73 protein-coding genes and 1 tRNA gene (2 of these 74 cut by a window edge) are annotated in these 115,343 nt (G+C 38.6%); 41 read left to right on the top strand and 33 right to left on the bottom strand.

Annotation, left to right across the window (positions count from 1 at the left end; genetic code table 11):
- On the top strand, positions 1 to 165 hold the 3' end of the coding sequence (locus DHD80_RS11535; protein WP_251741333.1) for a GAF domain-containing protein. Its footprint begins 294 nt before the window's first position; only the last 165 of its 459 coding nucleotides appear in the window; its start codon lies beyond the left edge, outside the window; the stop codon is at positions 163 to 165.
- A 147-nt stretch (positions 166 to 312) separates the two neighbouring features.
- On the opposite strand, the gene DHD80_RS11540 is transcribed toward DHD80_RS11535, so the two are convergent.
- Positions 313 to 1,563 (bottom strand): ABC transporter permease, encoded by a 1,251-nt coding sequence (locus DHD80_RS11540; RefSeq protein ID WP_251741334.1) that lies wholly within the window; start codon positions 1,561 to 1,563, stop codon positions 313 to 315.
- Between the two features lie 146 nt (positions 1,564 to 1,709).
- Between DHD80_RS11540 and purH the strand changes: the two genes are divergently transcribed.
- The 6 genes from purH to rodA are packed head-to-tail and all read left to right on the top strand — an operon-like array spanning position 1,710 to position 8,767.
- Positions 1,710 to 3,242, top strand: a complete 1,533-nt coding sequence (gene purH, locus DHD80_RS11545) for a bifunctional phosphoribosylaminoimidazolecarboxamide formyltransferase/IMP cyclohydrolase (RefSeq protein WP_251741335.1) — start codon at positions 1,710 to 1,712, stop codon at positions 3,240 to 3,242.
- Between the two features lie 39 nt (positions 3,243 to 3,281).
- The gene (locus DHD80_RS11550; protein ID WP_251741336.1) at positions 3,282 to 4,310 is read left to right on the top strand and encodes a rod shape-determining protein; all 1,029 of its coding nucleotides are present in this window, start codon (positions 3,282 to 3,284) and stop codon (positions 4,308 to 4,310) included.
- A 14-nt stretch (positions 4,311 to 4,324) separates the two neighbouring features.
- Positions 4,325 to 5,152 carry a rod shape-determining protein MreC gene (gene mreC / locus DHD80_RS11555; protein ID WP_251741337.1) on the top strand — a complete coding sequence of 276 codons (828 nt, stop codon included), beginning with the start codon at positions 4,325 to 4,327 and terminating at the stop codon, positions 5,150 to 5,152.
- The gene (locus tag DHD80_RS11560; protein ID WP_251741338.1) at positions 5,142 to 5,648 is read left to right on the top strand and encodes a rod shape-determining protein MreD; all 507 of its coding nucleotides are present in this window, start codon (positions 5,142 to 5,144) and stop codon (positions 5,646 to 5,648) included. The genes mreC and DHD80_RS11560 overlap by 11 nt, the downstream gene beginning before the upstream one ends.
- The gene (gene mrdA, locus DHD80_RS11565) at positions 5,645 to 7,519 is read left to right on the top strand and encodes a penicillin-binding protein 2 (protein WP_251741339.1); all 1,875 of its coding nucleotides are present in this window, start codon (positions 5,645 to 5,647) and stop codon (positions 7,517 to 7,519) included. The genes DHD80_RS11560 and mrdA overlap by 4 nt, the downstream gene beginning before the upstream one ends.
- Positions 7,520 to 8,767 (top strand): rod shape-determining protein RodA, encoded by a 1,248-nt coding sequence (gene rodA, locus DHD80_RS11570; RefSeq protein ID WP_251741340.1) that lies wholly within the window; start codon positions 7,520 to 7,522, stop codon positions 8,765 to 8,767.
- Between the two features lie 128 nt (positions 8,768 to 8,895).
- Here rodA and DHD80_RS11575 read toward each other — a convergent pair whose 3' ends face one another.
- A complete protein-coding gene (locus DHD80_RS11575; RefSeq protein WP_251741341.1) occupies positions 8,896 to 11,049 on the bottom strand; it encodes a carboxy terminal-processing peptidase in 2,154 nt (717 codons plus the stop codon).
- Positions 11,050 to 11,194: 145 nt separating this feature from the next.
- On the opposite strand from DHD80_RS11575, the gene surE reads away from it, so the two are divergent.
- The 5 genes from surE to DHD80_RS11600 are packed head-to-tail and all read left to right on the top strand — an operon-like array spanning position 11,195 to position 15,992.
- On the top strand, positions 11,195 to 11,977 hold the full coding sequence (surE, locus tag DHD80_RS11580; protein WP_251741342.1) for a 5'/3'-nucleotidase SurE: 783 nt from the start codon (positions 11,195 to 11,197) through the stop codon (positions 11,975 to 11,977).
- Positions 11,955 to 12,251: a hypothetical protein gene (locus DHD80_RS11585; RefSeq protein ID WP_251741343.1), complete on the top strand. Its 297-nt coding sequence runs from the start codon at positions 11,955 to 11,957 to the stop codon at positions 12,249 to 12,251. Before surE ends, DHD80_RS11585 begins: the two co-directional genes overlap by 23 nt.
- A complete protein-coding gene (lpxB, locus tag DHD80_RS11590) occupies positions 12,252 to 13,364 on the top strand; it encodes a lipid-A-disaccharide synthase (RefSeq protein WP_251741344.1) in 1,113 nt (370 codons plus the stop codon). It abuts the gene before it with no gap.
- Positions 13,361 to 13,924, top strand: coding sequence for a C40 family peptidase (locus tag DHD80_RS11595; RefSeq protein WP_251741345.1), 564 nt, complete (start codon positions 13,361 to 13,363; stop codon positions 13,922 to 13,924). Before lpxB ends, DHD80_RS11595 begins: the two co-directional genes overlap by 4 nt.
- Positions 13,925 to 13,958: 34 nt before the next feature.
- A complete protein-coding gene (locus DHD80_RS11600) occupies positions 13,959 to 15,992 on the top strand; it encodes a ComEC/Rec2 family competence protein (RefSeq protein ID WP_251741346.1) in 2,034 nt (677 codons plus the stop codon).
- Positions 15,993 to 15,995: 3 nt separating this feature from the next.
- Here DHD80_RS11600 and DHD80_RS11605 read toward each other — a convergent pair whose 3' ends face one another.
- The 3 genes from DHD80_RS11605 to DHD80_RS11615 all read right to left on the bottom strand — a co-directional run bounded on the left by DHD80_RS11605 (position 15,996) and on the right by DHD80_RS11615 (position 20,419).
- Positions 15,996 to 16,538, bottom strand: a complete 543-nt coding sequence (locus tag DHD80_RS11605) for a thioredoxin fold domain-containing protein (RefSeq protein ID WP_251741347.1) — start codon at positions 16,536 to 16,538, stop codon at positions 15,996 to 15,998.
- Positions 16,539 to 16,615: 77 nt separating this feature from the next.
- Positions 16,616 to 18,229 (bottom strand): peptide MFS transporter, encoded by a 1,614-nt coding sequence (locus DHD80_RS11610; protein ID WP_251741348.1) that lies wholly within the window; start codon positions 18,227 to 18,229, stop codon positions 16,616 to 16,618.
- 18 nt (positions 18,230 to 18,247) lie between these two features.
- A complete protein-coding gene (locus DHD80_RS11615; RefSeq protein ID WP_251741414.1) occupies positions 18,248 to 20,419 on the bottom strand; it encodes a S9 family peptidase in 2,172 nt (723 codons plus the stop codon).
- 170 nt (positions 20,420 to 20,589) lie between these two features.
- Here DHD80_RS11615 and DHD80_RS11620 point away from each other — a divergent pair, with 170 nt between their 5' ends.
- Positions 20,590 to 21,906 (top strand): hydroxymethylglutaryl-CoA reductase, degradative, encoded by a 1,317-nt coding sequence (locus DHD80_RS11620; RefSeq protein ID WP_251741349.1) that lies wholly within the window; start codon positions 20,590 to 20,592, stop codon positions 21,904 to 21,906.
- Complete coding sequence (locus tag DHD80_RS11625; protein ID WP_251741350.1) at positions 21,903 to 22,826, top strand: GYDIA family GHMP kinase; 924 nt, start codon at positions 21,903 to 21,905, stop codon at positions 22,824 to 22,826. The genes DHD80_RS11620 and DHD80_RS11625 overlap by 4 nt, the downstream gene beginning before the upstream one ends.
- 319 nt (positions 22,827 to 23,145) lie before the next feature.
- Here the strand turns inward: DHD80_RS11625 and DHD80_RS11630 are convergent, their stop codons facing one another.
- The 7 genes from DHD80_RS11630 to DHD80_RS11660 all read right to left on the bottom strand — a co-directional run bounded on the left by DHD80_RS11630 (position 23,146) and on the right by DHD80_RS11660 (position 30,992).
- Positions 23,146 to 25,266: a peptidylprolyl isomerase gene (locus DHD80_RS11630; protein WP_251741351.1), complete on the bottom strand. Its 2,121-nt coding sequence runs from the start codon at positions 25,264 to 25,266 to the stop codon at positions 23,146 to 23,148.
- Between the two features lie 296 nt (positions 25,267 to 25,562).
- Positions 25,563 to 26,849 (bottom strand): hemolysin family protein, encoded by a 1,287-nt coding sequence (locus tag DHD80_RS11635; protein WP_251741352.1) that lies wholly within the window; start codon positions 26,847 to 26,849, stop codon positions 25,563 to 25,565.
- Positions 26,850 to 27,047, bottom strand: coding sequence for a hypothetical protein (locus tag DHD80_RS11640; protein ID WP_251741353.1), 198 nt, complete (start codon positions 27,045 to 27,047; stop codon positions 26,850 to 26,852).
- Complete coding sequence (lptC, locus tag DHD80_RS11645) at positions 27,040 to 27,627, bottom strand: LPS export ABC transporter periplasmic protein LptC (protein WP_251741354.1); 588 nt, start codon at positions 27,625 to 27,627, stop codon at positions 27,040 to 27,042. The genes DHD80_RS11640 and lptC overlap by 8 nt, the downstream gene beginning before the upstream one ends.
- Position 27,628: 1 nt before the next feature.
- Complete coding sequence (locus DHD80_RS11650; RefSeq protein WP_251741355.1) at positions 27,629 to 29,002, bottom strand: tetratricopeptide repeat protein; 1,374 nt, start codon at positions 29,000 to 29,002, stop codon at positions 27,629 to 27,631.
- A 17-nt stretch (positions 29,003 to 29,019) separates the two neighbouring features.
- Complete coding sequence (locus DHD80_RS11655; protein ID WP_251741356.1) at positions 29,020 to 30,264, bottom strand: outer membrane protein transport protein; 1,245 nt, start codon at positions 30,262 to 30,264, stop codon at positions 29,020 to 29,022.
- Complete coding sequence (locus DHD80_RS11660; protein ID WP_251741357.1) at positions 30,261 to 30,992, bottom strand: type III pantothenate kinase; 732 nt, start codon at positions 30,990 to 30,992, stop codon at positions 30,261 to 30,263. Before DHD80_RS11660 ends, DHD80_RS11655 begins: the two co-directional genes overlap by 4 nt.
- A gap of 103 nt (positions 30,993 to 31,095) precedes the next feature.
- Here DHD80_RS11660 and DHD80_RS11665 point away from each other — a divergent pair.
- Positions 31,096 to 31,168: transfer RNA gene (locus DHD80_RS11665), tRNA-Phe, on the top strand.
- Between the two features lie 390 nt (positions 31,169 to 31,558).
- Here DHD80_RS11665 and DHD80_RS11670 read toward each other — a convergent pair.
- Positions 31,559 to 31,939, bottom strand: coding sequence for a DoxX family protein (locus DHD80_RS11670; protein ID WP_251741358.1), 381 nt, complete (start codon positions 31,937 to 31,939; stop codon positions 31,559 to 31,561).
- A gap of 162 nt (positions 31,940 to 32,101) precedes the next feature.
- On the opposite strand from DHD80_RS11670, the gene DHD80_RS11675 reads away from it, so the two are divergent.
- From DHD80_RS11675 to DHD80_RS11690, 4 genes are all read left to right on the top strand, one after another.
- On the top strand, positions 32,102 to 33,325 hold the full coding sequence (locus DHD80_RS11675) for an exonuclease SbcCD subunit D C-terminal domain-containing protein (RefSeq protein ID WP_251741359.1): 1,224 nt from the start codon (positions 32,102 to 32,104) through the stop codon (positions 33,323 to 33,325).
- Entirely contained in the window at positions 33,322 to 36,351 is a 3,030-nt protein-coding gene (locus DHD80_RS11680) for an AAA family ATPase (protein WP_251741360.1), read from the top strand. The genes DHD80_RS11675 and DHD80_RS11680 overlap by 4 nt, the downstream gene beginning before the upstream one ends.
- A gap of 697 nt (positions 36,352 to 37,048) precedes the next feature.
- Complete coding sequence (locus DHD80_RS11685) at positions 37,049 to 38,971, top strand: transglutaminase-like domain-containing protein (protein WP_251741361.1); 1,923 nt, start codon at positions 37,049 to 37,051, stop codon at positions 38,969 to 38,971.
- A gap of 3 nt (positions 38,972 to 38,974) precedes the next feature.
- Positions 38,975 to 41,149 carry a DUF3857 domain-containing protein gene (locus tag DHD80_RS11690; RefSeq protein WP_251741362.1) on the top strand — a complete coding sequence of 725 codons (2,175 nt, stop codon included), beginning with the start codon at positions 38,975 to 38,977 and terminating at the stop codon, positions 41,147 to 41,149.
- 54 nt (positions 41,150 to 41,203) lie between these two features.
- Here DHD80_RS11690 and DHD80_RS11695 read toward each other — a convergent pair whose 3' ends face one another.
- From DHD80_RS11695 to era, 4 genes are all read right to left on the bottom strand, one after another.
- Positions 41,204 to 43,966 carry an outer membrane beta-barrel protein gene (locus tag DHD80_RS11695; protein WP_251741363.1) on the bottom strand — a complete coding sequence of 921 codons (2,763 nt, stop codon included), beginning with the start codon at positions 43,964 to 43,966 and terminating at the stop codon, positions 41,204 to 41,206.
- Positions 43,967 to 44,058: 92 nt separating this feature from the next.
- The gene (locus tag DHD80_RS11700) at positions 44,059 to 46,827 is read right to left on the bottom strand and encodes an outer membrane beta-barrel protein (protein WP_251741364.1); all 2,769 of its coding nucleotides are present in this window, start codon (positions 46,825 to 46,827) and stop codon (positions 44,059 to 44,061) included.
- 120 nt (positions 46,828 to 46,947) lie between these two features.
- On the bottom strand, positions 46,948 to 48,252 hold the full coding sequence (gene der / locus DHD80_RS11705) for a ribosome biogenesis GTPase Der (protein WP_251741365.1): 1,305 nt from the start codon (positions 48,250 to 48,252) through the stop codon (positions 46,948 to 46,950).
- A gap of 135 nt (positions 48,253 to 48,387) precedes the next feature.
- Positions 48,388 to 49,269, bottom strand: a complete 882-nt coding sequence (era, locus tag DHD80_RS11710; RefSeq protein ID WP_251741366.1) for a GTPase Era — start codon at positions 49,267 to 49,269, stop codon at positions 48,388 to 48,390.
- Positions 49,270 to 49,507: 238 nt separating this feature from the next.
- Between era and DHD80_RS11715 the strand changes: the two genes are divergently transcribed.
- A complete protein-coding gene (locus DHD80_RS11715; protein ID WP_251741367.1) occupies positions 49,508 to 51,049 on the top strand; it encodes a SulP family inorganic anion transporter in 1,542 nt (513 codons plus the stop codon).
- On the opposite strand, the gene DHD80_RS11720 is transcribed toward DHD80_RS11715, so the two are convergent.
- On the bottom strand, positions 51,046 to 51,492 hold the full coding sequence (locus DHD80_RS11720) for a VOC family protein (protein WP_251741368.1): 447 nt from the start codon (positions 51,490 to 51,492) through the stop codon (positions 51,046 to 51,048). The two genes, DHD80_RS11715 and DHD80_RS11720, sit on opposite strands and share 4 nt — an antisense overlap.
- Positions 51,493 to 52,166: 674 nt before the next feature.
- On the opposite strand from DHD80_RS11720, the gene DHD80_RS11725 reads away from it, so the two are divergent.
- Entirely contained in the window at positions 52,167 to 53,603 is a 1,437-nt protein-coding gene (locus DHD80_RS11725; protein ID WP_251741369.1) for a TonB-dependent receptor, read from the top strand.
- A gap of 24 nt (positions 53,604 to 53,627) precedes the next feature.
- Here the strand turns inward: DHD80_RS11725 and DHD80_RS11730 are convergent, their stop codons facing one another.
- From DHD80_RS11730 to DHD80_RS11740, 3 genes are read right to left on the bottom strand one after another with little or no spacing between them, the layout of a single operon-like run.
- A complete protein-coding gene (locus DHD80_RS11730; protein WP_251741370.1) occupies positions 53,628 to 54,362 on the bottom strand; it encodes an MIP/aquaporin family protein in 735 nt (244 codons plus the stop codon).
- 5 nt (positions 54,363 to 54,367) lie between these two features.
- The gene (glpK, locus tag DHD80_RS11735; protein WP_251741371.1) at positions 54,368 to 55,873 is read right to left on the bottom strand and encodes a glycerol kinase GlpK; all 1,506 of its coding nucleotides are present in this window, start codon (positions 55,871 to 55,873) and stop codon (positions 54,368 to 54,370) included.
- Complete coding sequence (locus tag DHD80_RS11740) at positions 55,866 to 57,461, bottom strand: glycerol-3-phosphate dehydrogenase/oxidase (protein ID WP_251741372.1); 1,596 nt, start codon at positions 57,459 to 57,461, stop codon at positions 55,866 to 55,868. The genes glpK and DHD80_RS11740 overlap by 8 nt, the downstream gene beginning before the upstream one ends.
- Before the next feature lie 201 nt (positions 57,462 to 57,662).
- Between DHD80_RS11740 and DHD80_RS11745 the strand changes: the two genes are divergently transcribed.
- The 4 genes from DHD80_RS11745 (at position 57,663) to DHD80_RS11760 (ending at position 65,634) form a co-directional block, all read left to right on the top strand.
- Positions 57,663 to 59,603, top strand: a complete 1,941-nt coding sequence (locus DHD80_RS11745) for an alpha-1,4-glucan--maltose-1-phosphate maltosyltransferase (RefSeq protein WP_251741373.1) — start codon at positions 57,663 to 57,665, stop codon at positions 59,601 to 59,603.
- A 6-nt stretch (positions 59,604 to 59,609) separates the two neighbouring features.
- Positions 59,610 to 61,253, top strand: coding sequence for a trehalose synthase (locus DHD80_RS11750; RefSeq protein WP_251741374.1), 1,644 nt, complete (start codon positions 59,610 to 59,612; stop codon positions 61,251 to 61,253).
- A gap of 6 nt (positions 61,254 to 61,259) precedes the next feature.
- Positions 61,260 to 63,167: a 1,4-alpha-glucan branching protein GlgB gene (gene glgB / locus DHD80_RS11755; RefSeq protein WP_251741375.1), complete on the top strand. Its 1,908-nt coding sequence runs from the start codon at positions 61,260 to 61,262 to the stop codon at positions 63,165 to 63,167.
- A 67-nt stretch (positions 63,168 to 63,234) separates the two neighbouring features.
- Complete coding sequence (locus DHD80_RS11760; RefSeq protein WP_251741376.1) at positions 63,235 to 65,634, top strand: glycoside hydrolase family 31 protein; 2,400 nt, start codon at positions 63,235 to 63,237, stop codon at positions 65,632 to 65,634.
- Positions 65,635 to 66,406: 772 nt separating this feature from the next.
- Here the strand turns inward: DHD80_RS11760 and DHD80_RS11765 are convergent.
- The 7 genes from DHD80_RS11765 to DHD80_RS11795 form a co-directional block, all read right to left on the bottom strand.
- On the bottom strand, positions 66,407 to 70,159 hold the full coding sequence (locus DHD80_RS11765; RefSeq protein ID WP_251741377.1) for a helix-turn-helix domain-containing protein: 3,753 nt from the start codon (positions 70,157 to 70,159) through the stop codon (positions 66,407 to 66,409).
- A 212-nt stretch (positions 70,160 to 70,371) separates the two neighbouring features.
- The gene (locus tag DHD80_RS11770) at positions 70,372 to 71,004 is read right to left on the bottom strand and encodes a DUF4403 family protein (RefSeq protein WP_251741378.1); all 633 of its coding nucleotides are present in this window, start codon (positions 71,002 to 71,004) and stop codon (positions 70,372 to 70,374) included.
- 976 nt (positions 71,005 to 71,980) lie between these two features.
- Entirely contained in the window at positions 71,981 to 73,339 is a 1,359-nt protein-coding gene (locus tag DHD80_RS11775) for a Gfo/Idh/MocA family oxidoreductase (protein WP_251741379.1), read from the bottom strand.
- 183 nt (positions 73,340 to 73,522) lie between these two features.
- Entirely contained in the window at positions 73,523 to 74,578 is a 1,056-nt protein-coding gene (locus DHD80_RS11780; protein WP_251741380.1) for an aminoglycoside phosphotransferase family protein, read from the bottom strand.
- A 17-nt stretch (positions 74,579 to 74,595) separates the two neighbouring features.
- The gene (locus DHD80_RS11785) at positions 74,596 to 75,480 is read right to left on the bottom strand and encodes a sugar phosphate nucleotidyltransferase (protein ID WP_251741381.1); all 885 of its coding nucleotides are present in this window, start codon (positions 75,478 to 75,480) and stop codon (positions 74,596 to 74,598) included.
- Between the two features lie 138 nt (positions 75,481 to 75,618).
- Positions 75,619 to 76,965 carry an ATP-binding protein gene (locus DHD80_RS11790; protein WP_251741382.1) on the bottom strand — a complete coding sequence of 449 codons (1,347 nt, stop codon included), beginning with the start codon at positions 76,963 to 76,965 and terminating at the stop codon, positions 75,619 to 75,621.
- Entirely contained in the window at positions 76,955 to 78,301 is a 1,347-nt protein-coding gene (locus DHD80_RS11795) for a sigma-54 dependent transcriptional regulator (protein ID WP_251741383.1), read from the bottom strand. Before DHD80_RS11795 ends, DHD80_RS11790 begins: the two co-directional genes overlap by 11 nt.
- Positions 78,302 to 78,507: 206 nt before the next feature.
- Between DHD80_RS11795 and DHD80_RS11800 the strand changes: the two genes are divergently transcribed.
- The 13 genes from DHD80_RS11800 (at position 78,508) to DHD80_RS11860 (ending at position 103,323) form a co-directional block, all read left to right on the top strand.
- Positions 78,508 to 79,758 (top strand): HlyD family efflux transporter periplasmic adaptor subunit, encoded by a 1,251-nt coding sequence (locus DHD80_RS11800; protein ID WP_251741384.1) that lies wholly within the window; start codon positions 78,508 to 78,510, stop codon positions 79,756 to 79,758.
- 120 nt (positions 79,759 to 79,878) lie between these two features.
- Complete coding sequence (locus DHD80_RS11805) at positions 79,879 to 80,556, top strand: ABC transporter ATP-binding protein (protein ID WP_251741385.1); 678 nt, start codon at positions 79,879 to 79,881, stop codon at positions 80,554 to 80,556.
- A 31-nt stretch (positions 80,557 to 80,587) separates the two neighbouring features.
- The gene (locus DHD80_RS11810; protein WP_251741386.1) at positions 80,588 to 83,020 is read left to right on the top strand and encodes an ABC transporter permease; all 2,433 of its coding nucleotides are present in this window, start codon (positions 80,588 to 80,590) and stop codon (positions 83,018 to 83,020) included.
- 131 nt (positions 83,021 to 83,151) lie between these two features.
- Entirely contained in the window at positions 83,152 to 85,530 is a 2,379-nt protein-coding gene (locus tag DHD80_RS11815; protein WP_251741387.1) for an ABC transporter permease, read from the top strand.
- A gap of 101 nt (positions 85,531 to 85,631) precedes the next feature.
- Complete coding sequence (locus tag DHD80_RS11820) at positions 85,632 to 87,944, top strand: ABC transporter permease (protein ID WP_251741388.1); 2,313 nt, start codon at positions 85,632 to 85,634, stop codon at positions 87,942 to 87,944.
- A 38-nt stretch (positions 87,945 to 87,982) separates the two neighbouring features.
- Complete coding sequence (locus DHD80_RS11825; RefSeq protein WP_251741389.1) at positions 87,983 to 90,400, top strand: FtsX-like permease family protein; 2,418 nt, start codon at positions 87,983 to 87,985, stop codon at positions 90,398 to 90,400.
- A 114-nt stretch (positions 90,401 to 90,514) separates the two neighbouring features.
- Positions 90,515 to 92,962 (top strand): FtsX-like permease family protein, encoded by a 2,448-nt coding sequence (locus tag DHD80_RS11830; protein WP_251741390.1) that lies wholly within the window; start codon positions 90,515 to 90,517, stop codon positions 92,960 to 92,962.
- Positions 92,963 to 93,044: 82 nt separating this feature from the next.
- Positions 93,045 to 95,426 (top strand): ABC transporter permease, encoded by a 2,382-nt coding sequence (locus tag DHD80_RS11835; protein WP_251741391.1) that lies wholly within the window; start codon positions 93,045 to 93,047, stop codon positions 95,424 to 95,426.
- A 51-nt stretch (positions 95,427 to 95,477) separates the two neighbouring features.
- A complete protein-coding gene (locus DHD80_RS11840) occupies positions 95,478 to 97,889 on the top strand; it encodes an ABC transporter permease (protein WP_251741392.1) in 2,412 nt (803 codons plus the stop codon).
- A gap of 53 nt (positions 97,890 to 97,942) precedes the next feature.
- Positions 97,943 to 98,707: a head GIN domain-containing protein gene (locus tag DHD80_RS11845; RefSeq protein WP_251741393.1), complete on the top strand. Its 765-nt coding sequence runs from the start codon at positions 97,943 to 97,945 to the stop codon at positions 98,705 to 98,707.
- Between the two features lie 20 nt (positions 98,708 to 98,727).
- Positions 98,728 to 101,112, top strand: a complete 2,385-nt coding sequence (locus tag DHD80_RS11850; RefSeq protein WP_251741394.1) for an ABC transporter permease — start codon at positions 98,728 to 98,730, stop codon at positions 101,110 to 101,112.
- Positions 101,113 to 101,240: 128 nt separating this feature from the next.
- Complete coding sequence (locus DHD80_RS11855) at positions 101,241 to 101,906, top strand: ABC transporter ATP-binding protein (protein WP_251741395.1); 666 nt, start codon at positions 101,241 to 101,243, stop codon at positions 101,904 to 101,906.
- Positions 101,907 to 101,916: 10 nt separating this feature from the next.
- A complete protein-coding gene (locus DHD80_RS11860; protein ID WP_251741396.1) occupies positions 101,917 to 103,323 on the top strand; it encodes a TolC family protein in 1,407 nt (468 codons plus the stop codon).
- 145 nt (positions 103,324 to 103,468) lie between these two features.
- Here DHD80_RS11860 and DHD80_RS11865 read toward each other — a convergent pair whose 3' ends face one another.
- The 5 genes from DHD80_RS11865 to DHD80_RS11885 form a co-directional block, all read right to left on the bottom strand.
- On the bottom strand, positions 103,469 to 103,795 hold the full coding sequence (locus DHD80_RS11865) for a YegP family protein (protein ID WP_251741397.1): 327 nt from the start codon (positions 103,793 to 103,795) through the stop codon (positions 103,469 to 103,471).
- A 506-nt stretch (positions 103,796 to 104,301) separates the two neighbouring features.
- Positions 104,302 to 105,378 (bottom strand): hypothetical protein, encoded by a 1,077-nt coding sequence (locus DHD80_RS11870; protein ID WP_251741398.1) that lies wholly within the window; start codon positions 105,376 to 105,378, stop codon positions 104,302 to 104,304.
- Between the two features lie 58 nt (positions 105,379 to 105,436).
- Positions 105,437 to 106,975: a hypothetical protein gene (locus DHD80_RS11875; protein ID WP_251741399.1), complete on the bottom strand. Its 1,539-nt coding sequence runs from the start codon at positions 106,973 to 106,975 to the stop codon at positions 105,437 to 105,439.
- 104 nt (positions 106,976 to 107,079) lie between these two features.
- Complete coding sequence (locus DHD80_RS11880) at positions 107,080 to 108,711, bottom strand: sulfatase (protein WP_251741400.1); 1,632 nt, start codon at positions 108,709 to 108,711, stop codon at positions 107,080 to 107,082.
- Between the two features lie 11 nt (positions 108,712 to 108,722).
- Positions 108,723 to 109,760: a LacI family DNA-binding transcriptional regulator gene (locus tag DHD80_RS11885; protein ID WP_251741401.1), complete on the bottom strand. Its 1,038-nt coding sequence runs from the start codon at positions 109,758 to 109,760 to the stop codon at positions 108,723 to 108,725.
- A 403-nt stretch (positions 109,761 to 110,163) separates the two neighbouring features.
- Between DHD80_RS11885 and DHD80_RS11890 the strand changes: the two genes are divergently transcribed.
- From DHD80_RS11890 to DHD80_RS11900, 3 genes are all read left to right on the top strand, one after another.
- A complete protein-coding gene (locus DHD80_RS11890; RefSeq protein ID WP_251741402.1) occupies positions 110,164 to 113,130 on the top strand; it encodes a TonB-dependent receptor in 2,967 nt (988 codons plus the stop codon).
- Entirely contained in the window at positions 113,127 to 114,803 is a 1,677-nt protein-coding gene (locus tag DHD80_RS11895; protein ID WP_251741403.1) for a RagB/SusD family nutrient uptake outer membrane protein, read from the top strand. The genes DHD80_RS11890 and DHD80_RS11895 overlap by 4 nt, the downstream gene beginning before the upstream one ends.
- Positions 114,804 to 115,025: 222 nt before the next feature.
- A protein-coding gene (locus DHD80_RS11900) for a glycoside hydrolase family 2 TIM barrel-domain containing protein (RefSeq protein ID WP_251741404.1) crosses the window boundary here: on the top strand, positions 115,026 to 115,343 show its beginning. 1,488 nt of this gene lie beyond the right edge of the window; only the first 318 of its 1,806 coding nucleotides appear in the window; the start codon lies at positions 115,026 to 115,028; its stop codon lies beyond the right edge, outside the window.

The raw sequence follows: 115,343 nt of genomic DNA on the forward strand, positions 1-115,343 counted from the left end.
GCATGTAGCATTTATGTGAAAGCAGAGATTGTAATTCCTTTATTTCTGAATGGGGAAAATATTGGCCAGATAGATATAGACAGTCATACGGAAGACCCATTTTCACATGAAGATGAATTATTTCTTGAATTTGTTAACGCAGAGGTGGCGGGAATACTTTCTTAGTACAAAGCTGGAAAGTTGGATTGTCGGAAATTAGTGAAAAGTGAAAAAAAATTTGAATTTTGAATTCCTGAACGAAATTACCCCCTTACGAACTACAGGCTATAGATTACAGACTACTAACCCGTAAAACTCCGAACTCCGAACTAATCAATACCCCGTCCTAATCGCTTCAACAGGATCTAATTTAGATGCTGAAATTGCCGGGATGATTCCCGAGATCAATCCAATCACTGCAGAAACCGCTAAACCAATGGAAATATTCCAGGCGGAAAGCACAAAATCAAAATCCCCCGTAAAATTCGAGGCTATAATCGAAACAATATAAACCAAAAGTAAACCCACCAGTCCCCCAATAACTGAAAGGATCACCGCTTCAAATAAGAATTGAGAAAGAATAAACCTGTTTTTGGCCCCAAGTGATTTTTGGATCCCAATAAGGTTGGTTCGTTCTTTCACACTCACAAACATAATATTCGCAATTCCAAAACCACCTACTAATAGGGAAAATCCGCTGATAACCAAACCTATGATATTCAGTTGCCCGGTGATATTATCGATAAAATCTGCGAATCCCTGTAACTGATTTACAAAAAAAGTATTCACATCCCCCGGTTTTATCCCCCGAAGGCTTCGTAATTGTTGTTCTAATAAGGCAATAAATTCTTCGTTATCCACTCCATCTTCAGGCTTGATCACTATCTGCGGAAAAACTACATTTTTAGTAGTGCCATAAATCCTTCTGGCAAAATTAGCCGGGACAAAAGCCTGGCCATCACGGGAACCAAATAAAGACTGTCCCTGCTTCTTTAGTACTCCAATCACCGTGGCCCTTCTTCCGTAGATCCGAACTTCTTTACCTATTGGACTTATTTCACCAAACAAATTGGTGGCCACTTCACTTCCTAAAATGAGAAGAGGATTACCGCTAACAGATTCGGCTTCGTTAAAAAACCTGCCTTCCTCCAGTTCCATGGCTTCAATGTCGTAATATTCATGGGTTACCGCTCCTACATCTACGCTGGTACTCGTAATGTCTCCGTACTTTAATGTGCCCTGTGGAACTCCTAAAGCAAAACTCACTGCTTCAACATCAGGAAGATTACGCTTGATATACTGGTATTCATCATAAGTAACATCGGGAAATTGCTGCGTTTTCCATCGTGGAATCTCTGTTGGACCAAAGCTAAAGCGCATCACGATAATTGTGCTATTATCCAGAGAGCTTAAACTACCTTTAATGTTTTTCTGAAGGGAATCTACGGCAGCCAGAACCGCTATAATAGAGAATATACCAATCGTTACTCCCAGTAAAGAAAGAAAAGTACGAAGCTTGTTATTGGTAAGAGCGCTAATGGCAAAATTAAAACTCTCTTTTAATACGCGTAAATAGATTAGCATAGGATAAATTAAGCTGTTCTGCTGAAATTTAAAGATAGGACGTAACTCCTAAAAATTTGTTACAAAATTTCTTAATAATTAGTCCGGGCAGCTTTATGATTTTTGCCTTTATTGGTTACTTTTGCAGCATTAACAAACACAACATAATGAGTGATTTAAAACAAGCGAAATCTGCTTTAATTTCTGTTTTTAGTAAGGATGGTTTAGAACCAATAGTTCGAAAACTGGATAAACTTGGGGTTACTTTATATTCTACCGGAGGAACCGAAAAATTTATCAAGGATCTTGGCATTAATGTAATTCCTGTTGAAGATGTCACCTCTTATCCATCTATTTTAGGCGGAAGGGTAAAAACCTTGCACCCTAAAGTTTTTGGTGGAATTTTAAACCGGCAGGATGTTGAAAGCGATGTAGCGGAAATCGAAAAATTTGAAATCCCCCAGCTTGATATTGTGATTGTAGATCTATATCCCTTTGAAAAAACCGTGGCTTCGGGTGCTTCAGAAGAGGATATAATTGAAAAAATAGATATAGGCGGGATTTCCCTTATTCGCGCTGCTGCAAAAAATTTCAAAGATGTGCTCTGTGTTTCTTCGGTAGACGATTATTCAGAATTTCTAGATTTACTGCAAAATAAAGATGGAAATTCCACATTAGCCGATAGAAAATTATTCGCCGCAAAAGCCTTCAATGTTTCATCACATTACGATTCGGCCATTTTCAATTATTTCAATCAGGATGGTGCGATTGCTTCATTTAAACAAAGTGAACTTTCCGGAAAGGAATTAAGATATGGTGAAAATCCGCATCAAAAAGGGACTTTTTATGGAGATTTTGAAGCAATTTTTGACCAGTTACATGGGAAAGAATTATCTTACAACAACTTGTTGGATGTTGATGCTGCCGTAAACCTGATGCAGGAATTCAAAGGAGAAGCACCTACTTTTGCTATTTTAAAACATAACAATGCCTGCGGTCTTGCCCAAAGGGATTCTATTCATCAGGCATATGTAGATGCTTTAGCGGGAGATCCCGTTTCAGCCTTTGGCGGAGTTCTTATTAGTAATGTGAAAATTGATAAGGCCACTGCTGAAGAGATCCACAAACTTTTTTGTGAAGTGGTGATTGCACCTTCTTATTCAGAAGAAGCCGTACAACTTTTAAAAGGCAAGAAAAACAGGATCATTTTGATCCAAAAAGAGATGGATCTAGCTGCAACCCAGGTAAGGACTTGCCTTAATGGTGTTTTGGTGCAGGATAAAGATGCAAAGACTGATCGTGAGGAAGATTTAAAGCAGGTGACCAATAATAAACCGACAGATAGTGAGTTATCTGACATGATATTTGCCTCTAAAATTTGCAAGCACACAAAATCAAATACTATCGTTTTAGCGAAAAACAAACAACTTTACGCGAGCGGGACAGGACAAACTTCCAGAGTTGATGCCTTACGCCAAAGTATAGAAAAAGCAAAATCCTTCAAATTTGATTTAAACGGCGCGGTCATGGCCAGTGACGCTTTTTTCCCGTTTCCAGATTGTGTTGAAATTGCAGGGAATGAGGGAATATCAGCAGTAATCCAGCCTGGGGGCTCAATAAAAGATGAGTTGAGCATCAATTATTGCAACGCTAATAATATAGCCATGGTAATGACAGGGACACGCCATTTTAAACATTAATTTTATTACATTTACCAAACCTCAACATCAAAACATACTATGGGATTTTTTGACTTTCTCATTGAAGAAATAGCAATCGACTTAGGCACCGCCAACACTTTAATAATTCATAACGACAAGGTAGTGGTAGACAGCCCTTCCATTGTTGCCCGGGACAGGACTTCCGGTAAAATTACTGCCGTAGGAAAGGAAGCCGCCATGATGCAGGGAAAAACCCATGAAAACATCAAAACGATCAGACCTTTAAAAGATGGTGTAATCGCCGATTTTGATGCCAGTGAGAAAATGCTCACTATGTTCATAAAGGAAATCCCTGCACTAAAAAAGAAATTATTTACCCCCGCCCTGCGTATGGTGATTTGTATCCCGTCTGGAATTACAGAAGTGGAAATGCGCGCTGTAAAAGAAAGTGCGGAAAGGGTAAATGGAAAAGAAGTTTATCTTATCCACGAACCTATGGCGGCAGCTATTGGTATTGGAGTGGATATCATGCAACCTAAAGGAAACATGATCGTGGATATAGGAGGAGGAACTACAGAAATTGCAGTAATTGCGCTAGGAGGAATCGTTTGTGACAAATCGGTGAAGATCGCCGGTGATGTTTTTACCAACGATATCGTGTATTATATGAGGACGCAGCACAACCTGTATGTTGGGGAACGTACTGCGGAAAAAATTAAAATTCAGATAGGTGCGGCGACTGAAGATCTTGAAGTGCCACCAGATGAAATGAGTGTACAGGGTCGGGATCTTTTAACCGGAAAACCCAAACAAGTCAATATTTCCTATCGGGAGATCGCCAAAGCCCTGGATAAATCAATTCTCAGGATCGAAGACGCCGTTATGGAAACCTTATCCCAGACGCCCCCGGAACTTGCCGCAGATATTTATAATACCGGGATTTACCTGGCCGGTGGTGGTTCTATGCTTAGAGGTTTGGATAAGCGTTTATCGCAAAAGACAGATCTTCCCGTATATATTGCTGAAGATCCTTTGAGGGCCGTAGTACGTGGCACTGGTATTACTTTGAAAAACCTGAGCAGGTACAAAGGTATTTTGATCAAGTAGGAATTCGCTAAGCTATGCAGCAAATATTCAACTTTCTTATCAAGAATAAGAACTCGATCTTATTTCTATTCCTTTTTGCTGTATCCATTTTCTTTACTATTCAGAATCATGCCTTTCATAAAAGCAAATTCATTAGTTCAGCTAATTTTCTAACCGGCGGTGTTTATTCATGGTCAAATGATATGAATTCTTATTTTCATTTAGACGATTACAATGAAAGACTACTCGAAGAAAATATGAAATTACGCAACCAGATCTCCTCCATGCATGATTCGGTTGTTGGCGCAAAACAAACAGACAGCACTGCCTTTGACGGTGATTATATCTATAGGACCGCCCAGGTGATCAATAACAATTTTTCCAGGATCGATAATTTTCTTACCCTCAATCGCGGAAAGTCTTCCGGAGTTTTTCAGGAACAGGGAGTTATCACCAGTAAAGGGATTATTGGGATCGTAGACAGGGTAAATGAAAATTATTCCCGGGTAATATCTATTCTGAATAGTCGTTCAAGAATTAATGCCCAATTAAAAAAAAGCGAACATTTTGGAAGCCTGATCTGGGATGGGGATAATCCCAATATTGTACAGCTCATAGATGTACCACGCCAGGCACAGTTAAATCTTGGAGATACCATTATAACCGGAGGAAGATCATTGCTATTCCCTAAGGGAATGCCTATTGGCAGCATCCTCAATTTTGAACTGGATGATACACAAAGTTATTACACGATCAATATTCAGTTATTCAACGATATGACCAATATTGGGTATGTTTATGTGATTGAAAATTTAAATAAAGACGAAATTCAGGAAATGCAGGAGGGGGAAGATGAACAATAGTTTAATGGTAAATATCGCCCGCTTTATTTTGCTTGTATTTCTACAGGTGCTAATTTTGAATAATATCAACTTTGCAGGTTATATAAATCCGTATTTGTATGTGCTGTTCATTTTATTATTCCCTTTTACCGGAAATCAAAGCCTGTTCCTTTTTCTTTCTTTTTTATTGGGAATGAGTATCGATTTATTTGAAGATAGCGGGGGGATTAATGCCGCAGCTTGTTTGGTGGTAGCTTTTATTAGACCTCATTTATTACGTTTTTCTTTCGGTATAAGTTATGACCATCAAAATATCAGGCTTTCGGCAACTCCTTTTGGGGCAAAATTCAGTTATGTGGTTTTAATGGTTGTAATTCATCATTTTATCCTTTTTTCTTTGGAAATGTTCAGCTTAAGTCATATAATTCTAATTCTGAAGAAGACTTTGTTTTCCAGCATTTTTACCATTGTTTTAGTGTTCCTCAGTCTATCATTATTCAGTAGAAAATACCGATGAGAAAATTTTTATTATATATCACGATTCTAACTACAGGCTTTGTTTTCATTGGCAGGTTATTTTATTTACAGGTTATAGATACTTCTCTTGTAATCAGGTCGCAGGATAATGCCATTAAGGTGGTGTATGATTATCCTCAACGTGGGTATATTTATGATCGTAATGGAGAATTGATGGTTTCTAACCAGCCATCTTATGATGTGATGGTGATCCCAAGAAATTTAAAACCTTTTGATACTGCAGAATTCTGCGGAATCTTAAAACTTTCCAGAGAAGAACTTGAGAACAAACTGGACAAGGCAAGAATTTACTCTCCCATGCTGCCTTCGGTGGTTATTCCGCAATTAACCAAAAGTGAGTACGCCATCCTTCAGGAGAAAATGAGGAAATATGATGGCTTTTATATTCAGAAAAGATCGTTGAGGGATTATCAGGTAGATCACAGTGCCAATGTATTGGGATATATTGCTGAAGTAAATCCGAAAATAGTAAATGACAATCCTTATTATATTTCCGGTGACCTTATTGGCCGTGCAGGTGTAGAAAGTTATTACGAGGAATTACTTCGCGGGGTCAAGGGTGTAAAACATATTCAGAAAGATCGATTTAATAGGGATATTGGCCCATATAAAGAAGGGATTTACGACACGCTTCCGGAAAAAGGAAAAGATATAAAATTAACCATTGATTCCAAACTTCAGGAATATGGTAATTTGCTAATGCAAAATAAGCGGGGCGGAATTGTAGCTTTAGAACCGGCAACCGGAGAGATCCTTGCCCTTATTACGGCACCCACTTTTGATCCGGCGGAATTGGTAGGAAGAAAGAGATCAAAAAATTATTCAAAATTACATTACGATACAATTTCCCGACCTCTCTATGATCGTGGCCTGTTAGCTGAATATCCTCCGGGATCTCCATTTAAAACTTTGAATGCTTTAATTGGCCTTCAGGAAGGTGTTGTGGATACTGATGATGCTTTTAGTTGCAATCATGGGTATACCTATGGGCGAGGGCGTAAATTGGGTTGTCACTCACATAGCAGCCCGTTAACCATGATTCCTGGCATTGCCCAGTCCTGCAATTCTTATTTCGCCAATGTATATCGTAGGATTATCGAAAAATATTCAACCCCACAGGAAGGTATGGATGCCTGGAATAAGCATTTAAAAAGTTTTGGCCTTGGAGATTATTTAGGATCAGATCTAAGCACGGGTAGATCTGGAAAAATTCCAGACGCAGCATATTACAATAAAATCTATGATTACCCAACCTATAAATGGTATTCCACGGCTACACTCTCAAATGCCATTGGCCAGGGTGAAATATTAATGACCCCAATCCAGCTAGCTAATATGGTTGCCATCATTAGTAACCGCGGTTATTTTTATACACCCCATATTCTGAAAGAAATCAATAATAATCCTATTGCTGAAGAAAAATTCACGACGAAACATATTACCTCTATAGAAGAGAAATATTACGATCCTGTGGTGGAAGGCATGCACCAGGTTTACCTTAATGGTACCGCAAGGTCGCTACAGGTTGAAGGAATTGAGATTGCAGGTAAAACAGGAACCGCTGAAAACTTCGCTAAAATTGATGGAAAAAGGACCCAGTTGACAGACCATTCTATTTTCGTGGCATTTGCACCGGTAGACAACCCAAAAATAGCTATCGCAGTTTTTGTGGAGAATGGATATTGGGGAAGTAGATATGCAGGGAGAATTGCAAGTTTAATGATCGAAAAATATTTAAAAGGTACTATCACCCGTACAGACCTTGAAAAATGGATTTTGGACCCAAGCCATAGCCTCGAACCGGAATACGAAAAACCATTAAGTGGCGAACCCTTCCAAATTAATATTTAAATGAGTAAAGGAAATGCAGGCTTCGACTGGTTAAGCATTGGCATATACCTTATACTCGTATTTTTTGGGTGGGCAAATATTTATTCCGCATCACTGGGAAGTGGGACTGGTTCTTATTTTGATTTGAGCCAGCCTTATGGGAAACAGGCACTTTTTATAGGATTGAGCCTTTTTTTGATCATCATCGTACTTTCTGTAGATTCCAAGTTTTACCAGCGGTTTTCCAGTATAATTTATTTGATTTCGCTCCTTTCACTTGCAGGGCTTTTTGTATTCGGAAAAACCATTTCCGGGGCAACTTCCTGGTATTCTTTTGGAAGTTTTGGGATCCAACCTTCAGAATTTGCCAAATTTGCAACTGCTCTTGCGCTGGCAAAATATTTAAGTGATATTCAAACCAATATTCGAAAACTCAGCCATCAGGTGAGGGCATTTATTATCATTGCTTTACCGGCATTGATCATTATCCCCCAACCAGATCCCGGAAGCGCTTTAGTCTATGCGGCATTCTTTTTTCCTCTTTATAGGGAAGGATTATCCGGATTTTATCTGGTTACAGGATTTTCAACCATTGCCTTATTCATTTTAACCCTGGTATTAGGGCCCATTTATGTAGCTCTTGGGGTTTTACTGATCGCTTCGTTTATCTTCTTTAAAAAGCGCAGTAAGAGGCCAGGCAGGGCTTTAATTTCAATCTTTGCCTTGTGTGCAATAGGCTTGAGCTTTTCCGTAAGCTATATTTTTGAAAATGTTTTCGAACAAAGACACAGGGACCGTTTTAATATTGTCCTGGGAAAAGAAGTTGATAGCAAAGGAATTGGATATAACACTAACCAAAGCGAGATCGCCATAGGCAGTGGTGGATGGTTTGGTAAAGGCTGGACCGAAGGAACCCAAACCAAAGGTCATTTTGTTCCAGAACAACATACCGATTATATTTTTAGCACTGTAGGTGAGGAATGGGGTTTCTTAGGGAGTGCAACTGTGATCCTGCTTTTTGTATTTCTTTTAATACGTTTACTTATTCTAGCGGAAAGACAACGTTCACAATTTAACCGTGTTTATGGATATTCAGTTATTGGGATTTTATTTATTCACTTTCTGGTAAACATCGGGATGGTAATTGGTGTTTTTCCCACGGTAGGAATTCCACTTCCTTTCTTTAGTTACGGGGGTTCAGGATTATGGGGATTTACTATTCTACTGTTCATTTTCATAAAACTTGATTCTGAAAGATTATCCTTTTAGGCACATCTTTCAGCCAGTAAGAAAATTGCAGCAACAACAAGTATGATCGCCGGATAAATATATTTTCTCTTCATATTCTGAAATAAAAAAAGCCCGAAGGAAACTTCGGGCTTTGAAAAATATCCTTCTTAATTTTTAATTCTTTCTGCTTTTTTAGCATCAGCAAGTTTACTTCCAGCCATTGAATTTGTTTTAATATCTGATAAAACATTCAAGGCTTCTTCAACATATAAATCCTTACTAAGGTTTTCATGCCATCTATCCCTTTTTTCTTTAAGAGTGGTGTCGGTCACGAAAAGTTTTTCTTCAAAAGGAAGTGAATTGAAAGTAAGATTAGAATTATAGTCTTTCAAAACTTCAAATTCTTTAGCAATATTTTTGTTCTTTTCTGCTTCAGCTACATATTTTTCATAATTTAAAGTATGTGTATTTTCATCGCTTTGCGTTTTGATCCATTTTGCCTGTTTATCTATAATTAGCAATTCCGCATTATTACTCAATCTATTTTTACTATTTGCTATCGCCTCCTCATTCGCTTTATAATTCTCCCAATAATCATATTTTGCAGATTCGATCTTGTCCCATGGAAGTGGGTTGTCCTGATCTTTCTCCCCTATTTCTACATAAGCATATCTATCTGGCATCACAATATCACTTTTAACTCCTTCCAACTGCACGGAACCTCCATTCACTCTATAGAATTTTTGACGGGTAATTTTAAGCGCTCCCATATCACCAAGGTCGTTATTTCTTAACCACCGGTTAAGATCTACTAAATTTTGCACAGTTCCTTTTCCATAGGTTTGCTCGCTACCAATGATCACCGCTCTTTTGTAATCCTGCATGGCGGCGGCTAAAATTTCAGAAGCAGAAGCTGAAAGCTCATTCACCAAAATTACCAACGGACCATCCCATACCACTTCAGGATTATCATCTTTTAAAACCTCCTGTTCAACCCCATTGGATTTCACCTGCACTACTGGGCCTGTTTTTATAAAAAGACCGGCCAGATCTACAACGGTTTGTAAACTTCCGCCTCCATTATTCCTTAGGTCCAAAACAAGGCCTTCCATACCGCTTTTCTTTAATTCCTTAATATCATTCTCAATATCTGTTGCAGCATTTTTACTTTCATAATCCTCCGTATCAAAATAGAAAGCGGGAAGGTTAATCACTCCAAATTTTTGCCCGTCCTTTTCAACCATCGAAGTTTTGGCATAAGTTTCTTCCAGTTCAATAATATCACGAACCAGGGTAATTTCTTCAATATTTCCACGAAGTTTTTTACGCACCGTAAGAATCACCTTAGAATCTTTGGGGCCTTTGATCAATTCCACGGCATCACCTAGTCTCATCCCCACAATACTCACCGCTTCTTCCTCGTCTTCCTGTTGGACTTTTAGGATTACATCACCTTCTTCCAATTGTTCACTTCTCCAGGCCGGTCCTCCTGAGAGCACTTCATTAATTGTAATATTGTCTTTATCTTTTACCAGTCTCGCTCCAATACCTTCTAATTTACCCGACATACGAATATCGAACGCATCCTTTTGTTGGGGTGCGAAATAGTAAGAATGAGGATCATATTCTTCTACTATGGAGTTGATATAAAGCGTAAAATAGTCATCTCGGTTAAGATCATCGATCATTCCGTAAAATCTATCAAAACTCTCCATGGTGCTTTTTCTGGCCTGCTTTTCCAATTCGGCATCAGCTTTCATTTCATAAGCAGCATCATCTTCTTTTTTTGCTTTTTCGTCTTCCTTAAGATCATAGTAAGTGATAAGGGTGCTGAATTTTAACTGATCTTCCCATCTTTTCTTCATTTCCTCCTTGGAAGTAACATAATTTAAATGCTCATAGTCAGCATTTATTTCTTCGTCAATTGTAAAATCAAAAGGCTCCGCTAAAATTTCTGAATAGTAGCCTTTGGCTTCTATCATTCTTTTATTCAGCATTTCATAGGACAAATTGAAAAAATCAATATTTTTTGCTTTTATCTCATCATCCAGCTGATTTTTATATTGATTCAGTTTTTCAACATCACTGGCATAAAGAAAACGCTTGGAAGCATCGATATTATCAAGATAATCTTCGTAGACATTGGCAGAAAACTGATCGTTTATATCCTTTGCATCATAATGACCCTGATTAAGAACATAGGTAATCAGGTCGATTAACAACTTATCCTTATTGGGATCATTCTCAGACTTTGTGGTGAAACTGCAGGATGCTGCGGCCATTAAAAGTAGTACCGCTATTAATTTGATATTCCTTTTCATAATTCTTTTTAATTTCTTCATGGAGTTCTAACAAATTATAGTAAAAACTATGCCAACCATACGTTTTTATTACTTCAATTTGTGAATCCACTAATATAAGCTTTCCTTATTAAATTCTTATTTTAGCCAGCGTAAAAAATAGCACATGAAAAGTGAAAAACCGTTAATTTTAGTCACGAATGATGATGGGATCACTGCACCGGGAATTAGAACGTTGGTAGAAGTGATGAAAGAGTTAGGTGATGTAATTGTGGTCGCACCAGATAGCCCACAAAGTGGAATGGGCCATGCGATCACCATTAGCGACACTCTTTTTTGCGAAGAAGTGACTATAAAAGAAAATTTTAAGCATAAAGAATATAGCTGCTCCGGGACACCTGCAGATTGCGTAAAAATTGCAACTCAGGAAATTTTACACCGAAAACCAGACCTTTGTGTAAGCGGTATCAACCATGGTTCCAATTCTTCCATTAATGTGATCTATAGCGGCACGATGAGTGCCGCGGTTGAAGCAGGCATTGAAGGAATTCCGGCTATTGGCTTCTCGCTTCTGGACTATTCCCTGAATGCCGATTTTGAACCTACCCGGAAATTTATCAAAACAATCACCAGGAATGTTTTAAAAAATGGCCTTCCAAAAGGGGTGGTTTTAAATGTGAACTTCCCTAAATTGAAAGAAAATGAGATTAAGGGGATTAAAGTATGCAGGCAGGCGAATGCTCATTGGGAAGAAGAATTTGATAAAAGAACGAATCCCCAGGGACGTGACTATTACTGGCTTTCAGGGAAGTTTGTGAATAAGGATGAGGGAGATGATACCGATGAAAAAGCTTTGGAAAAAGGCTATGTTTCGGTAGTACCCGTAATGTTCGATCTTACCGCACATTATGCCATAAAAGATTTGAATGAATGGAAACTCAATGAATAAGCAGAATTTTATCACAGGATTTGTCACCGCCATTGCTGCCAATATTGCAGGAGTCGTGCTTTATATCCTTTTGTTTTCAGAATATGGAATTGATGAAACGCTCAACAATGCCCAGGCTAATGGTTATTTGGGAAAGATTATTGCTCTTGGAGGCATTTTAATTTTCGCTCCATTTTTTATTTTTTTGAAAAAGAAACAGAACGATCACGCCAGGGGCGTTCTCCTGGCTACCATTTGCATTGCCATCGCAGTTGCGATTTACAAATTTATTTAAATGAAATATTATATCATCGCCGGGGAAGCATCAGGAGATTTGCATGGATCAAATCTCATGAAGGCTTTAAAACATGAAGATGAAAACGCTCAATTTAGATTTTGGGGTGGTGATCTAATGAAAAAACGAGGGGGAGAACTGGTAAAACATTATCGCCAGCTCGCTTTTATGGGTTTTGCCGAAGTGATCATGAACCTGCGCACAATTTTCAGAAATATCAAAACCTGCAAGGCAGATATTGAAAAATGGCAACCCGATGTGATCATCTTTATTGATTACCCGGGATTTAATATGCGCATTGCGGAGTGGGCTAAAGAAAGAAAAATCCCCACACATTATTACATTTCTCCACAAATCTGGGCCTGGAAAGAAAACAGGATCAAAAAGATAAAGCGGGACATAGATGAAATGTACGTGATCCTTCCTTTTGAGAAAGACTTTTATGAGAAAAAACATAATTTCCCGGTTCATTTTGTAGGGCACCCCTTGTTAGACGCGATAGCAAACAGACCATTGGTGAACATTAAAAAATTCAAAAAGGACCATCATTTAAACGATAAACCTATAGTTGTCTTATTACCGGGGAGCAGAAAACAGGAAATTGAAAAAATGCTGGAGGTAATGTTAAAAATCATTCCCGAATTTCCCGATTATCAGTTTGTGATCGCCGGAGCTCCAAGTCAGGATTTGGAATTTTATCAGGGTTTTATGAAAAAAACCGAAGTGGGAATTATCATGGACCAGACTTATGATCTTTTGAGTATTTCTTACGCGGCTTTGGTCACCTCTGGAACGGCAACGCTGGAAACAGCACTTTTTAAAGTTCCTGAAGTGGTGTGTTATAAAGGCAGTTTTCTTTCTTATCAAATCGCCAGAAGGATCATAAGTCTGGATTTTATTAGTTTAGTAAACCTGATCATGGATCGGGAAGTGGTGAAAGAATTGATTCAGAATGAATTCAATGCGAAAAACCTTAAAATTGAATTAGAAAAAATTCTTAAGCCAGATGTTCGTAAAAAGATTTTTAATGATTACTTTTTGCTGGAACAAAAACTTGGAGGCAACGGTGCCAGTAAAAAGACCGCGCAGTTAATTGTAGAAAAAATATCGTGATTAGATTTCCCCAATTCCACATCGCTTTAAAATCTTTAGTACTGGTATTCAGTATCATCCTGCTATCCTCATGCGGCGCGAGCAGGAATAGAGTGGTCACTACGAAAAAGGCACAAAACAGGTTTGAAAAAACTTCCGAAGATTATAATTTCACCCCAAATGCAGCTCCTGAAAGCAAAGTTGCCACCAACATTGTAAAAACAGCCAAGAAATTCGAAGGGGTAAAATATAAGTTTGGCGGAACCGATAAAAAAGGGATGGATTGCTCGGGGCTCATCTTTGTTTCCTTTCTCGAGGAAGGCGTAAAATTGCCCAGAACATCGCGGGACATGTCGTACCGGGGCACCAGGTTGTATTTAAAAGAAGTAACAATTGGGGATCTTCTTTTTTTTGAAACTAACAAAAACCGAAAGGTCATTAATCACGTGGGACTTGTTGTGGATGTGAATAAAAATGGTATCCAGTTCATACATTCTTCGACCTCCAGCGGAGTTATTATTTCTTCGCTTTCAGAAAGTTACTGGTATAATAATTTTGTCATGGCACGCCGGGTGATTTAATTAATTTCTTACCTTTTTCAGTTTAAATTCTAAATTGAAAAGGTTTTCTTCCGTTTTTCTAAAGTTATCCATCAGCCTGATTTTAGGCATACTTTTCTATTTTACAGCAGCACCGGGCTTTTTATTTATTTCCATTTTCTTCGGAATAAGCTTAATCATTTTTATCCTGCTTTTCCTGCGAGCAAGGAGACTACTCTTTCCCGATTTACTTTTTGGAATTTCTGTTTTTATGCTGATTTTTTCCTGCGGAAGCCTTATTTCAGCCATAACAGATCCAGGAAACAACTCAACCCACTATTCTAAATTTGAAGATATTTCAGAAGATTTTATTGCGGAAGCTTTGGTATTGGAAGAGCTAAAACCAACCGCATTTAATTCCAGGTATATTGTAGAAGTTAGAGGCCTTTATCCGCAAAAAAGAAAATTTAAAAATGTGGAAGGCAAGCTCCTGATCAATCTCAAAGCTGATAGTTTACATCCTGAAAAGTTTGAAATTGGTGAATCGATCCTCTTTCCGTTTAAACCGGAAAAAGTAAATCCACCGCGCAATCCGTATCAATTTGATTATTCAAAATACCTGGCCAATCTTAAAATAATCCGACAACAAAATCTTTCTATTTCAGAAATTAAAGTTACCGGCAGTAAATCCCAGGACATTAAAACAGCAGCGGGAAAAATTAGAAGCCGCCTCATCGAAAAACTAAACAAAACCGGTTTATCCAAAGATCAGTCTGCCGTATTTCAGGCACTCATATTAGGCCAGCGAAGGGAGATTAGTGATTCGCTATATAAAAATTATGCTGCTGCGGGAGCGGTGCATATTTTGGCAATTTCGGGCCTGCATATAGGAATTCTTTTATTGTTTCTCAACTTTTTATTTAAGCCCATGGAAAAGTTAAAATATGGGAAGGTGTACAAATCTATTATCCTTATAGTCCTATTATGGACTTTTGCGATTTTTACCGGATTGAGCCCCTCGGTGGTTCGGGCTGTGTGCATGTTTTCCTTTCTTGCCGTAGGCCTGCAACTCAATAGAAAAACCAGCGCCTTGAATAGCGTTTTTCTTTCCCTGTTCTTTCTTTTAATTATCGACCCATATTTTATTTTTCAGGTAGGTTTTCAGTTAAGTTATCTCGCGGTGATTGGGATCATTGTCCTGCAACCTCTTTTATATTCTTTGTTCCGGCCCAGGTTCAAGGTTTTAGATTATTTATGGAAACTCATTTCAGTAAGTATTGCTGCCCAACTGGCCGTGCTACCTTTAAGTTTGTTCTATTTTCACCAGTTTCCCGGGCTGTTCTTATTCAGCAATATTATCATACTTCCTTTTCTCGGACTCATTCTTGGCCTGGGACTTCTCATTATTATCTTAATAAGCTTCGGAATTGACTTCTCATTGCTCATCGATTTCTACGGAAATATTCTCGAGCTTTTAAACCATTTCGTGAACCTTATTGCCCATCAGAAAGCTTTTCTTTTTGAAAATATCAGCTTTAGTGTGGTGACGATGCTTCTGTTCTATCTATTCTTGATGTTTGTGGTAAGCTTATGGCGAAAATTCAGCCCTAAAAAATTAAGAATACTACTGGGATTGGTTATCATCTTCCAGTTGAATATGCTTTATGAAGCTTTTTCTAACCGCAATGATGAAATAGTCATTTTTCATAGTGGCATGCAATCTATTATTGGTAAAAAATTGGGAAAGGATTTTTATTTATATAAAAATGGCGAGAGTTCGGTTTATCGGGATTATGCTCGAGAAAAAAACATACAGAATATTTTTTATAAGGATTTTGAAGCCATACAGGAATTTGGCAGTAACATCTTATTTCGGATAGATAGTATTCCCGAATATCCCCAGGAGATTACTCCTGATATTCTCATCTTATCACATTCACCCAAACTCAACCTGGAAAGGCTTATCCAAGATCTGAAGCCAAAATTCATCGTTGCCGATGGAAGTAATTACAAAACCTATATAGATCGCTGGAAAGCAACCAGCCAGAAAAAAGAAATCCCTTTTCATTCAACATATGAAAAGGGAGTATTTGTTATTTCAAAAGATTAATTCCTAACCTGAAAAAGTACTTTCAAACTGTTCCTGGTATAACTTCCATTCTTCATCTGTCTTTACTTCCTTATAATCATCTGTAGCAAAGATTTTCAGAAAAATTTCTAATTGTTTTGGGGTTAAATAGCCTTTTAGCGGAGATAAGTATTTTCCTTTTTCGTCAAAAAACACCATAGTGGGATAAGCATTTACACCCATGGCCAAGGCAAAATCGTGTACCCCATTTCTTCCTGTAGCCTCTGGTTTGTAATTTCTATTCGTAAATTCCTTTCCCTCGTAATTTATTTTTTCATCACCTTCAGCATTAAACTTTACCGCATAGAAATGTTTATTTACATATTCTATTACATCCTCATTACCAAAAGTGTTTTTATCCAGCATTTTACAAGGGCCACACCAAACGGTATAGGCATCTACAAAGATCTTTTTCGGCTTTTCCTTTTGAGCATCCAACGCTTCATTCATACTCATCCATTTAATTTCCTGCGCAGTGATTACACCCGTAAAAAAAATCAATAAAAGACAAGATAAAATATTTTTCATATCACAAATTTAATTAATCTAGGGTAAACAAAAAACGTTCCTAAATTTAGGAACGTTTTTTACTTTTTAATAAAGGATTATTTGATACCATGCATTTTCTTGATCATAAACTTGTTGATCATGATCATAACCAGTCCCATAAAAGCAGGAATAATGGTGAAGATCAGGAAAAATACTGAAAGTCCGTATTCTTCTGAAATACTATCAATCGCCCCACCGGTATAACCTCCAACTACACCGGCTATAAAGTTCGCCAGGAACCAGATCCCGAACATAAGCCCTACCAATTTGGGTGGGGAAAGTTTACTAACATAACTAAGTCCCACGGGAGAAACACAAAGTTCCCCCAGCGTATGGAATAGATAAGCTAAAATTAACCAAACCATACTAACAGCGGCGGTTTCAGCTCCATCTGGGATTGCCATGGCACCATACGAAAGTGCGGCAAAACCAACACCTACGAGAATCAAACCAATTCCAAATTTCATAGGCCCCGAAGGATTGAACCTGCTTTCCCATATTTTTGAAAAAACCGGAGCAAAAAGGATAATAAATAAAGAGTTTAATACGGAAAACCATGACGCCGGAACTTCAGCTGTATCTGCACTAAATTCCCTATAAAGCATCCAAATCACAATTGTCCAGATAATGGCAAAACTGATTCCGAGAAAAATATTTGACTTGGCATATCTTCCGAAGATTTGCCTAAAAAGCATAAACAATACCCATGTGATCACCATTAAAGGAACAATGGTAATAATGGTATTTATAATTTTAAAGGTAAGTGCGCCGTCCCCAACGAGATCCCTATCGGTATAATCTGCAGCGAAAATGGTCATAGAACCACCGGCCTGCTCGAAAGCCCACCAAAAGAAGATGGTAAAAAAGGCAAATATTGAGATCACCAGGATCCGGTCTGCTTTTACGTTTCCAGGGATTTCGGGTTTAATATCATCTTCCTCTTCATCATCAATAATTACTTTTCCTGAAGCATCTTCAACCTCACCTTTTATGGTGCGATCATCTACATAATCATCTTTCGCTTTTGGCTTTAAACCTATTTTTCCGAAGATTTTCTGGGCGAAATAAAACTGGAGCATTCCAAAGAACATAAAAACCCCGGCAAGGCCAAAGCCATAATGCCATCCCACTTTTTCACCAATATATCCGCATAATAAAATTCCGAGGAAAGCTCCGGCATTAATTCCCATATAGAAAATGGTATAACCGGCATCCTTTTCTTTATCATCAGTTTTGTACAACTGCCCAACCATGGAAGAAATATTCGGCTTAAATAAACCATTTCCGAGAATTAGAAGTACCAAACCAAGGTAGAAGAAATTTTCAGTAAAACCTTCCAGAGCCATGGAGGCGTGGCCTAAAGTCATAATTAATGCTCCCAAAACAACGGCATTACGGTAACCTAAAAGTTTGTCTGCGATAAAACCTCCAATTATCGGGGTAATATAAACAAGGCCAATATACCAGCCGTAAAGTACGGCAGCATCCTGTCTTGCCCATTCCCAACCATTTTCCATGATCGAAGCGGTAAGGAAAAGTACCAGGAGCGCACGCATCCCATAATAGGAAAAACGCTCCCACATTTCAGTAAAAAAGAGAACGAATAAACCTGATGGATGCCCCAGGACCGTCTTTTGATTATATTCTGAACCTCCGAATTTAAATTCCATAAATGTGTAGTTTTTTAATTAAAGTTTTTCAAGTATAAAATCGGTCATCAAATTGTACAAATGGAGCCTGGTGTTGCCGCCATAAATTCCATGATTCCTGTCTGGATAGATCGCCCAGTCAAATTGCTTATTGGCCTGCACCAAAGCTTCGACCATTCTCATAGAATTTTGAACATGTACGTTATCATCTCCCCCACCGTGGATCAATAAATAATCACCTTTTAATTTCTCCACATGGTTAATCGGTGAGTTTTCATCATAACCGGCAGCATTTTCCTGCGGAGTTCTCAAATATCTTTCGGTATAAATCGTGTCGTAGAAACGCCAGCTGATTACCGGAGCAACGGCAATCGCCATGGAAAACACATCGTTCCCTTTTAAAATCGCATTGGAAGACATAAAACCACCATAGCTCCAGCCCCAAATTCCTATTCTCTCTGCATCGATATAATCCCTTTTTCCTAATTCTTTGGCAGCACTAATTTGATCCTGCACTTCCAGATTCCCCAGATCCTGGTAGGTCACTTTTTTAAATTCCGCACCTTTAAAACCGGTGCCACGGCCATCCACACATGCGATGATATAGCCTTCATTGGCCAGTAATTGATACCAGTAATCATTTGTTCCGAAGTAACTATTGGAAACCGACTGTGAGCCCGGGCCGGAATATTGGAACATGAGCAGGGGATAAGCTTTAGATGCATCAAAATCTGAAGGTTTGATCATCCACATATTAAGATCATTCCCATTCACGGCAATCGTTGAAAGTTCTTTGGGTGAAAATTGAAAAGCGGCTTCAGTTTCCAAAAGCACTTTGTTGTTCAAAATTTCCCGTTCCACCTTTCCATCTTTTGCATTGTTCAGGGTATAAACCGCAGGAGTTGTTGTATTTGTAAAAGAATTGATGAAATAGGAATAATCTGCACTAAAGTCCGCAGCGTTCATTCCAGTTCCAGAAGTTAAGCGCTTCTTATTTTTTCCATTTGGAGAGATGGAATATACATCACGATTCACGCTTCCGTTTTCGGTGCTTTGAAAATAGATCTTTTTGGACTTCCTGTCAAAACCGTAATAATTGGTGACTTCCCAATTTCCAGAAGTGATTTGATCTAGTAATTTTCCATCTTTGGAATAATGATATATATGGTTGTATCCATCCTTTTCACTGGTCCAGATAAAGGAATTATCTTCCAGGAATGTAAGATTATCCGTAATATCAACATAGGCTTCATCAGTTTCTGTCATCACAACTTTTGAAGAATTGTCCTTTGCATCCACAAAAATTAGATTCAGCTTATTTTGATGGCGATTTAAAACCTGAACACTTAAAATCATAGGTTCCTGAGTCCATTTTATACGCGGAATATAAAAATCTTCGTAATCTCCCAGTTTAATTTCTTCAGAAGAAGCAGAAGCCACATCATACATATAAAGTCCTACCGCTGAATTTGCTTCGCCGGCTTTAGGATATTTAAAAACGCTTTGTGTGGGGTACAAATCTTTACCAAAAAGATCCATAGAGAATTCAGGAACTTTAGATTCATCAAATTTCAGATAAGCGATCTTCTCACCCGTTTTGTTCCAGGCAAATCCTTTTACAAAACCAAATTCTTCTTCATAAACCCAATCGGTCACACCATTAATGATACTATTGATCTCTCCATCTGTAGTAACCTGGCTTTCCTCGCCGGTTGCAAGATCTTTGATATAGATATTATTTTCAAAAACGTAGGCTACTTTAGAAGCATCTGGCGAAAATGAAGCTTCCTGCACCTTACGATCGGTTAATTTCCCCAGCTTTTTGGTTTGAAAGTCGTAGACGTAAACCATGTCCCGGGTGGATCTTCGGAAGATGGGTTCAACTTCTGTAGATAATAATATTTTTCCTTCATCCTCACTAAACTGAAAAGATTGAAAACTATTCAGGCTATCAAGATTAAATGTAGATAAAAAGGTTCTGGATTTTTTGCCAGTTTTATAGTTATAAACCTCGATAGAAGTTTCACCTGTATTATGGTCTCTTTCTAAAACAACATATTCCTGGCCATTATTTAAAGATTGTAGGGATTGAAGTCTTTCCTGACGGAATTCACCCCCCCAAATATCTTCGAGGCTCACTTCTTTTTTTTGGGCAAATAATAGAGTAGAAAATGCTAAGAAAAATACCAGAAGTATTTTATTAAAATGCATATTATAGGATATAATTATAAGTGTGCCAAGTTTACTAAATTTTGACCAGAAAATGGCATTCAAACCGGCAAAAAACCAATAATCTGTTAAAAAGTTGGCATTTTCTACAAACGGCCTTTTCAAAAAGTAATACTTTGAATTGTATCTTTGATAACCGAAATTTTAGACCCATGCCCAAAACCGTAAGCGGATTCTCAAAATTCTCCAAAGAAGAGAAAATTCAATGGATTGCAAAAGAATATCTCGAAAACGACCAGAATGCAGTCAAAACCCTAAAACAATATTGGAATTCAAATGAAAAGCTGCAAAGCCTCCATGACGAATTCATAGAAAATACCATTTCCAATTTTTATCTTCCTTTTGGGGTCGCTCCAAATTTCTTAATTAACGGTGAAATTTATGCCTTACCTATGGCGGTTGAAGAAAGCTCTGTTGTTGCGGCCGCAAGTAAAGCCGCTAAATTCTGGAGCCAACGCGGAGGATTTAAAGCTGAAGTGATAAATACCACGAAAGTTGGACAGGTACATTTTTTATTTAAAGGTGAACCGGAAGAGCTTCGCGTTTTTTTTAAAGAGATTAAACCTACGTTGCTTTTATCTATTAAGCCCATTACCGCGAACATGGAGAAAAGGGGAGGTGGGTTGCTCGACCTTCAATTAGCAGATAAGACCGGGGAGCTGGATAATTACTTCCAGTTATTTGCCAAATTTGAAACCTGTGATTCCATGGGTGCAAATTTTATTAATTCCTGTCTTGAAAAGTTTGCTGAAGTTTTAAAATTTGAAGCTGAAAATTATTCCCATTTTCAAAAAGAACATCGCAGTATTGAAATTATCATGAGTATCCTTTCCAATTTTGTCCCGGAATGTATGGTGAAAGCTGAAATTTCCTGTCCTGTTTCAGAATTAGGTCAAAACGGAATGGATGGAAAACATTTCGCTGAAAAATTTATACAGGCGGTAAAAATCGCTGAAATCGAACCTTACCGCGCGGTTACCCATAATAAAGGGATTATGAATGGCATTGATGCTATTGTATTGGCTACCGGCAATGACTTTAGAGCCGTGGAAGCGGGGGTTCATGCTTATGCTTCTAAAGATGGAAAATATACCAGTTTAACCCACGCCAGCCTGGAAAATGAAATTTTTAAATTCTGGATAGAAATCCCCCTGGCTTTAGGGACCATTGGCGGACTCACTAATATCCATCCATTGGTGAAGCTTGCCTTGAAAATGCTTCAGGATCCCTCAGCGCGGGATTTAATGGAAATTACTGCTGTTGCCGGACTTGCCCAAAATTACGGAGCCATTAGCTCGTTAATCACTACCGGAATCCAGCAGGGACATATGAAAATGCACCTAATGAATATTCTAAATCAATTAGAGGCGACGGAAAATGAAAAGACTGAGATGATTGAACATTTTAAAACCCATCCCATAACCCACAGCAGTGTAGTTTCAGCAATTGAAAAACTCCGAGAAATATGAAAGAATTTCGAAGTAACGGAAAAATTTTACTTACCGGCGAATATGCTGTTTTAGATGGCGCGAAGGCATTGACCCTCCCTACAAAAATGGGTCAGAATATGCAAATTAGCAAGAAGAATGACGGCAATTTAAACTGGAAAAGCAAAGACGAAAATGGACGAATTTGGTTTGAAACCAGTTTGAGTATAAAAAATAATAAATTTGAAACCTCAAATTCTTCTCCGGCGGAATATAAAAAACTGGAAGAAAGACTTGTGCAAACCCTTAATGCTGCACTTTTACAAAAACCTGGGTTTGCACAAAATTTTCCGGGTTATGATATAATGACTCAGCTTGATTTCAACAGAAATTGGGGACTTGGAAGCTCTTCGACTTTGATCAATAATCTGGCAAACTGGCTGAAAATTGATGCTTACGAATTATTACAAAATACCTTTGGAGGCAGTGGTTATGACCTCGCTGCTGCCAATAGTGATTTTCCAATCACCTATCAGGTAACTGCAGATGGGCCAAGGGATTTTGTAGTTAGTTTTGACCCACCTTTTAAGGATAACCTATATTTTATTTATCTCAATCAGAAACAGGACAGCCGCGAATCCATAAAGCATTACCGAAATCAGCAATCAGAAAAAAGAAATGAGTTAGTTGATAAAATTTCAGGAATTACCGAACAAATCATACAAACGGAAAATCTGGAAGAATTCAAACTGCTTCTGGAGGCTCACGAAACCTTGCTCTCACTTGCTTTAAACCTTCCGAAGGTGAAGAATAAGTTATTCCCGGATTATTCGGGATTGGTAAAAAGTCTTGGTGGCTGGGGTGGTGATTTCGTTCTGGTCACGGGAAGTGAAAATGAGATGGATTACTTCAGAAAAAAAGGCTATTCTACCATTTTCAGTTATAGGGATTTTATAAAATAGGGATGCTTAATTTTTTAAAGCACATTTTAATTAAGCATTCATAACTAAAAGCATCAAGTTAATACGTATTGTTTGAACTTTCTACTGAGCTACCATTGACGTATTTTAATTTATTTGCGTATTAAAGACCCTGAAACCAGTTCAGGGTGACGACGCTGGATTTTAGAATTGCCGTCATGCTGAACTTGTTTCAGCATCTTATTAGATATACTAAAAAATACGTCAATTTTCTACGCTAGATAAATTTTTTATCACTGGTCTCAAGGTGACAAAACCAATTATAGGGTTCTAAACAGATATGCCATAAATAAAAAAAATTCTAATAGAATCTTGCCCTGTTATCTTCAATATCAGCTTTATTCTTTAAGGCTTCGAAAACCCTTGTGGTCGCCTGAGCTCTTCTGGCCATACTTTCCTGTTGCGCAAATGCTTTGTAGGATTCCATTTTTGGAGCTTCAAATTTGCTTACCAGTTCCGCAACATAAACTCCCTTGTTTCCAGCAATAGGCTTGCTAACCTGACCTTTTTTAAGCGAAAATACAGCTCCAACGACTTCCGGCTCTGCTCCTGCTCCAGCCAATGTTGGCGAATTCAAGTTAACAGCATCCGCATTTTGCACACTTGTATTCTGATTTTTAGCAATCTCATCTAAAGTGCTTCCTTTTAGCTTAGACTTGATTATTTCAGCTTTTTTCTCTTTTCTAAGAATTGGAGTAACTTCAGCAGAAGCATCTTCAACACTCATTAATCCTTTTGGGTTCGTTGCCGTAATTTGCGCCACGATATAACCGTTGTTTGTGTCAAATCTTTTTACATCCCCAACTTCCGCTCCGTCTTCAAAAGCCCATTGAATAACCCTTCTTTGTGCTCCTGCACCAGGAATATTTTCATCTAAAGCTTTTACGTCACGAACAGTTTTAACTTCATAACCATCCTTTTTGGCAATTTCATTAAAGTCACCATCTGAAGCTGATATTTCAAATTTCGTCACCTCATTGAACAAATTGTTCATGGTAGTTTCTGAAGCTTCTATCTCACGTGCAAGTGTAGCAACCCTTACCGCTCTGGCAGCGTCGCTCTGTTCATCGATAGAAATTATGTGGTAACCAAGATCTGTCTCCACAACCCCAACGCTGCCTTTTGGATTTTCAAAAACATAATTTTCGAATTCCGGGATCATCATCCCCGGTCCAAAATAACCAAGATCCCCACCCTGGTCTTTGGTGGCGGTATCTACGGAATATTCAGAAGCTATCGGTGCAAACTGGCTTGCATCTTTTCGAATTACACCCACAAGGCTATCTGCCAATGCTTTGGTTTCTTCTTTAGTCCTGGTGGTTCCCTGACTTAATTCTGAACCGGCATAAGGAAGTAAAATATGACTGGCTTTTACTGAATCGGCAATATTCTTTACTTCGATTACCTTACTTAGTTTCCAGTAACCGTTTTCTTCATAAGGCCCAAAAGTTTCGCCTTTATTCAGTTTAAAAATCGTATCGGCATATTCCCCGTTTAGATTTTCTTCAAAAAGGTATTGCCCACGAAATGGAAGATCGGAATTGTTATTTACAAATTCTTCGTAATCATCTGTTTGATCAAAACCTGGAATAGTATCATTTCCTCCAATAGCCGCATTATACTCCACTCTTGAACTTTTTTGTCCTGAAAGCATTTCTTTCGCTTCGGTCTTATCATCTTCTGAAGCGGTTTCATCAAAAACAACATATCTTAAACTTCTGGAAGCTTCTCTTTCAAATTTTGAAGGATGTGCCTCCAAATATTCTTTGATTTCCGACTTGGAAACTTTTACTTCAGCATCATCTATAGAAGTATAAGGAATTTGTACAAATCTTAGGTTCACATTGTCATTGGCCATTTTATAAGCCTGTTCACCTTCAGTAAGAGTAGCTCCTACGCCAACACCTACCATATTATAATAAGAATTGATCTTTGCTGTTTTCGCCAGACTTTGAGTGAAAGACTGCCACTGTTCATACGCCTGTGGAGACGATTCTTTTAAATTGGCAACATATTCCCTTAGCCTGTTCTCGTCAAACATACCCGCTTCATTCATAAAGCTTGGATTTCCTGCCATTTGAGTTCTTACAAGTTGGGTTATTTGATCTTCTCCTGCTCTTATCCCCAGGTCTTCAATTTCTTCATCAAGGATTACTTCACGAAGTTTTTGATCCCAAATACGGTTCACCGCCTGCGTGGTACTCATTTGGTTACCCATATTTCTTTCGAAGTTCTCGACATCCCTGGCGAACTCTTCTCGGCCAATTTCATTACCATTTACCGTAGCAATGGTATTTTGGGAAGATTGGGAACTAAACCCCCCACTTCTAATCACATCGGCCAATACAAAAGAGAATAATGCTAACGCAATGATAATAATCAGGAAAACAGACCTTTGTCTGATTTTATTTAATACTGCCATTTCAAATTAAATTTGTCAAAATATAGGGGGCGAAAATAAGGTTTTTAGGCTAATAATAAAAATAAAAAAATTCTTATGACCAACTAGCCCCGAGACAAGCACTAGAGGGTGTTTCGCTGGTTTTATTTTTATCTCTGGGCCAAAAATCGAAATTTTTTATTTTCCCCTCACCCGGAACTGTGAAAAAGCAGTTCCGACCTCTCCCCAAGGAGAGGTGAGGTAAATGGGAAATGCAGACGCAAAAACAATGGTAATTAATATAGATTTAAAATTAGCAAATTCTTAACTTTAAGCTTCTAATCATCAGGATCGATTTTTAGCTCTACCAATTCGATTTTGGTATTGGAAGTTTCCAGGATTTTTATTTCAAAATCTTCAATGCGAATTACATCGCCCTGCTGCGGAATTTCCTCAGTATGATTTACGATAAATCCGCTTAATGTTTCATAGTTCTCTCCTTCAGGAATATCCAGTTTATAATTTTCATTTAGGTAATCTACTTCCAGCCTTGCGGAAAATTTAAAGAATTTTTCATCTAGTTTTTCTTCAATCAAAACCGCGGAATCATGTTCATCTTCAATTTCCCCAAATAATTCTTCCACAATATCTTCTATGGTCATCATCCCGCTGGTGCCGCCATATTCATCGATGACTACCGCGATACTTTTCCTTTTTTTAATCAAAATATTCAAAACATCCTTGATCCACATGGTTTCGGGAACGAAAATTACCGGAAGCAAGATCGATTTTATGGATTTTGGCCTTTTAAACAATTCAAAAGAATGTACATAGCCTATAATATCATCGATGGTTTCATTATATACCAGGATCTTGGATAGCCCGGTTTGCGTGAAAGTTTCCACGAGATCTTTTGGCGCCTGGCTCTGGTCTACCGCAATAATTTCGGTTCTTGGGATCATGACTTCCCTGGCTTTTATATCTGAAAACTGAAGCGCATTCTGAAAGATTTGTATCTCACTATCTACTTCTTCATTCTCTTCAAAGGTTTCCATTTGTTCGCTGATGAAATTTCCCAATTCCACTTTACTGAAAGCTAATTGCACTTCATCCCCGTCGGTTTTGAAGAATCTTTTCAGAATTAAATCTGAAATCCAAATAACAAATGAAGAGATAAAGCTGAAAATTCCGTAGAAAATATAAGCAGGAACCGCAAAGATCTTCAACATGGAATTGGCATAGATCTGGAAAAACACCTTCGGAAGAAATTCTGCCGTTAAAAGTATGATTAAGGTAGAAATTACGGTTTGAGTGAGTAAACTTAGATCTGTAATAATGTACTGAATGATCTGGCTTTGATTGTCAATATTTGATAACCAGGCCATCAAAAGATCACCCATATAAAATCCATACACCACCAGGGCAATATTATTTCCCACCAACATGGTGGCGATAAATTTTGAAGGTTTCTTGGTGAGATTTCTTAAAACTTTAGCCAGGAAATCATCCTGCCGTTTTTCAATCTCGATATAAATTTTGTTTGAGGAGACGTAGGCAATTTCCATCCCGGAGAAAAAGGCTGAAAGTAAAAGCGAAATAAGAATAATTATTATTTCAATCTCCATTTAGGATTTTTTATTGCGATCTTCAAATCTACGCCTAAATCGCCGTTTAAAGAAAAACATAAATACGGCAACAACTACAAAAAATAGGAATATATAGGCACGATTTCTTTCAGTATTCCAGATTCGTATTGCTTCATAGGCGAAAAATACTGCAAAAGCAATGTAGGCGAATTCAAAATATTTAAAAAACTTACTCATTGATTGTGTCGGTTTGCGTTTTAGTATCCTCAAACATGCGAATTCCATCATTGGTTCTGGAACTGAATTTATCAAAATTTTGACTGGCATCAAAACCCTGTCCATCGGTATAAGAACCATCTGGAAATTTTATGGTATTTGCATGGTCTGTAAACACCCAGCTGGATTCCTGATCCCAATATAGCTGTTCTGCCTGTAACCTTGTGCTATCTGCCGTTACAATTACGACATTTCCCTGGAGATCTACCAGTTTGGAATCTTCGTATACAATACCATAATCGGCATTTACCGTATTTTTTTTATTGTCTTCATCAAAAAATTCTACCTGAAGTCCTTCCGGAAATTCCCTATAAGGAAAAGTTTTATTGGTAAAATCGTACATTTTTGGACTTATTAAGTTGGCTACCAGCCTGCCGGAATCTGTAAATTTCAGGTTAATGCCTTCTGCAATGGCCTGGGGCGCATCCCCTTCCAGATCAAAAGCCCTAACTTTTTGCAGGTTGCCCTCGCATGAAAAAAACATTGTCACGCCTAAGAGCGTGACAATGCTGTAAATTATATTACTATATGTGATTTTCATCTTATAGGTTAGGCACTTTTACTGACTGCCCAATCCAACATCCAAGAGAAATTGATTGTCCAGGCTTATAGGAAGACTGGAAAATATCAGACTTCTGAGGTGCTAAACCTTTGTAAGATGCAGCAGCCTGATTTGCATTAGATGAGATAGACGGATCTACCCTTGCAGCTCTTGAAGCATAATCTGCAGCTAACCAGTATACAGCTCTTTTTGAAAAAGTATCTGTACCACAACTGTTTGCGCTCTTCGCATACATATTTGCAATTTGAAGATAGGCACTCCCTAATGATGGTTTAGCTTCCAAAGCTTTGTTGTAAAAACTTCTAGCCTGACCAAACTGACCTTTATCTTTATAGTTACCCGCAATTCTGTAATAAATTCTTGCCTTATCAGATTTGTTGGTTTCCAATTCCGCAGCTTCATTATAATACTTCAGTGCTTTTGCTCCGTTACCACTGGCTTCAGCAGTCTGACCTAAAGAAAAGGCTGCTTTAGCTGATGGTTCCAATTTGTAAAGTGCTTCAGAAACCTGAACGAATAAAGGATCTTCCGTACAATCTTTATTTGAAAGTCTCGCGTTGGCATTTTTCAACCAGTTTACATCAGTCTTTTTAGATTCAAAATCCTTATTGTAAAGTGGGATTAAGTTATCACAGTCTGCTCTCTGTCCAAGTTTACCATTCAATGCATTTTTAACCATGGCGTAGTTCTCAAGGTTAATTTCAGCATTTCGGATAGAAGTCTTTTCCTTAGCGGTTAATTCTTCATTGTTTTCCTGCTTTTCCATAAGTGGAGCAAGTCTTTCCGCAGCTTTGTTTTCTTCCTCTTCAATCTTCTCCATCACCACATCATACTGGTTAAAAACCTCTTCAAGATCTCTGTCCCCCTCATCATGCATATCTACCACAAGATCAAAATAAGCATATAAACCTTTTGGACTTGTGAAGTTATCCTTGTCTTCCTGGTATGCTTTGTCATATGCCTTATAAAGTTCTTCTTTAGAACCCAAACCATTGTCATACTTTAATTGCGCGATATCAGAGTATACTTTACCTATTTTGGTTTTGGCAGGATACAATTCAAGTCGTTGTTCCCAAACTTCAATAAGTTCGTTAATTAATTCTTTCTTATCTCCCTCTTCTTCCGTCTTAAGTTGAGCTTCAATTGCCTGCTCTAGATATTGATAGGTAGCTAAACTGTAATCAGGACAATCTTTTCTTACCTTTTGTAATGCCGGGTAAGCAGATTCCCAATTTTTAGCTTTTGCATCATCATAGGCAAGAGCAGCCGTGGTTACGCAGTCTCCAGATTGAGCCTTTGTTACTCCAGAACCTAACACGGCAAGTGTAAATAATGTTAGTAATCTCGTTTTCATCTTTGTTATAATTGTGGTTAATTAAATTTTCTCTTAGTGAACCATTTGTCATTAAAAGACAATCCTATTGATAGTCTTAAAAAGTTCTCCTGAATTAAACCTGAATCCTTGGTACCTCTACGCCCAAGCTCGATTCCGAGGTTTGCATTGGAGAAATACTGTCCAACTGGTAGTCCTAATCCAAAAGACATGCCAAACTCCTTAATAGATTCGTTATTGATGATGAGGCCGGTGCCATCATATCTAAAACCTGCCCTGTAAACAACTCTCTCAAAGTAACTTGTGAAAGAATTATAATTTGGAATATAAAAACCTCCAAGTGCAAATTTGGAAGCATCTTCAAATTCGCCCCCATCATTTCTAAAACTAAAACTATCTTCATAAGAAGAAGAGCCCAAGTTACTATATTCTGCCCCAATAAACCATTTGTAAGGCTTACCAATCCCGGTTCCAAAGCTAATGCGACTTGGAAATGTAAAGTCGGTATCGGCAACATCTACCACTTCAGTATCCACAATCAGTTCTCCCACATCTGTAAACCGCACTGTGGAAAGTTCCCTGTAATTATCAGATTTTAGATCGATTGCCGGACTATAAGTACCCGATATGTGCAACTGTAAATCTTCGGAAATCATCTTCTGATAATTCGCCCCGAAGTTAAAATTAAATCCGCGAATGTCAGATCTATTTATATCACGGGTTCCAAATTGGATATTATCCCTTAAAACGGTTCTCCTATTCTGAAAATTCCCAAAATTATAATTGGCATCAACTCCCAGGGCTAATTCTTTCGTCACTGCATACCCGGCAGATAAGAAAACCTTGTTCATTCCTCCCCTTCCGTTCAACCTGCTGGCGTTATCTTCTTCTATATCTAAAATCCTATAACCCACAGATGTATAAGGAATAAGGCCAATCCCAACACCAAATTTATCGCTGATAGGGACACCTAAAGCTAAATAATCCAGGGATGTGATCTTTGCATTATCACTTGCAGAGTCCGATTTTAAACTGATGCGATCATGGCTTCCACCAATGGTATAATTCGTCAATTTTAACCTCGCGTAAGAAGCCGGATTAAATAAGTTTACATGAATACTATCAGAAAAAATGGTAAGACCGCCCATGGAGCGATTTTCTACAGTTCCTTTAAAATTGGTTAAGCCAATCCCGTAATATGAATAGGGAGATGAGACATTTTCCTGAGCTTCTGCCACAAAAGCAGTAAATAAGGCTACGATTACTATAAATCGTTTAATCATTGAGTCTTGTTAAATTCTAGAATGAAATTAAGTCCTTCCAGCAAAAAATTTGAGTTTGCAAAGATGCTATTTTTTAATGGCATAGACAAAATTTGATGATCTCCACCCGTAAAAATAATTGTTAAATCTTCAAATTCAGATAAATACCATTCTGCTGTGGATTTTAATTCCATTTTAATCCCGTTAATAACCCCGGATAATATGCTGGTTTCAGTAGAGTTCCCTATGATTCCCGGCTCCGGCTTCGGTGTTACTAACGGTAAATTCGCGGTAAACTTGTGCAGGCTTTTAAATCTTAAATTGATTCCCGGAGAAATTGCGCCACCAAGATACTTTTCCTCACAAGTTTTAAGATCATAAGTAATACAAGTTCCTGCATCTATTATAAGTACATTTTTTCCGGGATATTGATCTACTGCTGCGGCCACAACTGCAATCCTATCTTTACCAAGACTGTTTGGGGTTGCATAGCCATTCTGAAATGGCAGCTTTACCCGATCATCTAAAAAAAAAGTTTTATAGTTGGCTTTAAGTTTATTTTGAAACTTTTCATCGTCTTTTGAAACGGAAGAAATGATACATTTTGTGATTAATGGATAATTTTTCTGAATAATATCGAACTCTTTAGAAAATTTTTCTTTCGAAAAAGTTCGTTTTTCCAGGAGCTTATTATTTTGAAACACAGCGGTCTTTACTAAGGTGTTGCCAATATCTACAACTAAATTCATTCAAAGTTATTTGATGGCTAAAAATACAAAAGCAATTTTTACTGTTTTCCTTTGTGAGTTTTTAAAATTGAAATTATATTTGCCACCGCTTTCAAAAGCAATTGGTGCCTTAGCTCAGTTGGTAGAGCAAAGGACTGAAAATCCTTGTGTCCCTGGTTCGATTCCTGGAGGCACCACCTTAAAACCCCAGGCTATTTAGTTTGGGGTTTTTTAATTCTAGTCCTGTTCACAGCCTATATCATTTTTTCTAAAAAACTGGATAAGCATTATATAGGAGAAAACTATGGATGCTAATCATCGATTAAATCAGCGCAATTCCCCTTACTTTATACACAACTACACAAAAGGAGCACAAGACTGGACCCTAAAACTCGTATTTGACACCGAGAATAGAGAAGAAGCCCTATATTTAGAAAGTTTCATCAAGCGGATGAAAAGTAGAAAATTTATAGAAAAAATTATTGCTGCTTCAATTTTAAAAGAAATTCTAAGTAAAAGAAAATAATCCCTGGTTCCCCCGAGACTTCGGGGCTGGGAGGCACCACCTTAAAATCCCCAAAAATTCATTATTTCGTTAAAAGTTGGGAGTATTTTTCTCTATTCTCGAACAAAATCCATAGTAAAATTGCCCAAATAATCGAGACTATAATTAAACCATTTGGATCTACCAAAACATGGGTCAATAAGATCCCCACCATTACCGGGAAGATGACCAGGGCACCTAAGGCCCTTGTTTTTGGTATAATGATGAGAATTCCTCCAATAATTTCGGCGATAGCGATCAAAGGCATTAACCAGGAAATCTCCATTAATGCGGCGAAATCTTTGGTAATTGCTTCAGCCATATCCTCAGGCACCGGCATATAATTAAAAAATTTGTTTAAGCCTGCGTTAATCATGAATAAGCCAAATAGGGCAGAACAGATATTTAAAATTTTTTGTTTCATAGATTCTAATTAATTCCCACGGAAAGTTGATATTTTAAATTAGCCCTTTAAATTAATAAAAAACTAATTCAGTGTAATATATTCATGCCTAATATATTGGATACTGGGATTTCCATTTCCAAAATTGTAACTTTGAAACTATAGATCGCTACGATAATTTTTATGAAAATCCTGCATACTGCCGACTGGCATATTGGTAAAAAACTACATAAACACGAGCTTAGTAAAGATTTCGATCTTTTTACAAACTGGTTGCAAAAACTGATCATTTCAGAGAAAATCGATCTTTTGCTGATTTCCGGGGATATTTTCGATCTGGCCAATCCATCTTCAGAAGCGAGAAAACAATACTACCAGGCGCTGCTCAAATTACAACAGCTCGATTGCAAGATCATCGCTACCGGAGGGAACCACGACTCCCCTTCCATGCTCGATGCCCCCAAAGAAATCTTGAAAGCTTTGGATATGGATATTATTGGAGGTTTGCCCGCAAACCTTGAAGAAACCATCATCCCGGTAAAAAATAGAAAGGGGGAAATAGAAGTGGTTGTGGCCGCCATTCCTTTTTTGAGGGATGCCGATCTGAGGCCTGGCCACTCTGCCTCAACATATGATGACCGCCTCCAGGCGATCCGCGAAGGGATTAAAACTATATTTGAAAATGCCTCGAAAATTTGTTCCGAAAAATATCCTGAAACCCCTGTGATCGCAATGGGTCATTTGTTCACCGCAGGAGCTGACACTTCCGAAAGTGAACGCGATATCCAGATTGGAAACCAGGCAGCGTTCAATGCCTTACAATTTGGTGAAGATTTCAGTTATATCGCCCTGGGACATATTCATAAACCGCAAAAAGTCTCTGCTAATATTCCGGTTTATTACTCGGGTTCTCCCCTGCCGCTTTCATTCAGTGAACGAAAAGATGAAAAACGTGTTTTGATGATCAACACCCAAAATAGCTGGGAACCGCAAAGCATCGCTGTTCCTTCTTTTAGAAAACTGATACGGATTAGCGGTGACCTTACTGAAATTCAGCAAAAACTGAATGATTTAGTGTCATTTGGCGCACTGGATTCTTTAATCGAAATTGACCTTATTGAAGATCAATATGATGCCCAGAAAATTTATGCCCTGGATCAACTGGTAAATAATTTCGAGAAAACAGATTTTGAAATTGTCAAGCAACGGGCGCAATTCAGGAATCAAACGATAAGCATTTCAGAAATATATGCGGAAAATGAACAATTGGAAGACCTCAAACCTAAAGATGTATTTCTGGAGCTTATTGGCAATCATGAATACGATGAGGGACAAAAAACGGAAATTCTAAGCGCTTTTGAGGAAATTTTTGAAGAAGTACAACAATCTGAAAAGTCGGCGCAATGAAGATCCTGAAAATAGCCTTTACCAACGTGAATTCCCTACGTGGCGATCATGAAATCGATTTTTCTGCCGAACCTTTTATCAGCAGTTCACTTTTTGCCATTACCGGTCCCACGGGAAGCGGCAAAAGCAGCATTCTGGATGTTATTTCTTTAGCCTTGTTCAACCAGGTTCCCAGATTGGGGAAAATCAGCAGGAATGAGATTATCGCAAAAGGAGCAATTTTAACTCGTAACCAGAAAGAAGCCATTGCCCGCGTGACTTATGAATGTAAAAACGGCATTTTTAGCTCCCAATGGAGTATTTCCACCAATCGCAATGACAATCTTCGCGATTATGAAATGGAACTTTTTGATCATCAGAAAAATGAACTCATCGATCTCAAAAAATCTGATGTCCCCAATAAAAATGAAGAGTTGATCGGGTTGAACTATGACCAGTTCATCAAAGCGGTTTTGCTGGCACAGGGCGAATTTGCCCAGTTTTTGAAAGTCACTAAAAAAGAGCGTGGTGCTTTGCTGGAGAAAATTACCGGCACCGGAATTTATCGTTTGATAGGACAAAAAGTCTATGAAAAGAATGCTGAATTAAATAAAGATATTGAACAACAGCAGAACGAGATAAAGATTATCAAAGAAAATTTGGTGGAAGAGGAAGTACTGAAACTTCATCATACAGAACTTCAGAAAAAAACGACTTCCTGCGAAGATTTTCAGAAGGAGATAGAAAAATTAAAAAAATCGCTGGCGTTAAAGGAAGATATTCAGAAGAAAACCCTTGATATAAAAAGCCTGGAAGACAATCATGCAATTGCCACAGCGAATTTGGCCTCTTTCGAAAAAGAACACGGAGCGCCTTTGCAGCAACATGAAAAAGTCCAGGATTATTCAGAGGAATTGCGGAACTGGAATTTACTAGGGAAAGAAATTAGCAATCTCAAAACGGAACAAACTACACTTACCGACAGTTTTAAAAATAATTCTGAAAAAACCAGCCAACTTATTTCTGAAGTTGTTGCGTTCACCAAAACAAAAACCGATTCAGCTAATTTCACTAAAAATCTAATGGAATTTCGGAATAAGGTTTTAAACCTGAAGGAACAGAAAAAAGAAAAACTGAACGATTACAGGTTAGAAAAAACCAGGCTGGAAGCAGAACTTAACCTGACGGAAATTCATCTAAATGAAACAAATCCTGAACTCACGAATTTGGAGGTCCAGGAAAAAATTCGAAATTCTGAAGATTCATTAAAAAACTGGAAAGAGGAATTCAAAGTTTCAAATACTGAAGAAATTGAAGCTTTAAAGACAAAACTTCAGCAGGAATATAAAACTACCCGGGAAGCCACGAAAGATTATTCCGCCATTGAAGAAATTCAAAAAGAGTTAAGCAGAAATTCCGCGGAAAATGAAAAGCTACAACCACAGCTAAAATCCCTTCCTGGTGACATTGAAAAACAGCAGGCCCGGGTAAAAACACTACAAACCGAACTGGAAATCCTGACTCTGAAAAGAGAAAACGAGCAGCTAAAAGCCAGTTTGGAACAACAACGGCACAAGCTGAAAGATGGAGAACCCTGCCCTTTGTGTGGTGCTTTAGCTCATCCGTACGCTGAACATTTGCCTGAAAAAGATACCAGGCTGGAATTAGAAATAAAAAATATTCGCGAGCAACTGGAAACACAAACTTCCATGCTCAACACTTATTCAACAAATTTTAAAAATCATCAAAAACACTTAGGCGAGCTGAACGAAAACAGCAAAACACTGGAAGGAAATCTGCAAAAATTAAAGATCCATTTTCAGGAAAAGTACTGCTCACTAGCAGATGCGCAGAACCTTCAGGAACTGGAAAAGCGCTGCGATACCCTAGAAAATAAGGTCGAAAAATTAACCAATTTCGAAAAAGAGCAGAAAGAGCTTCAGCATTTAAAAGCTGCCCTACCTATTATTAAAAAGCTACAGTCCATACTTCAGGAAGGTAAATTATTTAAGGAAAAACTGGATGAGCTGTATATTGGAAATGATATTCAGCAGGATGTAGAGCAGTATCAAAACAGATGGATAAGCCTGGAGCGTGATCTCAAAAATTTGAATGAATCCAGGGAAAAACTGAAAAAGCTACAACTCGAAAAAGAGAGTAGTCTACAAATTCTGGAAAAAGAACTATTGCCTAAACTGAGTGAGAAAGGCTTCCAGGAAATTTCCACAGGGTTTTCCGCCTTAATGCCAGCTCCCGAAGCGAATAGATTACGCTTGGAGCGACAGCAAATTCAGAAGAAAATAGACGATAATCAGGCTTCCCATAAAATCTTACAAAATCAGCTTGAAGAATTACAAAATCTGGATTCCGAAATAAAAGAGGAGGAAATTAAAGCGCAACTGCAGGAGAAAAATGAGCTATTCCAGTCGGTTAGCAACGAATGCAAGGAAATAGACAGAATTCTGAAAAATCAGGAAGAGCGCGTAACCAGAATGCAAAAACTACAGGAAGAAATTGCGGAAAAAGAGAAGCAAACCCGCAGATGGCGCATGCTTAATGAACTAATAGGTGACCGCACGGGCAATAAATTCAACGATTTCGCCCAGGACCTTACCCTAAGCCGACTCATAAAACTGGCGAATGTTCGCTTAAAAGACCTCAGTGACCGCTACCTTATCGATAAACCTACCGAGGAAGAAGATGATGGTTTGGTAGCGATCGATGAACATATGGGTGGGCAACGCCGTTCGGTGAAAACGCTTTCCGGCGGGGAAACCTTTATTTTAAGCCTCTCCATGGCACTTGCACTTTCAGACCTGGCGTCGAAAAATGTAGAAATCAACAGCCTTTTTATAGATGAAGGTTTTGGAACGCTGGATCCAGAAACTCTCGATCAAACTTTGGATACGCTGGAAAAACTTCAGGCAGAATCGTCCAAAACGATTGGAGTGATTAGCCACGTAGATTCACTAAAAGAAAGGATCGCCACCCAGATCCAGCTTACCAGAAACGGGCAGGGATATAGCAGTTTGGAAATCACAGGATAATTGATAATTGATAATTGATAATTGATAATTGATAATTGATAATTGAAGATTAGTGAATTTCGACAGCAATTGAAAAATTTAAAATTTCTTCCTGATTACCTGTAAAGTATCGTAAAGGATTTTTATTTGGTTACGTATTAGAGATCCTAAAACCAGTTCCGAGTGACGATGCTGATATCTAGAATTGCCGTCATGCTGTTTCAGCATCTCATTAGATATGCTAAAAACTACATCAATTTTCTACGCTATAAAATGACGAATGCTTTGTCACTAATAGCGGAATCGAAATGTGCAAGCAGGATTTTGGTAGATTGGTTATTGCTAATTGATGATGAGATTCCTCTCTCCGTTCGGAATAAACAATTTAAGTTAGTCTTTAGTTTTTTTCGTCATCGCGAGCGCAGCGTGGCGATCTCTTCCTTGTTTATTCTTTACATGGGATCGCTTCGGTCACTTCGTTTCCTCGCCATGTCGTTTTTTTAATTTGGGTACGTATTAGAGAACCTGAAACAGGGCGACGATGCTTGTTTTAGAATTGCCCTCAAACTATCCCGATATCGGGATGTTTCAGCATCTCATTTATGCTAAAAATCTGAACTCCAAAATGATTTTTTCACTTAAGCGGTGAAATCTTTTTAACAAAATATTTTGAAATCAACCGGGCTTGTTCTACATTTAATACCAACTAACCAATCTTATGAGTCAATTTTTCAGGATGAGTATGTTTTTGCTCATTATTCTACCCACAGCCCTAATAGCTCAAAAACATGTAGAACCCTCTACTGAAGATGTTCAACTTGCAGGGAATCTCAAGGAAATTTTTACTGATGATGAAGTAGGCCTAATTGATAGTGAAGAAATCATCAGTTTTGAAATTGATAAAGATAAAGCACAGGTGATCGTGCATCAGCAAATAAATAATAACCTGATCAACCTGGAGAGTAGATCTGATATTCAAATATTCAGCTTTTATGATAGTGAATCTGAAATTACCGAATTCGAAGTATTTTCAGCAAATCAAAAAAAGGCCAGATATAAGATCATGGACGAAGCTTATAAAGACAATGACCTTTTTCATAACGATGTTAGGGTAAAATGGGTATATCTTGACTTTCCGGTGAAAGCTTATCGCTATGAAACCAGGGTGGTCAAGGAGATAAAGGATATTAAATATTTTACAAAACTTAATTTCAATGATCAGTTTCCAGCCCGAAATAAAAAGATTGTTGTCACTATCCCGGAATGGTTAGATTTGGAATTAAAGGAAATTAATTTTCAGGATTTTAATATAAAAAAGGAAAGTATCCAACTGGATAATGGATCGAAACGTTTAACCTACACCTTAGAAAATATTCCCGCTATGAGCGATGAGGATCATATCCCGGGACCCAGCCATATTTACCCACATTTACTCGTATTGCCAAAAAGTTATTCTTTTGAAGGTACTGAAGTGAATTTATTTAAAGATACCCAGGATCTTTATAATTGGTACAAGTCACTGGCCAATGAGCTGGAAAACGATAATACCTCCCTGGTCGAAAAGGTCCAGGATCTAACTGCCGAAGCCGATAATGAGGAAGAAAAGATAAAAAACATCTACTACTGGATTCAGGACAATATTCGCTATATCGCTTTTGAAGATGGCATAGCCGGCTTTAAACCCGATGAAGCTTCACATGTATTCAATAAAAGATATGGAGATTGTAAAGGAATGGCCAATCTCACCAAACAAATGCTTACCGAAGCCGGATTTGATGCCAGGTTAACCTGGATTGGCACCAATCATATTGCCTACGATTATTCCACACCCAACCTTTCTGTAGATAATCATATGATTTGTACGGTCATGCTGGACGATAAAATGCTTTTTTTAGACGGAACCGAGAAGTTTAATTCTATGGGCGAATATGCCAGCAGGATTCAGGGCAAACAAATGCTTATCGAAAATGGTGAAGATTTTATCCTGAAAAACGTCCCGATAGAAAATGCCAATTTTAATACGCAAAAAGAAACTTACCATCTGGCCATTACAGGCGAGGAAATTAGCGGGACTGTACACAAAACTTTTGCAGGAGAAAGCAGGGCTTCCCTGCTCCACACCTTTAATTCTTTAAAAAATGACCGAAAGGATGATTTTTTAAGCTGGTACCTTAGCAATGGCAATAACAATATCCAGGTAGCGAATATTCGCACTTCAGATCTTAATAACAGGGATACGATTTTAAATATTGAATATGATATTCGTATCAAGAACGCAGTTTCCACTTTTGGCGATATGATGTATCTGGATTTGGATATGGAGAAAGAATTAAGCAATCTGGAATTTGAAAAACGAAAATCAGATTATCAGTTTTATGCCAAAAAAAACCTGGAATCTACTTTTAAAGTCACCATACCCGAAGGTTATAGCATTTCCAGTAAACCGCAAAATTTCAAGGTTGGTACAGAAGATTATGAGCTTTCCATTAATTATTCGGAAAAGGACGGAGAATTGCTTTATCAAAAACAGTATACCATAAAAGATCCTACTATAAAATCTTCAGAATTTAAAAGCTGGAATGCAAATATCCAGCAAATCAAGAATATATATAACGAGCAAATTATCCTTTCCAAAGACTAAAAAATGAAAAATTCACTTATTATCCTTGGCCTTATTCTTATAGGCTGCAACTCTTTTGCACAGTCAAAAAAAGAATCAGACATCCGGGAGATATTTTGGGGAGCTGATGATAAGTTTTCTGCAATAACTGAAATCCCCGAAGAATTTCAGAATGAATCGGCTGTGGTGATTTATAAAAATGAAAATTACTCTTATAATAACTTTTTAACCAAGATGACCACTGTAGAATCGGTTAGAAAAAGGATCAAATTATTGGACAAGGCCGCCGTGGAAGAATTTTCAGAATTCGCTTATAAAAATAGGTTTAGATCTTCACAATGGCTCCAGAACATTATGGCGGGTGAAAAACATATTGTGGGCATAAAGGTAATTAAACCCGATGGCTCTGAGAGTATCGTTGATGTGGAAAGTGAATCGGTAGAAGTAGATGGGGAGACAAAAATCGCGATTTCTAACCTGGAACCTGGCGATATCATCGATTATTATTCTTATCGGGAAGATCTGCAAAGTTCCTATGGCGCCAGGGTTTTAATATTTGATGCGGTGGAAGCTCCGCTGGCTGAAGAATATCCTATGATGAATTACCGGCTGGAAATCCTTACCGATAATGATTTCTTTTTAAATTTTAGATCTTTTAACGGCGCTCCCCAACTCACCGAAGAGGATAATGGCAAAAGGGGGAAACGTTTATCGGTCCTGGAAGCGACCAATATTGAAAAGAAAGATTTCCCAAGATGGTTTTATCCTCTGGTAGAGCTACCCGCCTATAAATTCCAGGTGTATTATGCTTATAGTAAAGCCAGCGAAAAAGATGCGCTGGCCTTTCTGCCCGAAAAAGAAAGCATTGTAAAAAGCGAGGTTTCCCCGGAAGAAATTATGGAACTTTATGATAACAAATTCAGGCCTTCCGGGAATTTCGGGATGGTAGAAGATTATATCAAAGAAAATAATATCACCAACGAAGCTGAAATTGTTAAAAATGCCTATTACTACATGAGGCATATGTATCTAACCAGGTTTATTGAAGCTTCTTTAATTCAGGAATCTAAAATCTCTAATGATGCTTTTAAGTATTTTGGCTATGCCATCATCCTGGATAATGAAAAGGAATTTGTAAGGTATTTCACCAGTTTTTTAAAGGAATTTGATATCGACTATGAGATCGTGGTAGGCAAATATCGCTATGATGGTTCTCTTGCCGATATCCTCATCGAGCAGAACACAAAAACCTTATTAAAAACCAAAACAAGCCCCCCGGTTTATATCGAATTTTACGATCCGCATTCCGATGCAGGAGCTTATTCCCATAATCTCGACGGTACCGAAGTCTATCTTTTATCTTCCGCTAAAAGAAAGAAAATAGACCAGATTGAAAAAAGCAGACTTCCTGAAACAAATATAGAAGATAATAGATCCCATAGTGATCTTAGCATAAATATCCACAATGATTTAAGCGGATTTAGCGTGGAAAGCAAACATGAGTTTTACGGTCACGAAAAAAAATCTGAACAACAGGATCGTATGTTTTTTGCAGATTATGTACATGAAGATTACGAAAAGTTTGATACCGAGCCGTATCTGGATAAGGTGAAGAAAAAAGAGCGTGATCAATATGAAACTGAATTAAACTCCCTGGCAGAAAAAATTAGAACCAGGCAAAAAGAATTTTTTGAAGAAAAGGTTGCCGCAGGTTTCGATCTGGAAGAAGTCCAGGATTATGACTATAAAATCACGGAAACCGGAAGGTTTGGTTTTGAGCAGCCTTTCAAATTTACTGAAACCTATAACGTGGATAATTCGCTCTTTAAAAAAGCCGGAAACGATTATATTTTTGAAATCGGAAAATTGATTGGAGGGCAAATAGATTTAACTGAAAAAGAGCGGAAACGTACCGAAAATATTTACATGCCTTATCCTAAAAGCCTGGTCAATAATTTAAGAATATCAATTCCTGAAGGCTATTCTATTGAAGGTTTGGAAAAGCTAAATCTTTCCGCAGACAATTCAACCGGGAGATTTATGAGTTCAGCTACAATTGAAGGGGATGAGCTGGTAATTAATACTCAAAAAGATTACAAATCATATTACCAACCCAATTCAAACTGGGGATTAATAATCGATTTCCTGGATACAGCCAATCAATTTTATAATGCTAAAGTGCTTCTAAAAAAGAATTAAATCAAGAAAAATCCCCGGCAACTAAACCGGGGATTATTATTTGTTTCCGAAGCATTAGCGAAACCAGCCGCCTTTCTTATCATTGGGATCTTTTCCTCCAAATTTGCTTAGTTTGTACGTAAAGCTGACCATAAGATATCTTTCCAATACCAGTTGCTCCGTATCCTGGATAAAGTCATCCCCAATATTTCTTGAAGTTGAAGTATTCTCATCCAGAAGATCGAAAACCTTCACTTTTAAAATTCCGTCATCGCCAAGGAGTTTATAGCCAAGACTGGCATTCCATAAAAGAAAGGAATCTTTAAAATTAGGAGAGATATTTCCAAATTTCTGAAAGCTAAGATCAGAGCCTATGATGAAATTTTTAGGCCAGTAGGAAGTTGCCTGGAAATTCAGGGTATGGTTGGTATAATCTTCTATGCGGTCATTTAAACTGTAAACGCCGTGATTATAAGAAATCCGGTACGAAGGCTCTAAGGTTAATAATTCTTTAATATCATATTGTACTTCCAGACGAGGTTGAATACTTAAATTTTTCACATTATATAAGACGCTGTTCGAAAAGCCCAAACGTTTGCTATAATTCATATTAAATCCCGGTTCAAGCTTTAGAGTAGTGGTTTCGTTCAGTTCAAATTTTTTATCGGTATTAAATCCGCCAAAAAAATTATAAGCCCCATCCACATTGGTGTAGGTAGTTGTCCTCACTAAATTATCATCAGTAAAAGTGATGGGCACCACCTCACTATCCACAAATCCTCCACCCAAATAGGCATATGAACCCGATCTTGTTGCAAAGTCATAGTTATTAAAATTTGCATAGATACGATGTCTAAAACTTGGATCAAGATTGGGGTTTCCCGTAATGATATTCAACGGGTTCGTAGTGATACTAACCGGTTGTAATTGCGAAATTCCTGGGGTTTGCCGCTCATTTCTATAGCTTAGGTAAATAGATTTACTCTTAGAAAGCTTATAGTTTATGTAAGCGTGAGAAGTAAAATTATTATAGGTATTATCAATTTCAGTTTCGCTGAAAAGATCTACATTTTGCAAACGTGTGTGGTATAAACCTGCGGAAACAGCAAATCTTAAAGTATCATTGTTATAGGTGATACCTGCAGTGGGTCGGAAATTCTGAATCTTACTTCTAAAATCATTACTCAAAGTTTCATCCAAATCGGTATACTCACCGGCACCGGTATTATTATAAACCAAACGTTCATTTTTTGCGGTTTCGCTATCAAATTCCAGTTCAAAATCCAGATCCCAGTCTTCGGCAACGGGTAATCGCAGCGACGTAAAAGCTCCATAATTATTGCTTTTATTATCCTCATCGATCAATTGATCCTGCACCTGCGTTTCCTCCAGCGCACCATCTTCATCAAAAATTTCTCTTTCAGAAAAGAAAAAATCTTTTTGCAGTCTGTTCACATTTTCATTATTAAAACCAAAACTATAAGAACCGCCTTTTCCAAACCTTCTGGACACATAAGCCCTGTTGCTAAAGTTGCTGTTCAACACATCACTGCTCGTCTCGGTAGTGGCATTATTGATCCTGGTCCCATCTTCCTGCAAGGATTCAGTAAAACTATCGCTAAACGCTTTGGAATTACTGATATTAAAATTAGGACGAATGCTAATTCTGGTAAGCGTATCAGGCTGCGTGGAAAACCCCACACTAAAACGGTTATTGTCATTTAAGCGGTTTGCCGCACTATTGGAGTTAGTGAAAAAACGTCTGTCCGGTAAAATGTTTTCCCTTTCGATCTTGGTTTCACTAATATTATCGGAATGATTATAAAAATAGTTTACCGAAAGTTCGGTTTTCTGGGCCCATTCATTCACAAAATTCAGCCCTATATTGTCCGTTTCCGTGATCCCGTTTCCACCTCCAAAACGGTTCCCGTTAATTGAAAAATTCCCGTTGGAATTCGTCGAAATAGAATAGGCATTTCTCCCCATAGCATCAAAAACCTCATCGAAAGTAAATCCTGAAGAATTGATATTATTGGAACTTGCCAATAAACTTACCCGTAAATTATCTTTAAAATAATTAGAAATTCCGCTTAATTCATAACGGTCATCAGTACCCGCTCCTGCCGTGAGCCGTGTGAAATAGCCTCTATTCTTATCTTCTTCAATAGTAATATTGATCGTCTTATTTTCTGAATCCCCTTCTTTCCCGGTAAATTCTTCGTCTTTCGTTTTGGTATCTACCACCTGGATTTTATCGATGATCTCCTTCGGAAGGTTTTTCGTGGCAATCTTGGGATCATCCCCAAAAAATTCCTTTCCGTTTACCAGAATTCTGGAAACCGGTTTTCCATTTACGGTAATATTTCCTTCATTATCTACCGAAACTCCCGGCAATTCTTTTAAAACTTCTTCGAGATTGGCATTTTCCCTGGTTTTAAACGAAGCGGCGTTGAATTCCAGTGTATCCGATTTTATGGAGACCGGTGACCTTTCCGCAGTGACCGTAACCTCGCCAAGCTCATTACTCTGAACTTTCATCATAAGATTGTCCAGATCCTGGGATTTTACATCGATAGCTTTAAAATAAGGCTGAAAACCGGCATAGGAAACATAAAGATCAAGTTTTGCTTCTGAAGATTTCCCCACAAGTTTAAAAGAACCATCCCCTTCAGAAATAGTATAGGTGACCAGTGTACTATCTGCCGCCTTTTCCAGATAGACGGTAGCCGAACCCAGTGGATTCTGACTTTCATCTACAACTTTACCTGTTATTTCAAAATTTTGAGCAAATGACATGCTCGTAACAAAACAAGCAATGAGTAGAAAACGAAGATTCATAGAATAATGGTTGATTGACAAATTTCGGATTGCGAAGAACTAAATATATAGTTTAAAACGCAAGTTTTTTCCAAATATTTTATCCCCAAAGGTTACATTCTCCTAACCCTCATTCCACCTCTTCGTTGCGGTGGGGCAGAAGATCCTCCAAAACTGCTTAATTTATAGGTGAAACTTAGCATGGCATAACGGGTTAAAATAAGGTTATTCACATCCTGAATATAATCATCGCCAACCAACCTCCTGGTATCCACGTTCTGGTCTAAAAGATCATAGACCTTGACTTTAACCGTAGCATTATCCTTCAAGAATTGATAGCCTAAACTCACATTCCAAAGCAGGGAGGTATTATCAAATCCCGGAGAGACATTTCCGAAGTAATTGTATGAAATATCATTTCCAAATACTACATTTTTGGGCCAGTAGCTGGTTGTGGCCAACCCAATGTTATGATTGGTATAACTTTGATCACGATCTGGATTTATATCGTAACTAATATCATTATAAGACAATGAATAGCTGGGGTTGATCTCGAAAAGTTCATCGATGGCGTAGGTTAACTGAACACTTGGAGAAAAGCTAAACTGATCGGAAACATATTTTGCCCCGTTAATAAAGCCCACATTTCGATCATAACCCCCACCTAAACCAACACGATATCTAAATTCTTTGGCATCCTTTTTATAATTTTTGGAATAATTGGCGCCAAGATTTACGTTGATCACCCCGTCAACATTCGTATACGTGGTTCTTCGGATAAAATCCTCATCGATCCTACTCACGGCAACAACCTGATTGTCCCTAAAGTTCACATTGAAATAGGAAAAAATTCCACTTCTGGAGGCAAAATCGAAATTTCTATAATTAAAATTGAAACGCTGATTGAATGCCGGTCTTAGTTCCGGGTTCCCCACGACGATATTTAAAGGATTTGTCCTGTCTTCAACCGGTTGCAATTGTCGTACGGAAGGAACATTCGCATTGGTGCTATAACCAAATCTTAAACTTTTAGATCGCTCCACGGAATACCGAACATTGGCGTCTACATACACATTATTATAAGTATTATCGAAAGAAATATTATTGATGAAATTATCGGTTTTCAGCGTGGTGCTTAGAAGTCCCAATTCTGTATCAATTCGCCAGGTTTCACCTTCATAATTGATCCCGGCATTGGGCGTGTGCACATAACTATGCACTTCAAAATCGTTGCTTAGCAGCTCATTTAAATTAGTATATCCGCCGTTCATGGCATCATATACATTTCGTGTATTTCTGGATTTAGAGGTTTCAAATTTATAATTTACGTCCAGAAAAAGATCTTCCGCCAACACACTTCTTTTGGAAGCGCCCACTTCAAAAGAAGTGGAATTCTCGTCTTCATCTATATATTGATCCTGCACCTGTACCTGGTCTTCCCCGTTTCGCTGGAAGAAACTCTCTGAAAAATAATAATTGTTGTTTTCCCTATCGGTTAATGAATGTCTTAACTCCAGTTGAAGATAAGAACCGCGGCTTCCAAAACGTTTGATAAAATCCATATTATTGGAGAAATTGATATTGCGCAGGTCTTCATCTTCTGTAGTTTCCGTAGAGTTTTGAAGTTGCATATTCTCATCTAAGGTTTCCTGGAATCTAAATCTATTTGAATTCCCAAAATTTCCATTGAGGCGTGGAGAAATAGACAATCTGGTTAATGTATCAAATTCTACTTCATATCTAAAGCTGGCCCGATGACTATCATTTTGCAGGTTGCTTGTATTGGTTGAATTGGTGAAGTATCTGGAATCTGGAAGGATATTTTCTCTTTCAATAACCGTTCTGGTATCCGTATCATTTCTTCCGAAAAAATAATCGGCATTTAATTCCATCCCGTTTTTCCATTCATTGGTAAAATTTAAACCGGCCGTTTCAGCTTTAGTGATCCCTCCGGAATTTCCAAAATTTAATCCGTTAAGACCGAAAGAGCCATTGCTGTTTATATTAATACTACGGGCATTTCTCCCCATCATATCAAAAACCTCGTCAAAACTAAACCCGGAGCTGTTGATATTATTGGAACTGGCCAGGACGCTCAACCGGAGATCGTCTTTAAAATAATTCCCTATCCCGCTTAATTCATAGCGATCATCGGTGCCGCCACCGGCGGTCACCCTGGCGAAATAGCCTTTGTTTTTGTCTTCCTTTAATTCAATATTGATCGTTTTATCGTCTGGATTTCCTGCTTTTCCAGTAAATTCCTCGCTTTTGGTTTTTGTATCGGTTACCTGTACTTTTTCGATAATTTCCTTCGGAAGGTTTTTTGTGGCGATTTTAGGATCATCTCCAAAGAATTCTTTTCCATTTACCAAAATCCGGGAAACCGGTTTGCCATTCACCGTGATATTTCCCTGGGAATCTACTTCTACCCCGGGAAGTTTTTTCATAAGATCTTCCAGGTTGGCATCCTGCCGGGTATTAAAAGAGTTTGCATTGAATTCTAAAGTATCTTTTTTGATGGTAATTGGCGCACGATCTGCCACTACTTCAATTTCGCCGAGGGTATTATCCATGACCTGCATCCTGATATTCCCCAAATCGATATTTGGCTTTAGAACGACCCGTTGTTTTTGGGGCACATATCCCGCGTAGCTTATCAGGAAATTTATAGATTCTGCATCTGTATTTCCACGAAGCTCGAAGTGCCCATCCTTTTCAGAAATAGTATAAGTGACCAAACTGCTATCCACCAACTTTTCAGCATATACGGTGGCAGATTCTAATGGGGTATTGTCTTCATTGATAATTTTTCCGGTAATGGTAAATTCCTGAGAATAGGAAAAACTGGTCACAAATAAGATGAGGAGAAAGCGGAATTTCATGAAAAATGGTTTAGGTAAATAAGATTAACTACGTTTATAGTTTTATAACTATAAAAATAGTTATTTATTGCTATAATCCTAAACTAGGACTCACAAAAACAACTTTGGTTTATTCCCTTCCTATTTTTTTCTGAAATAAATTGTAACCGGTACCCCGCTAAAATCAAATTCCTGCCTCAGTTTGTTCTCCAAAAATCGCTTATAAGGGTCCCGGACATACTGCGGAAGGTTACAGAAAAACGCGAAAGTAGGGTGTGGTGTGGGCAACTGGGTACAAAACTTGATCTTTACATACTTGCCTTTATACGCCGGTGGCGGGTTATTTTGAATAATAGGCAGCATGATATCATTAAATTCTTTGGTCTTGATCTTACGGTTCCTGCTTTCAAAAACCTGCACAGCCGTTTCTATAGCTTTAAAAACGCGCTGTTTGGTTAAAACGGAAATAAAAACGATAGGCACATCGGTAAAAGGTTCCATTTCCCTACGAATCCGGGCTTCGTAATCTTTCATGGTATTCGTTTCCTTTTCCACCAGGTCCCATTTATTTACCAGGATCACAATGCCTTTGTGGTTACGATGCGCAAGCCAGAAAATATTCTGTACCTGTCCGTCAAAACCTCTTGTGGCATCTAAAACCACCAGGCACACATCGCAATTTTCAATCGCCCGAACTGAACGCATTACCGAATAAAATTCCAGGTTTTCCTTGACCTTAGATTTTCTTCTTATCCCGGCAGTATCTACCAAATTAAACTCAAAGCCAAATCTATTGTATCGCGTATCGATGGAGTCACGCGTAGTTCCTGCAATATCTGTAACGATATATCGATCTTCACCAATCAGGGAATTTATAAAGGAAGATTTTCCCGCATTGGGACGACCCACTACCGCAAATCTTGGGAGTTCATTTTCCTCTTCGGCTTCAACCTCCGGCATGGCTTCAATCAAAGCATCTAAAAGATCTCCTGTTCCACTCCCGTTGGTGCTGGCAATGGGGAAATATTCACCTAAACCTAGAGAGTAAAATTCAACTGCATTTTCAAGTCGTTTGTTATTATCAACTTTATTCACCGCTAAAAGAACCGGTTTGTTCACCTTCCGAAGGAGTTGGGCTACATCTTCATCCATAGGCGTTACCCCGGTTTCCACATCTACAATAAAAATAATGGCATCTGCCTCATCAATAGCAAGTTCAACCTGCTTATCGATTTCAGCTTCAAAAACATCATCGCTTCCCACAATATATCCACCTGTATCGATTACCGTGAAAATTTGACCATTCCAGTCTGATTTTCCATAATGACGGTCCCGGGTTACTCCACTTACAGAGTCGATAATAGCCTCCCTACGCTGGATCAACCGGTTAAAAAAAGTTGATTTCCCTACATTTGGCCTTCCTACAATGGCGACTATATTGCCCATTTCATTTTAATTTTGTGCAAAGATAAACATATACGTAGGAACTGAATCATATTGAAACCCGGTTATTTATAAAAAAGCAGCGCGGCAAAATTGCCGCGCTGCTGTTAAAATATTATCTCAAATTTGATAAAGCTTTTACTTGCCATAACCAAATCGTTTCAGCTGATTTTGATTGCTCCGCCAGTTCTTGTTTACTTTTACATAAAGTTCCAAATGCACCTGTTTGCCAAAAAATTTCTCCAGGTCCTTACGTGCTTCCACTCCTACCCTTTTTAATGCAGCACCTTTATGACCAATAATGATCCCTTTTTGGGTTTCCCTTTCTACCATAATAATACTTCGCATTTTAATAATGCGCTCCTCTTCAAAAAACTCTTCGGTATCGATCTCAACACTATAAGGAATTTCCTTTTTATAGTGCATCAGGATTTTCTCGCGGATGATCTCATTAACAAAAAATCGTTCAGGTTTATCGGTTAGGGTATCTTTTGGATAGAATGGTGGTGATTCCGGAAGTAATTCAATAATTCGGTTTAAAACTTCAGGAACATTAAAACCTTCTAAAGCCGAAATTGGATGAATTTCAGCATTGGGAATTTTGCCGCTCCAGTAAGCTACCTGCTCTTCCAGGCTTGCCTGATCTGACTTGTCAATTTTATTCAGCAACAATAGAACAGGAACTTTGGAATTGGTGATCTTTTGCTGAAAGTTTTCATCTTTTAAAGCCAATTCGCCAATTTCTACAATATAAATCAGCACATCGGCATCTTCAAAAGCTGACTTTACAAAATCCATCATCGACTCCTGCAACTGGTAGGCCGGTTTGATAATTCCCGGAGTGTCGCTCAGGATCATCTGGAAATCCTCGCCGTTTACGATCCCAAGAATCCGGTGTCTGGTAGTTTGTGCCTTTGAAGTGATAATAGACAGCTTCTCGCCTACAAAAGCATTCATTAAAGTTGATTTCCCAACGTTTGGATTCCCTATAATGTTTACAAATCCGGCTTTATGTGCCATAAATAAAATTTTCAACAAAGGTATTTCATTAAAATTCTGCTGCCTAACGCTTTATTGATTTTATGACTTCTGCAGTATTTATAGCTTTTTTATTTTACTGAATTTCAGAAATAATAGATTTTTCAAGGATAACCTCCTGAAAATTAGAATATCATAAAAAATAAAAGCTTGTTTCCTCAAGGCTTGATCTTCTATTTTTAATGTCTATTTTTGCCGCTTCAAAAAATCACCCTGATTCATGAAGAAAGTTTTCAACTTATTCGATTTTTCTCAGAAAATAAATTACAAAACCGAAATCCTGGCGGGCCTCACCGTAGCACTTGCTTTGATTCCTGAAGCCGTTGCTTTTGCCATGATCGCGAAACTTTCGCCGCTTACCGGATTATATGCTGCATTTATGATGGGGCTTATCACCGCCATTTTTGGAGGGAGGCCGGGAATGATCTCCGGAGCAACCGGTGCTGTGGCCGTAGTCATCGTGGGCCTTTCCATTTCCCATGGGCCGGAATATATTTTTGCCACGGTAGTGCTTGCCGGAATTCTGCAAATTTTAGCCGGAGTTTTTAGATTGGGGAAATTAATACGCCTGGTACCACATTCCGTTATTTTTGGCTTTGTAAATGGCCTCGCCATTATCATTTTTATGAGTCAGCTAAATCAATTTAAAACTGAAAATGCGGCTGGTGATATGGTTTGGATGACGGGAAGCAGTATGTATATTTTCTTAGGGCTTGTATTTATCACCATGCTTATTATTTGGGGTTTACCAAAATTAACCAAGGTGTTCCCATCTTCTCTGGCCGCGATTTTAGTAATTTTTGGTATTGTGATGGCGCTGGGAATAGACACCCGAAGTGTTGGGGACATCGCTTCAATTAGTGGTGGTTTTCCTCCATTCCATATTCCCATGGTCCCGCTGAATTTTGAAACCCTGCAACTTATTTTTCCTTTCGCCTTAATTATGGCGGGAGTTGGGCTAATTGAAAGTTTGTTAACCCTCAATATTATCGATGAGATCACTGAAACCCGAGGTCGCAGTAATAAGGAATGTGTGGCGCAGGGTGGAGCCAATATCCTTTCCGGGTTTTTTAGCGGGATGGGTGGCTGCGCCATGTTAGGGCAAAGCCTTATCAATATTTCTTCCGGGGCTAGGGCACGCTTATCCGGGATTACGGCTGCGGTGATGCTTTTGATTTTTATCATGTTCGGGGCAGATCTTATTGAAAAATTACCCATGGCCGCTTTAACCGGAGTTATGATCATGGTTGCCATTGGAACTTTTGAATGGGCCAGTTTAAAAACCCTGAATAAAATGCCGAAATCTGATGTGATCGTCATGGTTTTGGTAACCGCTGTTACGGTTGTGCTTCACAACCTCGCTTTGGCAGTATTGATTGGCGTAATAATTTCCGCATTGGTTTTTGCCTGGGATAATGCCAAAAGGATTAGGGCCAGAAAAAGCGTTGATGAGAATGGGGCTAAACTTTATGAAATATATGGTCCTCTTTTCTTCGGATCGATCGCTGCTTTCAACAGCAAATTTGATGTGCTTAATGATCCGGATGAAGTGATCATTGATTTTTCTGAAAGTCGGGTCGTTGATATGTCCGGTATCGAAGCTTTAAACAAATTAACCGAACGCTATTTAAAGCAGGGCAAAAAACTCCATTTGCGACATTTAAGCGAGGATTGCAGAATTTTACTTGGAAATGCTGATGAAATTATTGAAGTGAACGTTATGGAAGACCCAAGTTATAAAGTGGTGACCGATAAGTTTTAAAAACTGTTATCGTTTATTTCTATCCAGTAACCATCAGGATCCTGAAGATAGATTTGTTTAATTCCATCAGGCCTGGTATTGGTTGTTCCGGGCTCACCGTTCCAGTTTTCAAAATGAATGTTCTTTTCCTCCAGAGATTTCATAAGCGAATCCAATTCTGTGGTTTGAATAGCCATGTGAACCCCTTTGTTCTGCACAATGGTATCGGTACTTTCTATTAAGTGTATCTGCACCTTATCACCTAACTCGAACCAACGAATATGAGCCGGAAGGCCGCCATTGGGAATCTCCTTCAAGCCAAAGACTTCAGCATAAAATTTAGCAGATTCGTCTACATTAGAAACCAGTAATGCTTCATGATCTTTTGTGAAATTGAAGGGATTTTGTGCGCTGGCAGAACTCAAAGATAAAAGAAAAATTAGGATTGTATAAATAGTTTTCATTTTGTAATTCTTGTATAGGTGAAAGATACTTAGCTATTTTAAATTTCAGAAGGTATTGCTATAAAATATTCTTATATCCGTAAAGATTCCTAAATACATAAATTCTAAATTTAACAAGTCACATTGAGCGGAGTCGAAATGTGCAAGCAGGATTTCGGTAAATTGAGTATTGTCAATGATCATGAGATTCCTCTCTCCGTTCGGAATGACCTTTAAAGCTATATTTAGGTGAGTTGTCATGAGTGCGAGCGCAGCGTGGCGATCTCTTCCTTGTTGTTCTTTACATGGGATTGCTTCGGTCACTTCGTTTCCTCGCAATGACGTTTTTTTTACTTTGGGTACGTAGTATAGACCCTGAATCCAGTTCAGGGTGACGATACTGATCTTTAGAATTTCCGTCATGCTGTCCCGTTATTGGGATGTTTCAGCATCTTATTAGATACACTAAAAAACACGTCAATTTGCTAGGGAAGAAAAATTTTTCAGGGCTCTCAGGGCGACCAAAGCAATTTGTAACCATTCAAAGGTAAAATCAATAAAATACCTTTAAAATTAATCTTTCTGCAATTTATAATACTCCAAAAAAGTCAAATTTTAAACTATCCTTAAAGTGCAGGAATGCCAAAAAGATTATTCCTAACTTTAAATTTACAAACCAAAATGAATAAAATTTCATGTCTAATCTTACCAAAGAAGATGTATTTCAGAGTATTATTTCCGTGGAGAACAAGTGTGCCCGTATCAACAATAATGTAAATATTTACGGGACCTTTGCTGAAATTGGAGCGGGACAGGAGACGGTGCGACATTTCTTTCGTGCACCCAACCCCAAGGGAACCATTGCGAAAACTTTGAGTGCTTACGATAAAGATTTTAGTGATGCCATCTATGGTTTGGAACCTCAACACAGGTATGTAACCGAAGCTCGTTTACGCAGTATGCTTGAGTATGAGGCAGGCCTTATTGAAAAACGTATTTCCAGAAAAAAACACCCCGATAAACTTTTCTTCTGCTTTGCCAATACCGTTGCCACGATAGACTGGGCTAAAAAATACAAAGGTCATGGCTGGCTGGGAATTAAATTCCAGAAGGAGCCAAAACAGGAATATAGTGAGATCATTTTGCACGTACAATTGCATGAAAATTCTGCTGCCCACCAGCAATTAAGTTTGGGGATTATGGGCGCGAATTTGATCTACGCCGCCTTTTATCAAAGCGAAAATCCCAAGGAATTGATCAAAACGCTCTATGATCATTTAAGTTCCGATAAGATCGAAATTGATTCCATCAATTTTAAAGGGCCGGTTTTCGAAAATGTGGATAACCGCCTCATGAGTTTGCAACTGGTAAAAGATGGAATTACCGAGGCCGTGATGTTTTCTCCGGAAGGAAATAATATCCTCCCTGCGAACAGGCTATATAAAAAAAATATTCTTACGCTTCGCGGAAGTTTTAGACCGGTGACCTATCTCAATATTGATATGTTTGTAAATGCCCGGAAGAAATTTTTCGAACAACCCGCTGTAGACCCCGATAATACGGTGATTATTTTTGAGATGACCATTAATAATTTAAAAGGCGAAGGTGAAATAAATGAAAAGGATTTCCTGGACCGTGCCGATCTTTTATGTGCTTCGGGACAAACTGTGATGATCTCCAGTTTTCAGGAATATTATAAAGTGGTGGAATATTTTTCTCAATTAACGAAAGCAGAATTAGGCCTAGTAATGGGCGTGGATAACCTTCAGGATATTTTTAATGAGAAATATTATAGGAACCTAAGTGGCGGAATTTTAGAAGCCTTCGGAAAAATGTTCTTTAAAAATTTAAAGGTGTATTTATACCCTGTTCTAAACGAAGAAACCGGGGAGATCACCAACAGCAAAAACCTGAAAGTCCACCCGCGCTTAAAGGAACTGTATAAATTTTTTATGGATAACGGGAAAGTGATCGATCTTGAAGATTATAGGATCGAAAATTTAAAAATTCATCCCCGAAAAGTTTATGAAATGATCCTTGACGGAGATGAAACCTGGGAAAGCATGGTACCTTCATTATCTGCGAATATGATCAAGGAAAAAGGCATGTTCAAAAAAGAAGAAGCAAAATAGTGGAATGCTATTCTTCCCTGGAATTTATTTTCCAAGTACCAAAAAAAGACCGGCTGCGACTATGGCGCCCAGAATTGGGCCTACTATCGGAACCCATGAATAACTCCAGTTACTGTGGGTTTTTCCTTTAATGGGAAGTATCGCATGGATCATCCTTGGCCCCAGGTCCCGTGCGGGATTTATGGCATAACCCGTAGTCCCTCCCAAAGATAAACCAATCGCCCAAACAATAAACGCAACCGGAATGGCACCAAGGGAACCAAGACCCACTACCGTATTGTCTTCATTATTAATTTGAGCATCGGTGAAATAAAATATGCTAATCAATAACACAAAGGTCCCCAATAATTCACTCAATATATTTCTGAAAGTATTAGGGATCGCTGGTTCTGTGCAAAAAACAGCCCGCTTAAGAGAAGCGTTCTCCGTACGATCAAAATGGTCTTTATACATAAGGTAGACAAGGGTAGCACCAAGCATCGCGCCGATAAATTCGGCTAAAATATAAGACGGAACCTGTTCCCAGGGAAATAGTCCTCCCACCGCCAGGCCAATTGTTACAGCGGGATTCAAATGCGCGCCACTATAAGGCCCTGCCACCACCACTCCGGCAAACACTGCTAACGCCCAGGCAGTGGTGATGCTCATCCAGCCTGTTTTTTCACCTTTGGTGCCGGATAGCACCTCATTGGCCACGTTACCGCCTCCTAATAAAATCAAGATTCCGGTTCCTAAAATTTCCGCAATAAATGGGGTCATATTTATTAATTTTCAGTCCAAAATTCAACGGCTTTTACCGCTTTATACCAGGCTTTGATCATTTTTTCAATAGCATCCCGATCAGTTTTAGGTTTAAATCGCCTTCCCTCCTGCCAGATATTTTCCAGCGCGGACTGATCTTTCCAAAACCCAACAGCAAGCCCGGCCAAATATGCGGCTCCAAGGGCAGTAGTTTCTGTAATCTCGGGTCTCACTGAAACGGTGTTCAAAACATCGGCCTGGAATTGCATTAAAAGATCATTCACCGTGGCCCCGCCATCTACCCTTAATTCTTTAATCTCCAGATTGGCATCTGCTTCCATGGCTTTCATAATATCCATAGATTGAAAGGCAATTGCTTCCAGGGCAGCGTGAGCAATATTCGCATCGGTAGTACCGCGGGTAATTCCAAAGATAGTTCCCTGTGCTTTTTGGTTCCAGTGTGGAGCTCCAAGACCGGCAAATGCCGGAACAAAATAAACACCCTCAGAGCCACTTACCTTTAAAGCCAGTTGCTCAATTTCTTCAGAAGTTTTAATGATTTTTAGCCCGTCCCGCAACCATTGAACCACCGCACCACCAATAAATATACTGCCTTCCAGGGCATACCGAACTTCCCCGCCAATTTTCCAGGCAACCGAAGTAAGCAAATTGTTTTCAGAAAGGACCGGTTTGTCCCCAATATTCATCAGCATAAAACAACCGGTACCATAAGTATTTTTAACCATGCCTTTTTTTATACAAAGCTGGCCAAATAAAGCCGCCATTTGATCTCCCGCAATTCCCGCAAGCGGAATCTGCGAAGAAAACAGGGATGTTTCAATATTCCCATACACCTCACTTGAATCTTTTACCTCCGGTAACATCGCTTTAGGAATGCTGAACAAATCCAATAATTCCTGGTCCCACTCCAAAGTATTTATATTGAATAGCATCGTTCGGGAAGCATTGGTCACATCGGTAATATGCAGGGCTTTTTTAGTGAAATTATAAATGAGCCAGCTATCTACCGTTCCCATAATAAGTTCTCCGGCTTCAGCAGCTTTCCTTGCTCCTTTCACATGGTCCAGGATCCATTTTATTTTGCTGGCGGAAAAATAGGAATCGATCACCAGTCCGGTTTTTTTACGAATCAACTCTTCCTTTCCCTGTTTTTTTAATTCTTCACAGAAATCAAGTGTTCGTTTATCCTGCCATACGATGGCATTGTAAACCGGTTTGCCCGTATTTTTATTCCAAACAATTACGGTTTCCCGTTGATTGGTAATTCCAATTCCTGCAACATCCTGCCCGGAAAAACCTTTTTGGGTTACGGCTTCTGCAGCTACTGCAGCCTGAGAAGACCAAATCTCCATGGGATCATGCTCTACCCAGCCCGGTTTTGGGAAAATTTGTTTGAACTCTTTTTGCGCCACCGATACGATCTCACCTCTTTTGTTGAATAAAATCGCACGGGAACTGGTAGTTCCCTGGTCCAGGGCAAGAATATATTTTTCTGTTATATCATTCATTCAGCTTAAAAGATTTTATGCGATAATTGGCTGCTACTTCTAAAAATTCGGCTATTTGCGTCTCGGCCCACGCAGCATCTTTTCCTAATTCATTGGCAATCATCACCGCCACATTAGGAGCAATTTCAACCGCCGCTTCAGAATCAAGGAAAAGTACGCGTAACCTTCGCGCTAAAACATCTTCCAGCGTTCGGGCCATTTCATAATGCACTGCCCAGACTACTTCAGCCTTAATATTGGGGATCCTGTCCAAAAGTTTTTCGCCCAGTTCCGGCTTTTCTATGATAAGGTTTTCAATTAAAGCCCGATCACTTCCATAAATGGAGAGGTGATCTTCCCTACTTTTTAAACTCTTCGCCCCATGAATCAAAAAATCTTCCGTTATACATTTTTCAGGTTCGAGAATTTCGTGAGCAATGGCAAAATCTAAGGTATCCTCAGCCATTTTACGGTAGGTGGTCCACTTGCCTCCAATAATACTGAGTAAGCCATTCTCCCCGAGCATGATCTTGTGACCCCGGGAAATTTCCTTGGTTTCCTTATCCTCATCTTCTGACCCAGCCAGAGGCCTTAAACCGGCAAAAATACTTTGCACATCTGCCCGGGTAACTTTGTTTTGGATATAATGATTAAAAGTTTCAAGTATAAATTGAATTTCCTTTTCCAAGGCCTTTGGTTCGATTTTAGGTTTTTCCAGCAAAGTATCTGTAGTACCCACCAAAACCTTATTTTTCCAGGGGACAGCAAATAAAACCCTGCCATCATCTGTACGCGGGATCATTAAGGCATCCTTTCCCGGAAAGAATTTTTTATCAAAAACGAGATGAACACCCTGGCTAGCCCTGATCATTAACCTGGCTTCAGGATTTGCCAGTTTCCGAAGATAATCTGCAAAAACACCTGTGGCATTCACCACTAATTTCGCATTGAACTCATATTTTTTGCCGGTTTCCCCATCCTCTGCCTCCACTCCGCTAAGCTTACCTTCCTCATTTTTAAACATTCCGGTTACTTTAAAATGATTTAAAGCAATCGCACCATTTTCTATACAGGTTTGAGCGATATTTACCGCGAGCCGGGAATCATCGAACTGCCCATCAAGGTATACTACACCTCCCCGCAAATCTTCCTGAACCAGCGTATCAAAACGTGAAATAACTTCTTCCCTTGAAATTTTTTCAGATTTTCCCATACTTAATTTCCCGGCGAGGAAATCGTAAGTTTTTAACCCCACATTATAATACATGCCTTCCCACCATTGATAATTTGGAATTACAAACATTTGCTTTTTTACCAGGTGGGGGGCGTTTTTGGCCAATAATCCACGTTCATGAAGGGCTTCTTTTACTAATTCTATATTTCCCTGTGCTAAATATCGTATTCCGCCATGTACCAGTTTTGTACTGCGGCTGGAAGTTCCCTTGGCAAAATCGATTTGTTCGAGGAGTAAGGTTTTAAAACCGCGGGTGGTGCTATCTAAAGCTATTCCCAAACCAGTCGCGCCACCACCAATAATGATCACATCCCATTTTTCCACTTTCAATGCTTCAGCTAGAAGTCGTTCCCTTGAAAATAATTGGTAAGCCAAATCTTTAATTTATTATTTAATTCTGTAGAAATAGAATCTGATTAAAATTAACGATTTTCTATGGAGATAGCAGTGAAATAAGACATTTAATGTTGTAAATCTTAATTAATTGTCAAAAACTAAAACAAGTTGGGATTTATTTCCACTATTCGATTTCAGTTTCTTAAATTTAAGATTTACCAATTTGAATTAAAGATTTTTATGCTGAATCAAAGCAGAGTAGTTATTGAAAACATATCTCCGGTCGTGAACTGCGGAGAATATCCCATAAAAAGAGTAACAGGTGAAATAGTAAATGTAAAAGCAGATATTTTTGGGGATGGTCACGATCTTATTCAGGCTTCAATTTTTTATAAAGCCAAGAAAAAGAAAAATTGGGAAGAAACACGAATGCATCCTGTAGCGAATGATGGTTGGGAAGGCGTTTTTACAGTGGCAGAGCAGGGAGATTATCAGTTTTATATCCAAGCCTGGGAAGATCATGGCATCAACTGGCATCATGGAATTACTAAAAAAATCCAGGATGGGCAAAGCGTAAAATCTGAACTGCTGGAAGGTGCGGAAATCCTAAAAGAAATTCTAAAAAACTGTACAAAAGCAGAATCAGTTTTTGTAAAAAATGCCATTCAGGCCTTTACCAACACGGAAGATGAAGCGGAAGCCCACAAATTTTGTTTTGAAGAAGAACTTGACACCATCCTGTTAAAATATCCGCATAAAGCAGTACCCAATGAATCTGAAAAATTCCCGGTTTATGTAGACCGGTTAAAAGCTCGATTTTCGACCTGGTATGAATTTTTCCCACGATCGGCTTCGAAAAAAGCAGGGGAACATGGAACTTTTAAAGATTGTGAAGCCCTCTTACCCAGAGTGGCCGAGATGGGTTTTGATACTTTATATTTTCCACCAATTCATCCTATTGGAGAAGTAAACCGAAAAGGTAAAAACAACGCGACGGATGCTAAAAAAGATGATGTAGGTTCTCCCTGGGGAATTGGTTCAAAAAAAGGCGGACATACAGCGATTCATCCTGAGCTTGGCTCTTTGAAGGATTTTAAATCCCTGGTTAAAAAAGCCGGTGAAATGGGGATTGAAGTTGCCATGGATTATGCCTTGCAGGTCGCTCCAGATCATCCTTTTGTTAAAGATCACCCCAAATGGTTTCGCTGGCGTCCAGATGGTACCGTACAATACGCAGAGAATCCCCCGAAAAAATATCAGGATATTTTGCCTATTTTCTTCGAAAGTGAAGACTATAAAAACATGTGGCAGGAATTTCTGGACACGATGCTTTACTGGATTGAAGAAGCCGGAGTTAAGATTTTCAGAGTAGATAATCCTCATACAAAGCCCTTTTATTTTTGGGGCTGGATGATAGCCGAAGTAAAGAAGAAACATCCGGATATTTTATTCCTATCAGAAGCTTTTACCCGGCCAAAGATCATGTCGCAATTGGCCAAACAGGGATTTACGCAATCCTATACTTATTTTACGTGGAGAACCAGCAAGCATGAGCTTATGGACTATATGAATGAGCTCACCCAAACCAATTTAAAAGAATATTTCCGACCTAATTTCTGGCCAAATACGCCAGATATCAATCCTTTTCACCTGCAGGGTGCCAACGAAGCCATGCACCTAATTCGATATGCCCTGGCCGCCACCCTGAGTTCCAACACCGGAGTTTATGGGCCCATTTTCGAATTTATGGCTTCAGATGCTGTACCCGGAAAAGAGGAGTACATGGATTCTGAAAAATACCAGATTAGGCACTGGGACTGGGATGCAAGAAATAAACTGATGCGCGTGATCACAAAGATCAATGAAGCCAGAAAGAACAATACCTCATTACAACAAACCAATAATATCCATTTTTGTGAGATCCATGATGGGGGGATTATGGCGTTTTATAAATGGGATCAAAAAAGGGAAAACCATACCTTAATGGTGATAAGCCTGGATCCTTATTATCCAAAAAGCGGCTCGCTTAAATTGCCCCGATATGAAATGGGAATCGATCACCATCATTCAGTACGGGTTGAAGATGCCATTACAGGAAATTCATACAATTGGGACAGCGAGTGGTGTTATGTAGAATTACACCCAACGCTACCGTTCCATATTTTTAAAATTCATAAATAATAAAAAATGTCAGATAAGGCTACCAGCCAGTCGGCTTCAGATTATCAGTTTAAATGCGAATGGAACCATGCTTTTGAGGATGGGGAATTCGCAAAAATCTTCAGTACAGAAATTTTAGAGAATTATATTCTTAAAAAACGTTGGTACGCTGGTAAGTCAAGCACCTTAAAATATATTGAGGTGGTTGACTATTTCAAAATTGGTTCGGAAAAGAATACCTATTATGGTGTGCTCATCGAAGTGAATTTTAACGAGGCATTTTTTCAGGATTATTTTATTCCCATCAGTTTTATTTCCGAAGCTGAAGGTCCTTTAGAGACGAATACCCTGATTTCTTCAGTAAGTTTTAAAGGAGTCGCAGGGCATTTGATCGATGCGATCCATATTGAAGATTTCAGGTTACTCATTTTCAATAATATCATGCATTCCAGCAAGAAGCAGAAAGGTTCGAAGACACTTTTTCACCGGTCAGAGAATATTCCGCTGGAAAAATATGTTTCTTCCAAATTTATGGGGGGGGAGCAAAGCAATACTTCAATCATCTATAATGATAAGTATGTGATGAAATTCTTCCGAAGAATTTACACCAGCCAGAATCCAGATTATGAGATCAACCGTTTTCTCACCGAAAAAGTGGAATTTGAAAACGTGCCCGCTTATATTGGCAGTATGAGCATTGCCTTTGATAATAGCGAAACGATCACCTTAAGTTTGATGCAGGAAATGATCGAAAATGAAGGTGACGCCTGGAAATATATGCTGCAGGAGTTAAAAGGTGTTTTTCACAATCTGCAAAGAAAAAAGATCAAAGCGAAAAAGTTGCCGGATACTAATTTATACCAGCGGATTTCCATTAACAGTATTCCTCCGGAAATTATCGATTTCGCAGGGCTTAATTTATTCCTGAAAGTTACAAAACTCGCTTTAAGAACTGCGGAAATGCATATTTCGCTGGGTAGTGATATGCAGGATACGTCCTTTACTCCGGCCAAATACAATGGTGATTATGGGGTCTGGTTAAAAAACCGAATGATCTACATGTTCCAGAATAGATTGAATACCATTGAAAATAATATGCACAAACTGGACGGGGAAGCCCTGGCCTTAGCCAAGGATTTTCTGGAACGAAAAAAGGAAATCCGGGAACATTTTCTCAATTTTAACTGGACGAAAATGAAGGGGGAAAGGATCAGGATCCATGGAGATTATCACCTGGGCCAGGTGCTTGTTCAAAATGATGACTTTTTTCTCCTGGATTTTGAAGGGGAACCGGAAAGCACTATTCAGGATAGAAAAGTAAAACAACCACCGCTAAAAGATGTGGCAGGAATGTTCCGGTCTTTTCATTATGCTATTTACTCTACGATCTTCAATAATATGGAAGATTTTAAGACTCCACAGGAAGAACTTTTCCAGGCCGGTGAAATTTTATATAAATATATGATTGGGGTATTCATGGAAACTTATGTGGATAAGGTACAGCAGGAAAATTTGAATATTGGATATAAACAGGAAATTGAATTTTTACTCAATTATTGCCTACTTGAAAAAGCAGTGTACGAACTTGGATATGAATTAAATTCGAGACCGCGATGGACGATTATTCCACTTCGCGGGATCTCATGCATTTTAAAAAATAAACAGAACTAAAAAATTATGAAACAGGAAGTACAGGTACACTCTTTATTTTCAGATTTTGATATATCGCTTTTCAAATCCGGTAAACACTACAGGCTTTACGAAAGATTTGGTGCACACCTTATAGAAAAGGATGGCGTAAAAGGCGTTTATTTTGCAGTTTGGGCACCTTCAGCAAAGCATGTTTCGGTAGTTGGAGATTTTAATTTCTGGCTGGAAGGGGATCATCCCTTAAACGTTCGCTGGGATGGCAGCGGGATTTGGGAAGGTTTTATTCCCGGAATTGAAAAAGGAACCCGATACAAATACAAAATACAGTCCAATAACAATGATATGAAACTGGAAAAGGCAGATCCGTACGCTCTTTTTTGCGAGCATCCGCCCAGCACAGCTTCAATAGTCTGGGACCTGGACTTTAAATGGAAGGATAAGAAATTCCTCGAAAAAAGAAAGGAAAATAATGCACTGGACAAGCCTTTCTCCATTTATGAAGTCCACCTCGCTTCCTGGAGAAAAAATATGGATGAAAACCGCTCACTCACTTATGAAGAAATGGCCGATGAACTGGTTTCTTACGTAAAAGAACTTGGGTTTACCCATATTGAACTTATGCCTATCATGGAATATCCCTACGATCCTTCCTGGGGTTATCAAATTACCGGATATTTTGCCCCAACTTCAAGATTTGGGAATCCACAGGAATTTATGGCACTGATGGATGCGTTTCATAATGCAGGAATTGGTGTGATCCTGGATTGGGTTCCCTCCCATTTTCCTGAGGACAAACATGGTTTAGGGAATTTCGACGGATCAAATCTTTATGAACATCCAGATCCTAAAAAAGGATATCACCAGGATTGGAAGAGTTTGATCTTCAATTATGGAAGGAATGAAGTGCGGTCTTTTTTAATAAGCAACGCCATTTTTTGGTTAGATAAATATCATGTTGATGGACTTCGGGTGGATGCAGTGGCTTCTATGCTTTATTTAGATTATTCCAGAGAGGAAGGCGACTGGGAACCAAATGAATTTGGAGGAAGGGAAAACCTTGATGCGATTAGCTTTTTAAAAGATCTTAATACCGAAGTCTATGGGAGTTTTGAAGGGGTGCAAACCATCGCTGAAGAATCAACTTCATTTCCCATGGTATCCAAGCCAACTTATATAGGCGGACTTGGTTTTGGTATGAAATGGATGATGGGCTGGATGCACGATACGCTGGAATATTTCAGAAAAGATTCCATTTACCGCCAATATCATCAGAATGACATCACCTTCAGTATGACCTATACGTTTACGGAAAATTTTACGCTTCCGCTAAGCCACGATGAGGTTGTATATGGTAAAAAGTCACTCCTAGGCCGAATGCCGGGTGACGAATGGCAACGATTCGCCAATTTACGCTTGTTATATTCCTATATGTTTACGCATCCGGGAACAAAACTGCTTTTTATGGGAGCCGAAATTGGACAATATGAAGAATGGAATTTTGATACCAGCCTGGACTGGCATTTACTAGAACATGATTCCCATAAAGGAATTAAGGAAACCCTTATCGCGCTAAATCATTTATATAAAAATCAGCCTGCGCTATATGAAAAGCAATTTTCCGCGGAAGGTTTTGAATGGATTTCTTATGAAGACAGCCAGAATTCGGTGTTAAGTTTTATGAGAAAAGGTGAAAATCCAAAAGATGACCTGATAGTTATATGCAATTTTACCCCAAATGTTCTGGAAAATTATACTATTGGTATAAATACCACAGGTAAACTGAAAGAAATTTTTAATTCCGACGATAAAAAATTTGGAGGCTCGGGTATTGGAAATAAAACTATTGCTATTAAAAAGGAGGGGTTCCACGGAAGAAAGCAGTCTGCAAACATAAAATTACCGCCCTTGGGAACAGTTGTTTTTCAAATTTTATAAACATGTTTGCTTATTTTATTCTGAAAAGACTTTTTTTTGTAACCTATTTTTTAAATAGAGTAATTCTATGATTACCAATACTGAACTTGAACATAAGGGGAATTTATATCCCACCGCATTACTTTCATACGAACACGATCAGGGTAAAATTAATTTTATCACCAATAACGGGGTTAGATTAGAGATCACCGTACTGAGGGATAATATGTTGCGTTTTCGATACGCGACTACCGGAATTTTCTCTAATGATTTTTCGTATGCTATAGATCCTAACCAGCCTCATGGCTTTAGTCAGTTAAAGGTTGAAGAAGAGGAAACCCATGTCTTAATCCATACTGAAAAATTTATATGTAAAGTAGCCAAAGACGATCTTCGCCTGGGCATGTATGAGCTTGATGGCACTGTTATTCTGGAAGATGAACTTGGGTTTCACTGGGAAGAGAGTTTCCATTTTGGTGGAAATTTTGTAAAGATGAGCAAATCTTCCCAGGATCAGGAAAACTTTTTTGGCCTGGGGGATAAGCCTACAAACTTTAATTTGAAAGGGAAGAGAATAAGCAACTGGAATACAGATCAATATGCTTTTGGTAAAGACACTGCTGAACTCTATAAAACTGTTCCCTTTTACATTGGCCTGCATAGCAATATTGCCTACGGGGTATTCTTCGACAATACCTTTAAAACACATTTCGATTTTTGCCATGAGCGCCGGAATGTAACCAGCTTTTGGGCAGATGGCGGGGAAATGAACTATTATTTCATTTACGGCCCTCAGATGGCCGATGTGGTTACAACATACACCGATCTTACCGGGAAACCTGAATTACCTCCTATGTGGGCACTGGGATTCCACCAGTGTAAATGGAGTTATTATCCGGAAAGTAAAGTAAAAGAGATTACTGCTAAATTCCGCGAGTTACAGTTTCCATGTGATGCGATCTATTTGGATATCGATTATATGGAGGGCTTTAGATGTTTCACCTGGAATAAAGAATTTTTCCCTGATCCAAAAAGAATGGTTGCTGAACTGGAAGCCGATGGTTTTAAGACTGTCGCCATTATCGATCCGGGAATTAAGATCGATCTAAACTATGATGTTTTTAAAGAGGCATTGGAAAATGATTATTTCTGCCGTAGGGCAGATGGGCCTTATATGAGAGGAAAAGTTTGGCCGGGTGAATGTTATTTCCCAGACTTTACCAATCCGGAAGTGCGGGACTGGTGGAAAGACCTGTATCGTGAACTCATTGGAGATATTGGGGTAAAAGGTGTCTGGAATGATATGAATGAACCTGCCGTCATGGAGGTTCCCGGAAAAACATTCCCTTTTGATGTGCGCCATGATTACGATGGAAACCCCTGTAGCCATAGAAAAGCCCATAACATTTACGGGATGCAGATGGCCCGTGCTACTTACGAAGGAGTAAAGAAATATAATTTCCCAAAAAGGCCATTTATAATTACCAGGGCAAATTATTCCGGAGGACAGCGTTATACATCGACCTGGACAGGAGACAATGTGGCGACCTGGGAGCATTTATGGCTTGCCAACGTACAAATTCAACGTCTTTGCATTAGCGGGATGAGCTTCGCAGGAACCGATATTGGTGGTTTCGCTGAGCAACCTTCCGGAGAATTATATACACGCTGGGTACAAATGGGAGTTTTTCACCCTTTCTGTAGGGTACATAGCTCCGGGGATCATGGAGAACAGGAACCCTGGTTTTTTGGTGACGAAGTATTAGGGATTACCAAGAAATTTGTGGAATTAAGGTATCAGCTTTTACCTTATTTATATACTGCTTTTTACAGGTATATTCAGGAAGGAATCCCCTTCTTAAAGCCTTTGGTATATTTCGATCAGAATGATGTACAAACCCATCATAGATCTGATGAGTTTATCGTTGGAAATCATATTTTAGTTTGCCCTATACAGGAACCAAATGTTCAGGGAAGAAGAGTGTATATCCCCAAAGGCACGTGGTATAATTACTGGACCAAAAAGCCGGTTGTGGGTGGAAAAGAAATGTTTGTAGAGGCCCCCTTAGAAACTATGCCTTTGTTTATCAAAGAAGGTGCGGTAATCCCAAATTATCCCATACAGCAATTTGTAGATGAGCTGGATTTTGAAGAAATGACCTTACATGTATATTACAAACTAGGGAAAGAGACTTCAGAATTTTTTGAAGATTCCCATGACGGTTATGAATATAGGCAGGGACAATTCAGCATGCGTTCTTTTAAGGTTACCGGGAAAGAAGACGAGATCATTGTTCAGCAGCATAAAAGCGGGAAATATTCAGCTTCCTATACCAATTTCAAGATAAAATTCCACGGAATCCCCTTTAGAATAAAGCGTGTTTTCTTTGAAAATGAAGACATAAATCCTGAAGAATTGCAATTTGATGTAGATGAACAAACAATGATTGTGGACAAAGACTTTAGTGAATTACATATTGTAGGTTAGCATAAATCTTTAATATTTATCTCGTCACCCTGAGACCTTTGAAAATTTTCTAGCGGAGGAAATTGACGTATTTTTTAGCATATCTAATGAGATGCTGAAACATCCCGATAGCTCGGGACAGCATGACGGCAATTTTAAAAAACCGGTATCGTAACCCTGAACTGGTTTTAGGGTCTCTAAAAAAACGTCAATGGTAATGAAATGAAGCAATCTCCATTACAGATTGCTTTAATGCATTCGCAATCAGGGAAACGTCCTCAGTTTCGGATTCGGGACCCGTAGGTGCAAAATCCGTTCAAAAGAATTGCTGTTTGAGCGAAGCGAGTTCAATTCTTTTAGGATTTAAACCGTTACGGGTGAACGAGAAACTGTAGACTAGATTTTTTGTTTCTTTTTCAGCAATGGAAAAAGAAAAGAATGAAAATATGCTTCGACTGCGCTCGCGATGATGAATAAAACTAAAGTCTAACTTAAATTTTTCCTAACGGAAAGAGGAATCTCATGATCATTAGCAATGACCAATTACCGAAATCCTGCTTGCACATTTCGACTCCGCTCAATGTGACAAAGAATTCCTCATTGCAAGACCCCTGAAAAAATTTATCCAGCGGAGGAAATTGACGTATTTTTAGAATATCTAATGAGATGCTGAAACAAGTTCAGAATGAGGTCTTTTATGCCTTATGACACTTTACGGACAATCAAAATAAATTTTTCCAAAAATTAATCCGGCAGTTTGAATTTCAAACCGCCGGACTTTTGAAAGGGCAAATTATAAGGTTTTCTTCTCGAAATTATCTGTTGGTGCGAAACCGTAATATTTCTTGAAGGCACTAAAGAATATTTTCGGACTTCCAAATCCGCTTCTGTAAGCGACTTCCATAATATTATATTCACTATTCTTAGCTAAGTCTTTTGCGTGATTCACCCGGACGAATTCAATAAAATCCTGGGGGGATAAATTCACCAGACTTTTTAATTTCATGAACAAAGTATTACTGGTCACACCAATCGCCGCGCTTAAGTCATGGACAGAAAAGTTTTCGTTCTCGATATTCTGAATGACGATCTCATTGAGATTGGCTACGAATTTCTCATCGCTTTCACTTCTAAATCTTGCCTTTTTTTCTTCTATAAGCGATTGCACATAAGCATTCCTTAATTCCTGCTGCCAGCTTAAAATGTTTACGATTTTAGAGAGGAGCAAATTTATATCTATGGGTTTCCTGATCACTTCCGTAAGCTCTTCGATTTGATCATTATTCAACTTATGATCTTCATCTGCCACCAAAAATATATTGATATGGTTTAAACCAATATTTCGCTTGAGCATTTTAGCCAGTTGAAATGCATTCATATCTGGCAAAACTGTGGCACTAATAATAATATCTGGAAAGATCATTCCTGCCTTCTCCATACCTTCTTCAGCACTTGAAGCCTGATAGATCTGGCAATATTTTCCCACATTTTTAACCAGCAGATCCCTTGTTTCCTCATCACTTTCTATAATAAGGATCTTGCTTTCACTAAAATTGGTGATTTCCTGAGGAAAAGGAGTTTCTATAACCTGCTCAACAATCGGTTCAGCGTGAGTTTGCTCAGGAATTTGAACTGGCGTTGTGTTGACAGGTTTATATTCTGCTTTGCGATTTTTAAGGACTACCGTAAAAGTGGTGCCCTCATTTTTCTCGCTTTCATAAATAAAACTTCCATTAGACTTTAAAATGAGATCCCTGGTTTTGATGATCTGCATGACTCCGCCTTTTTGATTGATCTTAAATTTCTTCCGAAGAATTCGCTTTCTTTCCAATAATTTCTGCTGATTCTTGGGGATTCCGCTACCATTATCAGCCACCTGGATCTTTAAGTCACCTTTGTTGGTTTCAATAAGATTCACGATGATCTTTCCAGATTCAAAGCAATAACTTGAAGATCCGGAGATGAGTCCGAAGAAAATTTTATCAAGCGTTTCCCTGCTGTAGTAAAACGGTCCTTTTCCCCATTGATCATTCACAGTGATCTGCAGTTTTTTCTGCTGGAAAAGCGGCTCAAAATCATTAATGAGTTCCGGAATATGCGTGGAAAGGTCTATGGCAGTAATCTCATAAACCGATTCCTGGTAATTAAAATTGAGTATCTGCTGAAATAATTCTTCTATCCTGGCCGAAGAACGTTGAATTTCTACCGCAACTTTAGGCTCGGCAGCTGCTGCAATTTTATTAAGATTGGCCAAAGATTTATCGATTGGTTCCCGAAATTCCTTTTTTAACTGGCTTCGCAATTCAGCTTTTGCTAAAATTGTGTCTGATTTGCTTTTGTGCCTAAAAACATAAATAAACACACCAATAGTTGCTAAAATCCCGAGTCCTAGAAACAAGTAAATGGAAGTAATTCCAGTAGCATTTCCCGGCACTGAAATATTTAAAGTTTTAGGTTTTGTCCAGTCCAATCCGGCCTGTTGCGCCCTTACCTTAAAAATATAATTTCCGGGGGGCAAACTCCCATAATTCACTTCATTGGAAGATGACGGAGCACTCCAGTCCCTGTCCAGCCCCTCAAGCATCCAGGAATATTTCAAGTTTTGGGAATTGTGCGTAATCGCCTGAAAATTTAAACTGAAGGAACTTTTAGGAGAAAGCTCTATTGCGCTGGTTTTATAAAGATTTATATCTTTCCTGCCTTTGTCATCACTCACTTCTAGGCCTTCAAAAACGATCGCAGGTTCAAAATTATCCTGATCAAGTAAAAGCGAAGGAGAAAGAATGTTAAGTCCCTGATCACTTCCAAAGGCAAATTTATTCTCATTTAATTTTAAAATTCCCCCCATAAAATTTGCTGAAGAGAGTCCGTGAGAATTAGTAAAAACCCTTACTTTATTGTTTTCAGTATTAATATGCGCCAGGCCATTATCTGTGGTTGCCCATATTTCATTTTCGTTGGGCATATAAACCCCGGAAATAGTATTCGAGGGCAAACCTTCTTTTTTTGAAATCGTTTTAAGTTGATTTTGACTTAAGTTAAATAGAATTATCCCCGCATCATTAGTGGCCATAGCCATGGCCCCATTTGGAAGAATATCGATGTCGTCAATACTGCTATACTTAAGCTTGGATGCCCTTAGATCTTTAACTTCAACAATATTATTATAAGCAGGGTTTAGTTTAAAGGTTCCTTCACTGGTCGCCGCAATTATTTCATCATCATAACCGCTTATAGCCTGAACATTTTTGATATCAAAAGTTTCAATCTTATTTGCGGGAGAGATCCTGGTGAGCTTTCCAGCTTTCCCCCCTATCCAAACATTTTTATCCTTATCAATAAACAGGGCTGTAGCCGAATTAATTTCAGTTTTATATCCTCCGGCGGGAGCATAATGCGCCCTTAAAATAGTTAGAGCATTGATCTTATAAACACCATCCTTCTTTGTCGCCACCCAAACATGTTCTCCATTTGCTTTTATGGCGGTAATTTCATCAGGTTCCGGAAGATCGCGATTAAAGTTTAAGTTATTAATGTGGCGCCAGCCCTCGGTTTCTGGATAATAAACACTTAGACCTTTACCCGTCCCAATCCAAATATTGCCATAAGAATCAACCTCTGCGGTGGAAACCTTATCATCCCCAAGACTGGAGTAAACGCCAGGAATATTTTTTAAAATGGAGATATTTTCCTGCTCTAAAGGCTGCTTGAACAGGTTATCTTTAGAAGCGAACCAAAGTAAATTTTGATTTCCCTTAAAAACATCTTTCACAACCAGGGATTGAAAAGCCTGAGGCTCTTCAACTAATTCTAAATTTTGATCTAAAACGACCATTCCTGCACCTTCAGTACTTAAATATATTTTATCCTGAATGTATTCAATATTAATTATCGGAAAATGGCTAATCCTCCATGGCAGGGTATAGATTTTCTGAAGATTTACTAATTGAAGATCGGTTTTGTAGAGACCGCTATTTGCTGTTCCAATAAGAATGCTATTTTCCAGTAAACATAAACTGGAATACTTCAGAAGCGGATTCCTAAGATCCAACACTCTCAGCTTGGTTAGCTCGGTATTGATTTCGTACAAATCATCTTCGCCGGCAACCAGGATTCGATCTCCCAACGAGATCATATCCTGAACCTTGATATTTTTATTGGTTACTATCTGGATTGATTTTCCCGCATCTTCAAGAAGTTCGTAATCAATTTCAAAAACACCCTCTTCAGCAGCGATCCAAAGTTTATTATCTTCAGCTAAAAGATGGGAAACCTTTCCCGTTTTTAGACTGATGGTCTTAAAGCCATCGAGTTTAGGATCGTAAACCCCTACTCCATTTTCAGTACCAATCCAGATATGACCGGTATCATCGATAAGTAAAGTAGTATAATTCGTTCCCAGATCTTGGGAAACCGAATTGGTAGCATTATATTCAAAAACCTTTGCAGAATTATACTTTAAAATATTTTCACCGGAAGCAATCCAAATATTTCCCAGGCTATCCTGATCAATTTTTGAATTTTCCGGATTGATTTTTCCTTCCATTGCCCGGACATTAACCGGACTGGAATTCTGTGTAAAACCTTTCGAACCGAGCCCTGTGCATAACAAAAGACTCAATAAAAACCTTAATTTAAAATGCCCCAAATCTTAAATAGTTTATTGATATAAATTGGGATAATTTATAAATTAAAGTCCTGATAAACGGAGTTTTATCTCACTTTAGAAAAGAATTTATTAAGACGATATTAACAATTTTAGACAGGGAGATCTATAGAGTTTACATTAACCCCAATATCGCCAATAATCTGTACTTTGAGATGAATTTGTTTATTCAGTACTTCCAGGCTCACTATTTTCATTTGTTCTATAGAACCTAGAATATATATCCCGGCCATGGTTTCGATACGCTTTTCCAGTTTGTCATTTATTTCAACGATCCTGGATTCTATTTGAGGTAAAAAATCAAAATTCATCTTGCTTTTGATCTTGGCATACATCCAATTGTTTGCAATATTCTCCAGGAGGGCATCTGCCAAAAAGTTTTTAGTGATCATTTCGATCAAATAATCTTCAATAAAAACGCGCTGATCAGCTTGAGACAGTGCGAGGGACGCATGAATAAGCGCTGTGGCTTTCTTATTTTTGAACAGAGAGGTAAGAGTTATAAATTCAACGACCAGGATGATATCAAATTGTTCCAGTTCGCTGGTTTCCAGGTTTACATTGGTAATTTCAGCATACCTTTTCGATGTTCCGTCTTCATTTTCTTTTTCAATAATCTCGCCTATCAATTTACTTTGGATGACTTTCTCCAGAGCATCAAATTCGATTTGAATGGGAAGTAAAAGTTGCAAATTTGAAGGAGTGATTGATTCTTCAGAATTCATTGTAGTGATTGTTGATGGTTAAAGTATTGAATTTACAACAATATTTAGAGCTGGGCTTATCCTGCAGGACTTCCGAAGAAATTCTCGTATGTATCCAGAAATGCTTAATTCTTTGGGTCTACAGATAGTTTAACATGCAGCGCTTCGTTATTTTTTAAATTTTGAACCTAAAAAAATAAGGCAACCCAGGGCTAAAAAGACCAAAATAAAGCTAACGTAAATCAAATTTGCAAAAGTAGGGAAATCAAAAGTTCAAATCGTGACTTTTAATTAAAGTTAATACATCTCTTTTAATCTTGTAAAAATGGGGATAATAAAACCCCCATTTCTAACAAACTGAATTTTAGGTATCCCTACTTACCCATTTCAGAAAAAATACTTTCCTAATCTCATTAGGAAATTCAAATCTAAAAAGAAGAAGTCAGATGTGTATACAAACAATTGTTAATGTGTTAACCGGGCTATTTATTCTAGTTATTGTGTTAAACAGTGAATGAATTAAATATAGGGAGACGGATAATTCCCTGCTTTTAAATTATGACTATGTTGTCTATATTTTGAGGATAGCGCGGGGAATTTAATAGATTAAATACCTGCCAAATAAAAACTCCGGTCAAATTTGCCGGAGTTTTTTCTAATACGGATAAAATTTCACCAATAGAATAGCATATAAGAAACGGAGACCATACCGAGGATACCAATTCCAAATTTGCCCAAGTCTTCAAAAGTGAAACTTTTAAAAACTTTGTAAAATAATTTTTCAGATAAAGTAGATAGGGTTTTTATCATGTTGTTTGGTTTTTATCCGAATATCTGAAATTTAGTTTATTTCACAAAATATTAACAATTAAATTTTTAAATATTTATGCATACTTGAAAATTTTCCAAATTATAGAAATAAACCTGTGAAGTTTCGTAAAGCGTTAGAATTGGAAGGTGCGATAATTCGCCACCTCAAAGAGAAGCAAATTAATGATCAATAGGTTTCCTTCATCCAATTATAAGGTTTTCTATTGATCCAATTGCCCCTGGTGAAATCGGGAAAATCCTGGGGTTCGCCATTATTAGCTATCGAAGCTTCTGATAATGGAGTGACCGCACTCCATGCAGCGGCATCGTAAGCATCCAGGGGCGGTGCAATATTTTGCCTGGCAGATTCTACAAAAGCATTGATCACGAAAAAATCCATCCCACCGTGACCAGCGCCTTTAGCATAATCACCATGTTTCTTCCAGAGGGGGTGATCATACTTTTCCAGCCATGCATCTGCATCATCCCATTTATGGGGTTCAGATTTTCCTTCAATATAAATTCGGTTGCCATCAACTTCCCATAATCCATTTGTTCCCTGAACCCGGAAGCCTAAAGAATAAGGCCTGGGAAGTGTGGTATCGTGGGTGATGATAATAGTTTCCCCGTTTGTAGTTTCTATGGTGCTGGTAATTACATCTCCCATTTTAAATTTTACCTTAGAATTGGGATGCTGTTCTCCACCATTTTCAACAATATATTTATGCAGGCCTGCACTTTTAGTGGCGTGAGAGGTTAAAGAAAGGAAGCGATTTCCCCGGTTTATATCATTCATAACTGCAATAGGCCCTAAACCATGCGTAGGATACACATCGGCATTGCGCAAAACCGAATGTTGAGTACGCCATTTGGATTCAGAAATTCCTTTATCCCCAAACTCCACTCCTTTTCCATAAGGAGTTTTTCCATCATTCAATAATACTCCGCGAAGGTCATGTTGATACCCGCACCTGAAATGAACCAGGTCACCAAAGATATTTTGTTTCACCATATTCAGAACGGCCAGCACATCCCTTCGATAATTAACATTTTCAAGGATCATTAAATGAGAACCGGTTTGTTCATGCGTATTTACCAGGTCCCAGCATTCTTCAAGTGTATTAGCTGCGGAAACTTCCAGCCCCGTATATTTACCTGCTTTCATTGCATCAACTGCCATTTTCGTATGCCATAACCATGGCGTTGCGATGATTACCGCATCCACTTCGTTTAATGCCAACAGGTTCAAATAATCGGCATCATCTTTTCCAAAGGTTTGTGGTGCAGCCTTACCAGCATTCGCAATCGTATCCAGAGATAATTTGATTCTACTCTCGTCCACATCGCATATCGCTACAATATGAATATCCTCCCGCAATAATAGATTATTCAAATGATTGGTACCACGAAGTCCTACGCCAATCATACCAATATTGAGCTTACTTTGATGCCATTTTTTTCCTGTCGCAAAAGAAAGGCTGGGAAGAATTACTGCCCCGGCAGCAATGAGTGCTGTGTCCTTTATAAATTTCCTTCTATTATTCATAACTGCTAAATGATTTTTATAATGACTTAAGGATAAACCTATAAAATGATTTTGTTTATAAAAACCACTTTCTAGTCAATCACAAAATAAACAAATTCTATCAGATTTCAGAAGGGAAGAAGGTGTCTCAAAGGCACTTTAATCTCAGTACCTTAAATATAACCATCCATAAAGTGAAAAGCTCTATTTGAGTTTCGCTTGTATGACAGATTGCATATATTCTTTTTTCTGCAGTGCTTTATGGGCAAAATCAAACAAACTCAGGCATCTGTCCAAATTCTGTTTTTCGTGAGTGACTTTATAATAAATATTTTTGTTCAAATAATCTGTCAAAGCTCTTAGCCCATGTAGAAAAGGCATAAATACAGCACCTAAGGCCAAGCTTTTTTTCTCTTCAGGAGTCAGGAAAGAACTGTGTATCTTAAGTCCCTCAATAAAAGCCTCAAAAAGATTATTTTCAAAAGTAATTTTATGATGATCCTGTTCATCTTCAGCAGCCGTATTGGCAATGGTGCGTACTGCATCACCAAAATCATAGAAGAAATACCCGCTCATAACAGTATCTAAATCAATAAGGCATAAAGCACGGTCATTCTCTGTGGAAAATAGAATATTGTTCAGTTTAGTGTCATTGTGACAAATCCGTTGGGGAAGGTTGAAGGTTTCCAATTCATAAAGTTCCTCTAAAAATTGATATGCTAAAGTGATCGCATTTTTAGCAATCATCAGCCTTTCCTGATCGGTATTTTTGAGAGCCTGTTCAAATTCCAATTTCCTTTTCTGAAGATCATGGAATTTAGGAATAGTTTCTACATAAGTTGAAATTTCCTCATTTTTAAGCAAGCTGTGAAATTTGCCAATTATCCTCCCTGCTTCTTTACTAAGTTTTTCGCTGGTAGTTTTATTATAGGTGATACTATCTTCTATGTAAGTCATCAACCGCCAATACTCATGGTCCAGCCCTAGATAATTTTTTCCGCTATTAGATGTTATAAAATGTATTTGAGCATAATCTGAATCGGCCAGGTTTGGAAGCACCAATTTTATATTATGCATTAAACCGGGAACATCTTTAAAGACCTCATGATTGACTCGCTGGAGAATATATTGCGGATTTAATGCAGAAGTGACCAGGTACGTATCATTGATCAATCCATTGTTCAGGAGTGAAAAATCATAAGCCTTTTCAGAAATATTAAAGTGGGCAATAATTCGATTAAGTTCTTTGACTGAATGCATGGAGATTTACGATTTTCTCACCAAAGGGGATTGGGATATATTTTTTTCCGGGTCATTTCCGCTAAAGAATCTACAACTTTATCTTTATCTGAAGCATAGGTCACCCCAAACCAATTCTCATTAGTTGGGATTACCGTAACCTTAGCTGCATTTTCTTCCAGCATTTTCTGGATTATAAAAGGTAAGTAAATCTCATCCTGAATACGCTTCTGCTTATGGTTTAAAAAAGATCTTATTTCTTTCTCAATAAATGGAAAAATGGCTGGCTGGCATACCCAAAAATTCATACTAACAATTTCATCACCGGTAAATTCAACCTGAGATTCAATATCTATAATACGATTTTCCTGAGCTTCAATCTCTTTATATTCCGTGATATTGGCCAGCGAATTGTCATTATTTAACTTACAAACTCCCCTTGCTACGACACCATTTGGAGAGAGGGTATTTTTTAAGAGGTAGCCCATAAAAAGAAACTCATTTTCCGGCCTTGTTTTATTTATACGCCTGGCAACTTCTTTAAAAGCAGTAGTTCCATAATAGTCATCAGCATTGATGACCGCAAATGGCTCATCAATCACATTTCTGGCACACCAAACGGCGTGAGCTGTGCCTAACGGCTTTGTTCTTAGTACAGGAATCGATGAATCAGCAGGCAATTCTCCTATTTCCTGTACTACCACTTCAAATTGGACATTTTCAGGCAATCTAATTTCGAAATATCCTTTCAGAAAATCAGCATTTGCTTCCTGGGTTATCACCACAATATGATCGAACCCGTTTCGAATAGCATCTTTAATACTGTATTCCATTAAAAATTCTTCATTTGGGCCCAGGCCATCAAACTGCTTGAGTTTTCCATACCTGCTCCCTCTACCGCCAGCCATTAAAAGTAAAGTCATTTTTATTACAATATTAATTCTGTATCCCTTTTTTCGATTATTTATAATCGATAGGTATAAAAAATTTACCCTTAGTTATATCGATTCAACTCATTTTTACTAGAGTTACTATTTATATTCTGGCCATAAAGATTAACCTCAGGAAAACACCAATAGCATGCTAGTCCCTAATCCATGCTTACTTTCAATCTGAATTTTCCCTCCATGCAGTGTCATTATTTGTTTGGACAAACTCAGGCCAATTCCGCTTCCTTCTTTCTTGGTAGTAAAAAACGGTATAAAAATCTCGTCGAGGATCTCTTCTGAAATACCGGTTCCATTATCAGCAACCCTAATAAAAAGTCTTCCGTCCATTTTTTTTCCCGCTGTAACCTGAACTTTTGGGTTCTCTTTTTCGGCACTGGCTTCAACCGCATTTAGAATAAGGTTGATGAGCACCTGTTCCATGAGATAAGTATCGATCTCGATCTCCAGGGCTTCATCAGCGAGGAGAAAATCTAGCGCGACATTGTTATCCTTAAGTTGCGGCTTCATAAGATTTTCCAAATCCCTGAACATTTCTTTTACCCTCACTTTTTCGAGATTCAAACTGGTTACTTTATTGAGACTGCGATAGGTTTTGGCAAATTTCAACAAGCCTTCACTTCGTTTTTCAATACTGGAAAGGCCTGCGTCCAAATCTTCAATATCCAGGAGATTTTCGGCTGGATTCTCCTGATGCATTGCTACCTGAAATTTCAGCGTATTGGCAAGCGATGAAATGGGCGCAATGGAATTCATAATTTCATGCGTCATCACGCTCAGCAGCTTTTTCCAGGCTTCAGATTCGGTTTTATTCAGTGTATCTTCAATATTATGAAGCACCACAAGTTTAAAGGTTTTTTCCCCGATTTGAAAAATACTGTTGGAAAGTAAAACTTTGATGGTTTCCTTCTGAACTTTCAATTCCGCTGAAGTTGGCTTCGGATAAAGTTTATTAAAAATCAATTCAAAAACCTGCGGATTTCTACTAGAGACAAAACTGATGTTTTTAAAAGATGGGAAAGCAAGCGTATTCTGAAAGGATTCGTTAGACCATAACACCTTACCGCTTTCCATTTCATAGGCCAGAATACCAATATCTACCAGTTCCAGAATTTTTTGGAGATAGAGGTACTGGGTTTCCTTTTCAGAATTGATCTCACGAACAACCTCGTTCACGGTATTGAAACCTTCATAAAAACCGCGAATATCTTTCGTTTTATTTTCGGCTAAATATTGCCTGGAAAAATCCCTGTATTTAACCGATTCAAAAAAATCATCGATCACTTCAAACCTTCGGCTCAGAAACCTGAATAAATTATAAATTGCGAAAATAATTCCAAGCAGGCTGAAACTTCCGGCGAGGTACCAGGTTTTAAAAAAACAAAAAACAGCAGTTCCAAGCAGGATCACAAGGATTAAAATCCGCAGGAGAATGCCTATATGATAGCTTTTAAAGGTCATATTTGTCTAATCTCCGGTAAAGCGCGGCTCTGGTAATGCCAAGTTCTTTTGCCGATTTCGAAATATTCCCCTTGTTCTTATCGATCACCTTCAGAATGGTATTCTTTTCCACAGTATCCAGTCGCATATCCTGTATTTCTTCATGCGGAAAAGTACTTTCGATAACAGAAAATGAGAGGTCAGACTCCTTTAATAAATTAGAATCGGCCATGATCACGGCCCGTTCGATCACAAACTGCAATTCCCTTACATTCCCGGGGAAAGAGTGATTTTTCAGCTTCTTCAGAAAACCCTGGTCTAATTTAAAAGGCCCTTTAGTATATTTTTCTGAATACTGCTCAAGAAAGTACCTGCATAACAGCGTAATATCGGTTCCCCGATTTCGCAAAGGCGGAATAATAAGATCCACCGTATTGATACGGTAAATAAGATCCTTTCTGAATTTATTTTCATCGGAAAGTTCAGAAATATCCAGGTTCGTCGCGCAAATTAACCGAATATCTACTGGAATAACCTCGTTGGAACCTAAAGGGGTGATATGCCGGTTCTGAAGCACCGTAAGCAACCGTGCCTGCTGGCGAAGACTAATATTCCCAATTTCATCTAAAAACAGCGTCCCGCCATTTGCAGCTTCAAAGCGGCCTTTACGGTCTTCACGGGCATCGGTAAATGCACCTTTTTTATACCCGAATAATTCACTTTCAAACAAAGTGGAGGTTAAAGCACCCACATCAACTTTTACGAATGGCTTTCCCTTTCTATTAGAATTCTCATGGATCGCTTTGGCCACCAGATCTTTTCCCGTTCCATTCTCCCCAAGCACCAAAATATTGGCATCTGTAGGAGCCACTTTTTTAATTTTAGAGAATACTTCTAAAATCTCCTCACTTTCGCCCACAATTTTTTCTCCTTTGCTATTTGATTTTAGGGATTTTGAACCTGCTTTTTTCTTATTCTGAAGCATTTCCCGAATGGATTCGATCACTTTCTGATTTTGCCAGGGCTTTACGATAAAGTCGGAAGCGCCTTCTTTTAAAGAACGAATGGCTAGGTCTATATCACCATAAGCGGTGATCAGGATCACATCGGTATCAGGAGAGATTTCCTTTATTTTATTCAGCCAGAAGATGCCTTCATTTCCGGTGTTCACCAGCCCGTTGAAGTTCATATCCAGGATGATAATATCGAATTTCCTATCAGAAATGATCGAGACAAGATTACCCGGATTTTTTTCGGTTAAAATTTCTGCAACAAAGGGTTTCAGCAATAGGCGTATGGCGGTAAGCACATCGGCATCATCGTCTATAACCAGTATTTTAGCATCTTTAAGTTGCATAGACACAATATTACAATTTTCTTTAGAGGTCGGTCGCCTTTCAAAAGGGGAAATATTCCGAAGAATGAAATTGTATTATCACCGAACACATAGTGTATCAATATCGAACACCCAAACCTATTAATTTTAAATCAGTTAACTGATTTACAGTAATTTATATTTACGGCACCATATTATATATAAACTAAGCGGAAACAAATATTTTTATGGACATACCTTTAGAAAAAAAACGCTTTACACGTAAGAAAATAGGAATTATAGTCGGCTGTGTGGTTATTGCTGCTTTGATCCTTTTTGTGCTGTTTTCTTCTACAGGAAATTCCAGGCTCAATGTGGAAAAAGAACGCATTACCATAAGCGAAGTCCAGAAAGGCAATTTTCAGGAAAATATTCCGGTGAACGGTGTGGTACTTCCCATTAAAACAATTTACCTCGATGCCATGGAAGGTGGCCGTGTAGAAGAACGCTTTGTAGAGGATGGAGCGATGATGAAAAAAGGTGAACCCATCATTAGATTGTCAAATACCGATTTGGAACTGAGCCTGGTGAATCAGGAAACCCAGGTTTACAACCTCCTTACACAAATGCAAATCTCACAAAATGCAGCCAGACAAAACACCATTAATAAGCGGAACAATCTTACCGATGTGGAAAACAATTTGATCGAAGCAAAACGTAAATATCTGCTGAATAAAAAACTACTGGAGAAAGGAGCGATTGGTCGACAGGATTATATAGAATCTGAAAATAATTTCAATTATCAGAAAGAAAAATTTCATCTGGCTAATGAAGTTTTGGCGCAGGATTCACTTTCCAGCAAACAGGAATCCCAACAAGCCACTGAATCTTATGTGCGTACCCGAAAAGCCCTGGAGTTAATGCGTAGAAAAGTGGGTGATCTGGTGGTGAAAGCCCCGGTCGATGGGCAGCTTACCGCACTGGATGCTGAAATTGGCCAATCCAAGCAAAAAGGTGAACGTCTGGGGCAGATCGATGTGGTGAGCGGTTATAAGGTTCGCGCCGAAATTGATGAACATTATATTTCCAGGATTTTTAACGGGCAGCGTGGCTCCTTCGATTTCAATGGAAAGACTTACGATCTGGAAATAAAGAAAGTATATACCCAGGTTTCCAACGGAAGGTTTCAGGTAGATATGCATTTTATGGAGGGAGTCCCGGAAAATATTCGTCGTGGGCAAAGCCTGCAGATCAAGCTGGCGCTAAGTCAGGAAAAAGAAGCCATACTCGTATCCAAAGGAGGATTTTTTCAGCAAACCGGAGGAAACTGGATTTTTAAAGTTTCAGAAAATGGGGAGAGCGCGTATAAAACACCTATAAAATTAGGAAGCCAGAATACCGAATACTATGAAGTGCTGGAAGGAATAAAGCCCGGCGACAGGGTGATCACTTCCAGCTATTCTAATTTTGGGGATATTGAGGAGTTGGTTTTGAATTAGCCCTTCCCCAGCCCTACCCCAAGGGGAGGGAGTAATAAAACCCTTCCGTCCGCCATTGGCGGACACCTTCCCTGGGAGGGAAGGATTATAAAATATATAAATTAAAAATTTTAGTATAAGATGATAAAAATCACCAACCTCGAAAAATATTATAAAACCGAAGAAGTGCAAACCATCGCCCTTAACAAACTCTCTTTTGAAGTAAAAGAAGGGGAATTCGCTGCCATCATGGGCCCTTCAGGTTGCGGAAAATCCACCTTACTCAATATTCTAGGTTTGCTTGACGATCCTGATGGTGGGAGCTATTTGTTCAACGGGATTGAAGTTGCCGGTTATAACGAAAGAAAAAGAGCCCAGCTCAGAAAGCACAATATCGGCTTTGTATTCCAGAGCTTTAACCTCATCGACGAATTAAGCGTTTTCGAGAACGTGGAACTTCCGTTAATCTATACCGGAGTAAAACCAGCGGAAAGAAAAGAACGTGTTCATGCCGTGCTGGAAAAAATGCAGATCATGCACAGAAGAAAACATTTTCCGCAGCAATTATCGGGAGGGCAACAGCAACGGGTTGCCGTAGCCAGGGCAGTGGTAAACAATCCCAAACTTATTTTAGCAGATGAGCCCACGGGAAACCTGGACAGTAGTAATGGGAACGAGGTAATGGATCTTTTAACAGAACTCAACGAAGCGGGGACCACCATCATCATGGTTACGCACAGCGAACACGACGCAAAATTCAGCCATCGAATCATCAGGATGCTGGACGGTCAAAAAGTGACCGAAAATGTATTAGTCTAAGGGGATCATTCATCAATCAAAAAACGATTAAATGTTCAGAAATTATGTAAAAATAGCATTCAGAAGCCTAAAAAAGCAACCCTTTTTTACCTTGATAAATACGCTGGGGCTTGCAATAGGAATGGCTGGTGGTTTACTAATCGCGCTCTACATTTATGAGGAGCTGAATTATGATAACATGTTCGCAGATGCAGACCGCATCTATAGAATAGATATGGAAATTAAATTTGGTGGCGCAGAGATTAAAAGCGGCGAAACAGCTCCACCGATGGCTGCAACCTTAAAGAAAGATTTTCCGGAAGTTAAAAATACTGTTCGGTTTAGAACTCTTGGTAGCAACCTTTTAAGGAGCACTGAAAAAACAACCAATATCAAAGAGCTTTCTACCACTTATGTGGATTCTACCTTTTTTAACATGTTCGGGCTTGAGCTCATTAACGGTAACAAAGAATCGGCATTGAAAGAAACCAATACGCTGGTTATGACCAGAACGGCAGCAGAAAATCATTTTGGTAGTGTAGATATTGTAGGAAAGAGTCTTTTAGTAAATAATGAAGAGACCTATATAGTAACCGGTGTGATGGAGGATCTTCCCGAAAACTCCTTTCTAAAGGATTACAGCATCTTTATGGCCATGGCGGGAAATGTGGCCTCCCGGGAAAACATTTGGGGCAACAATAATTACTTCACGTTTGTAAAACTATCGCCAGAAACCCGTCTGGATAATTTTCAGCTACAACTGGAAGGGATGGTTGAAAAATATGTGCTGCCTTGGGCCAAAAAGACGTTCCCAGGTATGACCGCAGAATCTTTTGCAGCGTCCGGAAATTACATTAGGTATCATACTATCCCGTTGACGGATATTCATCTATATTCTGATAATCAAAATGAAATGGGCGAGAAAGGTACGATCCAAAACGTCTATATTCTATCATTCATTGGATTCTTCCTTATTTTTCTGGCCTGTGTGAATTTCATGAACCTATCCACTGCTCATTCCCTGAAAAGAGCCAAGGAAGTAGGAATACGCAAGACACTGGGGTCCAATAGGCTTCAGTTAATAGTGCAATTCCTAGCAGAATCCGGATTGGTTGTTTTTGCCTCAATGATTCTGGCAATTATAATAGCTTTTATTGCATTGCCATTTTTTAATGATCTGGCTGGCAGGAATATTAGTATACCTTTTACAGAGCCTTTATTCTATGTTACTATTTTACTCATCACGATACTTCTCGGTCTCTTTTCTGGAAGTTATCCAGCATTTATAATCTCCCGGTTTATTCCCGTAGACACACTCAAAGGAAACGGAATGAAGAACAATAGTAAGTGGAATATTAGAAGCATGCTTGTGGTATTTCAGTTTGGGATTGCTGTGTTTTTGATTGTTGGCACCCTTGTTGTTTTTCAACAATTAAAATTTATACAAAATAAGGATCTGGGTTTTGACCAAGAACAGGTTTTAGTGATCAATGACACGTATGCCGCTGGACAACAGCTCAATGCTTTTAAACAAGATGTTCTCAATTTGAGCGCCGTAAAGAATGCTACAGTGAGCAGTTTTATGCCCACTCCCTCCTCCCGATCCAACAGTTCATTTTTTAAGGAAAGCGCCATGGATCAGCAATATGCCATCCAAATGCAAACTTGGGATGTCGATGACGACTATTTAACTACTTTAAGTTTGGAGTTGATAGCTGGTCGCGATTTCAATAATCAATCTGCCGCTGATTCTACTGCCATTATAATAAATGAATCCACATTAGCGACGCTGGGACTAACTGCAGAGGAAGCTCTTGGAACAAGAATAACGCAAGAAGTTGAAAGTATAAACCCTGAATTTTATCATATCATAGGTATCATTAAAGATTTTCATTATGAATCCTTGCGAGAGAATGTAAATGCGCTGGGACTCTTCTTGAACAGATCTACAGGCTGCATGGCCATCAAGTTGCAAACAGATGATTTCGCCCGCGTCATTTCCAGCATCGAAAGCATTTGGATGAAAAGAGCTCCTGGACAGCCTTTTAATTATCGTTTTATGGATGACGCATTTGAAACCTCCTACAAAGAAGAGCGTCGTCTGGGCAGCATTTTTATGGTATTTACTGGCTTATCCATTTTTATAGCCTGTCTGGGTCTTTTTGGCCTTGCAGCATTCAACGCCCAGAATAGAACCAAGGAAATAGGAGTACGCAAGGTATTGGGAGCCAGCGTGAGCCAGATAACTATTGGGTTGACAACGGACTTTCTAAAACTTGTGGCCATCGCTACTCTAATTGCGTTGCCATTTGGCTGGTATTTTATGAATATCTGGTTAGAGGATTTTTCGTATCGCATACAGATAGGCTGGGAAATAATGGTCTTTTCGGCCTTATTAGTCATAAGCGTGGCTATAATTACAGTAAGCTATCAAAGTATTAAAGCGGCACTAGCCAATCCAGTAAAAAGTTTAAGGACGGAGTAACCAAGCCCCCTCTAACTCCCCCAAAGGGGGAGGATTTAGACTCAGGCGTAAGTTGACAAGTAGGCGAAAATAATAGAGGTAAAATCCTGCAAGGTTTGGCAAACTTTGTAGGTGTTTAAAACTTAGAAACAATGTTTAAGAATTATTTTAAAATTGCGTGGAGAAATATTTGGCGGCATCGCGGGTTTTCCTTTTTAAACATCAGTGGGCTCGCCATTGGAATGACCGCCGGATTTTTAGTCTTGCTCTATGTAAATTTTGAGCTAAGTTACGATGAGATGCATGAAAAAGGCGACCGTATTTATAGAGTGGTAGCAGACATTGATACGCCTTCTGAAAAAATAGAGGCTAATATGGCGGCTTGGCCTGTAGGCCCCAATCTACAGCGGGAGTTTCCAGAAATCATTGCCGCAACGCGGGTTTTGACGGCTGAGCTACCTGTGCAACGGGGAAGCCTCAAATTTGTCGAACCTTTGGCGGTAGCTGTGGATTCTACATTTTTTGAAATTTTTGATTTTCAGCTTTTAGAAGGGGACAAAGATGAGGTTTTGACAAATCCTAATAGTCTTGTCTTATCCGAGACAACGGCAAAAAAATACTTTGGCGAGGAGGATCCTATGGGAAAAACCCTTAAAATTCAAGACCAAGGAATTGCTGCGAAAGTCACTGGTATCATGAAAGATATTCCCGAGAACTCGCATATTCAGGCAGATTTACTCATCTCTATGATTACGATCACCCAGCCTCCCAATGATTATGATGTACAATGGGGAAATTATGGGCCATCTATATATATTCTTACATCAAAAGGAACAAGTGCTGAGTCACTACAATCAAAATTCCCAGCATTTTTAGAGGAAAAAACCGGAGATGGCATGAGGGAAGACAAAATGTTTGTTTCCTTATTTTTAGAACCCTTAAATGAAGTTTACCTACATTCTACCCGAGGTGGTGCCATTACCGGGAGTATGAGCAATGTCTATATTTTTTCGATCATAGGACTTTTCATCCTTTTGATCGCGGCCATCAACTTTATCAATTTGACAACGGCACGTTCCGTGGAGCGAGCCAAAGAGGTCGGGATACGCAAGGTGGTGGGTGCGGAAAAAAACCAACTCGTCCTGCAGTTCATGGGCGAGTCCATCATAATTTGCCTGATCGCCTTCGTGCTTACCGTAGGCCTGACTACCTTAAGCCTCCCTTATTTTAACACCTTAGCGGGAAAAACAGTGAGTTCGGGCATCTTTTCCAATCCTGAAAATATCGCCTATCTGCTACTGCTCGCACTGGGCATAGGCTTGGTCGCTGGTATTTATCCAGCAATTGTACTTTCTTCATTTCGACCCCTCAGGGTGCTGAAAGGTCAATTTGCTTCAGGAAATAAGGGGATATTGCTCCGCAAAGGACTTGTGATCACACAGTTTACCATTTCAATTGCGTTAATAATAGGAACAATTGTGATCTATAACCAGATGCAGTTTATGCGTAATCAGGAATTGGGTTTTGACAAATCACAAACTATCATTTTAGATACTGATTCCAGCCTAATTCTCGAACCGCTTAAAAATGAGATAAGTCTTCTTCGAGGGGTAATCTCTACCAGTTTTGGTTCTAGCGTACCCGGTGCAGGCAATAATGCTGCTTATTCTGAAATAGAGAATATAAACGGGGATATGCAGGTGGCCAATCTAGATCTCTACTTTGTTGATGACGCCTATATCCCCCAGTTCAACTTTAAGGTGGTTGCAGGCAGGGCATTTTCTAAGGACTTTGCCTCCGATTCCACGCAGGCAATGATCATTAATGAGAAAGCTGTGCAGCTTTTGGGCTATAACAACCCCGAAGGGGCGATTGGCGCAAAATACGACCAGTGGGGAAGTAAGGGCCAAATCATAGGTGTGGTTCAGGATTTTCATTTTCGCTCCCTTCAGGAGGAAATCAAACCTCTTACCATGCGTATGGATCGTAATGCCACAAACCTTTTGGTCATCAAAGCGCACCCACAAAACCTGAAACAGACTTTGGCCTCCATAGAAAACACGTGGAATACCATAGTACCAGGCGAACCGTTCAACTATTACTTTATGGATGAGTTCTTTGACAGGCAATACCGTACCGAGGAACGTTTTGGCAACCTCTTCCTTAATTTTGCCCTACTTGCCATTTTCATCAGCTGTCTAGGACTTTTAGGACTCACAGCTTACAGCACCATACAACGCAAAAGGGAGATAGGTATCCGGAAAGTTATCGGGGCTAGCGTGTCTAGTATTGTTAACCTGCTTTCAAAGGAATTTATAAAACTCGTAGCCATCGCCTTCTTAATCGCAACGCCTATTGCTTGGTATGCAATGCATAATTGGCTGGAAGATTTTGCCTACCGTATTGAGATCAACTGGTTTGTATTTGTGTTAGCTGGATTGATGGCAATTCTCATTGCTATTGTAACGGTAAGCTTTCAAGCGATAAAAGCCGCCATCGCAAATCCGGTAAAAAGTTTAAGGACAGAATAAAAAATATTAGTTACCTGGGTTATTATAGACCCGGCATAAAATAATGAGTTATGTTAAAACACACCATATTACTTTTCTTGCGCAACATTAAAAGGCATAAAATGGCTTTTTTGATAAATAGTGCGGGCCTTTCTACGGGTCTGGCAGGTGTCCTCCTAATTTTTCTTTGGGTACGTGATGAACAAAATGTAGATCAATTTCATCAAAATGATGCACGCCTTTTTGAAGTTATAACACATTATCAAGAACCAAATGGAAACATAGGAACGGGAAATTTTACATCTGGGCTTTTGGCAGAGACACTTCCCAACGACATGCCAGAAATTGAACTCATGGTAGCAAGCCGGGTTTTGGACGATGGTATGAACGTTTCTATAGGCAGGAATAGCCTGAAAGCAAGAGTGCAATATGCAAGTGAGGATTATTTTAAAATGTTTTCTTATGATTTGTTGCAGGGGATCACGGATCAGGTACTTAAAAATAAAAATTCCATAGTCTTATCAGATCAAATGGCTATTAAACTTTTTGGCACGACCCAAGATGTTGTTGGAAAATTCTTGGAACTGGGACAAGATAAAAAATACCAGGTTTCAGGTGTTTTTAAGGAAACTCAGCCCAACTCCTCCATTCAGTTTGATCTTGTGTTGCCATTCGAAGCGTACAAGGAAAACAATAATCTCGCAACAAACTGGGAAGCCAATACAGTCCAGAGTTACATCGTCTTAAAAGAGGGTACGGACATCAATAATTTCAATAAGAAAATAGCTGACTATGCTTATAATAAAACAACTGAGGCAAGTCCGTTTACCATTGCGTTAAGAAAGTACTCTGATGCCTATTTATACGGAAAGTACGAAAATGGCAAACAGGTGGGGGGTCGTATAGAATACGTAAGGCTATTTTCCTTAATAGCACTGTTCATATTGATAATAGCCAGCATTAATTTTATGAATCTTTCCACGGCAAATGCTTCCAGGAGGCTTCGGGAAATCGGAGTGAAAAAAACATTTGGCGCAAAGCGAGGAGATTTGATTTTTCAATTTTTGGGAGAATCGGTATGTATGGCTTTACTATCCCTTCTGGGTGCCTTGGTGCTAGTTTGGATTACTATGCCGCAGTTCAATGAAGTCACCGGAAAACAACTGGAATTTGATTTCAATTTCCCCTTAATTGTGACCATCCTAGCAATTACCTTGCTCACTGGGATTATCGCCGGTAGCTATCCAGCACTCTATCTTTCAGCTTTCAAACCAATAAAAGTTTTGAAGGGAAAAATCAATAATTCTTTTGGTGAAATATGGATAAGAAAGGGATTGGTGGTATTTCAGTTTGCTCTTTCTATCCTGCTCATTGTTGGGGTAGTGGTTGTCTATAAGCAAATTGAGTTTGTCCAAAACAAAAACTTGGGATACGATAGGGAAAACGTCTTATATGTTGATATTGAAGGAAAGATTGAAGAAAATCTTGAAACTTTTCTAGAACAAGCAAGGAATATTCCAGGAATTATAAATGCTGGGAGCATAGGAGACCATTTGGTAGGCGGAGATTTAAATGGATGGATCATTGATGAATGGGAAGGTAAAGATAAAACTGACAGGACTTCCTTTCAAATGAGGGCAGTAAGTACGGAAATGATAGAAACCCTGGGAATTAAAATGAAATCGGGAAGGACTTTTTCAAATGATTTCAGTACAGATAATTCAAAAATCATTTTCAATGAGGCCGCCATTGAATATATGGGTCTCGAAGATCCCATTGGCAAGACCATTTCTATTCAAGGAACACAACTGGAGATATTGGGGGTATCGAAAAACTTTCATTTTGCCTCGCTACATGAAAAGGTGAATCCCTTATTCTTTGTCTTGCAGCCTTCCTGGACAGACAAGGTTATGGTAAAAATAGAAACGGCAAATGTAAATAAGACTATTAAAAATTTCGAAGAACTTTATCGATCCTTTAATTCAGGCTTTCCGTTTGAGTACCACTTCCTTGATGAAGCATACGAGGCACAGTACGTTGCAGAACAAAGAGTTGCAACACTTTCTAAATATTTTGGTGGGCTTGCCATTTTAATTTCTTGTTTAGGCCTTTTTGGTCTGGCCGCTTTTACCGCTGAGCGAAGAAAAAAGGAAATTGGTATTCGAAAGGTATTGGGGCAGAGTGCTTCCCAGGTGACTATGATGCTCTCCGGTCAATTTGCTCAACTGGTATTAATATCAATTTTAATAGCCCTCCCCATCGCATTTCTATTAGCTGACGATTGGCTTTCAGATTTTGCGTATCGAATCCCGCTGAAAGTGTGGTACTTCTTGGGAGCAGGATTGATTGCTTTGCTGATAGCTATGCTAACAGTTGTGAGTCAGTCCATTAGGGCGGCATTGGCAAACCCGGTTAATAGTTTAAGAACCGAATAATATTATTTGACCTGCAAGGTCTTTAAAGCATCAGAATTATGATTAGGAATTATTTAAAAATAGCATGGCGGAGCCTCCGGAAAGAGAAGACCTTTACTTTTCTCAATGTTTTCGGACTTTCAGTTGCATTTGGGGCAGCGATCCTGCTTTCTATCTATTCGCTTTTTGAACTTTCCTTCAATAAGTTTCATGACAATGTAGATTCTCTCTATCAGGTTTACCATACAGAATATACCGCAAAAGGGCCTGAAGCAGGAATTGCCAATCCAATTCCATTTGCTGCTGCGTTCAAAGAGGAAATTCCGGGAGTTGAGAAAATTACCAGGTTTAATGGCGGCGGAGTACTCGCAAGTATTGGTGATAACCAGGTTCATTTACAATCTGCCTTCGTGGATCCTGAATTCTTTTCAATATTCACGTTTCCGGTCTTAAAAGGAGATAAAAACCCGGTTTCCGGTAAATCTGAGGTTGCCCTTACCGAAAAAGCGGCAAAAACACTTTTTGGGAACGAAGCAGCGCTAGGTAAAACTTTACATATTTTCATTGGTGAAAAGGAAGTTCCGTTTACGGTAACTTCTATTATTAAAAATATTCCTACGGAAAGCAATATCGAATTCAGTATCGCGCTAAATTTTGAAAGCCAGTCCCATCACGCCTATGGAAGAAATATAGGCAGGTGGGATAATTCCAATCACGAAGTATATATGCAATTGGCTGATGGGATTTCCCCTACTCAATTTGAGAAATCTACCCGAGATTTTTCAAAACTGCATTATGCAGATATCATTACTAATGCCAAAAGGGATGGGGCACAGCCCGGCGAGGATGGGCAATATATTCAGCAACGCCTTTTATCTGTTAAAGATCTGAATTTTGTGAAAATCGAAAATGGTTTAGCTACACCCAATAGAACCTATCCTTATCTGATCTTAGGGATCGCTTTTCTTATACTATTCATTGCCAGCGTGAATTTCATTAATATGAATATTGCTAAAAGTTCACAGCGGCTTCGTGAAATTGGAATGCGAAAAACGCTGGGAGCCAGTAAAAGTCAGTTATTCTTCCAGTTTTGGGGAGAAAGTATTCTTGTTTTTCTAAGCGCCATGCTTTTAGGGGTTTTAACCGCTTATCTTTTTATAGAGCCCTTTCAAACATTATTCAATACAAGAGCCTCTTTCAGCAACGTTATTGGTTTTCAAAGTCTCACAGGTTTTATTATTTCTCTAATGATTATCACGCTTATTGCCGGCGGGTATCCTGCCATGCTTTTAAGCAAATTAGGCACTTTAAAAGCCTTAAAAGGAAAGATCCAGGTAAATGGGGGAAACCAATTGCGAAATGCGCTCATCGTAGTTCAGTTCAGCATTGCAATCCTTTTGATAAGTGGAACACTGGTTCTCTGGAATCAGCTTCAGTTTATGCGGAATAAAGATCTCGGATTTAATAAAGAGCAGGTGATCTCTTTTCCGCTGAACGGAAAAAAAGATGACTTCCGCACCATGCAATCACTTCGGAATGAATTACGCAATCAGCCCGAAATTTTAAGCATTACCGCAGGCAATAATATCCTGGGAATCGGAAAAGATAATAGCATTTCTACCAGCGTGATGGGTTTTGAACATAAAGGAAGGGTGGTAAAAACCAATATCCTTATGGTTGATCATGATTATGTGGAAACTGTAGGTCTGGAATTGCTCAAAGGCAGAAGTTTTGATGCTTCCCGTCCTTCAGATACCCTCTCTGTCATCATCAATGAAGCCATGGCCCAAGAATTAAATGAAAATGAAATTTTAAGTTCCAGTATTAACATAGATGATAGCCTTCAGCACTCAATAATTGGAGTGGTAAAAGATTATAATTTTCAGGCTCTGGACAAAGAAATCGAACCCCTTACGCTGTTTTTAAAGCCTCATTGGAATTTAAAATATGCCTTCGTGAAAGTTGGACCTCAAAACCTCACCAATTCGTTTAATGAAGTAAAACAAGCCTGGAATAAAATAGAACCAAATGTTGAATTTCTAGGATCATTTCTGGATGAGAATATAGACCGTACCCTGGAAAAAGAACGAAATATGACCACGATGATCACCAGCGGATCTGTGATCGCGATCATTTTAAGTTGTGTAGGCTTATTTGCGATTTCACTATTAGTTGTGTCCCAACGCAGAAAAGAAATAGGAATTCGAAAAGTGGTTGGCGCCAGTGTTGGGAAAATAACCATCATGCTTACTTCAGATTTTTTAAAGTTAGTTGGAATTGCTTTTTTAATAGCGACGCCCATCGCCTGGTATTTCAGTCGGGAGTGGCTTCAGAATTACCCATACAGGATGGATTTAAATTTATTAATTTTCCTATATGCCGGAATCATCGCATTGATCATCGCCATTCTAACTGTAAGTTTTAGAACGATTCGGGCTGCGATGCAAAACCCGGTAAAGAGTTTAAGGGCGGAATAAGAAGCCCCAGCCCCCTCTGCCCTGACGGGCATCTCCCCCGAAGGGGGAGAAAAACTGAAGAACTAAACTCCTGCAAGGTTTTAGAAACCTTGTAGGTCTGAAAAACATAAAACCATGATCAGAAATTATATAAAGATAGCGTGGAGAAACCTTTGGAAAAACAAAGTATTCTCGTTGATCAATATCATTAGCCTTTCCATAGGCCTGAGCGCGTCTTTGGTGATTGGAATGATGGTTTATTATGATTTTACATTCGATAAGTTTCATCCTGATGGCGATCGTATTTACCGGGTTACAAGTAAATACACCAATCCGGAAAGCACCTCTTTCAACCCCGGCATTCCAGCTCCATTAGTCGACGCCGTTAAAAACGAGGTTTCAGGAATCGAAACGGTCGCATTTTTTCATCAGTTTAAATTAGTAAATGTTGGCTTGCCACAAAGCAAAACGGAATTTAAAGAACAGGATTTTGTCATTTTTACCGATCAAAGCTATTTTGATCTTTTCAATTACAAATGGCTGGCTGGATCACGGCAAAACCCATTGTCCAACCCCAACGAGGTTGTTCTCACCGAGAGCAGGGCAAAACTCTATTTCCCTAACCTGGCACCCTCCCAAATGCTTGGGCAAAGACTTACGTATAACGACTCCACATCTGCTGTAATTACCGGGATCGTGGCAAATTTTAAAGAACGAACAGATATTGTATTTCAGGAATTCCTTTCATTAAAAACATCGCCCCAAACAGCCCTGAACAATCGGATAAACAACAGCAACTGGCACGGCACCTGGGGCACATCGCAACTCTGGATAAAACTTAAAGAAGGAACATTAGCTGGCAGTTTTCAAGGACAACTCAATGAGCTGGCCCTAGAGCATGATGATAAAGAATCTGTTAAATTTGGTTCTACCCGTGAGTTTTATGCCCAATCTTTAAGCAATCTACATTTCAACGATAACTTTGGTATCTACGATCCAAATAAGGCCGTAGCAGACAAGGATGTCCTGATTATGCTCAGCTTTGTAGCATTGTTTTTACTGTTGCTGGGTTGTGCGAACTTTATAAACCTCAACACGGCGCAGGCTGCACAAAGGGCCAAAGAAATAGGTATCAGAAAAACTTTGGGCGGCTCTACAGGTCAACTCATTTCCCAGTTTTTGGGTGAAACCTTTTTATTGACGGTTATTGCTGGAATTGTTTCCTTATTTCTAGTGGTTTGGCTAATAAAAATCTTCGATGATTTTATTGCAGATGGTATAACCCTCACGCTTTTACAGGATCCGTATTTATTGGGGTTTGTGGGTGTTTTACTTATTATGGTAACCTTGCTCGCAGGCTTTTATCCAGGCGTGGTACTTTCAAAATTCCAGCCTGCCCGTGTATTAAAAGGACAGAATATAGCAGCCGGGGGTAAAAGTGGCCTACGCCAGTTTTTGACTATCTTCCAGTTTACTATTGCCTTTATTTTTATCATCTCCACTTTTCTGGTTGGAAAACAGATCAATTTCCTGATCAATAAAGATATGGGGTTTAAAACTGAATCGGTTGCTTCTATCCAAACGCCCGGGAAGGACGAAACTGTTGATAGCAGGAAACTACTCGTGCAAAAATTAGAGACCATTCCGCATCTTGAAAAGGTTGGTATGGGCGGGCCGCCTCCTGCCTCATTTGATAATGCCTCAACCTCTTTTATTAATAAGGAAGGTACTGTGGAAACCCAAACCAGTGTCAAGTTACTATTTGGTGATTCAGAGTATTTAAACATATATGAAATCCCCTTGTTGGTAGGTCGGGAACCCTTGAATGACACCATTCGCGAGGCAGTCTTAAATTTGACAGCCATTGAAAAAATGGGTTTCAAAAACGCTGAAGAAGCCGTGAATAAAACGGTTACTTCAGGCGGGACACCTTATTTGATTTCGGGAGTGATGGCCGATTTCAACCAGGGTACGCTCAAAGGGGAAATAGAACCTATGGCTTTTGTAGGGGATATCTGGAGGGCTTATTCCACAGGCTTTGATATGGTTCATTTTAGCCTGCCTGCCGGTAGTTCTAAAAACATGAGTGCTATCCTTGCTCAAGTAGAAAATAAATACAAAGAGGTATATCCATCCGATGACATAGAACTCGAATTTATGGATGAAACCATATTAAAATTTTACAATAAGGAACGTAGCATGTCAAAGTTACTCGACTGGGCCATGGGATTATCTGTTTTGATAAGTTGTTTGGGATTATTGGGCCTTGTTATCTACACCACGGAACGTCGTGTAAAAGAAATAGGCATTCGAAAAGTATTAGGAGCCTCCATCGTGCAACTCAATGCATTACTATGTAAAGATTTTGTGCTATTGATCCTGATAGCATTTGCCATTGCAGCACCTATCGCCTATTGGGCACTGAATGATTGGTTGCAGGATTTTGCCAATAGAACAGAACTGAGTTGGTGGATTTTTGCCGGTAGTGGAATGGCTATAATTGCTTTGGCACTTGTTATCATGAGTATTAAAACGATAGCCACGGCGATGCGGAACCCTGTAAAAAGCTTAAGAACGGAATAGCCCCCTCCCCCTGGCGGGCATCTCCCTCAAAGGGAAGAAAGGAAAAGAAAAAAGGAATGTGACTTTATAAAAAATAAAACAAATGATCAAACATAATTTTAAAATAGCCTGGAGGAGTATCTGGAATGCCAAATCCTATACCCTTATCAATATCGTGGGACTTTCTGCAGGTCTCGCCAGTTTTATAATCGTGTTGTTATATCTCAATTATGAGCTAAGCTACGATACCTGGTCTCCGGAACTGGAAAAAGTTTATCGGGTTGGTATGGAAACCAACGGCGATGTGCAATATAATACACCCGCTCCCCTGGCCTCTTTTTTAGCCGAGAAAGATCCTAATATTGTTACTTCCACCTCGATTCAGGAAAGTGGAGATTTTGAAGGCCTTCTTAGTACTAATGATAAAAGCGTGTATCAGGACGGCCTCATCATTGCCGATAGTAATTTCTTCAATGTATTTCCGCTGAAAATTGTACAGGGGAATACTAAAAATCCTTTAGAAAAACCCAATTCTGTTCTTATTAGTGAAGAGTTGAGCAAAAAGCTTTTTGGCAATGCAGACCCTCTAGGACAAACCATAAAACTCTATAATTTTTTTGAAACTACTGTTACCGGTGTCATGGCAAAAGCTGAAACGCCATCACATTTAAAGGCTCACCTGGTTGCCCTAAGCCCTTATGGTGAAGAAGTGAACCACTGGCAAAATTTTTCTTATACCACCTATATAAAGCTAAAAGGTCCGGTTTCCGAAGAAAATATTACCGATCGCATTAACAGGGTATATTTTAATGAACGGCTAAAAAAAGAAAAACAAACTTTTGAAGAATATCAAAAAGGCGCAAAGAAAACCAGCCTTTTTGTGGATGCTGTGCCCAATATTCACAATTTCCCAAAATATGAAAGCAGTAATATTCAAACTGTAGCCATACTTTTTGTCCTTGCGATTCTGCTATTAATTATTGGGGCCATTAATTTCAGCAATCTTAGCATCGCAAAATCACTGGGGAAAACCAAGGAAATTGGAGTTCGGAAAGTACTTGGCTCTGGAAATTGGAATTTATTCTGGCAGTTTATGGCCGAAGCTATTCTGCAATGTGTTATTAGCCTGATCATAGCAATTGGTGTCGTTCTGCTAAGCTTACCTTACGTGAATAGCATTTTTGGACTTGAGCTTAGCTTAGGCAGTAATTTTGAGTTTCTTGGCCAGATTGGTCTTTGTTTAGGAGCAATCATTCTTATATCGGGGCTTTTCCCTTCTATTCTCTTATCCAGGTTCAAACTTTTAAAAATTCTGAATGGTGGAACTTCTACAGGAAATAAAGGCCTGATATTAAGAAACGTACTGGTTATTTTTCAATTTATCGTCACCTCATTTTTCATTATCGCCATTGTCGTGATCAATAAACAACTGAATTATATCCAGACCAAAGACAAAGGTTTTTCCGAAGAACAGCTCGTGCGTATTGAATCATCTCAAAATACCAGAGATACAAATTTTGAAACCGTTAGAGATCAATTGCTTGATATTCCGGGCGTGGAGGCAGTTTCTAAAACCACGAATGTTCCTGGAGATAAATTCGCCGATTCCTCCACGGTCAATTTCAGTTTTAAAAGCAAAGAATTCAAGATGAATTCGGTTAAAATAAGTGCAGGTTATTTTACCACCCTGAAAACAGCTATAGTTCACGGAAGAAATTTTCAAAATACCGGAGCAGATATTCATACTCAAACTGCTATTATCAATGAGACCGCCGCTGCCAATTTGAGTTCTCAAAATGTGCTGGGTGAAAACCTATTTTTCCCCGGTTGTGAAGAGAAACCTATGCAAATCGTGGGAATTGTAAAAGATTTTAATGTTTTGGGATTTGAAAATAAGGTGCAGCCTGCCGTTTTCACTATTGGGAATGAAGCCTGCATGTTCCAGTCTGGCGGCGCGATCCTGGCGAGATTGAACACCCAAAATCCTAAAGCCAGCATCGATAAAATTGAAAGTCTGTGGAAACAGGTAGAACCGGGAACACCTATGCGATATTCCTTTTTGGATGATAATTTCCAACAATTATTTTCTTCTTATTACAGGCTACAAAAGGTCATTAGTTTCTTCGGAATCATTGCGATCTTAATTTCCATTATGGGCTTATTTGCGCTTACCACCTTTATTTTAAAACAACGTGTCAAGGAAATAGGCGTTCGAAAAGTCCTTGGAGCTGAAGTTACCAATATCGTGGCCCTGATGAGTAAAAATTTTCTCATCCTTGTTTCACTGGCAATTTTATTCGCAATACCACTTAGCTGGTATGCAATGAACAAATGGCTGGAAAATTTCGCCTATAAAACGGAACTAAGCTGGTGGATCTTTATGATTTCAGGACTTATTGTTTTAATGATTGCATTCCTTACGATAAGCCTGAAAACTATAAAAACAGCAATGGCTAATCCGGTTAAAAGTCTTAGAACTGAATAATCTAGACCTACAAGGTTTTGGAAACCTTGCAGGTCTCAAAATATAGAAATCATGATCAAAAACTATCTAAAAACGGGCTGGCGGAATATCATCAAGAACAAAGGCACTTTTGCGGTGAATATTACCGGACTTGCTCTTGGAATTGCTTCGTGCATCATGATCATGCTTTATGTTTCAGATGAACTGAGCTATGATCGTTTCAATGAAAAGGCAGATGAAATCGTTCGGGTGGTTTTCAGGGCGAATGTAAACGGTGAGGAAATGAAAGAAGCCGTGGTGATGGCACCGGTGGCGCAGACCCTGAAAAATGACCTTCCGGAAGTTATCGACGCCACCCGACTGGCAAAATCTTTTAATAACAGGCTGGAATATAATGGTTCTTATTATGGCCAGAGTAGTCTGGCGTATGTAGATCCCAATTTTTTTAATGTGTTCACGCTACCAATCATTCAGGGAGAGCAAAAAACGTCTCTTGACAAACCAAATTCAGTAGTAATTTCTGAATCTCTTGCAAAAAGTATTTTCGGAAATACCGATCCTGTAGGAAAAACTATTACTGTTACCAATCGCGATGAACAGCTGAATGTTTCCGGGGTGATGAAAGATATGCCGAAAAATTCCCATTTTCATTTTGATCTCCTGGTTTCTACTTTGGGATATGAGCAGGCTCAAAAAACAACCTGGATGGAATCTGATTTTTTTACCTACCTGGTGCTTAAAAAAGGAACCGCCATTAATACAGTTGAAACCAAACTTCCGGCAATCACTAAAAAATGTATGGGTCCGCAGATGATGGGCGCCATCGGAAAGTCCTATGAAGACTTTCAAAAGGATAACAGCCTGGGCCTTTTTCTTCAGCCACTGACCGATATTCATTTACATTCCGATTTTTCTGATTCAACAACTTTGGAACAGGGAGGCGATATTAAATACGTCTATATTTTCAGTGCAGTGGCGCTTTTTATGCTGATAATTGCCTGTATTAATTTTATGAACCTGGCCACGGCTTCTGCTTCCAAAAGGTCTAAGGAAGTAGGGATTAGAAAGGTCCTTGGCTCTAATAAAAAACAGCTCATTTACCAGTTTCTAGCGGAAGCTTTTATTTCAACACTTCTCGCCACTTTTCTGGCTATCGCCCTCTTCTCGATTGCTTTGCCTTTTTTTAATCAACTGGCAGGGAAAGAGATTGAATTTTCATCACTTTTAAAACCAGTCTATGTCCTGTCATTATTAGGATTAATTATTCTTATTACATTTCTTGCGGGCAGTTATCCGGCATTTTATCTTTCCTCATTCAATCCATTGAATGCCCTGAAATCGAAATTTTCAGGAAGCGGAAAAAATTCCGGAATTCGCAGTGGCCTGGTAATTTTTCAGTTTGTGATCTCCGCCGGACTTATTCTCGCCACTTTGGTAGTGAGGGAGCAGATGAATTATATTCAGAATAAAGATATAGGCTATGAGAAAAACCAATTATTGGTGGTTCGAAATACGTATTTACTGAAAAATAATGAAGACAATTTCCTCGATAAAATAGAAAACGATCCCAGGATTGCAAATATGACCCATTCGGCATTTGTTCCGGCAGGGGAAAGCGATAACGAAGTTGGTGGAATTTTTCTGAACGGGGAATTCCAGCGTCGTATGTTTTTTTACAACATAGATGAAAACTATATCCCGACCATGGGTATGGAATTGCTGCAGGGTAGGAATTTTTCAGAAGAATTTGGAGATGAAAGCGATAAAGTGATAATCAACGAAAAAGCAGCAGAGATACTTGGATTAGGAAAAAATGCGCTGGGCAAGACTTTTCAGCGAGATACTAATGAAGGTCTGCGCGATATAACTATTATTGGCGTGATCAAAGATTTCAATTTCAGATCACTGCATCAGGAAATTGAACCGCTCATCCTGAAGAAAAATCCGTATGGTGGCGTGATCATCAGGTCAAAAACTGCTGATATGTCTGGCATCATCAAAAACCTGAATGAAGACTGGAACAATTATTATCCAAAAGAGGCTTTGAACTATAGCGTCTTGGATGATTCATTTAATCATACCTATCTAAAAGAACGGAAAATGGGTACGATCCTCACGCTTTTTACCATTCTTACCATTATCGTAGCCTGTCTGGGACTTTTCGGACTGGTCACTTTTACTGCGGAACAGCGTTTTAAGGAAATTGGAATCAGGAAAGTGCTGGGGTCATCGGTTTCACAAATCGTTACGCTACTTTCAAAAGATTTTCTAAAGCTTGTAGGAATATCATTTTTAATCGCGTTTCCATTAAGTTATTACCTCATGAACAAATGGCTTCAGGATTTCGCATACCGCATAGAAATCCAATGGTGGTTATTTTTGCTGGCTGCAATCATCACCATGGGAATTGCATTTTTGACCATAGGAATTAAAAGTTTTAAAGCTGCCAGTATGAATCCCATAAAAAGTTTAAAAACAGAATAAAAGCCCTTCTAGCTCCCAAAAAGGAAAGGTCTCAATAAATAAAATTAACAAATATGAAAACACAAATTTTAATTAATCGTAAACTGCTTATCGCCTTCATAATAAGTCTGATAAGCTTTAATTTCTCTAACGCACAAACTGAAACTATTGAAGTTTCTACTTTTAATGAAGTGATTATTAGTCCGTACATCGAGGTTATTTTTAAACAATCTGACACGGAATCTGTAGTCATCGAAAGATCAAAGGTTGATTCAGAAAAAATCAATATAGAAGTAGATAAGAAAAGGCTGCAAATTCACCTAGATGATGCCAAAGTTGTCGGAAAAGTTGAAGAGGTTATGGTAAACGGCCGGGAACAGAATCGTCCCATCTATAGAGGTACACAAGTTAGTATCATTGTGAATTATAAAAACCTGGAAGAGGTTGAAATTCGTAGCGAAGAACAAATCAATTTTGAAGATGCTATCACCATCGAAGATTTTGAAATGCATATCTACGGTTCACCAAAGGTCTATTTTGAGAGCATTACTGCGGAAGAATTTAAAGTTGCCATCTATGGCGAAAGTTATCTTGAAATAAAAGCTGGTAAAGTTGATTTTCAGCGCTATAGAAGTTATGGGAAAAGCGAAGTGAATGCGATTGATCTATTATCTAAAGAAACGAAAATCGCTGCTTATGGAAACAATCATCTTGTGGTAAATGTTTCCGAAGAGTTGAAAGTTTCGGCTTTTGGGGAAGCCAAAATTCAATATAGAGGAAATGCCAAAGTAAAAAAAGGCCTGAAAATAGGAGAAACTGTAGTTCAAAAAATTAACTAAAACCTGAAAATCAATCATTCATGTTTAAAAATTTCATCAAAATATCCTGGCGGAAAATCAAGTCAGATAAAACTTTCTCATTCATCAATATTCTGGGACTTTCTATTGGACTCACCATTACCCTACTCCTGTTCATGTTTGTAATGAAAGAAAAGAGTTTCGATACAATGTATGCCAACAAAGACAGAATTTACCGGGTAATCTTTCATACTACGGATCAGCGGAATAACGAGATCTGGGCAACTGTTCCTGCGGCTTTAAAACCAGAAGCACAAATGGAAATTCCCGATATCGAGAAATCTAGTCGACTCTGGGATCATGATTTCGGAAAGACGGCCTCTATTGAGGCTAATAATGAACAATTCTCGGAGCCTAAATTATATTATACCGATCCTGAATTCTTCCAGATCTTCCAACTGAATTTTGTTTATGGAAGTTCAAATAAACAACTTGAAAGACCTAATACCGTAGTGCTTTCAAAGTCTACTGCTAAAAAATTCTTCGGAGAGACAAACCCAATCGGCCAAACGCTTAGCATAGACAATAAGCGCAAAATGGAAGTGACCGGAGTTTATGAAGATTTTCCTTCAAATTCAAGCTTGGACGGGAATGTGATAGCTTCGTTCCGGTCCATTGGATTTTATAAAGAACCCAGCTGGAGCAATGCCAGTTTTGAAACTTATTTTCTGCTGAATAAAAATGCTGATGTTGGTTCGGTCACTCAAAAAATGCAGGATCTCGTGGATAACAATGTTCCGAAAGAAGACCAATGGTACAGCCTTGCCTTACAGCCACTCGAGAAAATGCATTTATATTCTTCTGAAATCAAAAGCGCATATTCCTCAAAAATCGGCAGCATAGAGGAAGTTAGGAACTTTAGTCTTTTAGCCCTTCTCATTTTACTCATCGCCTGTATTAATTACATGAACCTAGCCACCGCAAGATCTCAAAAAAGCATGAAAGATGTTGGGATCAACAAAACGCTGGGAGCTTCGAATAGGGTTTTAATTCTTCGGTTTTTTACCGAAACCGGATTTGTCACTTTGATCGCAATTCTGCTTGCCTTTATTTTTACTGTTTTAGCTATTCCGGTTTTTGAAGGGGTTGTAGGAACCTCACTTTCACTGAATTTCCTATGGTCTTTCCAGTTTATAGTAGCAATTTTAGGGATATGGGTAATCACTACTTTGATTGCTGGCTCCTTCCCTGCCCTACATCTTTCAAGATTTTCACCTATTGAAGTGATGCAATCTGGTAAAACCAGAGAAAGCTTTTCTGCAAATTTGAGAAAAGGACTGGTGATAGCTCAGTTTTCAGCTTCCGTGATATTGATTATCAGTACGATTGTAATCTACAATCAGCTGGAATTTATGAGGAATAAAAATTTAGGATACAATCCTGATAACACCATTGCAGTTTCCATTGCCGCCATAAATTCAGATTCTGAGCGCGAAACCCTTATCAATCAGTTTGAAAGCCTGCCTGAAGTTTCAGCGGCATCGATGGCACAGGGATATCCAGGAATTTCGGTAAGTGGTAGATCGCTTTTTAAAAATATAAATTCAGACGACGCCATCTCACTGCAGACAAACCGTGCTCAGGGAGGCATCACAGAGGTGCTTCATTTAAAATTATTGGCTGGAAAAGACCTGCCAAAGAATAAACAATCGGAAGATTCTATCGTTGATGTCTTGTTGAACAAAAAAGCGGTGGATTTCTTGGGTATTTCTCCGCAAGAAGTAATCGGAAAGAATATTATTGCCAATCTTGGACCAAATGCCTACGTGGTTGGCGTAGTAGATGATTTCAATTTTTCTTCTCTACGTTCTCCAATTGGCGCGTACGCTTTTAATAATGGATTTGAACCTTTACGCTATATGCTAATACGCTTTGAGAGCAACGACTTGCCGGCAACCTTGGAAAAATTTAAAGATAAATTTAAAGATGTAGTTCCAACTTCAGCTTTTGATTATACTTTTTTGGATAAGAATGTAGAACAGATGTATGCATTAGAACAAAGAACAGCAAAGGTCTCACTCATCTTTGCCGGTCTGGCGATTTTTGTAGCCTGTCTGGGACTTTTTGGTCTTGCGGCATTTATGGCCGAACAACGCACAAAGGAAATCGGCGTTAGAAAGGTACTCGGAGCCAGTGTGTCAGGGATTACAAAACTGTTATCTAAAGATTTTGTAAAACTAGTGCTGATCGCTCTGGTAATCGCTTTTCCGGTTGCTTACTGGATTGCTGAAAACTGGTTACAGGAGTTTGCTTATCGTATTGAAGTAAACTGGCAGATTTTTGTATTTGCGGGTATCATTGCTGTATTTATCGCTTTTATTACGGTAAGTTTTCAAGCGATTAAAGCGGCGGTTTCCAATCCTATAAATTCATTGAGGAAGGAATAAGTCCCCCTCTGCCCCTTGGGCATCCCTGCCTTTGCCGGCAGGCAGGTCCCCCGAAAGGGGAGAATTTAAACAATTAATCAAAAACAAGCTGAAACGAGTTCAGCTTAACGGAAATAAAATATAAAAATATGCTAAAACTAGAACACATCTATAAATGGGTAAAATCAGGTGGAAGAAGGATTTTTCTGTTAAACGATTTAAGCCTGAATGTTGAAAAAGGGGAATTTCTATCAATCATGGGGCCTTCTGGCTCTGGAAAGTCCACGCTATTAAATGTAATCGCCATGCTGGATGAATTCAATGAAGGCGAATATTACTTTGAAGAGGAAGCCATTCATGAGCTAAAACCAAAAAAGCAGACTGAAATTTTCAATCAGAATATTGGATTTATATTTCAAGCCTATCATCTATTGGATGATCTTACGGTTTATGAAAATATTGAAACTCCGCTGCTCTATAAAAAAGTAAAGAGTTCAGAGCGAAAAGCGCTAGTGGCAGATATCCTTGACCGTTTCAATATTGTAGGAAAGAAAGATCTTTTTCCGCATCAATTAAGTGGGGGGCAACAACAACTGGTAGGTATTGCAAGGGCCCTGATTATTAAACCGAAACTGATCCTAGCCGATGAACCTACCGGAAACCTCAACTCCAAGCAAAGCGATGAGATCATGCAACTATTTAAAGAGCTTAATGCGGAAGGCGTGACCATCATTCAGGCTACACATTCTGAAAGCAATGCCGAATACGGTTCGCGAATCATCAATTTAGTTGACGGCAGCGTCAAAAAATCTTAAACATCAAATTTTGAAAAAACTCATCATCTTATTATTGTTCATCACTACCGGCCTAAATGCTCAGAATACAGGAAATCCAGGTCTTTCTCTGGAAGAATGTATTCAGCTGGCACTAGACAATAACATCAATTTAAAACGATCTCATCTACAGGCGGAAACCGAAAAACTGAATTTCCGCGGGACGAAATCTCAGGTGCTGCCAACAATCAACGGAAGCTACAATTACGCTATCAATAAAGGACGAAGTATCGATCCATACACCAACGATGTGATCGACCAGCAATTTAATTACAGCAACGCAGGTTTAAGATTAAGCGCGCAGATCTTTAACGGATTTGAACTGAGGAATAGCATTCAGCGTGATCGCTACAATCTGGAAGCTGCTGAAGCTGAAAAAGAGGCGACAAAGCAGCAATTGATACTGGATGTTACATTGGCTTATTTTCAGGTGCTGAATAACCGCGATTTGCTTAACCTTGCCAAATTACGACTGGAAAGCACCCATCAGCAAACAGACCGATTAAAAATTCTGAACGAGCAGGGAGAAGGTAACCCTGCCGATTATACCGATATTAAAGGACAGTTGAATAATGACCAGTCGGCTGTGATTGCGGCAGAAAATCAACTGGAACAATCAAAATTGAATCTTAGCAGTCTTTTAAATATGGATTCCGAAGTAAATGTGGAAGAATTTCAGGTACTACCCGAAATGGATAAATATGAACTTTCCACAGAAGAAATCTATTCAGAATCATTAGAAAATCTGGAAGTTTTTGACGGTCAGCGCTTACGTATAAATGCAGCAGAAGAAGACGTAGCGGTTTCCAGATCCTTATATTCCCCGGAAATTTCGCTGTTTGCCCAGCTGAATACCAATTATTCCAGCCTGGCAAGTTTGCTGAACGAAACGGGAACTCAGATAGTAGAAACAGGCCAGTTTATTAACATTGATGGCACGAATTACGCAGTGCAGGCAAATCAGGGGCAGTTTTCACAACAGGACATTCCCTATTTTGATCAGTTAAACAATAACCTCAGTTCTGTTGCGGGAGTAAGCGTAAATATTCCCATTTTTAATGGTTTCCGGGCAAAGAGATCAGTTGCGTTGAAGAAAATTCAGCTGGAAGATGCCAGGCTTGAATTGGAAAATACCAAAAATGACTATTTACAAGCGATCAAACAGGCTCATGCCGACATGGAAGCCGCTTACGAAGATTACTATGTGCTTCAGGAACAGGTTAATGCTTACGAAGAATCCTATCGCGTAAATGAAATTAGATTTGGGAACGGGGTTTCCAATATCGTAGAATATATCATCAGCAAAAATAACCTTGACCGCTCCAGGATCAATTTGGCGAATGCCAGGTATGGATTTCTAATTAGGGTAAGGATTCTGGATTATTATAGAGGGGTTTAAGAGTTTTTGAAATGAATTGGACACAATAAAAAACCCTTTCAAAAGACTGAAAGGGTTTTTCTTAGTATTGACAGGTCTTGAAATATCGAAAAAATTAACCCGAAATTTTCAAGCCGTCGCAAATATTTTAATATATCCAGGACAGTTAGGATTGGTCATCTATAGAAGCATCTGGAGCATTTTTCTTAACTGAAGAGATGCCGTTTTCCATGGCAGCCACAGTGGTATAAATCTCACTAACTCCTATAATCTGTCCATTACTGGATTTTAAATTGAACTTGTGACCTGTGGATGCCTGCTTGCGTTCAAACCGGTCGTCAAATTGAGAATTTTTACGTACTGATTCAACTCCATTCATACATGAAGGTTTAGCTTTATACCCTTCACTGCTAAGAATCACCTGACCGTTACCCGCTTTTAAATTGAAGCGGAATTCTCCAGCCTTGTCTTTCTTGATTTCGAATTTACCCATTGTAAGTAGTTTTAATTAATATCCATAAATATAATAAAATCAACGAAATAGCACCTTACATTAATCTTACTAAAAACAAGAATGAGTAAAATCTGAATTATCTATCTTATACAATATTGAAGAATTCTCAAATTTAAATACCTCTTTAGCTAAAGAAGTTAACATACGCAAAATTAAAGAGAGGCGAAAAGAGCGAGTAAGTAAAGCTAGAAAATCAGAATACTCTTTTTACTGATGGAGTAAATTATTTCAAAATAAATCTAAAGTTTAGGGGTAGCAATGAAACTTTATTAGATATAAAGCCTTCTGTTCATTAGATCTGGGTTAGAAAACACGCCCTATTACCAATCAGATCATATTCCTTAAAACGATTTTTAATGTGGCTATTAAAGAAGGAATTGTTGCTTCTAAATTTACCTTTCGCGGGCGAAAAAGAAAAATAAGAATCGGTTAAGGAAACAAGATTTCAAAAAATTCAATCGATTGAAATGTAATAAGTTCACATTCTAGTTTTCTATTTTCAAATCATTGCTCATTCTCACATCTGCCTTTTTCACCAATTCTTCTATTGTATTTTTAAACACCTGATCTTTATACAGGTATATTAATTTTTTTTGAACTTCACGAAAAGGGAGTACTTCTTTTTCTAGGGGTTCAAGTAGATTTACCGAACAAACAGTACCATTTATAGATGAAGCAATATCCATTACACCATAAGTACCATAAGTTAATTTAGCAGCATACCTTTTTAAATCCTTATCAATATTTTCCTCACCATAAAGCTCTATACTATCAAGGAAGTATTTTTTTTGATAGGATGAAGATGGAAATAGCTTCTCCAATGTATTCATTTTAACACCATGATCTAATTTCCGCATAGCGTTTTCAACCTGTTCAAGTTGTTGACTTCTTTGAAGGGAAGTTGAATAATCAAAACATAAACACTCCAGAGATATTTTTTTTATATGGGTAAACTGATTTTCTTTTATTTTCTCATAATATTTCAGCAGGTCTTCTTGATCTGTTGCAATTTCATTTTTAAAATAATATTCTTTGAGTTGTATCTCGAGATTGGTTGATAAATAATTATAATAATTTGGCAGATTCATATTTGCAACTCCATAAACGACGCCACCTTCTGCTATTTTCATTTTATGGGAACGGTCTCTTTTTTCCCAATTTTCAAGTAATTCATCAAATTCAAATACTTGGCCAATTCCTTTTTTTGATGCCAATTCCTGAATCACCTTAGCTCTTACTAAATCTTTTTTGGCTAATTTTTCAAGATATTCTAAAGGTGTTTTCCCCTCATAAGCTGTATTCCAAAATTCTGTATCCGGTTCAACTTTATTTGTTTGGGAAAAGTAATTATAAGTATTTGCCTTATTCCTGTTTAGGAAAAGATCATATTCTTCCTGAATAACTGGATATATATTTACGGTCATGACCGGAGCTGTAGTATTACTTGTAGCCCCCGAACCATTTTTACAAGCCAAGGAAATAACAATTAAAATCAAACCGAGGCTTATAATGAACAAAAGCTTTTTATCGCTAATCTTGGACAATATTTTTGAAATTTTCATCCATTGTAATATTTCACAATTCAATTAATCATTACTCCAAGATCTTATTAAGCTAATTTCAAAACTCATGTGCCCCGATATCGGTAGTATTTTTATTTAAAGAATTCCCCCAAAAATCTTTTCCACCGTTGTTCTGTAAATCCCTGCCTTTATTTATGTATGGGGAGTTTTCATTAAGTTGATACCCAAGCAATACATTAGGATATTTTTCCCAATCTATATCTTGCCCACCTGCGCCAGGATTTTTGAATTTTGGATCTGATGTTAAATAATTAGTGCCTTTTGGTTCAATATTATAAAATCCATTGTTTTCAAAAGAACAGTCTACGGGGGAGGCAGTTCCCCATGACCCGTTATCTGAGCCTTCAAAATAAAAAATGTTATTGTAGAAGTCGGTATTGTATGCCGTTCGTTCCTTAAAAACTTCTACATTAATGCCTTTTCTTATATAATGGGTATTGTTATATATTTTAGCTCTTCCCATTCCTTTCTGATTATTAAAGCCATAAAAATAGATGGCGTATTGATCATTTTCAGATATATTATATCTGATGACAACATTTTCATTTATTGCCTTTTTCATAATAGCAAAACCCCAATCATTATCATGACTGTAATTATACTGTATCTTGGTGTCCTTAGAATTATAATCGGCATCAAAGCCTCCCCGATCAATATCCCCCGGAGGCCCTGAATTCCCATAAGCCTCGTTATACTGAATTTTACAATTAACTGTATTGAAGTTGAAAATGCTATGACCATTATCATACCTACTGGAGTTCACCAAGGTGTTATGCTCCACAACGGCATCGTCGCTTACCCTAATAATAACATTGTTCCTCCCTGTGTTTTTAACAAAATTCCCTTTAATGAGCACATTTAGGAAAGGATAACGCTTTTCTGCATCAATATTGGCATGAGGAGAATTTGTGGCAATCCCCAAACCACCAATGTTTTCTATTGTATTATCCCGTATTTGAAGGTCGTTGTAAAAGGCAGGTTTTTCGCCATCTGCAATAACATAAATCCCACCAGTTGTTTTTGTTGCCACCTTGCCATTTACGTCGTGTATGTAACAATTGCTTAGATATACATGCTTTATTTCAGCTCCATTATCTGCAATGGAAAGTATTGCCCATAAATCTCCCTGATAATTGTTTGCCCCGTTGGTATTTGTGATTTCCAGGTTATTTAACTCCAAGAAAGAAGTATTTTTTAAGCGAATGGCCGCTGCATTGTTCCTGATACTACCTCCTCCATTGATAATGGGTTTGTTGCCTTTACCGTAACTGCTCACCACAATGGGTGCCCCCTCAGTACCTGAATCATCCAGTAACAATTGTCCATTCCACACCCCATTAGCTTTAAAGAGGATATTATCGCCGGGTTCAAATGTCATGGAATTCACTTTGTCCAGGGATTTCCAGGCATTTTCTGTAGAAATTCCACTGTTCAAATCATCTCCTTTCCAGTTATCTATATAATAGGTAGTGCCAATTTCTTTCTGAGCTCTGAAATTGCCTTTGCAGCCGAAATAAAGAGCTATCAACAATATTAAAAATATATGGGTTAGAGGGGATATTTTCGATTTTTTCATCTCTTTTTGTTTAATTATAATATCGTTTCAGAGAATAGCCTCCAGTTTATCTCTTTTCTGATATGCACAAGTGTTCAATTATTTTGAACTTGTTCAGAATAGCCTTAATGGATTTCTTCTTTTACAATTTTGCTTTGTTCCCAGCCAATTCTAATAGCCACTGCCTCTATAGAACTGCTATTTTTATCATTTTTAATAGGATTGCTATATAATTGCCAATTATCGTTCTGATTAAAGCGATATGCAATGGATGCTCCTTCGGTTTCAGAACTTAGTATGATAGTTTTTTCGCTAATGCTGATCTTCGGGGCAGCCGTCACAGGTTGCTTTCCATGGGGGGGCCATAAAATTTCAATAAGTTCACTTTCAGGAATAAGGCCCAGATCCCCATATTCTTCGATGAAATTTATATGCGCATTTCTTAATTCATTGAGTTTTTGAAAATAGTTGGGATTAGAAGCTAGATTATGTATCTCAAAGGGATCATTTTGCGTGTCATATAGTTCTTCCAAAGATTTCCGCTCAGCCCAAAATTGCCACTGATCTTTCTTCAATTCGCCATCCTTTTTTAATTTAAGGATTTCCTGCATGATTGCTGCTTTATCCCGATAGGGAATAAAACCTAAATAAGGAAGTTCAGGTCGATAATTATACACATATTTAAAACGTTTGTCCCTAACTGCCCTGATGGTTTCCGGTGCAGGATCCATGCGGTCACGAAAGGCATATATATAATCACGTGGCTCTTCTTTCTTGTCGCCTAGGAAAACATTCCCTTCCATATAATCAGGCGGAATTAAACCGGCTACGGACATTGTTGTGGGTGCAAAATCAATAAAAGACACAAGTTCGTTATTAACAGTACCCGCTTTATATCCATCGGGATATCTTATGATCAATGGAACCTGAATACCGCTATCATAAACCCATCGTTTGGCACGTGGGAGTCCGTCACCATGATCAGAAAAAAAGAAAATTATTGTATTATCCAAAAGGCCATCATCTTTAAGTTGAGCCATTAAGTCGCCTACCCATCTATCCATAGCGTGAATATTATCATAGTGACGGGCTATATCCTGCCTTATCACTTTTGTATCAGGGTAATAAGGGGGTACTTTAATATCATTTGGCTCGGTAACCTCCGGATTGTATTTCTTGAAAATTCTACCTTCATGGGTGGTCATACTATTAAAAACCGAAAAGAAGGGTTTAGATTCACTAGGCCGATTCCTCCAGTGGGCATTTTCACTACTATCGTCCCATGCGGTTATTGGTTCCTTAAATTGATAATCGGTTTTAGAATTGTTGGTACAATAATATCCAGCTGCCCGGAAATATTCGGAAAAGCACTTTACCCCGGCAGGCGGTGTCGCTTCATAAACTGGAATGTTCAACAATTCAGGATCGGTTATATCACTAAGTGCCGATGTTCTTTTCCAGGTTCTCATCGCCATTGCCCCAGTAGAGGTTGGATACATTCCTGTTATTAAAGTATGCCGGCTTGGCGCACAAACTCCATAGGTAGCATATGCATTTGTATAACGCACCCCTTCAGTTGCCAACCGATCAATATTCGGGGTGTTGGCAATTTTATCACCATAGCAACCTAGCTTAGGACTCATATCTTCAACGGTAATCCAAAGAATATTATAGGGTTTGTCACCTTGGGCAAAAGAAACTTGACCACAAAAAGTGATAACTAAAAGAAAACGTAAAAAAATTAGATTATTTATCATTTATTATAGTATCAATAGAACATAGCATTTTCTGGAGTTACAATATCCAAAGGAATGACTATCTCCTCTGGTGGCTTTTGTTTTGTGACCAGATATTGATACATGCATTCCACAGCCATATACCCCTGATCTATTGGTCTTTGATGAATAAGCATCTGTATTTTACCATCTTTTAGCAAGGCCCTGTTTTTCATCAAAAGATCATACCCCAAAACCCGAATTGATTCATTTTGAGGGAGGCAATCAGCGATCAAATAAGATTTTGAATTGGTAATGAATATAGCAGAAAGATCAGGAATCACTTTCTGAATTTTTTCATTTATTTTCTGTTTCAAGGCAATATCGCCAGCAAATATGGAGAATACTTCAACTTTAAAGTCCTTCAATTTTTCATTTAAGTATGACTGAAACCCTTCTATTCTTCTTCTGAAAATGACATTTTTATCACCTTTTCCGGTAATGTTCATTACGAGAAAAGTACTCGATTCATTTTTTCCCAAACTTAGTAACTCTCCAGCCAGACGACCACTCTGAAAAGCATTCTGCCCAATATATGTTAAGGGTTCCATATCTGAAAGGTTAAAATCAATCAAAACAAAAGGGAGGCTCCTTTCTGCACATTTCCTCAGGAACAAGTTCGCTTCGTTATATAGTTGCGGAGCCATAATCACACCATCACAATCATCATTAAGGATTTTGTTCGATTTTTCTTGAAAGGACTCCTCGACATCCTTTTTATAGAGATAATAATGCACCGCCAAATTGGAAGACCTAAAAATATTCTGAGCTTTCTTAACCCCCTCCAAAGGGGCGCTCCAATAACCATCATCAATTTCCTCCGGTATTAGAAGTGCTATTTTATATGTTTTGTTTAAAGAAAGGTTACGACCGTTAACATTAGGTGTATAGTTAAGTTCAGACATTATATCCTCAATCAACTTCTGATTCTTTTTAGAAACCTTACCTCGTTTATGAATAACGCGGTCTACTGTACCTATTGACACATTTGCCCTTTTTGCAATCTCTTTAATAGTAGGTGGAGCTGCCATTAATATGTTGATTTAAAAAAATAATTTGCTGTGTACGCACACACTATTACGGTTAAAAATAATTAAATTTATCCTTATTAACAATAATATTCATATAAAATATTAAGATATATTTATACTCATATTCTACTAATTCGTAATATCAGTGGTTAATTTTATGAAAGATTTATATTTTTTTAGTAAAATTTATTGTTTTAGTAATTTTTTTTGATAAATTTAGAGATATTTAATATCAGGTGTTAACGAACACATTATTTTTGCATTGGTGGAAATTTAATAGACCCATTAGCCAAAAATATTTATGCTAAAATCTTTTTTATGTGTGCGTACACATAAATTGTTTTGATTTTAAACAGTAGATGTCATACTTAAAACTAACTATTAACATCATAACTTTATTTTTATGAAACAGTTCCTAACCTTTTTTATTTTCTTATTCCTTATCCAGTTTTCGAGCGCCCAGTCAAAGACAGTTACGGGGCTCGTGGTTGATGACCAAAACATCCCTCTTATTGGCGTTAATGTAATAGAAATAGGCACCAACAATGGTGTGGTTACCAATTTTGATGGTGAATACTCCATAGTTGTTAATAGTCCTTCTTCTGTATTATCTTTTAGTTATCTGGGGTTTCAAACCATAGAGATTCCAGTAGAACAGCAGAATACTATTAAGGTTACCCTAACAAAGAACACTTCCGCACTCGATGAAGTCGTTGTAGTGGGATATGGAACAAGAAAAGTTAGTGATCTTACCGGAGCGGTAGGAAGTATCTCATCCAATAGGCTTGAAAATAAACCCAATGCCAATGTAATTCAAGCGTTACAAGGAGCAGTACCAGGAGTGAATATAACTCAAAATGGTGGTGGTGCCGAGCAAGGGAATAATAGCATTTTAATTCGGGGACGGAACTCTATTACCGCCGGGAATGGGCCACTCATTGTTTTAGATGGAGTACCCTATAGCGGTAACTTGTCAGACATTAATACACAAGATGTAAAATCAATGACCGTATTAAAAGATGCCTCATCTACCGCCATTTATGGCTCCCGGGGCGCTAATGGAGTTATTATTATTGAAACGAAGAAAGGTCAGGTGGGAAAAGTAAGGATTTCATACAGTGGTTATTATGGAGTTCAGGAACTCACTAATTTACCGGAACTTTACGATGGACCGGGCTTTGCCGCGTTTAAAGACGCGCGTCTGGCGGCTGAAGGATTGGATCCGGAAAACAGGCTTACACCTTCTGAACTTGAAGTGCTTAATGCAGGAGAAGCAGTGGACTGGTTAGATCTCACGACACGCACCGGGAAAAGACAAGATCATAATATTGCCATTTCAGGAGGGAGTGATAGAACTAAATATTATGTCTCACTTGGATATCATGATGCGGAAGGTGTGACTTTGAACGATGGATTTACCAGGTACTCCCTTCGTGTAAATGTTAATTTTGATATAACCGATAATATAAAATTCGGTACAGCCACTCAGCTTTCCAGAATAGACAGGTCCGGGAACAATCCTAATTTTGGTTCCCAGAGGAATGGAGCATTCCGAATGAACCCTTTGACCACAGCTTTCGATGAGAATGGAGATCCTACTGTTTACCCATGGCCGGAAGATATATTTGTATGGAATCCCCTCGCGCCTACTTTAGAGGTAAATGATGACTTTAATAACAAGGTATTTACAAACAATTATCTCCAGTTCTCTTTCCCTTTTTTGGAAGGGCTTTCGTATAAAATAAATACCGGTATTGAGTATGACCAGCGTGACATTGGTGAATATGAGGGAAGAAACACCGGGAGCGGCTTTGAAACTAATGGTAGTGCGCGTATAGACTTCAGAAAAGATGAAAATTATCTAATTGAAAATATTTTAAGCTACACTAAGGAATTCGGCGATCATTCATTTGATTTCACTGGTCTTTATAGTACGCAGGTTATTGAAAATTACCGAAGCGTAACAGAAGCAAGTGGTTTTGTTTCTGATGCCCTCACCTATTACCAGATGGATAACTCAACAAGTGGCGCAGTGAATGATACCGATTTTGAAAAAACCCAGCTTATATCTCAAATGGCCAGATTGAATTATGGCTATTTAGACAGGTATTTATTAACTGCAACTGTAAGGCGGGATGGTTATTCGGGCTTCGGTGCCGATAAAAAATACGGTGTATTTCCATCACTGGCTTTAGGATGGATCATCAGTGACGAAGCATTTTTTAAGTCTGGTCCGGTAAACTATACCAAGCTACGAGCTTCTTATGGTGTAAATGGGAATCAGGCCGTAGGCCCATACGATAATTTAGCCACACTTACTACCAGACCATGGGTGATAGGAAGTGCTACAGCTCCTGGATTTTTTGTGGATAGGTTGGCCAATTCAGAATTGGGTTGGGAGCAAACCAGCACGCTTAATGTAGGATTAGATTTTGGGTTCCTGGAGAATCGTTTTCAATTATCTGCTGACGCATACATAGCAAGGACAAAAGATTTGCTACTTAATCGTTTGGTTCCATCCGTCAATGGTGTGAACAGAGTGATTGAAAATATAGGGGAAGTAGAAAACAGAGGTTTGGAATTAGTGGCACAGGGCTTTATCATCAATGGAGATAAATTCACATGGAATTTTAAAGGAAATGTGGCATGGAATAAAAACGAAATAGTCTCACTTTTTGGGGATAAACAAGATGATGTGGCCAATCAATGGTTTATAGGCCAGCCTATACGTGTTAATTACGATTACGCCTTTGATGGTATTTGGCAGGAAGGCGATAATATCGAAAATTCTGCCCAGCCGGATGCGCAGCCCGGTTACATACGTGTTTTAGATGTTGCTAATGATTTGGATGACGAAGGAAATCCAATTTTGGCAATTGATCCTGCGAACGACAGAATTATTCAGGGGCAACGCGATCCAAAGGTAGTGTATGGTTTGGAAAACACCCTAAATTATGGAAATCTGTCACTTTATGTTTTCCTTCAGGGAGTGGGTGGAGTTACAAAATCCAATCCATACAAAGACGTAGCTGTAGGTGGCGACGTGAGAAATAACTGGATTGCTCAAGAATTCTGGACTCCGGAAAATCCAATCAACACTTATTATAGCATAGATCCTGAAGCAAATGATTTTGATGTGGATTTCTATGAAGACGCAAGTTTTTTAAGAGTGAGGGATATAACGCTTTCATACAAATTTGATAATAAGTTATTTGGCAATTCAGCACTTAATGGGCTGCAACTTTATTCAACGATTAGAAATCTTGCCACGTTTACAAAATACGGGGCGCTTGACCCTGAATTTAACGATCAGTTTGATACACCACTTCAACAGGAATTTATTTTTGGATTAAAATTTAATGTGTTATGAAAAAAACTTATAGAATAATTATACAATCAGTTTTAGCCGTTGTGCTATTTGCAATTTTTGGATCCTGTCAGGATGATTTTTTAGATCAGGAAGTGGTTTCTTTTACCAGTCCCGATGCGATATATGTTGATCTTGAAGGATTGGAAGCAGGGCTTAACGGCCTTTATGCTTCAGTAAGGTTTGAGCGAGGGGGGATAGGTAACGGAAGTTCCAATGATCTTCGAAGTGATCCTATGATGAACGGAACTGACGTGATCTATGTAAACCGTGATAGAGGGAGAACCAGGTTTCTTAATGAATGGGGAAGTGAATTAATTTCTAATTCCGCTAGAAATCAACTTGATGATATTTGGCAATGGCTTTACGAAGTGATAGCATCTGCCAATCAAATTATAAATCGTGCAGAACAACTTGATGACAATATAATTTCATCTGAAGATCGCAATCGTGTAATCGCAGAAGCAAGAATGATCAGGGCCTGGGGCTATCGTCATTTGACCTTCCTATATGGAGATGTCCCTTTAAATGTTGAGGAAATTCAGAAACCTCGTTTAGACTGGGAGCGTAATCCTGTAGAAGAAATTTACGATCAAATGCAAGCAGACCTTGAATTCGCAGTAGCCAATCTTCCTGAGGTCCATATAAATGATGGAAAGGTTATTAAAGCGGTTGCTCAACACTACTTGGCTGAACTATTCATAATTCGCGAGAAATATGAAGAAGCCATTGCGGTAGCAAAAGATGCCATTGCAGGCCCAAGGAAATTAATTACTGAACGCTTTGGGGTAGCTGCAGACCAACCGGGTACCGTTTTTAGCGATATTTTCCAGACTGGCAATGCCAATCCCAGCGATGGCAATACTGAGGCATTATGGGTTTTTCAAAATGATTTGGCACTACGGGACCAAGGTGGAAATGGTGGCAATATAATGAGACGTTGGTTTATGAGTGAGTATAGTACAGGAAGTGGTAACGGACTGGATTTAGCCCTTACTCTAGAGAGAGGAGGAAGGGGCAATACTCGTTCTTCAGCAACAACTTTTCAATTTGACCTTTATAGAGATGAATCGGGTAATATAATTGACGAAAGGGGTGATGCCAATATTTGGAGAAATTACTTCGTAATTATTGAGGAGGATGTTAATAATAATGGGGTTTATGAGTATGATGGGGTTACTTATAACGTTGGGGACACTTTGTTTTTGGATGTGACCTCTTTAGAACGAGAACAGGACAGGACAAGACCCTATACTAGAAAATGGGACTGGACACATGATGGTAACTTACAAGAAAGCCGTAATTTTGATGATTTGATTCATTTAAGGCTCGCCGATACTTATTTGTTGTTAGCAGAAGCTTACTTTAAAAATGGGAATCTTGATGAAGCGGCCAGTACTATTAACGTTTTAAGAAGAAGAGCCAACGCTCCTGAAATTACCCCAAGTGATGTTACACTTGATTTTATACTCGATGAAAGAGCAAGAGAGTTATTCTCAGAAGAGCAAAGAAGATATACCCTTTTAAGAAATAATAAGTGGGTAGAGCGCACCAATTTGCATAATAATATTGCATCAGGTAGAATTGATCCAACCAGGGATATTTTGTATCCAATTCCGCAGTCATTTATTGACTCGAACATCGAGCGGGAAATCGAAAATAATCCCGGTTATTAATTAGTCATGATTGGCCTGTTCCTTTAACAATAGGTGGCTTTATTATTTATTCTAACATTTTATTCAAGAAGTTCAGAGAGTTCCATTTTCTACTTTTAACAACTATTGTGTTTTCTTTTTTTAAAGGTGCAACTTCTTTAATAACGGAATTGAATGTGATAATGAATTTTATACCTTCAAAATAATGGTTGGGTCATCAAATTAGAACAATGAAAATTTTATATGCTTAAAACAGAGTCATTTTTAAAGACATACTTCTTAAGCCTTAATAGTGTATTTTTTTTACTTGCCCTATTACCACAAATTGGCTTTACACAAACTTCAGAGCCACTAATAACAAGTATCTCTGCCCGTAATAGTATTTCCCTGGATGGCACCTGGAACTATATCGTGGATCCTTATAAAACAGGTTTTAGGGATAGTAAACGTTATGATTTTGGGCAAGAAACTCCGGAGGAAGAGGCTTTTGTCGAGTACAAATTTCAGGCAGGGAATACCCTTAAAGTACCTGGAGATTGGAATACCCAAAAAGAGGAGATT

The sequence above is a fragment of the Gramella sp. AN32 genome, from assembly GCF_023718305.1.
Lineage (GTDB): Bacteria > Bacteroidota > Bacteroidia > Flavobacteriales > Flavobacteriaceae > Christiangramia > Christiangramia antarctica.

Coding starts and splice junctions, on each gene's coding strand:
- DHD80_RS11540 (WP_251741334.1), bottom strand. CDS start 1,563: ATGCTAATCTATTTACGCGTATTAAAAGAGAGTTTTAATTTTGCCATT.
- purH (WP_251741335.1), top strand. CDS start 1,710: ATGAGTGATTTAAAACAAGCGAAATCTGCTTTAATTTCTGTTTTTAGT.
- DHD80_RS11550 (WP_251741336.1), top strand. CDS start 3,282: ATGGGATTTTTTGACTTTCTCATTGAAGAAATAGCAATCGACTTAGGC.
- mreC (WP_251741337.1), top strand. CDS start 4,325: ATGCAGCAAATATTCAACTTTCTTATCAAGAATAAGAACTCGATCTTA.
- DHD80_RS11560 (WP_251741338.1), top strand. CDS start 5,142: ATGAACAATAGTTTAATGGTAAATATCGCCCGCTTTATTTTGCTTGTA.
- mrdA (WP_251741339.1), top strand. CDS start 5,645: ATGAGAAAATTTTTATTATATATCACGATTCTAACTACAGGCTTTGTT.
- rodA (WP_251741340.1), top strand. CDS start 7,520: ATGAGTAAAGGAAATGCAGGCTTCGACTGGTTAAGCATTGGCATATAC.
- DHD80_RS11575 (WP_251741341.1), bottom strand. CDS start 11,049: ATGAAAAGGAATATCAAATTAATAGCGGTACTACTTTTAATGGCCGCA.
- surE (WP_251741342.1), top strand. CDS start 11,195: ATGAAAAGTGAAAAACCGTTAATTTTAGTCACGAATGATGATGGGATC.
- DHD80_RS11585 (WP_251741343.1), top strand. CDS start 11,955: ATGAATGGAAACTCAATGAATAAGCAGAATTTTATCACAGGATTTGTC.
- lpxB (WP_251741344.1), top strand. CDS start 12,252: ATGAAATATTATATCATCGCCGGGGAAGCATCAGGAGATTTGCATGGA.
- DHD80_RS11605 (WP_251741347.1), bottom strand. CDS start 16,538: ATGAAAAATATTTTATCTTGTCTTTTATTGATTTTTTTTACGGGTGTA.
- DHD80_RS11610 (WP_251741348.1), bottom strand. CDS start 18,229: ATGGAATTTAAATTCGGAGGTTCAGAATATAATCAAAAGACGGTCCTG.
- DHD80_RS11615 (WP_251741414.1), bottom strand. CDS start 20,419: ATGCATTTTAATAAAATACTTCTGGTATTTTTCTTAGCATTTTCTACT.
- DHD80_RS11620 (WP_251741349.1), top strand. CDS start 20,590: ATGCCCAAAACCGTAAGCGGATTCTCAAAATTCTCCAAAGAAGAGAAA.
- DHD80_RS11625 (WP_251741350.1), top strand. CDS start 21,903: ATGAAAGAATTTCGAAGTAACGGAAAAATTTTACTTACCGGCGAATAT.
- DHD80_RS11630 (WP_251741351.1), bottom strand. CDS start 25,266: ATGGCAGTATTAAATAAAATCAGACAAAGGTCTGTTTTCCTGATTATT.
- DHD80_RS11635 (WP_251741352.1), bottom strand. CDS start 26,849: ATGGAGATTGAAATAATAATTATTCTTATTTCGCTTTTACTTTCAGCC.
- DHD80_RS11640 (WP_251741353.1), bottom strand. CDS start 27,047: ATGAGTAAGTTTTTTAAATATTTTGAATTCGCCTACATTGCTTTTGCA.
- lptC (WP_251741354.1), bottom strand. CDS start 27,627: ATGAAAATCACATATAGTAATATAATTTACAGCATTGTCACGCTCTTA.
- DHD80_RS11650 (WP_251741355.1), bottom strand. CDS start 29,002: ATGAAAACGAGATTACTAACATTATTTACACTTGCCGTGTTAGGTTCT.
- DHD80_RS11655 (WP_251741356.1), bottom strand. CDS start 30,264: ATGATTAAACGATTTATAGTAATCGTAGCCTTATTTACTGCTTTTGTG.
- DHD80_RS11660 (WP_251741357.1), bottom strand. CDS start 30,992: ATGAATTTAGTTGTAGATATTGGCAACACCTTAGTAAAGACCGCTGTG.
- DHD80_RS11670 (WP_251741358.1), bottom strand. CDS start 31,939: ATGAAACAAAAAATTTTAAATATCTGTTCTGCCCTATTTGGCTTATTC.
- DHD80_RS11675 (WP_251741359.1), top strand. CDS start 32,102: ATGAAAATCCTGCATACTGCCGACTGGCATATTGGTAAAAAACTACAT.
- DHD80_RS11680 (WP_251741360.1), top strand. CDS start 33,322: ATGAAGATCCTGAAAATAGCCTTTACCAACGTGAATTCCCTACGTGGC.
- DHD80_RS11685 (WP_251741361.1), top strand. CDS start 37,049: ATGAGTCAATTTTTCAGGATGAGTATGTTTTTGCTCATTATTCTACCC.
- DHD80_RS11690 (WP_251741362.1), top strand. CDS start 38,975: ATGAAAAATTCACTTATTATCCTTGGCCTTATTCTTATAGGCTGCAAC.
- DHD80_RS11695 (WP_251741363.1), bottom strand. CDS start 43,966: ATGAATCTTCGTTTTCTACTCATTGCTTGTTTTGTTACGAGCATGTCA.
- DHD80_RS11700 (WP_251741364.1), bottom strand. CDS start 46,827: ATGAAATTCCGCTTTCTCCTCATCTTATTTGTGACCAGTTTTTCCTAT.
- der (WP_251741365.1), bottom strand. CDS start 48,252: ATGGGCAATATAGTCGCCATTGTAGGAAGGCCAAATGTAGGGAAATCA.
- era (WP_251741366.1), bottom strand. CDS start 49,269: ATGGCACATAAAGCCGGATTTGTAAACATTATAGGGAATCCAAACGTT.
- DHD80_RS11715 (WP_251741367.1), top strand. CDS start 49,508: ATGAAGAAAGTTTTCAACTTATTCGATTTTTCTCAGAAAATAAATTAC.
- DHD80_RS11720 (WP_251741368.1), bottom strand. CDS start 51,492: ATGAAAACTATTTATACAATCCTAATTTTTCTTTTATCTTTGAGTTCT.
- DHD80_RS11725 (WP_251741369.1), top strand. CDS start 52,167: ATGTCTAATCTTACCAAAGAAGATGTATTTCAGAGTATTATTTCCGTG.
- DHD80_RS11730 (WP_251741370.1), bottom strand. CDS start 54,362: ATGACCCCATTTATTGCGGAAATTTTAGGAACCGGAATCTTGATTTTA.
- glpK (WP_251741371.1), bottom strand. CDS start 55,873: ATGAATGATATAACAGAAAAATATATTCTTGCCCTGGACCAGGGAACT.
- DHD80_RS11745 (WP_251741373.1), top strand. CDS start 57,663: ATGCTGAATCAAAGCAGAGTAGTTATTGAAAACATATCTCCGGTCGTG.
- DHD80_RS11750 (WP_251741374.1), top strand. CDS start 59,610: ATGTCAGATAAGGCTACCAGCCAGTCGGCTTCAGATTATCAGTTTAAA.
- glgB (WP_251741375.1), top strand. CDS start 61,260: ATGAAACAGGAAGTACAGGTACACTCTTTATTTTCAGATTTTGATATA.
- DHD80_RS11760 (WP_251741376.1), top strand. CDS start 63,235: ATGATTACCAATACTGAACTTGAACATAAGGGGAATTTATATCCCACC.
- DHD80_RS11765 (WP_251741377.1), bottom strand. CDS start 70,159: ATGGAAGGAAAAATCAATCCGGAAAATTCAAAAATTGATCAGGATAGC.
- DHD80_RS11770 (WP_251741378.1), bottom strand. CDS start 71,004: ATGAATTCTGAAGAATCAATCACTCCTTCAAATTTGCAACTTTTACTT.
- DHD80_RS11775 (WP_251741379.1), bottom strand. CDS start 73,339: ATGAATAATAGAAGGAAATTTATAAAGGACACAGCACTCATTGCTGCC.
- DHD80_RS11780 (WP_251741380.1), bottom strand. CDS start 74,578: ATGCATTCAGTCAAAGAACTTAATCGAATTATTGCCCACTTTAATATT.
- DHD80_RS11785 (WP_251741381.1), bottom strand. CDS start 75,480: ATGACTTTACTTTTAATGGCTGGCGGTAGAGGGAGCAGGTATGGAAAA.
- DHD80_RS11790 (WP_251741382.1), bottom strand. CDS start 76,965: ATGACCTTTAAAAGCTATCATATAGGCATTCTCCTGCGGATTTTAATC.
- DHD80_RS11795 (WP_251741383.1), bottom strand. CDS start 78,301: ATGCAACTTAAAGATGCTAAAATACTGGTTATAGACGATGATGCCGAT.
- DHD80_RS11800 (WP_251741384.1), top strand. CDS start 78,508: ATGGACATACCTTTAGAAAAAAAACGCTTTACACGTAAGAAAATAGGA.
- DHD80_RS11805 (WP_251741385.1), top strand. CDS start 79,879: ATGATAAAAATCACCAACCTCGAAAAATATTATAAAACCGAAGAAGTG.
- DHD80_RS11810 (WP_251741386.1), top strand. CDS start 80,588: ATGTTCAGAAATTATGTAAAAATAGCATTCAGAAGCCTAAAAAAGCAA.
- DHD80_RS11815 (WP_251741387.1), top strand. CDS start 83,152: ATGTTTAAGAATTATTTTAAAATTGCGTGGAGAAATATTTGGCGGCAT.
- DHD80_RS11820 (WP_251741388.1), top strand. CDS start 85,632: ATGGCTTTTTTGATAAATAGTGCGGGCCTTTCTACGGGTCTGGCAGGT.
- DHD80_RS11825 (WP_251741389.1), top strand. CDS start 87,983: ATGATTAGGAATTATTTAAAAATAGCATGGCGGAGCCTCCGGAAAGAG.
- DHD80_RS11830 (WP_251741390.1), top strand. CDS start 90,515: ATGATCAGAAATTATATAAAGATAGCGTGGAGAAACCTTTGGAAAAAC.
- DHD80_RS11835 (WP_251741391.1), top strand. CDS start 93,045: ATGATCAAACATAATTTTAAAATAGCCTGGAGGAGTATCTGGAATGCC.
- DHD80_RS11840 (WP_251741392.1), top strand. CDS start 95,478: ATGATCAAAAACTATCTAAAAACGGGCTGGCGGAATATCATCAAGAAC.
- DHD80_RS11845 (WP_251741393.1), top strand. CDS start 97,943: ATGAAAACACAAATTTTAATTAATCGTAAACTGCTTATCGCCTTCATA.
- DHD80_RS11850 (WP_251741394.1), top strand. CDS start 98,728: ATGTTTAAAAATTTCATCAAAATATCCTGGCGGAAAATCAAGTCAGAT.
- DHD80_RS11855 (WP_251741395.1), top strand. CDS start 101,241: ATGCTAAAACTAGAACACATCTATAAATGGGTAAAATCAGGTGGAAGA.
- DHD80_RS11865 (WP_251741397.1), bottom strand. CDS start 103,795: ATGGGTAAATTCGAAATCAAGAAAGACAAGGCTGGAGAATTCCGCTTC.
- DHD80_RS11870 (WP_251741398.1), bottom strand. CDS start 105,378: ATGAAAATTTCAAAAATATTGTCCAAGATTAGCGATAAAAAGCTTTTG.
- DHD80_RS11875 (WP_251741399.1), bottom strand. CDS start 106,975: ATGAAAAAATCGAAAATATCCCCTCTAACCCATATATTTTTAATATTG.
- DHD80_RS11880 (WP_251741400.1), bottom strand. CDS start 108,711: ATGATAAATAATCTAATTTTTTTACGTTTTCTTTTAGTTATCACTTTT.
- DHD80_RS11885 (WP_251741401.1), bottom strand. CDS start 109,760: ATGGCAGCTCCACCTACTATTAAAGAGATTGCAAAAAGGGCAAATGTG.
- DHD80_RS11890 (WP_251741402.1), top strand. CDS start 110,164: ATGAAACAGTTCCTAACCTTTTTTATTTTCTTATTCCTTATCCAGTTT.
- DHD80_RS11895 (WP_251741403.1), top strand. CDS start 113,127: ATGAAAAAAACTTATAGAATAATTATACAATCAGTTTTAGCCGTTGTG.